The sequence below is a fragment of the Pseudomonas sp. URMO17WK12:I12 genome (genome assembly GCF_000514395.1).
GTDB classification, from domain to species: domain Bacteria; phylum Pseudomonadota; class Gammaproteobacteria; order Pseudomonadales; family Pseudomonadaceae; genus Aquipseudomonas; species Aquipseudomonas mucoides.
The window spans coordinates 1-110827 of the sequence record NZ_AZVV01000009.1 but is presented as its reverse complement, the minus strand read 5'-3'; the positions used below and the strand labels follow the sequence as shown (position 1 = coordinate 110827).

Here is a 110827-nt window from a genome sequence, read left to right as displayed (position 1 = left end):
GCGCAGCGCCTGGCATAACGCCCGTTCCAGGGCCGCTTCGCCACGACTCAATGTGGCCGGATCCGGGCGCAATTGCAGGTGAGCATCGACCAGGCGTTTGTACCGGGTACGCAACGCGGGATAACGCCGTAACAGCAGTTGCGTCCAGCGTTGATTGTCCCGGCCCCAGTGCCGCATTTGGCCGGCCTGTGCCGCCAGCAAGGCGAGCCAACGATAGAGTTCCTCGTTCAGTGCGATTTCGGGAAACACTGCGAGGCTCGACGGCAGACGAAGGTTGCTCGCGTCGCACCACGCCAGGGGCACTTGCTTGCAGGTACCGGCGATCTGCTGCAGCACATTGCGCCGCAACAGCAGATCGCGGTCACTGGCGGCTTCGACACCGATGCCACTGGCGCCGCCCATGGCGCGAAACAGCAGCGCCAGCGGACGTTGCTGGCTGGCCAGTTCGACGCGTGCCTCGGGGAAGTCCGGGCTGGCGCGCCGGGTGATGAAGCGATGCCAGACGCTGCCGACCCACTCTTCCAGTTCGACGGTAAAGGCCATGATCATTGCCCTTTTTTGTAAAGCAAAAAAACGGCCCGCTGTATCAGCCGGGCCGACCTTTTCTAGCCGTGCCAGCGGCTCATGAAGGCACCACGGCCGCCGGGGCGCGCAACGCTGCGCGGCCACGTTGCTTGAAGCTGAACAGGTAACAGAGCAGTCCCGCAAGGAAACCAAGACCGGCGCCAAAACGGGCCCAGAACAGCACCTGCAGATGTTCGACCGTGGCCATGAAGGGCAACGCGACACCATCGACCTGCCAGCGTTGCAGGTAAACCTGAACGACACCGGCTGCGGTGAGGAACAGCGTGATCATCACCATCGACAGGGTCATCAACCAGAAGCCCCAGATTTCGAAGGTCTGCGAGCGCTCATCGCCTGCTTCACCCAACCCGCGCAGTCGTGGCATGGCGTAGCTGATCAAGGTCATCACGATCATCGCGTAAGCACCGTAGAAAGCCAGGTGGCCGTGCGCCGCCGTCAGTTGCGAACCGTGGGTGTAGAAGTTGACCGGTGCCAGGGTATGTAAAAAGCCCCAGACGCCAGCACCGAAGAACGCTGTGACGACGGTTCCCTTGGCCCACAGGGTGGCGGCGCGGTTCGGGTGTTGCCGGCGGCGGTTCTTCACCATGCTGAAGGCGAAGATCACCATGGCCAGGAACGGCAGCGGTTCGAGTGCCGAGAAAATTGAACCGACCCACAACCAGACCTCAGGCGCACCAATCCAGAAGAAGTGGTGACCGGTGCCGATGATCCCGGTAATCAGCGCCATGGCGATGATCACATACAGCCATTTCTCCACGACTTCCCGGTCTACCCCGGTGATCTTGATCAGGACGAACGCGAGCATCGAACCCATGATCAGTTCCCACACGCCTTCCACCCAAAGATGCACCACCCACCACCAGTAGAACTTGTCGCGGGCCAGGTTGCCGGGGTTATAGAAGGAGAACAGGAAGAACACCGCGAGCCCGATCAACCCGGTCATCATCACCATGCTGACGGTGGTCTTGCGACCTTTGAGCAGGGTCATGCCGATGTTGTAGAGGAAGCCCAGGCACACCACCACAATGCCCATCTTGGTGATGGTCGGTTGCTCCAGGAACTCCCGGCCCATGGTCGGCAGCAGTTCGTTGTGGGTCAGCCTGGCCAGGCCGGCATACGGCACCAGCAGATAGCCCAGGATCGTCAGCACACCCGCGGCGGCGAATACCCAGAACAGAATGATCGCCAGTTTAGGGCTGTGCAGTTCGCGATCGGCCTCTTCCGGAATCAGGTAGTAGGCGGCGCCCATGAAGCCGAACAGCAGCCAGACGATCAGCAGGTTGGTGTGCACCATCCGCGCCACGTTGAAGGGGATGATCGGGAACAGAAAGTCCCCTATCACGTATTGCAGACCCATGATCAAACCGAACAACACCTGACCGAGAAACAGGATCAGGGCGAACACGAAGTACGGTTTGGCCACGGCTTGCGAGGCGAATTTCAGATGTGGATTGGCAACGCTCATCGCTTAGCCCTCCTTGTTTGGCGGCCAGCCATTGGTGTTGATGTTCGAGCTCCATTTGAGGAACTCGGCGATGTCATCCACCTCCTGCTCGCTCAACTTGAACTGCGGCATCGCTCGCCGGCCCGGTACGCCCAGGGGCTGCATTTTCATCCAGGCATGCAGAAAGGGTTTGAAGCCCGCCTCCCCGCCGCGTCGCTGGAACACGTTGCCCAGCTCTGGCGCAAAGTAGGCGCCCTCGCCCAACAGTGTGTGGCAGCCGATGCAGTTGTTTTGCTCCCAGACCAACTTGCCACGCACCACAGATTCGGTGAGTTGCGCCTCATTACTGCGGGCTGGAAAGGTCTGTTCCGTGTGATAGGTCAAGGCCAGGAATATCAGGAAGAAGAAGATGCTTCCCCCGAAATAGATGTTCCTGGCCATGCCTTTGGTGAAGGTCTCTGACATGGTCGCTTCCTCTTTGCTTGGCCCGTCCATGATAGGAAGCGAAGGGTTGAAACCTGCTTGATGGCGATCAAGAAAGTCAGATGGTTTTGGTCGGGTATTACACTTGAGCCCTACTCGGTCCCTGTAGCAGCTGGCGAAGCCTGCTGCTACAGGGATTGGTTAACGGAACGACATCAGTGTCATCCCGATCACCGTCGCCAACACCAACGCCCAGCTCAACATCAACCGCCGCCACAGTCGCGGCGCGTGGCGCATCTCCATGAAGCCGTCGGTGATCAGCCAGGCCTTGCCGACCGCCACCAGCAAGATGGCCATCGACAGCAGCGACGTCGCGCCAACGTGCGCCAGGACGACAGTGCACACACTTAACGTGGCAAGCGCCGCCCAACAGACGAGCAATACCCTGGAAACAGACATGAAAACCTCGTCAACTCAGCACGTAGACCAGCGGAAACAGCATGACCCAGATCAGATCGACCATGTGCCAATAGAGCACGCCGGATTCAAAACCGCTGCGCTTGCTGGCGTCATACAAGCCACGGCGACAGCGCTCCGCGAGCCACCCGAGAATGACCATGCCGAGCAGTACGTGGAGAAAATGAAAACCGGTGAGGATCCAGTAGAGGGTGAAAAAGGTGTTGTGCTCCATGCCCAGCCCCGAGGCGAGCAAGTGCCGGTATTCCGTGAGTTTCAGCACCACGTAAACACTGGCGACGAGTAACGCCATCAGCAGGAAGACCGCACTGTGACGCGGCCGCGAGCGCCTGACTTGCGCTTGCGCCAGCGCGGCGAACAGCCCCGCAGTGAGCAGGCTCAGGGTCATCGCCAACCCGGTTGAGGTGTTCAGCAACAGGCGGCTTTCACTGAACATCTGCGGCTTGATCGCTTGGGTCACGGCGAACGCCAGGATCAGGATGGCGAACACCGACAGCTCGGCCAGAATGAAAAACCACATCGCCAGATCGCCCGGCAAGTGACGGCGCAAGACGCCCGTGGACTCAGCCGAAGTGGACATCAACCACGTCCATCAGCGCGGCAACGGTCAACGGATCGTCGCTCAGCGGCTCGGCCAGGCAGGCCATGCAGGCCTCACGCGGGCTCATGCCGGAGCGGATCATGCGCGCGGTAAAAATCAGCAGCCGCGTTGAGGCGACCTCTTCCAGATCATGTTGATCGAGCCGGCGCAGCGCCTGGCCCAACCGCACCACTTGCGCCGCCAGCGCGTTGTCCACCTGGGCTTCCCGGGCCACGATACGTTCCTCGTCGGCCACCGGTGGATAGCCGAAACGCATCGCCACGAAACGCTGGCGGGTGCTGGGTTTCATGCCTTTGAGCAGGTTCTGGTAACCGGGGTTGTAGGAGACCACCAGCATGAAGGACGGCGGCGCCTTCAGCACTTCGCCGGTGCGTTCCAGGAACAGTTCACGACGATCATCGGCCAATGGATGCAACACCACCACGGTGTCCTGACGCGCCTCGACCACTTCGTCGAGGTAACAGATGCCGCCTTCACGCACCGCGCGGGTCAGCGGCCCGTCCTGCCACCAGGTGCCCTGGGCACCGATCAGGTGGCGGCCGATCAGGTCGGCCGCGCTCAGATCGTCATGGCAAGCCACGGTGTACAGCGGCAGTTTCAGCCGATGGGCCATGTGCTGGACGAAACGGGTTTTGCCGCAGCCCGTCGGCCCCTTGATCAGTACTGGCATGCCGTGACGCCAGGCTTGTTCGAACAGCACCTCCTCATTATTGAGCGGTTGGTAGAAGGGTTCGGTCGGGTGTTCGCAAGGCTGGATACGGTCCATGGGCTGCCTGTTCCAAAAGCGGATTCAAGGAACACGCTACGGTCCCCTGCGACAACCTGGCAAGTGAGATGGCCGACAAACTTGATCGTCGTCAAGCGAACAATGGCCTGCTCGGGCATAGCCTTGCACGGCACTGAGAACCTGCGTTCTGCGCTGCCGTTTCAGCACATCGCAAAGGTCTTGCCTGAGGAGAAATGGAATGCTGATCAGCAACAGAAAAATGTTTGCCCTGACCCTCGCCACATTGTGTTCGTCATTGGCCCTGGCGGTGAGTCATGCCGCCAGCTCTGACGAGCCCGCCGCCGCTGCGGCCAATCCGCCCATGGTCAAAACCGCCGGCGCTCCCGACATGAGCCAGGCCGAGTTCGACTCATCCAAGGACATCTACTTCCAGCGCTGCGCAGGCTGCCACGGCGTTTTGCGCAAAGGGGCCACGGGCAAACCGCTGACGCCGGACATTACCCAGAACCGCGGGCAGCCGTACCTGGAGGCCTTGATTACCTATGGGTCGCCGGCGGGCATGCCGAACTGGGGGACGTCCAATGCGCTGACCAAGGATCAGATCACAGTCATGGCCAAGTTCATTCAGCACACGCCGCCGACGCCACCGGAATGGGGCATGGCCGAGACGCTGAAAACCTGGAAAGTGTTGGTCAAACCCGAAGATCGTCCGAAGAAGCAGCTGAGCAAACTCAACCTGCCGAACCTGTTTTCGGTGACGTTGCGCGATGACGGCAAGATCGCCCTGATCGACGGTGACAGTAAGAAGATCGTCAAGCTGATAGAGACCGGTTACGCGGTGCACATCTCGCGCATTTCTGCTTCGGGTCGCTATCTGTTGGTGATTGGCCGAGACGCCCGGATCGACATGATCGACCTCTGGCCGGTGGAGCCGACCAAGGTCGCCGAAGTCAAAGTGGGCATCGAGGCACGCTCGGTCGAGACCTCAAAGTTCAAAGGCTACGAAGACAAATACACCATCGCCGGCTCTTATTGGCCGCCGCAATTCACCATCATGGATGGCGAAACCCTGGAGCCGAAGCAGATCGTTTCGACCCGCGGCATGACCGTCGACAAACAGGAATACCACCCGGAGCCTCGGGTCGCGGCGATCATCGCCTCCCACGAATGGCCGGAGTTCATCGTCAACGTCAAGGAAACCGGCAAGGTGATGCTGGTCAATTACCAGGACATCAAAAACCTCACGGTCACCTACATCGATGCTGCGCCCTTCCTGCATGACGGCGGTTGGGACAGCACACACCGCTACTTCATGACCGCCGCCAACAACTCCAACAAGGTCGCCGTGATCGACTCCAAGGAGCGCAAGTTGACCGCGCTGGTGGACGTCGGCAAAACCCCGCACCCGGGTCGCGGCGCCAACTTCAACCACCCGACCTATGGCCCGGTCTGGGCCACCAGCCATCTGGGTGATGACGGTATCTCGCTGATCGGCACCGACCCGACCAAACACCCGCAATACGCCTGGAAGCAGGTCGCCTCGCTCAAGGGACAGGGCGGCGGATCGCTGTTTATCAAAACCCACCCCGACTCTCGTCACCTGTACGTCGACACCACCCTCAACCCGGACGCCAGGCTCAGCCAGTCGGTGGCGGTGTTCGACATCGACAAACTCGACGCTGGCTACACCGTGCTGCCCATCGCTGAATATGCGGGCATCAAGCAAGGCGCCATGCGCGTCGTGCAACCGGAATACAACAAGGCCGGCGATGAGGTCTGGTTCTCCGTGTGGAGTGGCCAGGCAGACGAGTCGGCGCTGGTGGTGATCGACGACAAAACACTGAAGCTCAAGTCAGTCATCAAGGACAAACGACTGATCACACCCACCGGGAAGTTCAACGTCTACAACACCCAACACGACATCTATTGAGCTCCATCAATGCAAGGAAACACCATGAAAAATACTCTGTTTTCACTGTTCGCCCTGACCGCTGCGCTGAGTGTGCAACCGGTCATGGCCCAAGACGCGCTGGAGCTGTTCAAGAGCAAACCCTGCGCAGCCTGTCATTCCATCGACACCAAGATTGTCGGCCCTGCGCTCAAGGATGTAGCAGCCAAGAACGCTGGCGTACCCGGAGCCGTGGACACCCTCGCGAGCCACATCAAGAACGGTACACAAGGCAACTGGGGGCCGATGCCCATGCCGGCCAACCCGGTGACTGAAGAAGAAGCGAAAATTCTCGCGACTTGGGTACTGACACTCAAATAACCGCCTGGAGGGCGTCTTGATGGTGTATCGACACGCTGTGATGCTGACGGCCCTCCTCCTCATTTGCGCAACCGCGGTTGCGGCGCCGGACGCCCAGCGTCAGGCACAACTCGAACACTTGCTGACCCAGGACTGCGGCGCCTGCCATGGACTGCACCTGACTGGCGGGCTAGGCCCCGAACTGACGCGCGCAGCGCTGGCCGGCAAGTCCAGAGACAGCCTGATTACCACCGTCGCCCAAGGCCGGCCCGGCACCGCGATGCCCGGTTGGGCTCCGCTGCTCAGCCCCGGCGACATCCGATGGCTGGTCGATCTACTTCTCCAGGGATATCCCGCACCATGATCCGTTCAATCCTGCTGTCAGCGGCGACCGGGCTGTTGTTGTCCGCTTGCGTTCAGCCACCATTGCGTGGCACCGGCGACTTGGGCCTGGTCGTGGAGCGCGCCACCGCAAGCGTACAAATCATCGAAAGCGACACCCACACCGCGCTGGCCCGACTCGAGGGTTTTGGCGACCTGTCCCATGCCTCGGTGGTGTTCTCCCGTGACCAGCGCTATGCCTATGTGTTCGGGCGCGACGGCGGGTTGAGCAAAATCGATTTGCTGACCCGGCGTATCGACCATCGCGTCATCCAGGGCGGCAACAGCATTGGTGGCGCCATCAGTCAGGACGGCAAGCTGATCGCCGTGTCCAACTACGTGCCCGGCGGGGTCAAGGTGTTCGATGCCGACACCCTGCAACTGGTGGCCGATATTCCAGCTACGCCCCTGGTCGATGGCAGCAAACGCTCACGGGTGGTCGGGCTGGTCGACGCGCCGGGGCAACGTTTTGTCTTCAGCCTGTTCGATACCGGCGAGATCTGGACCGCCGATTTCAGTCAGGGCAGCACGCCGCAGATCAGCCGCTTCACCGGTATCGGCCAGCAACCCTATGACGCCCTGATTACCCCCGATGGGCGCTACTACATGGCCGGCCTGTTCGGTGAAGACGGCATGGCCCAACTCGACCTCTGGCACCCGGAGCGCGGCGTGCAGCGTGTACTCGGCGACTACGGACGCGGCCAGGCGAAACTCCCGGTCTACAAGATGCCGCACCTGGAAGGCTGGGCTGTCGCTGACAACCAGGCCTTCGTGCCCGCCGTCGGCCGGCATCAAGTGTTGGTGATGGATTCACGCACCTGGCAGCAGACCGCTGTGATTCCGGTGGCCGGCCAACCGGTGTTCGTCACGTCGCGCCCGGACGGTCGGCAGCTGTGGGTCAACTTCGCCTACCCGGACAACGATCGGGTTCAGGTTATCGACACCGAAACCCACGCTGTGGTCGCCGACCTGCGCCCCGGGCCAGCGGTGCTGCACATGGAATTCACCGCACGCGGCGACCAATTGTGGCTTTCATTACGCGACGGTGATCAGGTCCAGGTCTGGGATCCGTACCGTCTGCAGCTGCTGAGCACCCTGCCCGCCAGCGCACCGAGCGGCATCTTCTTCAGCAGTCGCGCGCAGAAAATGGGGTATTGAAATGGACCTTGAACGACTCAGCCGCCAACTCATCGACCGCTTCCAGCACGGCATGCCACTGTGCCCGTCACCGTACAAAGAGATGGCAAGAATTCTCGGCTGCCGCGAATCCCAGGTGATGGCCTGCCTGGAAGAAATGGATCAGGCCGGCACCCTTTCACGCATCGGCCCGGTGTTTGAACACAGCCGTGCCGGGGCCAGCACCCTCGCCGCCCTCGCCGTGCCCGCCGAACACCTGCAACAGGTGGCCGAGCGCGTCAGTCAGTACCCGGAGGTCAATCACAACTACGCACGGGAGCATTTTTACAACCTGTGGTTTGTGTTGACCGGCCCTGATCGCCAACACATCGACCACGTGCTCAAAGCGCTTGAGAACGACACCGGCCTCATGCCGCTGGACCTGCCGATGTTGACCGCCTATTGCATCGACCTGGGCTTTGCCCTGGGAGAACACCCATGAAGCCAGGTTTGAGCCCGCAACAAGCGCTGGCGCTGCGACGACACCTCGAGGGCGGGTTGCCGCTGGTGCCGCGCCCCTATCAGGCCCTCGCCGAACGGATAAACACCGACGAAAACCAGGTACTCGAACAAATGCGCGAATGGAGCGAGCAAGGGCTTTTTCGCCGTATCGGCCTGGTGCTGCACCATCGAGCGCTGGGCTTTACCGCCAACGCCATGCTGGTGCTGGATATTCCCGATGCGCTGATCGACGAAGTCGGCCAGCGCCTGGGGCGAGCCCCCGGCATTAACCTCTGCTATCAACGGCCCCGGCGTTTACCGCAATGGCGGTTCAACCTGTTTTGCATGGTGCACGGGCGGCAACGTGATCAGGTGGAGGCGCACATCCAGGCGCTGCTGGAAGAACATTTGCTCAGCGACTTGCCCCACCAACTGCTGTTCAGCACCCAGGTTTTCAAGCAGTGCGGCGGCCGTTTTGCGCCCTCGCGCACCGGAGCACCGACCCATGGATGACCTCGACCGCCGGCTGATCAACCGTTTGCAATTGGGCTTGCCGCTGGTGCGCCACCCCTGGCGAGTATTGGCGGCCGAACTGCAGAGCAGCAGCACTGAACTGCTCGACCGATTGCACACCCTGCTCGCTGATGGCGTGCTCACACGCTTCGGCCCGATGTTCGACATTGAACGGCTGGGCGGCGCCTTCACCCTCGCCGCGTTGGCGGTGCCGGAAGAACGTTTCGATGACGTCGCCGAACAGCTCAATGGCCTGCCGGAAGTGGCGCACAACTACCGACGCGAACACGCCTGGAACATGTGGTTCGTACTTGGCTGCGCGACCGAAGAAGGCATCGCCGAGACACTGCAGCGCATCGAAACCCTGACCGGCCTGTCCCTGCTCAACCTGCCTAAAGAGGAGACCTACCATGTCGGTCTGTATTTCCCGGTCTGAAGACACCCTCGCCCAGCGTCTGATTGCGTTGACCCAGGCCGGTCTGCCGTTGCTGGATGACCCGTGGGCGTGGCTCGCCGAACAATTGGAATTAAGCATCGAATCCACCCTGGACCTGCTTAAGCGCTTGCAGGCCGAGGGCGCGATTCGGCGCATTGCCGCCGTACCCAATCACTACCGACTGGGCTATCGCCACAACGGCATGACGGTCTGGGATGTGCGAGACACCGACATACCGCGCCTCGGCGCACTGATCGGCGCGCAGCCTTTCGTCAGCCACTGCTATCGCCGCCCGCGCCGAACCGGATGGCGCTACAACCTGTTCGCCATGGTGCATGGCCGCAGCCGCGATGAGATCAACAGCTACCGCGAGCACCTGCGCTACTTGTTGGGCGAGGCCTGTGTTGCCGACGAGATGCTGGTGAGCAGCCGCATCCTGAAGAAAACCGGCTTGCGCTTGCCACCCGTTTTACGCTGAACACGCCCCGACTCAAGGAGAGTTGCATGTTGAGGATCAGCCAATACCTGCGTGCGCTGGCCGGCCAGGCGCCTGCGCCCAGAACCAGCCCACCGGGCACTCACCGTCCGCCCGTGGTTATCTGGAACCTGCTCAGGCGCTGCAACCTGACCTGCAAACACTGCTACGCCACCTCGGCCGACAGTGTTTTTCGCGACGAACTGGATACCGCCGCCGCGCTGACCGTGATCGACGACCTGCACGATGCCGGGGTGAAGGTGCTGATTCTTTCCGGCGGCGAGCCGCTGTTGCGCGAGGATCTGTTTGTGCTCAGCGCCTACGCCCGGGCCAAAGGTTTCTATGTGGCCTTGTCCACCAACGGCACGCTGATCGATGAGCACAACATCGAACAGATCAGCGCAGCGAATTTCGATTACGTCGGCATCAGCATCGATGGACTGGAAGCCACCCATGACGCCTTCCGCCAACTCAAAGGCAGCTTCGTCCGTTCCATGCGGGCGATCCGGCTCTGTCGCGAACAAGGCATTCGCGTCGGCCTGCGTACCACCCTGACCCAGGAAAACCATCGGCAATTGCCCCAATTACTGGCGCTGATGCGCGAGTACAACGTGCAAAAGTTTTACCTGTCACACCTCAACTACAGCGGTCGCGGTAAACGCAGTCGCCAACTCGACGCGCACCAGCAAATGAGCCGCGAGGCGATGACGTTGATCTTTGAGCGCGCTTGGGCAGACATCCAACAGGGTCTCGACACTGATTTTGTCAGCGGCAACAACGATGCCGACGCCATTCTGCTGCTGCTATGGGTAAGCCGGGGCCTACCCGAACATTACCCGCGCCTGGAAAACATGCTCCGCGCCTGGGGCGGTAACGCGTCGGGCAGCGGCATCGCCAACATCGACAACACCGGCGAAGTGCACCCGGACACCTACTGGTGGCAGCACTCGGTAGGCAATGTCCGGCGCACGCCGTTCCGCACGTTGTGGCTGGATCAGCCGGATGCCCTGCTATCGCGCCTGCGCGAACATCCCCGTGCCGTCGGCGGCCGTTGCGCGCAATGCCGCTGGTTGCCCATCTGCAACGGCAACACCCGCACCCGCGCCTGGGCCGAGGGTGATTTGTGGGGCCAGGACCCCGGCTGCCACCTCAGCGATGACGAAATCGGTGTTACGCCGTCAACGAACATCCCTTGCATTACCCACTGAATAGCCCGTCCGGCCAACCACCTGACAAAGGCTGGGGCCGGCCAACCTGATGAAGCACCAAGGACGCCCCATGCCTCCATCGATTGCGATACCGGCCACACTTGAGTCCCCGTTCAGACCCGGTGAAGTCGCCCTGGTCGGCGCCGGCCCCGGCGACCCACGCCTGCTGACCCTGCGCGCCTGGAGCCTGTTGATGCAGGCCGACGCCGTGGTGTACGACCGGCTGATCAGCCCCGAGCTGCTGACTCTGATTCCCCTCGCCTGCGCCCGTCATTACGTCGGCAAGGCCAGCGGTTGCCACAGCCTGCCCCAGGAACAGATCAACGAACTGCTGGCCGACCTCGCCCACCAAGGGCAACGCGTGATCCGGCTCAAGGGAGGCGACCCCTTCATCTTTGGTCGCGGCGCCGAGGAGCTGGAGTATCTACTGCAACGCGGTGTCGACTGCCAGGTGGTACCGGGCATTACCGCCGCTTCCGGTTGCAGCGCTTACGCGGGAATCCCCTTGACCCACCGCGACCTGGTCAACTCCTGCCGGTTCATCACTGGCCATTTGCAACGCGATGGCGAGTTGTCGTTGCCCTGGAGCAGCCTCGCCGACAGTAGCCAGACGCTGGTGTTTTACATGGGCTTGTCGAACCTGGGGATCATCGCTCAACGCTTGATCGAAGCCGGGCTGTCGGCCGACACACCGGCGGCGCTGATCAGCAACGGCACCCGACCCGACCAGCACGTCGCCCGCGGCAAGCTGCACCAATTGCCGACCCTCGCGCTGGATTGTCCACCGGGTATTCCGACACTGACGGTAATCGGCTCAGTGGTCGATCTGTTTGGCGCAGAACAGCTGGAATACCCGGCGCGACTCTACCCGACCCAAGCCCTGCTACGTCGCGCCAAGGTGGCGATATGAGGCGCATGGTCCTTGCTCACCTGTTAGGGGTCAGTGCGGCCCAGGCCGGCGCAGCAGTGCCGGCACTTGAACACGCGGAGCAACTCTATCAGCAGCATTGCCAGAGCTGTCACGGCATCAACCGTCTCGGCGGCGCAGGGCCGGCGTTGTTGCCTGAGAGCCTCAGCCGGATCAAACCCAATGAAATTCGCAGCGTGATCCAGAATGGCCGCCCCGCGAGCCAGATGGCCGGCTATGCCAACGTGTTCAGCCCCGCGCAGGTCGACGCGCTGGTGGATTACCTTCAGCAACCGCCCGCCACGGCGCCCACCTGGAGCAATGACGATATTCTCGACAGTCACTCGCTGCTCGCGGACCTCAGCAAACTGCCCTCCACGCCCCAGCACGGCGCCGACCCGCTGAACCTGTTCGTGGTGGTGGAAGCCGGCGACCATCACATCGACATCCTCGACGGTGACCGCTTTGAGGTGCTCGCGCGGTTCGCTTCGCACTTCGCCGTGCACGGCGGACCGAAGTTCTCGCCCGACGGGCGCTTCGTCTACTTCGCCTCCCGTGACGGCTGGATCAGTCTGTATGACTTGCACAACCTGAAGCTGATCGCCGAGGTCCGCGCCGGCCTTAACACCCGCAATCTGGCGGTGAGCAAGGATGGACGCTGGGTGCTGGTGGGCAACTATTTGCCCGGCAACCTGGTGGTGCTTGATGCCCGCGATCTGTCGCTGGTAAAAACCATCCCGACCATCGGTCAGAACGGTACCGCGTCACGGGTCAGCGCGGTTTACTCCGCCCCGCCGCGCGACAGTTTCATCGTCGCACTCAAGGACGTGAAGGAAGTCTGGGAGCTGTCCTGGGCGGGCACACCGGATTTCGAACCCCGGCGGATTCCTGCCGGGGATTTTCTCGATGATTTTTCCTTTTCGCCGGACTACAAACAGCTGCTGGCCACGTCGCGCAAGGCCCAGGGCGGTCAGGTGATCGACCTCGACAGTGGCCAGGTGGTCACCGACCTACCGCTGCCGGGCATGCCGCATTTGGGCTCGGGGACCTATTGGAAACGTAACGGCGAGTGGGTGTTCGCCACGCCGAATATCAGCAAGGGGCTGATCTCGGTCATCGACTTCAAGACCTGGAAACTGATCAAGGAAATCCCGACCTTGGGGCCGGGATTTTTCATGCGCAGTCATGTCAACTCGCGGTATGTCTGGACCGACGTGTTCTTCGGGCCCGATAACGATGCAATCCACTTGATCGACAAACAGACGCTGGAGATTGCCCACACCTTGCGTCCGATGCCCGGAAAAACTGCCGCTCACGTTGAGTTCACCCACGACGGCCGCTACCTGTTGCTGAGCATTTGGGCCACCGATGGCGCGCTGATCGTCTACGACAGCAACACCCTCCAGGAGATCAAACGCATTCCGATGAACAAGCCTTCGGGCAAGTACAACGTGGGGAACAAGATTGAGTTTGCCGAGGGGACTTCGCATTAGGCCTTGTGCCCCAATACCGAAATATACATCGCACTTGTGGCGAGGGAGCTTGCTCCCGCTGGGGCGCGCAGCGTCCCTACAAACCGTCACTGGGTACATTCAGATTAAACGCAGGCGCTGGTTTTACGACTGCTACGCAGCCGAGCGGGAGCAAGCTCCCTCGCCACAGGTTTGTCTTCGCCCTTTAACCCAAGGTGTAACCGTTATCAACCTTCCAGTCCTGGCCGTAAACACCCCGAGCCCCCTGCGACAGCTGAAAAACAATCACATTGGCCACCGCCGCCGCATCAAGAAAATGCCCCGGCAACAGACGTTTACCAAGCGTGTCGGCAACATCGTCAAGTTCCCCCTCGCTCAACCCCAGGTTGTCCCACATCGAGGTGGCGGTTGGTCCCGGCGAGACCAGATTGATGCGCACATCAAAACTGGCGAACTCCACCGCCAGCGTGCGTGCCTGAGCCGCCAGAGCAGCCTTGCTGGCAATGCACGCAGCCAACCCCGGAAAGCTCGAACCGGTCAGGAAGCTCCCGACAAACACCACCGAAGCCGGGTTCGCCAATTCACCCCGCAACGCCGCCAGGGTGTTCAACGCCCCGGCGCCGTTGACCGCCCACTGACGCTGGAAGGCCTGCATATCCAGGCTGTCGGCCATCTCGGCGACACCCGCGTTAGGCACCAAATAGTCCACGGGGCCCATCGCCGCAGCGCGCTCGGCCAGTTCACTCAGGTCGTGCTGACTCGTGACGTCCCCGGAAAACCACTGCAACCGCTCGCCGTAGATCTGCTGCAAGGCCGGCAATTCACCGAGGCTCCGTGACATCGCCAGCACCTTGACGCCACGGGGTAACAGGGCGGCGCACAGCGCCAGGCCGATCCCGGAGCTGGCACCCGTGACCACCGCCAAACGATCTTGAAACTCGGTTTTCATCATGTTCTCCTGGGCATCACGGATGCCAGCACTGGGGACGTAGCGAGCCCTATCTTTGAGCAGGAGACGAAAAAACGACTTGACGGCGATCAGGCTTTTCAAACGATGTTAGTGTTGCTGCAGCAGCGCCGGAGTGATCTCGCTGAAGCGCAGCAAGCGACCGCCCTGTTCAGCGGCAAGCTTTTCAGCGGCCTCGCGACTTGAGAACGACGCCAGCACCACGCCCATGGCACCTTTGAGTTGGGTGCCGACCACGTAAAACGCATCTTTGGCATCGATCAGGTGGGCGTCATCCGGCGCGTTCCACGGGCTGCGGCCCATGTCATGGACATACAGTTTTGCATCGCCATGATGATTTTCCGGCTGCAACCACCAGCCGATCATTTCCGCCGTGGAGCAGAACTTCCTGACCCCGGCCCGCTCGACAACTTCGCCCTTGGGCCCGGGGAATCCGTTGATGATCATCCCGCAGACATGGCATTCATCACTGGGATGAAAGGCTGCGGCGGTGTCGCTGTAAGTGGCTTGCACTGGGTTGTCACAGGCCGTCAGCAGGAGGCACATCATCAGCCCCGCCACCGCGCGCATCGTCGTCAGATAAAACGTACTCATCGTCAACTGCTCCAAAACTATCAAAGTGAAAACTCATGTCGCCCGGCGACGAAACAACAACCAGGCCGAACCCAATGGCACCGCCACCCACAGCGACAGGCATAGCCAGAGCATCGAGCCCGGCATCGGCAAATCGCTGCCCAGCGTCAGCACACCCGCGGTACTGGCGCCGGGCTCAAAGCCGGAGAGGTTGATCAGGCGATAGATGTCAGCGGGATTGAGCAGCAGCAACCAGGGCAGCACTTTCGGGTTGAACTGCCCTTCGCTGAGTACCAACAGCGCCAGCAGTGCCAGGTCGAACACCAGCACGAAGAAGAACCACACGCCCAGCGCCAGCCCGGCCGCCGTGGATTTCTCGGCCGACACACTGCTCAGCACATAGGCCAGCCCCAGAAACCCCCAACCCAACAACATCGACGACGCCATGAACCGGCCAAAGGCCCAGAGCAGCAGGCTCAGTTCGACATCGTCCACCAGCACGGCGATGGCCAGCATGGCGCAGCCGAAACCGATCAGCGTCGCCAGCGCCAGGATCAACCCGTGGCCGACAAACTTGCCGAGCAGAATCTGCCCGCGACCCAAGGGGTACGTCAGCAATAGCAGCAACGTGCCACTCTCGTCCTCGCCGACGATGGCGTCATAAGCCAACAGCAACGCAATCAACGGCATCAAAAACGTTGCCAGACTGGCGAGGCTGGCAATGGTGGCGGGCACCGAGGTAAAACCCAATTGCCCGGAGGCCGCCGCGCCCAGCCAGGCGATGCCGATGGCCAGCACCGCGAACAACACACTGATTGCCAACAACCAGCGATTGCGCAAACCGTCACTGAATTCCTTGCGGGCCATGTTCCAGACAGCGTTCATACGGCCTCCCCGATTGGCGGCGCATCGGCCCGGCTCATGTAGTAGCGGTAAATATCTTCCAGCGACGGTTGATGGATTTCCACGTCGGCCGGTTCGTCTTCATTGAGCAGCTGGCGCAACAGCCCGAGCTTGCTGCCATGGAGTGTGGCCACTTCAAGGCCTTCGACACCCCACCGCTCGGTGATGTGCCCGGCGTTGTTCCAGCGTTGCTGCAAGGGCCCTGCGTGCTTGAGGCCGTTGGCGCGAATCAGCGTCGGCAACCCGGCTTCCTCGCGCAAACTGCGTAGACTGCCCAGTGCCAGCAGACGCCCCTGGGTCAGAATCGCGGCGCGGTTGATGTGCGCCTCGACACCGGGCAAGACGTGGGAACACAGAATGATGCTGGTGCCTTGGCTGCGCAGGCGATCAAGCAACCGATACAAGTCCTGAGTGGCGATGGGATCGAGGCCGACTGTTGGTTCGTCAAGCAACAACAAACGCGGCTCACCAAGCAGCGCTTGCGCCAGCCCGAGGCGTTGACGCATGCCCTTGGAGTAGGTCTTGACCCGCCGATGCGCCGCACTGGCCAGGCCGACTTCCTCCAGCAGTGCGTCCACTTGGGCGGACGCGGCGCCTTTGAGACGCGCGAAATGGCGCAAGGTCTCAACACCGCTCAACTGCGGGTAAAACGTCACGTTTTCCGGCAGATAACCGAGCAGGCGCCGCACGTGGGGATCGCAGGGCAAGCGACCGAACACCCGGACCTGCCCTTCGCTGGGCTGGAGCAGGCCCAGCACCAGTTTCATGCTGGTGGTCTTGCCCGCGCCGTTATGACCGAACAAACCCAGCACTTCACCTTCCGCCAGGCTGAGGTTGAGCTGATGCAACACGGTGGCATGCCCATAGCGCTGGCTGACGCCTTCGATGTCGATGACGTTCATGAGTTGGGCTCCTGGTTCAGGGGTTGAGTGGATGACTTCATCAGCGGATGGCTGTCCAGCACCCCCGGCGATTTCATCACCGGAAAGGCCCGTTGCACCCAGCGCAGCAACTCGATCCCAGGGCTATTCATCAGCAGCCGCACCTGCGGGTACAGCCAAAGCAGGCGGTCGACGTTGTCATTGGGTTCGTAGGCGATATCGCCGAGGCCATCGTTGTTGCGGTCCCAGCCCAGGTAATCGCTCCAGTAATTGCCGCGGCCATCCGCCGACCATTCCTGCAAGCGGGTGGCGACGTACTTGACCTGTCGCTGGTTTCCGACAAACGCGTTGTCGGCGATGCGGTTGTCTTCCGAGCCGGCGGTGAGATGGATACCCACGGCGCTGTGCTCGAAGTGGTTGTGTTCGATGCTGTTGAACAGCGAGTTGTAGATGAACAGCGCCTTGCCCTCGGCGCCGCTGATCATGCTGTCGCCGGTCGAGCCGTCGCGCACGTCAGTGACGAAGTTGTCACGCAAGGTTGAATAGGTGATGTAGTTCATCAGGATCCCGTAGTTCTGATCCTGTTCGGAGCGATTGCCGATCACCGTGAGCTTGCGGCTTTGCATCAAGGCGTAGCCGGTGCGGGTGCGGCGGGTGGTGTTGCCGATCAGTTGGTTATCGTTGGCGAACATGTAATGCACGCCGTAGCGCAGGTCTTCCAGGGTATTGCCCTGCAGCAAGTTGCCGTTGGAGGTGTCGATGTAGATGCCGTCGCGGGTGTCGCGCACCTGGTTGCCAATGACCTTGGCGCCATGCACGGCATACAGGTGAATGCCGTTGCCGCGATCTTGCGAGCGCATTGTCGGATCACCCTGAATGCGGTTGTCGATCAGGCTCACGTCCTGCGTACCGTCGACCCAGATACCGAAACCCTGGCCTTGCAGGCGATTGCCTTTGATCACTGCGCCATGGGCTTTGGGCTGGATAAACACCGCCGCATTCATGGCGGTGAGGTCGTGTCCCCAGTTTAGAAAGGTGCAGCCTTCGATGGCGACATCCGGCACGCTGATGATCACACCGTTGCCCTGCCCCTCCCCCTGAAATACCGCGCCGGGCTCGCAGAGAATCTGCATCGGTTCATCGACACTGAACGAGCCCCGGTATCCCCCCGCCGGCAGGTGCCAGCGTTGATTGGCGTCCACCCGCAGCGGCAACGAGGTGATGGGTTGCACCGCCAGCGCGCTGCCGGACATCAGCAGGAGCGCAAATGCAATGACCGTCACCGGGTTTCCCTTGCTATCAGTCATTGCTTCGCTCCTGTCGATGGGCAACGCTCAGGCCTTCTCGACCTTCATGCGGCCGACCATTTCCATGTGCAGCGCATGGCAGAACCAGCTGCAGTAGTACCAGTGCAGGCCGGCCTTGTCGGCGATGAAGGTGATCGACGAGGTCTGCTGCGGGCTGATTTCCATGCTCACGCCATGGTTGGTCATCACGAAGCCGTGGGTCACGTCTTCAATCTGGTCGATGTTGGTGATGGTCACCGTGACCTCGTTGCCTTGTTTGACGGTGAACTCCGGCAAACCGTAGGCCGGGGCCATCGAGGTCATGTAGACGCGGACTTTGTTGCCGTCGCGGATGACCTTGTTGTCGGTCTCCAGCTTGATCCCGTCTTTGGCGGCGATCGCCACCGTCTCGGCGAAAAACGGGTCGTTGCGGTCCCAGATCTTCTTGGTCTTGATCTGGTCGCGGCGGGCCATGACGCAGTCGTGGGGTTCGGCAAAGGCCGGGCCGTCATGCACCAGCTTCATTTCCTCGCCGGAGATATCGATCAACTGATCGTTTTCCGGGTGCAGCGGGCCGGTCGGCAGGAAACGGTCCTTGGAGAACTTGCTGAGCACCATCAGCCATTGGCCATCGGCGTCTCTGGTTTCGGTCAGCGAGGCATGGTTGTGGCCCGGCTGGTATTGCACGTCGAGTTTCTGCTTGATGTAGTTGACCTTCTCGCCGGTGTACGCGCGAATGGCCTCGTCCACGTTCCACTTCACCACCTGGCTGTCGATAAACAGCGTGGTATAGGCATTGCCGCGGCCGTCGTAGGTGGTGTGAAGCGGGCCCAGCCCCAGTTCCGGTTCGCCGACCACCGCATCGCGCGGGTCCTTCAATTTGTCGTCGAACAGATCATCCAGCTTCGCGGTGGCGATGATCGTGCAGGTGGGCGAAAGTTTGCCCGCGGCAATGAAGTACTTGCCATCGGGCGTCATATTGATCCCGTGGGGGTTCTTCGGCACCGGGATGTAGCGGGTGAACGTGCTGTCCTTGCCTTCGTTTTTACGACCGTCGACCACCGGCACTTTCGAGCCGTCCAGGGTGATGAACTTGCCAGCCTTGATCGCCGCTTCGATGCGCGGGATGTTGAACACCACCACCCAGTCGCGCTCGTTGCGCATCATGCCGCCCAGGTCGTAGGCCTTCTCCGAGTTGTAGCAGGTGGACGCCGCGTATTTGCCGGTGTAGTCGGCGTCGGTGTTGTCCAGGTTGCCATCGACAATGACCTGGAAGGCCATCTCCATTTTCTCGGCATCGATGGCGTTAAACATCGTGTAGCTGTTCTTGTCCTGCAGGTCGAAGGTACTGCCGTCATTGGGGTGTGGAATCACGAATTCGGCATTGGCGAACACGTATTTTGTGTGCGGCACTTTTTGCAGGCGCAGCCCGTGAACGGCCTGCACATTGGGCACGGTGAGCATCTTGTCGCACTTCATGATGTCCAGACGGATACGCGCAACGCGGCTGTTGGCCTTGTCGTTGATGAACAGGTACTTGCCGTCGTACTTGCCGTCAGTCATGGACAAATGCGGGTGATGGCAGTCGCCGTTCCGGAAATGCGCGCTGTCGCCCATGATCCGTTTGCTTTCGTTGGTCAGGCCCCAGCCGGTGGCGGAGTCGACGTTGAACACCGGTACACGCAACAGCTCGCGCATCGACGGAATGCCCATGATCCGCACTTCACCCTGATGACCGCCACTCCAGAAACCGTAGTACTGGTCCAGTTCGCCCGGCCCGACGTGGGTTTTGAGTTGCGCGTCCTTGGCCGCTGCCGCCCAGGTCTCACGGGTGAACACCGCACCACCGATGGCCGTGGCACCGGCCAGTACCGCACCGGTCACCGCACTGGTGCCCAGGAAACCGCGACGACTGAGGCCGGTCGATTCCGGCGCTTCAGTGGCTTTTTTGGACTCTGTGTCATTCATCAGGTGTATTCCTTGAAGGGATAAAAACGGTCACTGCGTACAGGTGCCCGCGGGGTTCATTCCAGAGCGTTCACTTCCACGACAGGTATCAGTTGCACAGCGGTGGGTGCCGGTTTGCCGCGCTTCTTGCGCTTGTTGATCAGCGGCGGGCATTTGTTCTCGTTGTGGTAAGTCATCTGGCAATCGAGGCAGTAGTGGCACTCGTTGGCATTGATTCGGCCATCGGGATGAATCGCCTGGATCTCGCACTCCTTGGCGCACAGCTGGCAGGGTGTGCCGCAGTCCTTGCGGCGTTTGAGCCAGTCGAACAGGCGAAATTTGCTCGGAATTGCCAGCGCGGCACCCAACGGGCAGATGTAGCGGCAATAGAATTTGCGGGTGAAGAGATTGATGACCAGCAGTGCCCCCGCGTAGAGGACGAACCACCATTGGCGGTCGAACTTGAGGGTGATGGCGGTCTTGAACGGTTCCACCTCGGCGAACAATTCGGCGGTGGACATCGACTCAAGGGAGAGGCCGAACAGCAGCAGCAAAATGATGTATTTGATGGCCCACAGCCGTTCATGCACCGCGAAAGGCAATTCGTATTGGGGGATTCTCAGCTTGCGCGCGGCTTCGTTGATCAGCTCCTGCAAGGCACCGAACGGGCACAACCAGCCGCAGAATACGCCCCGCCCCCACAGCAGAATGCTCGCAGCGGTGAAGACCCAGAGCATGAAGATCAGCGGGTCGGTGAGAAACAGCTCCCAGCGAAAGTGATCGAACAGCGCATGGGCGAAGGTCAGCACATTGACCACCGACAGTTGCCCCAGCGCATACCAGCCGAGAAACACCACGGTAAAGACCAGGTAACCTCGGCGCAGCCAGTGCAGAAAACGTGGCCGACGCGTGAAGGAGTCCTGCAGGAACAGGATCGCCATCAGCAGCAGTAATGCGCCGCCGAGCACGGTGATCTGAAAGGATTTCTGGTACCAGATGGTCAGCCACATCGGCCGACCGGCTTCCTCGAGGGCGGCCAATTCTTCGGCGCTGGGCAGTGGCCTCTCAAGGTACGGCTCGGGCAGTTGATAAGGCAGTTCGAAGCTGCTGAACGTGCCACTGAGCGGCCCGGTTTGACGACGCACCAGCAATTCCAGGGACCAGGGCGATCCCGGGTCGAACCGGGCCGGCTCGCGCACAATGAAAATCGACATTTCGGTGAATTCCGGCATGCCCTTGGCAAAGACGTCGGAGAGCCGCTGATGGTCCATGTCGCGAAAACTGATGACGTTGCCGAACTGGCGCAATTGCACCCGATCGAAAATCCCGCCACGCACATACCCCGAGCCTTTATAGGAAAAAAGCCCACGACCCAGCACCACAATGGCTTGCTCGCCGGGTTTGAGGTCCTGCATAAGTAAGCGATATTGATTGTCGCCCAGCAGCGCACGGCCGATGGTCGGCGGATTCAGGTCCGCGGTGTAGAGCTCGATAAAGGTCTCATCCACCTGATCGGCGGCGGCGTTTTCCACGCCTTCGGCGTCGGTGCCCTTGAAGGCGGCGTCGACCTGGCCACGGGTCAGGTTCAAGCGGCGGATCGCGCCGTTGCCGGTCAGTTGTTCCCAAGTGGTGGGTTCGAAAAAGACCTGGCGCACGGTGGCAGGCATGCGTGCCACACCGCCCGTGTCCTCGATCAGCTTGAGCGATACGGCCACTTCGTGGGCGGCGCGCATGATGACCTCGTTGACCACCATCGCCGTGACGGTAGCCCCGGCAATCGCATCGACGGTGACGGCCTTCGGGTCGCTGGAATGGCCGACGACCACCCGCTGGCTGACCTTGATGCCCTTGTACCTGGCGCTGAAGTCGTGAAGTTTTGCCTCAGGAATGCCGATCAGCAGAATGGGCTCATGGTGCTCCAGCACATAGGCATCCTGAATCGCACCAGCAGTGTCGAGGATCACCTGGGTATTGATCGGCTTGCCCGAGTAGGCAGGAATGTCCACCACGTCCAGACTCTGGAACACATAGCCGAGCACCTTGCCGGCGGCGGACAGCGTGCGCACCTTGAACCGGCCTTCGGGGGCGGAAACGGAATCGGTCTGAGGGAAAGTTTTCTCGATGCGCTGCTGCTCGATGTCGCCGTATTGCTTGGCTTGCACCGCCTCAAAGGTGGCGAGCATCAGCATTAGCATGACCACCAGCCCGACGCCCCGGGCGCGCAGGTTGCCGTGTATCGAAGGCGGATGGATTGTCATGGGCTCGCTGATTTCAAAAGGGCTTTCGGTCATGTTAGGGAGCGTTGCGCCCCCTGCCCTTGATTGAAATCAACTTGAGAAATTAGCCCATGAGGACAGGCGCCAATGACTCAAACCGTGCGTGAAAACAGGCCTTTTTGCTCACTACCCAGATAGGCGTCAAACGCCATCGCGGCACTGCGCATCATCAAGTGCCCCTGTGGTGACAGCACCAGTTCGTCGCAGTGGATCTGCAGCAGTCCGTCGCGAACATGTTCCTCCAGTTGGGCCAAGGCATCGGCAAAGTACTCGGTGAAGCGAATGTAATGACGCTTTTCATAGCGGCTAAACGTAATACGGCCATGGCACATCAGGTCGCTGATCACTTCGCGGCGCAGCAAGTCGTCTGCGCTCAAGCGGTAACCGCGATGCACCGGTAGCAGGCCTTGGTCCAGACGCGCGTAGTACTGGGACAGCTCCTTGACGCTCTGGCTATAGCTGTCGCCGACCTTGCCGATCGAGGACACGCCGAGGCCGATCAAGTCGCAGTCGGCGTGGGTGGAGTAGCCCTGGAAGTTACGCTGCAGGGTGCCATTGGCGCGGGCCAGCGACAGCTCGTCGTCCGGCAAGGCGAAATGATCCATGCCGATATAGACGTAACCGGCCGCGGTCAGACGGCGGATGGTCAGTTCAAGCAATTCCAGCTTGCGCTCCGGCGGCGGCATGTCGGCGGGACGAATCAACCGTTGTGCACGAACCATTTCCGGCAGATGCGCGTAGCTGTAGGCGGCAATCCGGTCCGGACGCAGCGCGATGATCTTGCTGAGGGTGACGTCGAAACTCTGCACGGTTTGCAGGGGCAGGCCGTAGATCAGGTCGACGCTGATCGACTTGAATTGCGCCTCGCGTGCCGCAGCAACCAGCGCATAAATCTGCTCTTCACTTTGCTGGCGATTGACCGCGGCCTGCACGTCGGGGTCGAAATCCTGAACACCGAAGCTCAGGCGATTGAAGCCCAACTGGCGCAGCGACTGAATTTGTTTGGTGCTGATGGTGCGCGGGTCGACTTCGATGGAAAATTCATGGTCATCGCTGTCATCCATGTTGAACGCCTGGTGCAGGCAATCCATCAGCTCCGCGAGCTGTTCGCTGGTTAAATACGTAGGCGTGCCGCCGCCCAGGTGCAGTTGAGTGAGTTTACGGGTGCTATCGAACAAGGCCGCCTGCATCGCAATCTCAAGCTTGAGGTACCGAAGGTACTCGACGGCGCGATGGGTTTTCTGGGTAATGATTTTGTTGCAGGCGCAGTAGTAACAAAGACTTTTGCAAAACGGAATGTGGATATACACCGACAGCGGTTTCGACGCGCTCGCCTGGTTGCTCTCGCGGGCTGCACTCTGATAGTCGTCAACGGCAAAGGCCTGATGGAACTGCGGCGCGGTGGGGTAAGACGTATAGCGCGGCCCCGGGCGGTCATACTTTTCGACCAAGGCGCGATTGAAATCAAAGGTAGGCTTCATGATCAATCAACTCGCAAATGGGTTAATGCCTCGCCCCGTCCAAATCCTTTTCAAACAGGTTGCAGATGGCATCCACTTCCGGCCGACCGGCGGGAAGAATGCTGATGAAACGGTCCGACAACTCAATCAACCCATCTCGACTCAATTGCTCCAGCAATGGCCAGACCGACGAGAAATACCTGGAAAAAGCCAGCCCATAACGTCTTTCGATGGCGCGGATATCCAGTTCCAGATCACACGCCAGCCGCTCCATGACCATCTGCCTGATTTGCTCCCCCGCCTCGAAGCGCCAGCCACGGCACGTCGGCAATTGCCCCCTGTCCAGTTGCTGCTGATAACGGTCAATGCCGTCGCTATTTTGCGTATACAAATCGTCAATCTGGCTGATGGCACCCAAACCGAAACCGATATGATCGCAATACCCGTGGCGGGTGAAACCCTCGCAACTGCGGCGTAAACGGCCTCGTTCCTGAGCAATCGCCAGATCATCGTCGGGTCGGACAAACTGGCCCAGCCCGATGTAGTGATAACCCGCGCAAATTAGCTGTTCAAAGCAGATCTGACGCATCGCGCCTTTAGCGTCCTGACTGCACAGCGCTCTGGCGGTATCAGCGCTCACTGGCCGATAGCGTCTTGGTGGCCGGGAATAGTCAAACACCATCAACCTGTCCGGCTCCAGTTCGATAATCGTCGCCAGTTTCAGCGCGAAGCTTTCAGGTGTCTGCCACGCGTGACCAAAACCCAGGTCGACGTTTATCGATCGATAGCCAAAGGTGCGCGCGGCATCGATGAGCGACTGGATCGGCGCCGGGTTCTGGTAACAGGCCACCGACCTTTCACAGTCGCTGTCAAAATCCGGAACGCCGATACTGACATGGTTGAAACCCTGGTCGCGCAGCACGCCCATGGTGGCCCAATCAGTTTGATAGAGGTCCACCTCGACGCTGTAGTCACCGCACTCATGTACGAGAAAGTTGAAACGGCTACGCAGATGACTCATCAGCCGCTCTATGTGAGCAGTGGAGAGTGTTCCACCGCCCAGATGAAACTGTTCTACCCGTTGATGCGCGTCCAGGTGGCAACTGACGAGGTCGATCTCCTGCTCCAGATGCTGGAGGTACGGCTCAATACCCTGGTGCTCGTTGGCGCTATCGCGAGGGGAACAGAGGGAAAGCTTGAGACTGGAGGGCAACTGCACGTTCAGGGACAGCGGACGTCGTTTCTGGCGGCTGACGCGCAACGCGCGAAGCAGATCCAGTGAGCCGATACCCTCATGGAATTTTTGCGTGTCGGCATGACAGTTGGGGTCGAGTACGCCCTGATCGCACCGGGCGATCGGCTCGCCGGGGTTGTGAAAAAAATCGAGCATGACGGATCTCAGAGGCTGGCTGCGGATCATCAGTGTCGGGGGTAGACGATCAATACGCCTTGATTTGCATCAAGCACAAGCAACGTCTTGGAAGAACAGGCCACCGTTCAAAGCCGTTCACCAGGTCAGATAGAACATTCCCTTGGCCAGCAGCACGATAACGACCATGTGACAGAACAGGCTGCCGTGGATGAACTGCAGGTATCGCGGGCTCATTCGGCCACTTTTGAACAAAAACATGGCCACCAGGAAGTGCAGCAGTACGCTGACGGCCACCGCGATTTTTATGGCCAGCAATGTGCCGAACGAGGAAGCCAATGGTGAGGCCAGGACTGGCAGATAGCGCAGCCCGACCATGCCAAGCCCCGCACCAAACAATACCAGTAGCACCCACGGCATCAGCGAGCGCGCTCGCCGGCCGATGCCCTGCTCGACCAGCAGCATGACCCTGGCAGGTAGCTGTTTGCGGATGCTTTCAAGGAACAGCACTTCGAAGAACACAGTGCCGATAAAGATCAGGGCGGCAAACAGGTGCAACGTCAGAAACAGCGGATAGATCATGGAGGTTTCGCCTTGAGTCAAGGCAACCCGTTACGGCACAAACGTACGGGATGTCGGTCTCTGGAGACTACAGAGCCGTCCGATCCATGTGGTTGACATCGATCAAGAAAGCCACAGCCCCCACACTCACCGTGCTTCATCATAATCAACGTACAGGAGCGACCATTTCACCGTTGCTCGATAGAAAAACCTGATTGGAGGCCTGTCTAAACATCGTGACCTGGTATGAACGCAGGTTCGGCTGGAGATTCCCCACTATCGCGGGCTGATGAACGCAAACCACATCGCCAACTACATCATTGAAAGCGGCACGGTGAACCAGGACTTCATCAATAAGCACACCCGGTTTGCCCTGGGCCTTGACAACATCGGCGACGGTCTGCGTCCGGACGACCCACGGGAACGCCCCCCTCTTGGCATGGCGGATTTCGCCACGCGTCCAAGCCAGTGCCCACAGCGAGAGCCAAATATTTTCTCATGAGAAAAGTCCAGGGCGCGGGCAGCACAGTGACAGCACCGGACAAGGCCATTACAATTTGATTAACATCTAGCGACTTGAGTGATTGAATACACCATGGAAAGTAAGACTGCGCGCCTCACTGTGCTCATTGATCCCGTCAAGAAAAAAGCGTTCGAGGAACTCTGTGCAGCGCAAGACCTGACGTCTTCGCAGGTTGTCCGTCAACTGATTCGTGACTACCTGGACACCCACGGTGCCAGCTATTCGACCAAGAGCAAGCATGCCACCGGCACCAAGTCATAAACCCAATACAGGCAGTTAGCTGCTAGAGGATCGACTTACCCTCTGCGAGAGTGAAAGCTTTATCCAGCGCGGTGTTGAAGTCGGCGTGGTAATGCTCCATGCCGATTTCTTGCAAGATACCTACCCTATCAAGCTTGTTGAGCACCTTCGCGTTCGCCTCGCAGAGTTTCACGACGATATTCCGCTTGTGCAGTTGCTGGATGACCTCCTCCAGCACCTGCAATCCAGTGATATCCATAAACGGTACGCGCTTCAAGCGGATAATCAGCAGGCGCGGGTCGGTATGGGTCTGAGCCAGGACACGCTCGAAGGTCTCAGCCGCGCCAAAGAACAATGGCCCTTCAATTGTATAAATCAGTGTCCCTGGAGGCAGGCGAACATGCCCGTTGGCCCTCAACTCGTGTTCTAGCTCGTGCTCGACGACCTGTTGCACCTCTACAGATGAGGCCATTCGACGCATGAAGTGCAACATGGCGAGAATAACGCCGATATTCACGGCGATCACCAGATCACTAAACACAGTGAGACTGAAGGTGATGAGCAGGATAGCAACGTCTGCGCGTGGGGCCCGCTGGACCATGCGTTTGAAGTGCTTCAACTCGCTCATGTTGTACGCGACCACGAAAAGAATCGCGGCCAGCGCGCACAGGGGGATGTTTGAGGCTAGTGGTGCGAGGAACAGAATAATAAGCACCAAGGTGACCGCGTGCATAACGCCGGCCAGAGGGCTCGTACCGCCGTTGCGGATATTGGTTGCAGTACGGGCAATGGCTCCGGTAGCGGCGAAGCCGCCAAATAATGGCGAGACCAAATTAGCCACTCCCTGACCGATCAATTCCTGATTGGAATCGTGCTTGGTGCCCGCCATGCCATCGGCCACCACTGCGGACAACAGCGATTCGATTGCTCCAAGCATGGCGATAGCGAATGCCGGACCAATCAAATCGATGACGCGAGACATTGTAACTTCAGGCAGGCTCAACGCTGGAAGGCCTTGAGGTATGCCCCCAAATGCGCTGCCAATTGTGGCTACCCCCTCGAAATGAACGATTGACTGTATCGCTGTCGCTACCGCCATTGCGATTAGCGGGCCAGGTACCCGTTTGAGTCCGGGAATTTTAGAGGCAGTAATGACCAGGAAAAGGCTAATCATCGCCAGCAGAGTGGTGGCGACATGAAGATCCGGCAGGGCCTGGAGCAAATGCCAGAACTTGTCATGGAAGTGCTCTCCACTGACAGCCGGCAAACCGAAAAAGTCTCTCCACTGCCCGACCCAGATAATCACGCCAATGCCCGCGGTGAATCCGACAATCACCGGGTCAGGGATAAACTTGATGACTGAACCGAGCCGTGCCATCCCCAGCAATAACAACATGGCCCCCGCCATCATCGTGGCGATTTGCAAACCGTCAACGCCATGCTTGGCCGTGACTCCCGCCAGAATCACGATGAACGCACCTGTCGGCCCGGCAATCTGCAGGCTGCTTCCCCCAAAGAGTGAAACCAGCAGACCACCAACGATTGCGGTGTAGATGCCTTGCTCGGGTTTGACGCCAGACGCAATGGCAAACGCCATTGCCAAGGGGAGCGCAACGACCCCGACGATCACACCGGACACTAGGTTGCGAAGCCAGTGTCCTCGCCCCAACAACCCCGCCTTCCATGCCTCAGCAATCGCAATCATGGCTAGATCCTCAGTGGATGCATGTGCATAATATTAACATCCAGTGATAATTTAAATGCCCTTGATCAACCGCCTCGTGCGGCTGGTAATTTTTTACAGTGAAAGCTCAGATGGAGCTGGCCGGGCATGCACTGCCAATACAGAATTTAAGAACGCGCGTAGCGTGGTAACTGACATGAATCGTAAAAATGTGAAAGACAAACATGCCGAAGGCGTGACTTTTGACACCCATGTAATCGCAAACCCGACTAACCCCAAGGAGTGGATTGTGTTCTTCAAGAAGGACGCAGGGAGAAGTTATTTCTTGGTTGATGACAACGAAGAAGTCGAGACTTTCGGGCATCTGGATGACTTGATCGCTGAGCTTCGAGACCTGGGTCTCAAAACCGCGGAAATCCACTTTTAGCCCTTGGATTGCGCCATGCAGACATGATCATATCGGTGAAGATCGAGTAGCTAGTCAGTCAAAGCAGAGCACTTGGGTATTGATGGGCTCAGGCATTCTCAAGGGCGTGGTGTTTGTCATGGCCATGTTGGCTGGTATGGGGCTGTTCGAAAGGCTTGAACGACAAAGACGCCCAGAGTCACCGGTTCCAATTTCCGAGAATAAATCCAGTTGATTTTATCCAGGAGCCAACCCTGTTCGCCTGAGGCGTTATTGTTTCTTGAGTAACAGCAAGAGTAGCGCTGTGGAGGCAATCACTGCCCCCATGAGGAATGTGCTGTCCGATCCAACGCTTTGCCATAACCCGCCCGCTATTACACTGGCCATCAACATACAGACACCGCTGACCAGATTGAAAATGCCGAAGGCGGTTCCCTTGAGTTCTCTGGGTGATTTATCAGCTACCAGCGAGGCAAGAATGCCTTGGCTAAATCCCATATGGAGTCCCCACAGCGCGACACCCAACATCATCGTGATCACGGAACTGGACTGAGCAAGTACAAGATCCGCCAGGACGAGCAACCCCATGCCCACACAGAGCAGCTTCGTGCGACTGACACGATCGGACAGCCAGCCGGCCGGGTAAGCGGACAACGCATAAAAAAGTGCCATGATCACCATCACCAGCGGTACCCAGGTGACCGACAGTCCTATCTGCTGCGCCCGCAATACCAGAAACGCCTCGCTGAAACGGGCAAGTGTAAACACCCCGCCAATAATGACGACCCACCAATATCCGGAGGAGAAGTCGTGAAGGACGCTCCAATGAATTGGAGAACGGAATCTATGTGTGCTGGAGGCCTGGGTAGATTCTTTTACTCCAGCGACAATGAGCACCACCGCTACTGTTGCGGGGATCACTGCAAACCACAGCACACGCTGGATATCTGCAAGCCATAGCATAAGCAGGATGGCCAGAATGGGGCCAAGAACAGCACCCACGGTATCCATCGACTGTCGCAGCCCAAAGCAGGCACCCCGGATTTCTGCTGGCGACACATCTGCAACCAAGGCATCTCGCGGTGCACCACGAATGCCTTTGCCGATTCGATCCAGAAAACGTGCGATAAAGACGACTTCAACCGAATGCGCAAGAGGAAAAAGTGGTTTGCTCAGAGCGGCTAAACCATATCCAAGCAGCAGCAACCCTTTGCGCCGCCCCATAAAGTCACTGATAGCGCCAGAGAATACCTTGACCAGCATCGCGGTCGACTCTGCAATCCCCTCGATCACGCCGACGGTCAATGCACTCGCACCCAATGTCGTCACCAAAAATACAGGGAGCAAGCTGTGTACCAGTTCAGAGGATAGATCCATGAACAGGCTGACAAAGCCCAGCGCCCAGATCGTGCGCGGAATACGAATAGGCTCAGCTTTAGTACCTGGACTTTCGCTACTCATCGTTTCGTCCTTTGCCCATCAGCACTGAAGAGAGACTGCGAAAATCAAAGATCCTCTAATTAATAGCGCAAATGCATCGATTAAAACGGTTTTCTGAAAATCCCCAATCCACTTCGTTGCCTGGTCACCAAGAACCAGAGCGTTGTCGTCAGTTCCCCTCCTCAGTCCCCGCCAAGTGTCCTCCCATACCTTCTCCCCTGCGCCCTATTCGTGCTGAACAATAGCGGTTTGTGTGTATCGGTGTGGTTGAACACCGCGAAGCATTGAAATCAACTCGACTTCTTTTTGACATTTTTTTCCCAAACGGCCTCGTAAGGTGCGTTATCCGGCCAAACAGGTAGCAGTCAATGAATCCACCCAGCTCTTGCGACATGGACGAAGCCATCCTCAGCCAAGCCGCTCATTGGTGTATGCGTTTACAAGAAAACACCTGCACGCAGGAGGAAAAACTGGCCTTTAAGGAGTGGATTCAGATGGATCCTCGCCACGCCTTTGAATACGCAAAAATGCTGGAAATCTGGGACCTCAGCGACCAGTTGCCAAACCATCAAAACACCTCGAAAAAGCTGCTGACTGATAGATCGACGCAGCAGAACGGCGCGCACAAAATGTGATGCGCTGAAACGGTCGCACCATTGCAGTGCAATCTGTTGGCGAAAACCGCTTTCCTCAACTAGGGTCTCTACGCAATCAAACGCCCCCGCTCATAGGTGGGACCCTGATCAAGGAGAGATAAATGCCGTCCATTCGCAGTGTCGAAAAAACCTATCGCGCCTGGTCGAGCCCGATCCTGTTGGAGCTCAAGGAGCGAGAACACCAACTGGACCCCGTCGCGCGCCAGGCGCTCGAAAACATCCTGGTAGAAAGAAGACTGATCAACCTAGGCAATCCGTCAGGCAGTGAGCGGCGCAACGCGGGTCGGGACAACCATCAGTAAACCGCGTCCGATGACCGGTACACATTCTGCCTTTTGCTCATGCAGACAGAAGTCCGAAATCCAAAGGAACTGGCACTACGCCATTAATGTCGTAGCGGTAGCACCTGGAGAATCGGATGACTCACACTCGCTATTTTCAAATCACCTACCGTTTCAACGATGACCGGCACGTTTTCGTACAGCCAGACACGCACATGAGTCACGCAGACGCATGGTATTACGCTTGCCTGCATTCAGGGCTGGGACTTTCATATGGGCAAAATCACGATCAACAAAACGACGAGGCACTTCGAAGTCACGCGCAAGCAGGCGGCCTGATCGATGTCAGCTGGGAAGAATTACCCAGTTGAAAAGGCCGGTGCGCCTCTTTACAGACAATCCTTCACGGCTTTGCGCATGGCGCCGGACTTGGCCCAAGGTGGCCCCTGATACAGCGAAACCCGACTGCCGTCCTTGTACTTGACGATATCGAGAATTTCATCCGCCGTGATGATGCTCGGCGCATTCAGCCGATAGCCATTGGAAATGCCGACCTGGGTCGTTTTCGGAATTTCTTTCTGCCACGCCGGCAAAATACACGCCGCCAGTTCTTTGGGCGGCTTGTCGCTGTATTTGCTGACGTTGGGTTCACCCGGCACCACAGACGCCGGCAACGAACAACCTGCCAGCATCGCCAGCGTTACTCCCCCAATCCACATCCGCATGACGCATCCTTATACCGTAAAACGCGAAATGTAACGCTTCGCCGGCCGGACATCCATCTATTGAATACAACTCAATGTGGAGCATTGTTTCCTGGAGGCTCTGGATAGGTTCTTTCGTTGAGATAAGCCATCCACCGCTCATAGGCTTCATGCTGCCATTGCGTGACCCGCTCCCACTCCGGGCCGCTCAGTTGATGCGCTGAAATCAGCTTCATCATCTCTGTGGTGGCGGTATCCAGGTCAACAATCAACTCATGGGCATGAAATTTGAAGTCATCGGTATTGCTCATAGAGTGTGGCCCCGCCCTGACGAAGTTCATTGACCTTCGTACGACAACCGCGAAGGTCACTCGCCCTCAACTTCCCGACCAACGGACGCACCTTCTATCCCGCGGGAATCTGACGAACAAACGTTACGCCGTTCTAAATGGAACTACTCTTTCTTATCGAGAGATTGCTGGAGGTCGTCATGTGGCTTAACGAAGATGAAAACGCACTTCGCCGTGACCTGCAAAGCGTTGCGTCAGATTTGAGGTGGTCGGCGGTCGAGTTGCTGCGCATTGAGCAACAGCTACGCCAGGCGGGTAATGAGGTGGATGCGCAAGCCGTTCTCAAGTTATGCGCGTTGTTTCAGGGCGATGAAGCACGCCTGGCGGGCTATGCCGAGGAAGTGAAAGCCAAGGTGATCAGTCGGAAGAAGGCTCACTAACGGGAGCACTGTCATGAACAAGTCGCTGTTCACCCTGGCAGTCCTGCTGGCGGTGGGTGGCTGCAGCACCGAGGAACATATTTACGGTACCCAGCCCTTGGTCGCCAAAGTCCAGACCGGGATGAGCAAGAATCAAGTGCAGCAGATCGGCGGTCAACCGGTCTCGATCACCGACCGCACGGTGCAGCCTGGCAGTTGTTTTGACTACACATTGACGCACGCGGACCAGCATCAATCGTACAACGTCAGCTTCGATGGCAACGGCAAGGTCGACCACAAAAGCTTCATGACTTGCGCGCAATGGAGTCACGTTCAACAGAAAGCCAGGGAACCCTCACACTCAAGCGGTGGCGGAGGCTACTGAGCGAACTAGCCGGCAACAGGCTTGTTGCAGGTATCCCGCCATTTATCGGCGAAGGTGTTGATTGCCTGGCTTTTCTGCGCTTGAGAATCGCGAACGGGCTGGCTGTACGCTTCGTTGATCAACATTGCTCCCAACGTGTCGTGGTCGGGGTTGCCCGATTTTATGGCGAGCAAACTGGCTTTCGATTCGCCGTTTTGACGAGACTGCATGATCGATCCGGCCAATACACGGAACGCTTCGCAGACCTGCGGGTTGGTTTTAATTTCGCCCAACGCCTGGGCTTGAGCCGGGCTTGCGCAAGCCCAACTTATTGCAGACACCAAGGCCAGAGACATCCAGCGCCCTTTCAACATGGGTTCCTCCTTGAATTGAAAACGGCCACCCTATCACTCCAATGTCGCGTTTAAAATCCTCTGCACTTCGCTTCTGAAACAAAAAAGCCCCGGCATTCCGGGGCTTCAAGGGTGTCGTCATTCTGACTGCTGAGCTAACGGGCGAACCGTCCTCGCTCTATAGGCGGGAAGCGATGCAGCATAGGCCAGCGCTTCCTCTCTGCTGCTGAAAGACCCCAAGCGGTCACCTTGGGTGCAAACCCGCCAGGGGCCGTTGTTTACGCTCAGTACGTCATAACCGTTCATGTGCATTTTATTCAGTATCGGAACACTCATGGTCACCTCCTGTTCGGTAGTGGAACCGACGATTGCCTGCAATACCTTACACCCGACCTTTGCTCAAGTGCCGACCAGACGTCGCGTCAGTAATCCAGCGTTCAATTGCACTTTTCGCTGAGAACATCGCTCTAACACCTGAAATAGAGATCACGGCCCGAATGTTGCATTTTTATTACGTTTTTATGACACGCAATTGTTAGGTAACCGATGAAAGTACGTGCAACGGTCATTTGCGAACTGGACCGACATGTTCTCCTGGTGCGCAAAACCAGGTGTCGCTGGAGCTTGCCCGGCGGAAAAGTCGAACCCGGTGAAACCACGGCGGGCGCCGCGTTGCGTGAGCTTCAAGAAGAAACCGGCCTGGGCGCCGACAACCTGCTGTACCTCATGGAGCTGGAATCGGGCGGCACCCGCCACCATGTCTACGAAGCGTCGGTGCCGAACCTTGAGCAGGCCCGGCCCCAAAACGAAATCATCGACTGCATCTGGCACCCGCTGGAGACGGTCGACAACCTGAGCACCAGCGACGCCACGCGCCAGATCGTCAAGGCGTTTCGGCGGCGCCTGTAAGCGTGTTCAAGCCAGGCCTTGGATAGGCGGGTTGTTTTCAGTGAGTGTCAGCCCTGGTCGCCACCACCGACCGGCATGATCATGCCGGTGATGTAGGACGCTTCGTCGCTGGCCAGAAACAGGATAGCGCCTGCCTGCTCATCCAGCGTGCCGTAGCGCTTCATCAAACTGCTGTCGAGCGTCTGGTCGACGATCTGCTGATACCAGACTTTTTCCTCAGGACTTTGCTCGGCAGTGTTGCGCGCAATGACCCGGGGCGGCGCTTCGGTGCCACCGGGTGCGGTTGCATTGACCCGCACCCCGCGGCCGGCAGTTTCGAAGGCCAGGCAAGCGGTCAGTGCGTTCACCCCGCCCTTCGCCGCGCCATACGGCACGCGATTGATACTGCGCGTGGCGATGGACGAGACGTTGACGATGGCGCCACTGCCCTGCTCCAGCATGAACGGCAGCGCCGCATGACAGCACCACAACGTCGGGAACAGCGAGCGGCGGACTTCGGCTTCGATCTGCTCCTCGGCATAGTGCTCGAACGGCTTGGTCCAGATCGTGCCGCCGACGTTGTTGACCAACACGTCGAGACGCCCGAAACGTTCAATGGCGGTGCGCATCACCCGGCTGCACTCACTGTATTGCTCAAGGTCGGCGGTCAGGGCCAGCACCTGATTACGTTGGCCCAACTGCTGCTGCACCTCAAACACCTGCTCGGAGCGGTCGACCAGAATCAACCGCGCCCCCTCAGCGGCCATGCGCTCAGCCACCCGCCGCCCGATGCCTTGCGCAGCCCCGGTAATCAGCACCACTTTTTCGTGAAATCTGTTCATACCCACCTCGTGAAAAAACCCTGACCTGCAGGAGCGAGCCTGCTCGCGATAGCGGTCTAACAGGCGACATCCCCGTTGAATGTCCCGCCCCCTTCGCGTGTACTACTCAAGCCGCGCTGGCGGCGAATTTCTCGTAGTAGAAATTCGCAGGCTGGACGCCTTGCTCACGGATGAACTGGCTGACCGCCTCGACCATCGGCGGCGGGCCGCACAGGTAGACGTCGACGTCACCCTCGTTCAAATGCCGCGGCTCGATGTGCTGGGTCACGTAGCCCTTGAGTGGATACTGGCTGTCGGGGTTGGCCACACAGGCGCTGAAGCTGAAGTTCGGGATGCGTGCGGCGAAGGTTTCGAGGCGATCGAGTTCCACCAGGTCGAAATCGTTGGTCACGCCGTAGATCAAATGCAGCGGATGTTCGCTGCCCTGCTCGGCAATTTTTTCCAGCATCGCGGTGAACGGCGCCAGCCCCGTGCCACCGGCCAGCAGCAACAACGGACGGCGAATATCGCGCAGATAGAAGCTGCCCAGCGGCCCGGCCAGGTTCATGCGGTCGCCCGCCTTCGCCATGCCAGTCAAAAAGCTGCTCATCAAGCCGCCGGGCACATTGCGGATCAGGAAACTGACTTCGCCGTCGCGCTGCAACGAGCTGAACGAATAGGCGCGGGTCTGCTCGCTGCCCGGAACCCCGAGGTTCACATATTGCCCCGGCAGAAACGCCAGGGTGCTCAACGCTTCACCCTTGATCGACAGCGCGATGGTGCTGTCAGACAACTGGCGCACCGCGCTGATCGTCGCGTCATAACTCACCTGCCGCGTGCGGCAAACCTCCGAGGACGCCGGCACCCGCACCACGCAATCGCTCTGGGCACGCATCTGGCAAGTCAGGACAAAACCCTGCTCGGCTTCTTCCGCGCTGAGAGCGTCTTCGATGTACTCCTCGCCCAAGTCATAACGACCGGCCTCGGCGAAGCATTTGCAGGTGCCGCACGCGCCGTCGCGGCAGTCCAGCGGGATATTGATGCCCTGGCGGTACGCGGCATCGGCCACTGTTTCACCGGCATTGGCGTCGATGAACCGGGTGACACCGTCTTCAAAATTGAATGCAATGGAATGCGTCATGACAGCCGCCTCACAAGTGGTAGACATCGATGACCTGGCGAACGTAATCGTTCTTCAGGATCACTTTCTTGGCCTTGATCAGCGGGTTTTCACCGCGCACATCAAGGGTGTAGAAACTGCTGCCGAAATAGCTGTCGACGGTCTTGTAGCGAAAGCTCAGGGTGTGCCAGTTAAAGCGCACCTTGCACAGACCGTCCGCCTGTTCGAGCAGCTCGATGTTGCTGAGGTTGTGTGAGGTGCGGGTGTCCGGAATGCTCGCGCTGGAACGCTCGGTCTTGATACGGAAGATGCGGTCTTCCAGCCCCGTGCGGTTGCCGTACCAGATCAGCGAGATTTCCCGCTGCGGGTCTTCGGTCAACTCGTCGTTGTCGTCCCAGGACGGCATCCAGAAGGACGCATCGGCGGCGTACAATTCCAGCCAGTCATCCCATTGCTTGTCGTCGAGGTAGCGTGCTTCGCGGTACAGAAAATCACGCACGGCGTCATAGGTGATGGTCATTGCACGGCCTCCACGGCAATCAATTCGGACTGTTCGGCGGCCAGTGCCTTGAGCATCGTCTGCTGCCAGTATTTGTGTTGCAGCACGAACAGGCCTTCGTCCTCGGTGCGCACGCCGCTGAGCAGCGGGTGCAGGTCGATTTCCTTGGCCGCCTCGTCAGCGCCCTCGATCCAGTGTTCGGCGCCCCGGGACATGTCATTCCAGGTGGTGACGCTGCCCTGATAGCTGGTCTGGCACGAACGAAACTCTTCCAGATCGTCCGGGGTGGCCATGCCGCTGACGTTGAAGAAATCCTCGTATTGACGAATTCGACTGGAACGGGCGTGGTCGCTTTCGCCTTTGGGGGCGATGCAGTAAATGGTGATTTCCGTGCGGTTGACCGAGATCGGCCGGGCGATGCGGATTTGCGAGCTGAACTGGTCCATCAGGTACACGTTCGGGTACAGGCACAGGTTGCGGGAGTTCTCGATCATCCAGTCGGCGCGAGCCTTGCCGAAATCCCGGGCCAGTTCGTCGCGCCGCTCGTACAGCGGGCGATCTTCGGGGTTGGACCAGCGCGTCCAGAGCAGCATGTGGCCTTTGTCGAAAGAATAAAAACCACCGCCCTGCTTGGCCCAGGTGCCGGCGTTCATGGTCGGGTTGCTGTCGCCGGCATCGCGTTGTTTGCGCTGGTTCTGGGTGGCCGCGTAGTTCCAGTGCACCGAGCTGACGTGGTAACCGTCGGCGCCGTTTTCGGCGGTGAGTTTCCAGTTGCCTTCGTAGATGTAGCTCGAAGACCCGCGCAGTACCTCCAGGCCATCGGCGGACTGGTCGACGATCATGTCGATGATTTTGGCCGACTCGCCAAGGTGTTCAACCAAAGGCACCACATCGGCCTTGAGGCTGCCGAACAGGAAGCCGCGATAGGACTCGAATCGCGCAACTTTGGTCAGGTCATGGGAGCCTTCGCAGTTGAAGCTCGCCGGGTAACCGGCCGCGGCCGGATCCTTGACCTTGAGCAGCTTGCCGGAGTTGTTGAAGGTCCAACCGTGGAAGGGGCAGGTGTAGGAGCTTTTGTTGCCGGTCTTGTGCCGGCACAGCGTTGCGCCGCGATGGCTGCAGGCGTTGATAAAGGCGTTGAGCACACCGTCCTTGTTGCGCGCGATGAAGATCGACTGGCGCCCCATGGTGGTGGTGTAGAAATCGTTGACATTGGGGATCTGGCTTTCGTGCGCCAGGTACAGCCAGTTGCCTTCGAAGATGTGTTGCATCTCCAGGTCGAACAGCCGTGGGTCGGTGAACATCTCGCGCTTGCAGCGGTAGATGCCGGTTTCCTTGTCGTCTTCAAGCAGGGAGTGAAGGTATTCGGGTCGCAGGGACATGGCCGCCGCCTCCATTGTTTTTATTCAGGCAGGGCCATGCTAGGACGGAGGGATGAGGCGGACTATCCGCTGGGTGCAGACGTTTATCCGTTTACTGCAGTTGTCGCGGAACCTGTAGCAGCTGTCGAGGCTGCGAGGCTGCGAGGCTGCGTGTAGCAGCGGCTACGGGGAGGTGTGGTCGGTCAATGGCGGCGTTTGAGGGTGTCGGAGGGCAATTCGCCGAACAGTTTGCGGTAGCTGTCGGAGAACCGCCCCAGGTGCAGGAAGCCATAATCCATGGCCACTTCCGTGACGTTGCGCACGTTGCACGTCGGGTCGCTGAGGCACAGGTTGATGCGCTCTAGTTTTTTCTGCCGGATGTAGTTTTGTGGCGACGTTCCCGCATTGCGCTCGAACAACCCGTACAGCGAACGCAGGCTCATTCGCGCCTGGCGTGCCAGTTCCTCACTGTCGATGTCGTGCTTGAGGTTGCGTGCGATGTAGTCGGCAATCACCTCGAAAGCGGGCGAACCCAGGCTTGTGCGAATGACGTTGGTTTTCATCAGGCTGAGCATTTTGCTGACGATGATCTGTGCATAGTGCTCCTGCACACGCGGAATCTGCTCGGTGGCCTCGGCTTCCTGGCAAATCATCGCGAGCAAGCTGACGAAACCCTCCAGCTCATCGAGTTGATAACGACTCTCCAGGAATCGCACGCCCTGCCCCGGATACCGCCAGCGCTGTTCATCGCACACCGATTCAAACAACCGAGTCGGAACCTTGAGGATGAATTTTTCGCAATCGTCGGAATAGGTCAGGTCAACCGGTTCATCGGGGTTGATCAGCAGCAACTCACCGGGCGCGAAGTAATGTTCCTGACCCCGCCCGCGCGACAGGCAGTTGCCCCGCAGCAGCACTTGCAGGTGATAGATGCTGTCGAGTGCGCCGGAGGTCACCCGCACGCTGGCGCCGTAGCTGATGCGGCACAGGTCCAGGCTGGCGAATTTGCGGTGATCGAGGCTGGCCAGCGGCCGGCCGACATTGGGCATCAGGATACAATGGTTGCCGACGTGCTGATTGACGTAACCCGACACCGCGTAAGGGTCGGCATGGTCGAATATTCTGCTGCGCTGACTCAACAGTTGCGCGTGCATCATCGGGTCACTCTCGTTGTTGTTATTGGCGGTGTCAGTTCCATTCTAGAACAGCGCGCATAACATTGTGTCGGCAGACTGAAAACCCCAGTGGGAGCGAGCCTGCTCGCGAAGGCGGCGTCAGCTTCAACATCGACGTTGACTGACACTCCGCTTTCGCGAGCAGGCTCGCTCCCACAGGTTTGATCGCGCTATCAATCTTCCAGCGCGCGAACCCGTTCGTGGCGTTGTTGCTCTTCGGGTTGGGCGGTCGACTGTAGCGTGAAGTCAAATTCGATTTCAGCAAACCGCCCGCTCACACCATGCGCCGCGGCGCGTTGTTGATCGTCGCTGAAGCTGATGTGGGCGATCAACTCGTCGCGGGTGGCGTAGGCGAAATCGTCATGCAGGTACTGATCACCATCGAGGTTGATCTGGGTGGTCAGGTGACGATGATCCGGTGCCGAGATGAAGAAATGCACGTGCGCCGGACGCTGGCCGTGACGGCCCAGTTGATCAAGCAATTGCTGGGTCGGACCGTCCGGCGGGCAGCCGTAACCCGACGGCACGATGCTGCGGAAACGGTAGCGACCTTCGGCATCGGTGACGATACGGCGGCGCAGGTTGAACTCCGATTGCGTGGTATCGAAGTACGAGTAAGTGCCGCCAGTGTTGGCGTGCCAAACGTCCACCACAGCGCCAGCCAGCGGTTCGCCGGCGGTGTTGAACACGCGCCCTTGCATGAACAGCGTCACACCCGGATCGAGGCCATCATCGAGTCGCGCTTCGCCTTCGGACAGCGGCGCGCCGGCTACGTACAGCGGGCCTTCGATGGTCCGTGGCGTGCCGCCGGATTTGCCCGCCTGCTCGTCTTCGGCGTCCATCAGCAGGTCGAGGTAATGCTCCAGACCCAAGCCGGCCACCAGCAACCCGGCTTCCTGACGCGCGCCCAGCACGTTGAGGTAGTTGACGGCTTTCCAGAATTCTTCCGGGGTCACCGCCAGGTCTTCGATGATGTTCACCGAATCTCGCAGAATGCGGTAGATCAGGGCTTTGACACGCGGGTTGCCGGCGTCGTTGAGCAGGCCGCTGGCGTCTTCGAGAAACTTCTGTGCGCTGGCAGTGTGGGAAATCTTGACGTTCATGGTGGATCCTCATCTTGTAATTATTAGCGTAGCGAACTGAACAGGCTGGGTTCAGCGGTCATCCTCGCGGATGGAAGACGGATGCCGGCACATCGCGTCGATCTCGATCGCCATGTAGGGAAACAGCGGCAGTTGCATCAGCAGGTCGTGCAATTGCTGGACGCTGTCGACATCGAAAACGCTGTAGTTGGCATAGTGCCCGGCGATGCGCCACAGGTGGCGCCACGTGCCCTGCTCTTGCAGGCGCTGGGCCAGGGCTTTCTCGTCAGACTTCAGCTTGGCGGCGGCTTCGGGGTTCATGTCGACCGGTAGATTCACGGTCATTTTGACGTGGAATAGCATGATCTCTCCTCAGGCTTGATGAACGGAAGTGGATGTTTTGTCACGACGGAAAAACGCCAGGCGTTCTTCATCGAGGCTCAGGCCCAGGCCCGGTGTTTGCGGAACATGCAGTTCAAAATCGCGATACACCAGCGGCTCGCTGAGAATGTCTTCGGTCAGCAGCAAAGGGCCAAACAGTTCAGTGTCCCAAGCCAGTTTGTTCAGGGTGATAAAGGCATGGGCCGAGGCCATCGTGCCGAGCCCGCCTTCGAGCATCGTGCCGCCGTACAAGGCGATGCCGGCAGCTTCAGCAATCGCGGCAGTGCGTAACACGGCACGCGGGCCACCGTTCTTGGCGATCTTCAAGGCAAACACCGACGCGGCGCCTTCGCGTGCCAGATTGAAGGCGTCTTCCACGCATTCGATGGATTCGTCGGCCATGATCGGCGCCGGGCTCATCGCATTCAGGCGCGCCATGCCGGCGCGGTTGTTGCGCGAGATCGGCTGTTCGATCAGGTCGATGCCGTTGGTGCCAAGGATTCGGCAAGCGCGCAATGCGACCGCTTCATCCCAGGCCTGATTGACGTCGACCCGCACACTGGCGCGGTCACCCAGGGCTTTTTTGATCGCAATAACGTGGGCCAGGTCGCGGTTGACTTCACCGGCACCGATTTTCAGTTTGAAGATCCGATGACGGCGCAGGTCGAGCATTTTTTCCGCTTCGGCGATGTCTTTGTCGGTGTCGCCGCTGGCCAAGGTCCAGGCCACCGGCAAGGCATCGCGAACACGCCCGCCGAGCAACTCGCTGACCGGCAGGCCGAGGCGCTTGCCCTGAGCGTCGAGCAACGCGGTTTCGATTCCGGACTTGGCAAAGGTATTGCCGCGGATGCTGCGTTCCAGACGCAGCATGGCGGCGTTCACATTGCCGCTGTCCTGGCCGATCAGCAGCGGCGCAAAATGTTTGTCGATGTTGGTCTTGATGCTGTCCGGGCTTTCATTGCCATAGGCCAGGCCACCGATGGTGGTGGATTCACCGATCCCTTCGATGCCATCGGCGCAGCGCACACGAATGATCACCAGGGTCTGATTCTGCATGGTGTGCATCGCCAGCTTGTGCGGGCGGATGGTCGGCAGATCGACGATGATCGTCTCGATCGATTCAATGGCTGTTGCACGCATGTCGATACCCATCAGGTTCTTAAAGTTCTGGAACCGATTCTCGTACGGCTTTTTTTACGATGCCAATATAGAATTGGTCTGACTTGATACCTTTAAGGTATGCAAACGACCGACGTTCGGAGGCCCCATGGAACTGCGTCATCTGCGGTATTTTCAGGTGTTGGCTCAAACCCTCAATTTCACCCGCGCCGCCGAGCTGCTGCACATCGCCCAACCGCCCTTGAGCCGGCAGATCCAGCAACTGGAAGACGAACTCGGGGTGTTGTTGCTGGAGCGTGGCCGGCCGCTGAAGCTGACGGAGGCCGGGCGGTTTTTCCATGAACACTCCGCCGCCCTGCTCGAACAACTGAACAAGGTTTGCGACAACACGCGGCGGATCGGCCTGGGGGAAAAGACCTGGCTGGGCATCGGCTTCGCGCCTTCGACCCTGTACGGCGTACTGCCGGAACTGATCCGCCGTTTGCGCAGCGGCGAGCCTCTGGAGCTTGAACTGGGGCTGTCGGAAATGACCACGCTGCAACAAGTGCAGGCGCTCAAGGCCGGGCGGATCGATATTGGCTTCGGGCGAATACGCATCGACGACCCGGCGATCATTCAAACGGTGCTGACCGAAGATCGGCTGGTCGCCGCCCTGCCCGCCGGACATCCCCTGCTGGCCGGGCCGATCAGCCTGCGCGAATTGGCGAAGGAACCATTTGTGCTGTACCCCGGCCATCCGCGCCCGAGCTATGCCGACCATGTGATTGCACTGTTCGAGTCCTATGGCGTGAGCATTCACGTGGCGCAATGGACCAACGAACTGCAAACGGCCATCGGTCTGGTAGGGGCAGGGATCGGCGTCACGCTGGTGCCGGCCTCGGTGCAATTGCTGCACCGCGACGACATTGGCTTTACCCCGCTGCTGGAAGACAACGCCACCTCGCCGATTATTCTCAGTCGGAGGGTGGGTGATGTGTCACCCGGGTTGAATCATTGTTTGAAAATGATCGGAGAGCTGCAACCCCGGGCCTGACCGTCAGCCGGCAAACGCCCGGCGGCCGGCTCTAATCTCGGTACGCAGTTCGCCCACCAGGTCGGAGATTTCGCGCACTGTGGTCAATTCAGCGGTAGACACGCCATTGATCAATAAGTGAATGCACCCGGTGGCTGGCTCGAACACCTTAATGCACAGCAGTCCGTCGGCACTCTTCGTGCATTCGCAAGAAAGTGGCTCGAAGCCAGACTCCACAATGTTGCAAAGGACTGAAATGGGAACCATCGCTGTCGCCTCCGTGGCGGTCGGTCGAAATCAACCTGTTCAGGATAGATGGCCTTTTTCCTTTACGCCCCAGCCAATGCTCACTGAAAGTGATACTTGCCTCGCATATTGGCGAGGTTTTAATGGGAATTCTTGTCCCAGAACCAGTTCCAGAACCCTGGCAGCTCCACTGGCTGGGAACTGTCCTTGACGGTACGCGCCATGGCCGCGCGCAGCACGGCGTCGTGATCATCGTAAAATGGTTTTTGCGCCAATGGCACGCCGGTGGCCTTGGCGCTGTCGATCAGGATTTGCAGGTATTCCCGGGCATGCCGGGCGGTGTAGCGGTTGAGGTCGTGGAAGGTCACCACCACCGGAATCACCCCATCCACGGTCGGCAACTCGCCCTGCGCGATGCGCTCACGCACTTCAGACATTGAACGCAGCATATGAGAGCGACGCCGGGGGCTGGCGTTAAAGCCCCAGATCTTGCCGTCGTTGGCACTCAAATCAGTCAGCAGCACATGCATGCCGTGCTGCTGATACGCCGCGAAGACGCGTTTGTCGTAGTTCCAGAATGGCGGGCGGACCAGGGTCGGCGGCGCACCGGTAATCGCCGCGATGTCGGCACTGCCTTTGCTCAGCGACTGCTCCAGTTCTTCCGGGCTCAGCGAACGGTGATTGGTGTGCCAGTGGGTTGCGGTGTGAAATCCCAGTACCTGCCCTTCTGCGTGTTCGCGATGCATCAGCTCGCGCCCGATATCACTGTCGCCGGCGCGCGGCGCACCGGTCTGCACGAAAAACACCGCTTTGATGTCGGGTTGCAGTGGATTGTCCTTCAGGCTGTCGAGCACCGTAGCGGTAGGGTTCCAGAAACTCGACGCGCTGGGGCCATCGTCGAAAGTCAGCAGAAAACGAATCGGCGCCTGGGCCTGTAGACGGTGTTCCGTCTGCGGGGTCAGTGCGATGGGGGCCGAAATGCAGCCTGCCAGCCCGGTGGCAATGGCGAGTACGCAGAATATGTTGAACAGCTGCTTCATGTTTTGCCTTGGGCCAGACCCTGACGGTCAACACTATGAATGGCAAAAATCCTTCGCCCGCTCTTCCTTCGCCGCCCCGTCAGTGACGCGGGCCGAGGTTTGATCAGGGTACACAGTGTTTGGTTCCGCGACCCGTCCCCCCAACGCACGGGTGATCCGAAAGCTAAGCTGAACATTCCCGTCAGCGCTTTCCAACCGCAGGTTCAGCCGATGTGTGGACGTCTGTCGCAGTACCGTGGCATTCACGATTTCGTTGCCGTGTTGAGCATTCCCGACGCAATGATCAATCACGTCGGGGATGAGCCCTTGGCCCGCTATAACGCGGCACCCACCACTCAACTCGCCCTGCTCCATCTTGAGCCGGACGGGCTGCACGCCGATCCGGTGCGCTGGAGTTGGCGCCCGCACTGGGCCAAGGATCGCGCGGCGCCGATCAACGCGCGGGTTGAAAAAGTCGCGCACGGTCCGTTCTTTCGGGCGATCTGGCCTCACCGGGCGATTGTACCGATCGACAATTGGTTCGAATGGGTCGATGCGGGTGATTCGACGCGACTGCCATGGCTGATTCGTCGACAGGACGGAGCACCGAGTTACTGCGCCGCCATTGGCCAGTTCCCGGGCGCTGGCAATGAACCACGCAGCGACGACGGTTTTGTCATCATCACCGCGGACAGCGTCGGTGGCATGCTCGACATTCATGACCGGCGGCCGGTGGTGTTGTCGCCGGAACTGGCGCGCGAATGGCTCGACCCGGCCACGCCCAAAGAACGCGCCGAACAGATGGTGCTGCTGCAAGGGGAACCCAGTGAAATGTTTGAGTGGTACAGGGTCGACAAGGCGGTCGGTAACGTCAGAAACCAGTCTCGTACGTTGATTGATCAGCTTGTTCAGGACTGATCAGTTGAACAGTCCTGTATAGACAGGAAAGTTATCGTTCAATGACTTCAACGCATGAACGTTACACAGACTGTTTCATATCAGAAACACATGCTGCGTGTATTTGAAATCGGCCCTCAACCGCTTGTCCGACAATGTCTTTATCGTACATACATTCACTAACACTAAAGTTAGGATGCGCGCCGCATTTCCAATGGCATCGCCAAGTTGACCAAAAAGTCAACAAAGAAGGAAATCCTTATAAAATCAACAAGCATTGCAGAGAACTAAGTTGCGCGACGATCTTGTAATTAATCAAGTCAGCAGCCTGGAGTGTGTGTACCTGTCCATGACAGAACGCTATCAACTTGACTGCTTTATCGGGCAATACATAAAGACCCGGAACCTGCGTTCTATCCCCAATATCAACGACATCCTGCGTTCGACCCTCGCCACCTACGCCGGCACCCCGCCGGTCATGGTCAATGAGCTGAATGCATGGATCGACAGGAAATTGGGTTATCGGGCTTCCCATCCGGATTTTCCGTCGTTGGAAGACCTTTAAAATGATGCCCGGTGCCGTTCAGCACAAGAACTGAACGAACCGGACTTCGTTGCACTCACAGTAGTAGAGGCCTGCGGGCCTCCTTCTTTTCAGCTTTGTTATTTCTGCACACCGCTTGTAACGCAGATCTCCCTGAATTCTCCATTCAACTGCTGAGCCCCAGCCCAGGCTGAACTCAGGAGCAAGACATGAGCGAGCTCGTCCCTTACGCCGTGCACTACTTGTTTGAAGGCGTTCGTCGGCACTTCTTCAAACTGGCCGAACAGTTTTCGGATGTCGACGCGATTCATTCGGCGTCCGCCCATGCCTATCCGCAGTCTGGGCGAAAGATCGCTGCACACGCCACCCTCGACGCCGCGCGGTTGACCGCCACGCAACTGGGCATCACCCAAATACGCTGGAACGAGGCGATCTAACTTATCCAAGCAAAAACACAACCCTGTAGCTGGCGAAGCCTGCGTCCGGCTGCGCAGCCGTCGTAAAATCGACGCATGCGGTGTTTCAGATAGACCGCGTCAGCAGGATTTACGACTGCTTCGCAGCCGAACGCAGCCTCGCGCTGCTCGTCAGCTGCTACAAAGGTTGTGGTGCATGGGGTCAGGGCTTCAGCGGACGCTCTTGGTCGCGCTCTGACAGCTCCCGACTGTCGTCATTTTTCCAGTCCTGCCGCAAACGTTCCTGCCGCTTGATCTCTTCCTCCGTGGGTTCATCCTCATCGTCAAAATCCGGATGTTTTTGATCGTTGGCCATGCGCACCTCTCTTCCAGTGAAGGGACCCATTAAGCGTAGAACACATTTGAGCGTTCGACTCAGAGCCACCAACGCAGCAAAAAGAAAAACACCATGCTCAAGAGCATGCTGAGCAAGGTGTTACGGGTGTAAAGCACCAGCCCCACCGCCACCAGCGAACTGATCAGGTACGGGTTGTCCCACTGCAGATTCAGCTGCTTGTCGGGCATGAACACAATGGGCCCGCAGATCGCGGTCAACATGCCGGGCACGGCAAACCCGAGGAACTGCCGGGCATTGCTGCTCAAGCGCACCGGCAATCGGGGTTCGAGAAACACGTAGCGGTTGAGAAACACCAGCACACCCATTCCGACAATCACCGCCCACACCATCATGCTGTTCGCCCCAGGTAGAGTTTGTTGCAGATAAAACCGGCGGTCATACCCGCCAATCCGGACAGTACAAGCGCCGAGCCCCATTGCCAGTAGCTGAACAACACCGAACAGAACAGCGACACCGCGACACACACTACCGTGGGCACGTTGCGCACCACCGGCGTAATCAAGGCGATAAAGGTGGCGGCGATGGAGAAGTCCAGGCCCAGATGCTCCAGCCCCGGAATGCTGCTGCCCAGCACAATGCCCGCCAGCGTGAACAGGTTCCAGGCAATGTAAAACGTCAGCCCGACGCCCAGCGCGTACCAGCGATTGAATTGCTGTTTGTCGTGCTGACTGGTCAAGGCAAACAACTCGTCGGTGAGCAAAAAGCCCAATCCCACCCGCCAACGCCCCGGCAACGGCGAAATCACCGAACGCATGCTCATGCCATACAGCAGATGCTGCGAGGTCAGCAGCAAGGTGGTCAGCAGAATCGAAAAGACCCCGGCACCGCCCTTGAGCATGCCGATGGCGACCAACTGTGCGGCCCCGGCAAACACAATGCTCGACAAGCCCTGCCCTTGCAGCGGCGTGAGGTTGGCCTCGATGGCCATGGACCCGGCCAGCAAGCCCCAAGGCGCGGTGGCCAGGGACAGCGGCATGATCGCCACAGCGCCACGCAGAAAGGCACTGCGCGGCATGATTGAATTCGTCATAACGCCCTACAACCGGTGAAAGACCCGAGACTGTGCCAGCCGTCGCGGCGGATGGCTTGAACAATCTTGCGCACTTGCGTCGTGAGCGTGTGCAGCGAATGCGCTCCGTTCATCGGCCGGGCGCTTGATTCGCCTCGATAGTAGCAACATGATGGCGCTGCATATTTCCTTGAGGCCAGGCCCTGCATGAGCTCAGTCGAACCCGATAGCGATGTCTATAAAACCCTGCTGGAGTCAACCAATGCGATTCCCTGGCGGATCGACTGGAAAACCATGACCTTCAGCTACATCGGCCCGCAGATCGAGGCGTTGCTGGGCTGGAAACAGGACAGTTGGGTGACGGTCAACGACTGGGTCGAGCGCATGCACCCGGACGATCGGGATTACGTGGTGGAGTTCTGCGTCTCGCAATCGCGTGCCGGGGTCGATCATGAGGCGGATTATCGGGCACTGACCCAACAGGGCGACTACGTGTGGATTCGCGACGTGGTGCACGTGGTGCGCAAGGACGACGAAGTCGAAGCGTTGGTGGGCTTCATGTTCGACATCAGCGAACGCAAGAAAACCGAAGAACACCTGAGCCGGCTGCAGAAGCAACTCGAAGAGTATTCGTTCCAGGACGGCCTCACCGGCATCGCCAACCGGCGTATGTTCGACACCGTCATGGAACGCGAATGGGGCCATGCCCAGCGCACCGGTTTGCCGTTGTCGTTGCTGATCCTCGACATCGACTACTTCAAGCAATTCAACGACCACTACGGCCACATCAAAGGTGACGAATGCCTGCGCCAGGTGGCCCAGACGTTGTCGCTGGCGGCCAATCGTCCGCGTGACTTCATCGCCCGGATCGGCGGCGAAGAATTCGTCTGGCTGCTCCCGGAAACCGACGCCGAGTCCGCACGGCTGGTGGCGCGCAAATGCCTGCACCTGATTCGCCAACAACAGATTGCCCATGCATTTTCCCCGGTATCGCCGCTGTTGAGCGTGAGCCTGGGCGTCGGCACCACGGTCGCGCCGCTACAGGCGACGGCTGTGGAGTTCATCGAGCAGGTCGACAAATTGCTCTATCGCGCCAAGCACAACGGGCGGATGCGCGCCGAGTTCGCGGATTTGCGCTGAACACCGGGAGACGTCCGAGTACCATGAAGCGATTCGCCAACAGGTCAGGGAGTCGACATGTTTTACCGGATCGCCGCCGACGGGCTGGTGCTGTTTCATCTGCTGTTCATTCTGTTCGTGCTGTTCGGCGGGCTGCTGGTACTCAAATGGCGGCCGCTGATCTGGGCCCACCTGCCTGCTGCTGCGTGGGGTGTGATGGTCGAAGTCTTGCACCTGACCTGCCCGCTGACCCCGTGGGAAAACCTCATGCGCCAGGCCGCCGGGCAAACCGGCTACGGTGGCGGCTTTATCGAGCACTACATCTGGCCGGTGATTTACCCCGCCGGCTTGACGCCGCCGATTCAATTGGCGCTGGGCAGCGTGGTGCTGGCGATCAACGTGCTGGTCTATCGTCGGTTGTTCAGGCAGTGGAAACTGCGCCGGGCCGCCTGAAACCAACGCCGAGGATGAACCCATGCTGTCGATTGAAGACCTGACTTTGCTCCAGGCCATCCGCGAAACCGGCAGTCTGTCGCGGGCCGCAGCGCACCTGGGCAAGGCGCCGTCGACCGTGTCCTACGCCGCGCGGCAACTGGAAGAACGCTTCGACGCGCTGCTCTTCGACCGCCGTCGCTACCGCTTGCAGCTCACCCCGGCCGGCGAGTTGCTGGTGAACGAAGCGGCGCGGTTGATGCAGGACGTGTCCCGCCTGACCCAACGGGTGCAGCAAGTGGCCAACGGCTGGGAAAGCCGACTGTGGATTGTCACCGACGAATTGCTCGAATTCGAAACCTTGATTCCGGTGATCCACGAGTTTGATGCGCTGGAATCCGGCGTGCCGCTGCGCATCACCCAAGAGGTGCTCAAAGGCGTTTGGGAAGCCCTGCGTGAAGGGCGCGCGGATTTGATCATTGGCGCCACCAATGAGCCACCGGCGATTCCGACCCTGCGCTGGATGCAGTTGGGAGAAATGGAATGGGTGTTCGCAGTTTCACCGAAACACCCGCTGGCCAAGGCCAAAGAACCGATTTCCCGGGCCATGGTCGCGCAGCACCGGGCGATCGTCGTGGCGGACTCGTCGCGGGTCACCGAGGGCAGCACCTACGGCGTGTCGGGCGGCCAACCGGTGCTCGCGGTGCCGACCATGCGCGCCAAAGTCCTCGCTCAATGCGATGGCCTGGGCGTCGGCTGGCTGCCCCGGCACCGGGTGGGCTCGCTACTGAAAAACGGCACGCTGGTTGAAAAACAGATGGCCGACCCACGCGAACCGAACATCCTGTACGCCGGCTGGCGCGGCGATCATGACGGCCGGGCATTAGGGTGGTGGCTGGAAAAACTCAAGCAGTCGTACCTGTCCACCAAACTGGTCCAGGGCAGCGACCGGTTTATCTGACCTCAATTGGCTATCACGCTCATGTTGCGCCCGCTGGACTTGGCCACATACAAGGCCTTGTCCGCTGCGGTGACCACATCGTCGGGCTGGTCCTGCGAGGCCGTGTTGTAGGCGCAAACGCCGATACTGACGGTCACCCTGCCCTCTGCGCTGTCCAGGTGCTCAATGTCCTCCAGCAGGACGGCGTGACGGATTTTTTCAGCCACCAGAAAAGCGCCGACATAGTCCGTGCCAGGCAGCACGACCGTGAACTCTTCGCCGCCATAACGGGCGGCTAGATCACCGGGGCGCTTGATGTTGTCCTTGATGATCGAGCTGATCCGGCGCAAACACTCATCACCGGCGACGTGACCGTAGCGGTCGTTGAAGCTCTTGAAGTGATCGACATCGATCATCAGCATCGCGAGGTGGGTCTGGGTGCGCCGGGCGCGGCCCATTTCCGCGAGGATAAACAGGTCAAACTGACGCCGGTTGGACAGCCCGGTCAACGCGTCCTCCAGGGCCAGCAGCTCAAGGCTGCGATTGACCTCGATGAGTTTTTCCTGGCCATCAAGCAACACGCGCTGAAAGTGATGTTGCTGCTTCATGAAGTGAATGAGGCGATAACCGAGCGCGCCCAGAAACAGCAGCAGCAACAATACGATCCCCGCGCTCAGCGCCGTCTCCTTGCGCCAACTGGCCAGCACCTCCTCCTTGTCCAGCGCGGTAAAGATGATCAGCGGATAACCGCTGACCCGCCAAAACCCGACCACCCGTTCCACACCGTCCACAAACGACTTGACAGTGGCCGTGCCGGAATCGCCTTTAGGCAACAGTTGGGTAAACAGCGGCCCCTTGGCCACGCTGCTGCCAATGTCAGCCGCTTTGAACGGCCGACGTACAACAATACTGGCGTCATCGGCAATCAGGTTGATCACCCCGTTCTGGCCCATGTCGATGCTGTCGTACAGCTCAAGGAAATGACTGAGATAGATCGTGGCCAGCGCCACCCCGGCGAATCGGCCATCCGGATAATTGATCCGGCGCGACACGGTCATGATCCATTCACCGCTCGAGCGACTTTTTATCGAACGACCGATATGTGGGCCACGGTCGGTATGGTCACGATGGAAGATGAAATATTCACGGTCGGAATTGTTGGCGTTGGGCACCTCTGCGCCATTGGAGTTAGCGATCCAGCGCCCTTGTTCGTCGTAGACAAACAAGCCATGCAGTTGTTTGAGCTCATCACGTTCAGCGCGGAGCAATCGTTGCAACCGGGGCAGTTGCTGCGGGCCGACGCCCTCGTTTTCGAGGCGGTCCACCAAGGCAAACAGCAGCGTATCGGCCTGTTTGATCGACGCCTGCGCCTGCGAAGCCAGGGTTTGCGCCAGGTTGGACATCGCCACTTCTTTGTCCTGCAGATGGTACTGGCGCGAGTTCCAGGCTTCCCAGAACACGATCACCGTCATCGACAGGCACACCGCCACGAGCAGCACTACCGCATAGCGGACCTTGAGCCTTGATTCGATCTGGCCGGGCACCCAAGGCGTGGCCGGACGCGGGTTTGCAATCGGATCTTTGATGGACGGATTCCCCATGACAGTCCCTGATTTGTTATGACAGGGCGATTTTTCCTGTTCGCCCTTTAGATGTCGCATCAGAAACACGATAGGTGATTTGCCGGCCCCGTGACGAGTTTGTGTCGGGAAACCTTATCTCGACGCCTGCTTCACCGCCTCAAGCCAGGCTGGATCCAGACGGGTCTGGTCGGTGTCGATGCCCAGTTCCTCCATTCGCGCCTTGTGCTGATCCATTTCGCGAACCAGCTGACTGTGGTCGCTGGAGTTGGCGTCCAGCTCGTGCATCTGGTGCAGGCCCAGGTGATAGAAACGCAGCAGTTTCATGGCCACTGGATCACCGGTCGCCACCGCTGCGGTGACCTGATGCATGATGTTGGTGATGCTCATCAGGCTGCGTTTGAGCTGCCAGCCGTAGACTGCCGCAGCCATCCATGGCTGGTTCCAGAACTTGCCGCGCATCAGCGCCACCATCAGCAACACCGCGATAAACACACCGCCGACGTTATACCGCAGGTTGTCGCCGCCGGGTTCCCCGAACACCGCCACCGCCGCCGTGGACAGCACCATCGCCAGCGCGAGGAACATCAGGGCAATAATCACCGTACTGCGGCGCGTCTGTTGTCGATAGGTTTGAGCGTTCTGCGGCTGGATTTCGAACATCGCGACAGGTTTCCTTGGGAGCAGAGACAAAAAGAAAGCCAGGCATTATCGCCTCTGCGAGGGATTTAGCTATGCTGGGGCTCCTTTTCATCTTTTCATCGTCAAACGGGGGACATGGCGGTATAGCGCAGTTCGTGCCATCTTCATCCATGGATACACACTATTCGGATGCCCTTCGCGCGGTTCGGCGAGTGACATCGTTTTAAGGATCACTGAATGACCCAAAGACAAGTAATCAACGCCTCGGTCAGCCCTAAAGGCAGCCTGGAAACCCTTTCCCAACGCGAAGTCCAACAACTGAGCGAAGCCGGTTCCGGCAGCACCTACAACATCTTCCGCCAGTGCGCCCTGGCCATTCTCAACACCGGCGCCCATGTCGATAACGCCAAGACCATTCTCGAAGCCTACAAAGATTTTGAAATCCGCATCCACCAGCAAGATCGCGGCGTACGCCTGGAACTGCTGAACGCCCCGGCCGACGCCTTCGTCGACGGCGAAATGATCGCCAGCACCCGTGAAATGCTGTTCAGCGCCCTGCGTGACATCGTCTACACCGAAAACGAACTCGACAGCCAGCGCATCGACCTGAGCACCTCCCAGGGCATCAGCGACTACGTGTTCCACCTGCTGCGCAACGCCCGCACCCTGCGTCCCGGCGTCGAACCGAAGATCGTGGTCTGCTGGGGCGGTCACTCGATCAACACCGAAGAATACAAATACACCAAGAAAGTCGGCCACGAACTGGGCCTGCGCAGCCTCGACATCTGCACCGGTTGCGGCCCCGGCGTGATGAAAGGCCCGATGAAAGGCGCGACCATCGCCCACGCCAAACAGCGTATCCACGGCGGTCGCTACCTCGGCTTGACTGAACCTGGAATCATCGCCGCCGAAGCGCCGAACCCGATCGTCAATGAGCTGGTGATCCTGCCGGACATCGAAAAACGCCTGGAAGCGTTCGTGCGCGTCGGCCACGGCATCATCATTTTCCCGGGGGGTGCGGGCACGGCCGAAGAATTCCTGTACCTGCTCGGCATCCTGATGCACCCGGACAACGACGGCCTGCCCTTCCCGGTCATCCTCACCGGGCCCAAGCATGCCGCACCGTATCTGGAGCAACTGGACGCGTTCGTCGGCGCCACGCTGGGCGACGCGGCGAAGAAACATTACGAGATCATCATCGACGATCCGGCGGAAGTCGCACGGCAGATGACTCAGGGACTCAAAGCGGTCAAACAGTTCCGCCGCGAGCGCAATGACGCGTTCCACTTCAACTGGCTGCTGAAGATCGACGAAGGCTTCCAGCGCCCGTTCGACCCGACCCATGAAAACATGGCCAACCTGGAGCTGAGCCTGGCCATGCCGGCCCACGAACTGGCGGCCAACCTGCGCCGTGCGTTCTCCGGCATTGTCGCCGGCAACGTCAAGGACAAGGGTATCCGCCTGATTGAGCAGCACGGGCCGTATCAGATCCGTGGCGATGCCCAGATCATGCGTCCGCTGGATCAATTGCTCAAAGCGTTCGTCGCCCAGCACCGGATGAAACTGCCGGGTGGCGCGGCGTATGTGCCGTGTTATCAGGTCGTGGCATAACCCACGATCCGACTAACACCCTTTACCCCTGTAGGAGCGAGCCTGCTCGCGATGAGGCCAGATCAGTCAGCATTGATGCTGAATGACACTCCGCCATCGCGAGCAGGCTCACTCCTACAGGGGGTTAGTGGGGTTACAGGTGATCAGCATCAATCACTGCTTTGGCAAACGCCTGCGGATCTTCCTGCGGCAGGTTGTGGCCGATGCCGCCATTGATCAGCCGGTACTCATACTTGCCGGTAAATCGCTTGGCGTAATCCTCGGCCGCCGGATGCGGCGCGCCGTTCGCGTCACCTTCCATCGTGATGGTCGGCACCGTAATTGATGGCGCCGTGGCCAACTTCTGTTCCAGCGCTTCGTATTGCGGCTCGCCCTGCACAATGCCCAACCGCCAGCGGTAATTGAAAACGGTGATCGCGACATGGTCCGGGTTGTTCAGCGCGGCAGCGCTGCGATCATAGGTCGCGTCGTCGAACACCCATTTTGGCGACGCCGTCTGCCAGATCAACTTGGCAAAGTCGTGACGGTTTTTTTCGTAGCCGGCCTGGCCACGATCGGTCGCGAAATAAAACTGGTACCACCACTGCAATTCAGCCTTGGGCGGCAACGGGTTCTTGCCTGCGGCCTGGTTGCCGATCAGGTAGCCGCTGACCGACACCAACGCCTTGACCCGCTCCGGCCACAGCGCCGAGACGATGTCCGCCGAACGCGCACCCCAGTCATAGCCGCCGAGTACCGCCTGTTTGATCTTTAGCGCATCCATGAAGTCAATCACGTCACTGGCCAGCGCCGCAGGTTGGCCGTTGCGCAGGGTCTTGTCCGACAGGAACTGCGTGTCGCCATAACCCCGGGCATATGGAATCAACACCCGGTACCCCTTGGCCGCCAGCAACGGCGCCACTTCGCTGTAGCTGTGGATGTCGTAGGGCCAACCGTGCAGGAGAATCACCACGGGACCGTCAGCAGGCCCCACCTCGGCGTAAGCCACATTCAACAAGCCAGCCTTGACGTGCTTCAGCGGACCGAACGAGTCGTGCGACTCCACGTTCGCCACCACCGGCTCTGCAGTCGGGGTCGCGGCTTGCGCTGTGGCGGCACTGAGGACACCGAACTGCATCAGCGCAACAGCGAGCATCGTTGGTGCCAGGAAGCGGCGGCGTGATTCGGTTTTACGGCTCAACACATTCATCTTCATAGTGATTTCCCTACCCGTCATTTGTCGGTTGTTTTGCACGACTCAGTGGATGGATCAACCGCCCTGATTGCCGCACTCGCGGTGACGATAGTCGGTGGCGGTGAGGCAAGTCGTCTTGTCTCGATGGAAGCCATTTAATCGCCCGCAGGTATCTGCCATGTGTCGTCAACACCGCGTTATTAAGGCGTAAGGTGTCAAACAGCGCCTGCGATACAGTGCGATACAATTCTCCGAATCGAATAAAAAGAGGGTTGGGCAATGGAGCATGTGAACCACATCCTGATCGTCGATGACGATCGCGAGATCCGCGAGCTGGTGGGCAATTACCTGAAGAAGAACGGCCTGCGGACCACGGTGGTTGCGGATGGCCGGCAGATGCGCCATTTTCTGGAAACCAATCAGGTCGACCTGATCGTGCTGGACCTGATGATGCCCGGCGATGACGGCCTGGTGCTGTGCCGTGAATTGCGCGCCGGCAAGCACAAAGCCACGCCGATCCTGATGCTCACCGCTCGTAATGACGAAACCGATCGCATCCTCGGCCTGGAAATGGGCGCAGACGATTACCTGACCAAACCCTTCGCCGCCCGCGAATTGCTCGCGCGGATCAACGCGGTATTGCGCCGTACACGGATGCTGCCACCGAACCTGCTGATCACCGAAACCGGTCGCCTGCTCGGTTTCGGCCGCTGGCGTCTCGACACCACGGCTCGCCACTTACTCGATGAAAACGACACCATGGTCGCCCTCAGTGGCGCGGAATACCGGTTGCTGCGCGTGTTTCTCGATCACCCGCAACGGGTGCTCAGCCGCGACCAGTTGCTCAACCTGACCCAGGGCCGTGATGCCGACCTGTTCGATCGCTCCATCGATTTGCTGGTGAGCCGCTTGCGCCAACGCTTGCTTGATGACTCGCGCGAACCGACCTATATAAAGACCGTGCGCAGCGAAGGCTACGTGTTCTCCTACCCGGTGGAGTTGCTCGGCGCCGAATCCTGATGGGGTTTTGTATCCGTCTGTATAAGAACCCGCGACAGATACGCAAACCCCGATTTCGACGGGTTACAGCACACATCACCGATACACCCGAGCGTTTAACTGTGATCACCGGATAGCAGCCGCTACCGACCCACTCACACTAAACGCACGGAGTATCACCCATGTTCAACTTCTCGAAAGTCTCGTTCCTGGCACTTGGTCTGGCACTGGTCGGTGGTCTCGGTCTGTCTAACCTGGCATCGGCGAACACCGCCCATGCCGTGTCCCACAGTCAGCATCAGCAACGGTTGATGGAAGGTGGTTCGGATCGATTGATCGAAAATCGTGTCGTTGAAGGCGGCGCGGATCGGCTGCAAGAACTGCGTGAACGCGTGGCGCTGATCAGTCCGAACAACGCCGTTCGCGCTGGTGTGGTGGTGGCGGAGAACCGCCCTGAGTTCGGTTCGAAATATCAGCGGTATTGAGCCACAACAGAGATCCCCTGCAGTTTGATTGAGTGGTGTCCAGTAACGAGACCAGCCGCGGTTCCATCGAGCTCTCCAGCACCTCAATCAACGCCAGCGTCACCGGCAGCTTGAAGCGCCGCCGCCCCGCGCTGCCGGGGTTGAGGAATAGCGTATCGTCGCGCCATTCGATGCGCGGTTGGTGCGAATGGCCAGTGATCACCAGTTTGATGTCAGCATCGAGCAACGCCGGAACATCGGCGATGTCATGCACCAGCAACGTGCCCCATCCGTTCAGTTCAAAGCGCAGCAGATCCTCGAGATCTGCCGCCCAAGGCTCGGTCAGGTCATTGTTCCCGCGCACCACCTGCAGCGGAGCTATGGATGCCAGTTGATCGAGAATGTCGCGGCTGCCGATGTCACCCGCGTGGATGATCCGCTCACAGCCCTCCAGCGCCGCCACCGCTTCGGCGCGGAGCAAGCCATGGGTATCGGAGATCACGCCAACCTTCATGCACAACTCCAGACGACGCTTGGAACTCAGGCGTTCAAGGATCTACTTGTGCCATCAGTTCGGCAACCGATTCCTGGCGTTTGGCGTAGCGCTGGGCCAGCACCGCACAGACCATCAACTGAATCTGATGGAACAGCATCAACGGCAGGATCAACACGCCGATGGTGCTGCCGGCGAACAGCACTTGGGCCATCGGCACGCCAGTGGCCAGGCTTTTCTTCGAGCCGCAGAAGAGGATGGTGATGCGGTCTTCCACATTGAAACCAAAGGCTTTGCCCAGCACCGTCGAGGCCACCAACACCAGCCCCAGCAACACGCAGCACGCCACCACCAGCCCGGCCAGTTCCCACAGCGGGATCTGCTGCCAGATGCCCTCGTTCACCGCTTCACTGAACGCGCCGAAGACCACCAACAGAATCGAACCCTGATCGACGAACTTCAGCCAACCCTTGTTGCGCCCGACCCAAGCACCGATCCAGCGCCGCGCAATCTGCCCGGCAATGAACGGCAGCAGCAGTTGCACGCTGATCTTCACAATCGCATCGAGCGTCGAGCCGCCGTCGCCATGCACATTCAGCAGCAGCGTCACCAACAATGGCGTGATAAAGATCCCGAACAGACTGGACGCTGCCGCACTGCAAATTGCCGCCGGAATATTCCCCCGCGCCAGGGAGGTAAACGCAATGGCCGACTGCACCGTGGCCGGCAGCGCGCAGAGGTAGAGCATGCCCATGTACAGGTCGTCGCCGATCAGGGGCGACAGCACCGGTTTGAGCGCCAGGCCGAGCAGCGGAAACAGCACAAAGGTCAGGCTGAAGACCAGCAAATGCAGGCGCCAGTGGCCGGCGCCGGCGATGATCGACTCGCGTGACAGTTTGGCGCCATGCAGGAAAAACAGCAGCGCGATGGCGATGTTGGTCAGCCAGCCAAAGCCCACCGCGACCTGACCGCTGGCGGGCAAAAAACTGGCGAGCAGCACGACGCCGATCAGAGTCAGGGTGAAGTTGTCGGGTAGGAAGCGAGGGCGCGTCATCGAGGGCATCCGGGTTTGCCAGGAACGTGATCTCGACTCTAACGCTTCTGCGGATTACCGACTAACGCTAGTAAGCCAGGAGATGTCGCCTAACGGACATGCCTGACGAGTCAACCTGCGTTCTTGACGCCTGGTGCCATTCAGTGGGAAAACATGCCGGGCCCGAATGGAAGTGTCGGTCATTCACGATCAAGGAAGACTCATGAAAACCCTGTTCTGTTTACTGATCGCCACCGGCGTCGGCGGTGCCTTGCAATACGCGGGCATTCCCCATGGCCTGTTGCTGGGGTCGATTCTGGCAACGGCATTGATCGCCAGTCGTCTGCACTTCTCCCCTACCCTGCGTTTCGGCCTCGGCTACGTACAGATCGTACTGGGGATCGCGACCGGCCTGATGTTTACCGCGTGGGACAGCCACACCGTCGCAGCCATGCTCCCCAGCCTCGGTTTGATGCTGTTTTGCCTGATGGTGCAAAGCTCGGTGGCCGGCCTGGCGCTGCTGAAAATCGCCGGATGGAACCGCAAGGATTCGCTGCTGGCGGTCTACCCCGGCGCACTTGCTGCGATATTCGACTTGCTCGAATCCGAACGCGCGTCCAGCAAAGTGATTGTCGTGCATCTGGTGCGACTGCTCGCCATCACCCTTCTCGTCAGCTTCTGCATTCCCGGACAGACCCACCTGGCGATGGCCGACAGCAACCTGCAAGACATGAGCATGGCACTGCCCCTGCTGTCGCTGATCGCCTTGTGCCTGTTGCTCGGTCGCTTGCTGCTGAACATCGGCGTGCCGGCACCGTTCATGCTCACGGCCATCGTGCTCACCGGCGTCTACCTCAAGTCCGGTTACTTGCAGGGCTTTCACATGCCGTCATGGAGTGTCGACTTCGCGACCGTGCTGCTCGGCGCGCTGATTGGTTCGAAATTCAAGGACATCTCTTTCGGCGAACTCCTGCATCACGGCCGTACCGCCGTGATGTCGGTCGGCCTGATGCTGCTGATCGCTGCCGCATTTGCCGGCGTCGCCGGGCAGTTTTTGGGCAGCAATCCCTTGTCGCTATGGCTGGCGTACATGCCGGGCGCCATCGAGACCATCGCCCTCGTCGCCTTCAGCGGCGGGTTGAATGTCGTGTTCATCCTCACCCATCACCTGGTGCGCATGGTGGTGCTGCACTTTGCGCCGGCACTGGTGGTGCAGGCGCGGCGCTGGCGGGAGGATGTTTGACCGGCAGTCGCGTATCAGAGCAAAGGATTAAGTCGGAGAGATGGTGGCCAGTGCGCCAATCAGAATGGTCAACACCAGAAAACCACCGAGGAAAATTGCCATCTTGCCCATTGGAGCCTCCAACATTGTGAATTCGCGGTAGGCCGTCATTGTGAGCCTGCAACTGAGTGCATTACAGAGGCAGATGGACCAGGAAAATACGGATCAGATGCCCGAAACGAAAAAGCCCCGCCCCACTGATGTGGGACGGGGCTTTCTACTGCATGGACCGCCGTTTTACAGGTCAGTGATTTCCTTGTGGCGTGGCACCAGCGCCTTCATCACGCTCCAGGCCACCAGATAGGCCAGCGAGCAGATCGCGAACATGATCATGTAGCCGGTGTGAATGTCGTTGATCGATTTGTAGTAGTCGAACACGTAACCACCGATCTTCGTCATCACCACACCGCCCAGACCACCCGCCATGCCGCCAATACCGACCACCGACGCAATGGTTTTTTGCGGGAACATGTCAGACACGGTCGTGAAGATATTGCACGACCACGCCTGATGCGCCGACGCGCCTACACCAATCAACAACACCGGCACCCAGAAACTGATGTAACCCAATGGCTGCGCCAACAACACCACCAACGGGAACAACGCGATCACCAGCATGGCTTTCATACGACCGTCATACGGCTTGTCGCCGCGCGCCATGAAGTAGCTCGGGAACCAGCCGCCGCCGATGCTGCCGATCATCGTCATGCTGTACAACACGGCGAGCGGTGCAACGATGGCCGCGCCCTTCATCTCGTATTGCGCCGACAGATAGGTTGGCAGCCAGAACAGGAAGAACCACCACACGCCGTCCGTCATGAACTTGCCGAAGGCAAACGCCCAGGTCTGGCGGTAGGTCAGCAGTTTGAACCACGATACTTTTTTGGCAGCGACACCCGACACTTGCGGGGTGACCACTTGCACCGGTTCATCGGCACGAATGTAGGCCAGTTCCTCGGCCGACAGACGTTTTTGCTGCTCCGGTTTCTCGTAGAGTGCGATCCAGACAGCGACCCAGACGAAGCCCAACAGGCCAATCACGATGAACGCTGCTTCCCAGCCCCAAATGCCGGCAATCAATGGCACGCAGATCGGCGCCAGGATCGCGCCGACGTTCGCGCCGGAGTTGAAGATGCCGGTGGCGAACGAGCGTTCCTTCTTCGGGAAGTATTCCGCAGTGGCCTTGATCGCAATCGGGAAGTTACCCGCCTCACCAATCGCCAGAACCGCCCGCGACAACATGAAACCGGCAATGGACACCGGAATGACAGCCAGCCCGAGCGCACTGCTCAGGAAGCCGATGCCCTCACCCATTGGCACTGCAAAGGCGTGCATCACCGCACCGGTGGACCAGATGCCAATCGCTAACATGTACGCTTTCTTGGTGCCGATCTTGTCGACGAAGCGGCCGGCGAACAACATGGAAATCGCATACACAAACTGGAAAACCGAGGCGATGTTGGCGTAGTCGGTGTTACTCCAGCCAAATTGCGTCGACAGCTGCGGCGCTAAAAGACTGAGTACCTGGCGGTCCAGATAGTTGACGGTCGTGGCAAAAAACAACAGTGCACAGATCGTCCAGCGGTATTTGCCGACCGCCTGGCCGACGCGTTGCGCATTGATGGGCTCGTTCAGATTCATGGCATCACTTTATTATTGGATTATGGTGATGATCTCTCGGTTTCAAGCGAGATCAATTGTGTCGTAGAGCATCGCCAAAACGCGAGGAATCCGCGCCAAGGCTGGTCAGGTTCAGCCGTGTCTTGCGATTAGCCGTTTTGCGCTATCGGTTAACTCACGCGTAGCGCGATCTCAATGGCGCAAGCCGGGCATGCAGTGATGCGAGGCAGCGTTTGGCGGGACAGTCGCCTGTGACGGGCGAGATGGCGCAGACGGGTAAAGCGTCAGGAACGAACCGGAAGCAGCGGCATTCAGCGAGGTGAGGACGCAGGTTGAATTCATGATGGGCCGACACTCTTTCTTATTTTTAGGATGAACAGATCGCTAATCGTCTGTCGTCGTACAACTGTGCCTTTTATATCGAGTCCCATACGACGCTGTCAATCTGAAAAATTGCCGTTGGTCTAGAGAATCACCCCCTTTTAAAAGCCAAATCATCGCTGAACGCTCTGGCGATGGGCTTCACGGCTTGTTGTTCGTCGGGCGATATTAGTGACACGCGGGGACTGAAGTCATCCGTCGATGTTGTACGACGACGCATGTATTCAGGACAATGCGCCTCGCCGGGACATCGGCAAGGCGTTTTAAGTCAGAGAGGCAGGCTTGATGGCTGATCGTCAAGGGTCAGTTCGACACTGTCGCGGTACTCGGGCACGGACACTGACCACCCCAGTTCCAGACTGATGCGTCGGCGCAATACATCCGCGGCGTTGGGCTCGCCATGTACCACATAAGTATGCTTCGGCGGTCGTTTGAACCCGCGCAACCACTGGATGATTTCATCAGCGTCGGCGTGCGCGGACAACGTTTCCATGGGCACCACCTCCGCCCGGATGGGCACGTCTTTACCGTGGATGCGCACCGACGGCGCACCGGCGACGATCTGCGCACCGCGAGTGCCTCCTGCCTGGAAGCCTGGGACCAACAGGGTATTCAGCGGATTCGGCGCCAATGCTTTGAGGTGGTGCAGCACCCGCCCTCCTGTCGCCATGCCGCTGGCGGCGATAATCACCGCCGGGGTGCGCTGCTGATCCAAATTAATAGAGTCACGAGTCGACCGCACAAAGTGTGTGCCCAGGCACATGCCTTCGCAGTCCTCCAGCGACAGCCGATGCTCACTGCGAAAGCGCTGGTACAAGCGCGTGACATCTGTCGCCATAGGGCTGTTGAGGTAGATCGGCAGGTCTGGAATGGCATGCGTCTGTTTCAGCCGATACAAGTAATACATCAGCAATTGAGCACGCCCGACAGCAAACGATGGCACCAGCGTGATGCCATAACGCATGGCCGTGCGATTGATGACCTCGGCCAGTTTTTTCTCCGGAGGCTCGTCAGGGTGCAGACGGTCACCGTAGGTTGACTCAATGAGCAAGAAATCAGCTTGTTCGATGGTTTCCGGCGCGAACATCAGCGGGTCGTTCGGCCGCCCCAAATCCCCGGAAAACACCAGCGTTACGCCATCGGCCACCACTTCGACGGTGGCGGCGCCCAGTATGTGCCCGGCGCCGCGCAACTTAATGCTCATGCCGGGCACAATGTTCACCGGGTGATGCAACTCCAGGGGTCGCAACAGCTTCAGCGCCCGTTCAGCGTCTTGTTCGGTGTAAAGCGGTAGCGCCGGTGCGTGTTTGGAGTAGCCATGCCGATTGGCAAACTCGGCTTCCTCTTCCTGTAAGCGACCACTGTCTCGCAGCAGGATTTTCACCAGCTCACAAGTCGCCGCCGTGGCATAAACCGGCCCGCGATAACCGTTGCGCACCAGCACCGGCAAGTAGCCGCTGTGATCAAGATGAGCATGAGTCAGCACAATGGCGTCGAGATCGCGGACCGGCAGCTGAAAAGGGTCCCAGTTATGCAATCGCAGTTGCTTGTAGCCCTGAAACAGGCCGCAATCGATCAGCACATGCTGGTCCCTGTGTTCCAACAGGTATTTGCTGCCTGTGACCGTGCCTGCCGCACCGAGAAATGTCATTCGCATGGCCGTCTCCTTGATCATCCTTGGGGGCGCGATGGCTTGACGATCATCAAGCTGCACGGCGCCTTGTTCAGCACACTCTCGACGGTACCGCCGATGAACCGGTCGATCCCGTGATGATAGGCGGTACCCAGCACCACCAAGTCAAAAGCCTGTTGTCGAGCAAACTTCACGATCACCTTGTGAGGGATGCCCTTCAGCAGATGTCGGCGTTTCTTGTCGATGCAATAACGTTCGGCAAGCGCATCAAAGGCCTCTTGCTGAGCATCATTGATCGCATCGCTCAAACTGTTATCCAGGCTCAGTGTCGGCACGCTTCTCTCGGTATCCCCCACCACCGACCAGTTGCTGACGTTGAGTACGTGCAAGTCGGCGCCACAGGAGGCCGCCACTGTCGAGGCCAGATCGAGAATCCGGTCATTAAGCCCGTGGCTCAGCTCTTCGAGATGGGACAAATCGACTGCCGCAAGAATGCTCATCGGCTTGGAATTTTTTGCGTCGCTGACCAGATGCAAGGTCGCCGGACAGTCGCGCAGCAACAGCCAGTCAAGGGGCCGGTGGAACGCGCGGTCGAGTACCGGCACATGCGTGGCGTCCTTGATGACCAGGTCCGCATGGAAGTCATTGACGTATTCCACTATGTGCGCAGGGGTGGACCTGGACCAGACGACTTCGGTGGTGACCTGCATACCGATGCATTGATGAAACCGGGCTTGTTGCTCCAGCCAGTGTCGGTGCACCTGCAGGTAGCCCTCCCGCGCCTGAGCCATTGCATCGTGATCAAACAACCCGGCCACCGCCAGCACCTGCACATAATCGAATGCGACGATGTGCAACAGCGCCCCCGTGGCACAGGCCAGCGCATGCGCGCGATCAAACGCCGGGGTGCGGATCATTTCGCAAGGGGCAATCAACAGGATACGTTTAAGTTTGAGCATCATAGACCTCGTCCCGCGAGCGCTTTTACCTGACTGACGGCCAGCCCGCCGTCCAGCCTGAGGCTTCCTGCCATGGCTGATTATTTAAGTTTCGCTTTATCGGTTATTCGATTGGCGCGCTGGTTGGCCTCATCGGCAGCCCGTTGTGCTTGCTCCGCTTTGTTGTACGCCTCATCGGCCCGCAGCCGAGCGGTCGCGGCGTTGTTTTCAGCGGCCTCCAATCGCGCGTCAATTTCCTGAGCGTGCCGATGACTGCAACCGGCGGTCGTTGCCAACAAGATACTCAGTAGTACAAAGGACAAGCGCTTGCTCATGACTTTTCCCCTCGGTTTATCGCAGCGGTGTACTTCACCTGGATTGCCAAAGTATCGGACGCCAGCACTTGCGCACTCTGATTTTTGTCAACTTATAGCTCGCTGACAGTGAGTGAGTGGCTCACTGAAGCCTTGTTGATTTAACTCAATGTTTTTATGCCGCCGGGGCGTAGAAAAAGTGAACCGGGTCCAGGCGGCTTAAAGGCCGCACCTGAAACAGAGGGCGCTGTCATGAGCAACTTGAGTTGGCGTAAAACCATCCTGGAAGCACTTGAGTTCAAGCCTGAAATCAACGCTGCCAATAGGGAAGTTGCCCTCCGGGCGACTCAAGGCGGGCTGCCCTGCCCCTGTCTTCTTGCTGAGTGAACGTCATGAAAAAAACACACCAGTGGAACCTCTCCTACTTCCTGATCGCGTTTGTCGTGTTCACCCTCACTCAGTTACTGTTTGTCGATCGTCACGTTGTGCAGAACATTCCCTACAGCCAGTTCCTGCAATTGCTGAAGGAGCAAAAGGTCAGCGACTTAAAGGTCGAAGCAGGTCAGATCAGCGGCAAACTGCAAGAGCCTATCGAAGGGCACACCCTGTTCTCGACGGAACGGGTCGATCCGGCGCTGGCGGCGGAGCTTGCCCATTCGGGTGCCAGCTTTGCCGGAGTCAACGAAAATACCTTTCTGAGCGGCCTGCTGGGCTGGCTGCTGCCGTTCGCCCTCATCATGGTGGTCTGGCATTTCCTGTTTCGCTCAATGGCGGAAAAACAAGGAATGGGAGGGTTGATGAGCATCGGAAAGTCGCGGGCCAAGGTGTTCGTCCAGCGCGATACCGGAGTGACCTTCGCCGATGTGGCGGGTATCGATGAAGCCAAGACCGAACTGGTGGAAATCGTTTCTTTTCTCAAGGACAAGGCCAAATACGCACGCTTGGGGGCGCACATCCCCAAAGGCACCCTGTTGGTCGGTCCGCCGGGAACCGGCAAGACCCTGGTCGCCAAAGCGATCGCCGGGGAAGCCGGTGTCCCGTTTTTCTCGATCTCGGGGTCGGAGTTCGTCGAAATGTTCGTCGGGGTGGGAGCCGCACGGGTGCACGACCTGTTTGAACAAGCGCGGGAGGCGGCGCCCTGCATCATCTTCATCGACGAACTGGATGCGCTGGGCAAAATGCGGGGCGTTGGTGCATTTGGCGGCAATGACGAAAAAGAGCAAACCCTCAACCAATTACTCGCGGAACTGGACGGATTCGATCCTCGTGAGGGCGTTGTATTGCTGGCCGCGACCAATCGGCCAGAGATCCTCGACCCGGCGCTGCTGCGAGCCGGCCGAATCGACCGTCAGGTGCTGATTGATCGCCCGGACCGAAAAGGCCGGCAAGCGATCCTCAAGGTCCACCTGCAAAAGATCACCACAGAGCCGGGCCTGGATGGCGAACGTATTGCCGACATCACCACGGGCTTCACGGGCGCGGACCTGGCCAACCTGGTCAACGAAGCGGCCATCGTCGCCACTCGCCGCGGCGCGGAGTCGGTCAACCTGGACGATTTCACTGCCGCGGTGGAACGTATCATCGCGGGGGTTGAACGCAAGAGCAGCCTGCTACGCCCCGAGGAGCGCCAGGTGGTGGCGTATCACGAGATGGGGCATGCCCTGGCTGCCAGTAGCCTGCCGGCCATGGACCCCGTTCACAAAGTATCAATCGTGCCTCGCGCCATCGGTTCCCTGGGCTATACGTTGCAACGACCGACCGAAGATCACTTCCTCATCAGCTGCCAGATGCTCAAGGACCGGATTGTCGTCCTGATGGCCGGACGCGCCGCCGAATACCTTGCTTATGGCCAGATTTCTACCGGGGCGGCCGATGACCTGGCCCGTGCCACTGATATCGCCCGGCAATTGATCACCCGGTTTGGCATGAGCGACGAACTTGGGCAGTCGGTGCTGGAGCGGCAAAGCGCGACGTATCTGGGCGAACATATGGGCGGCGGCGAGCGAGACTATTCAGAACAGACCGCCAGGGAAGTTGACCTGGGTATTCGTGCCCTGCTCGATGAAGCTTATGGACGGGCGAAAGCCTTACTCCACAGTCGGCGGGCTGATCTGGATGCCGGTGCACGCCTGCTGCTGGAAAAAGAAACCCTGACGCCGCAAGAATATCCTCCACTGATGCCGATCAAACCCGCCCAGGCCCCGACACAACCGAACGTGGCACCTGCCTGAGGAACGTCCCTTGTCGCCCCCCTTTGGCGCAGTCCTTCACACCTACGCTGCCACCGGAGGTTTGCCATGCTGGCCGTTACCTTGATCAATACACTGGTGGTCATCGTTGTCGTGGTGATTCATTACGAATGCCTGCTACGCCTGAACGATTGGCTGCCCCGGCTCAAGCTTTGGAGCCGCTTCAGGATTGTTGTCGGGGTGTTCGGCGCGCTGCTGGCCCATGCGCTGGAAGTCTGGTGCTTCGCGCTGGTCTATTACCTGATGGTGCGTTCCGGCGAATGGGGCGGCCTGACAGGCAACTTTGATGGTTCGCTGCTGGACTGCGTCTATTTTTCCTTCACGACCTATACGACGATCGGGTTCGGCGATATTTCGCCCGTGGGCAATCTCAAATACCTGACCGGCCTGCAAGCCTTGACCGGCCTGGTACTCATCACCTGGACGGCCTCGTTTCTGTTTCTTGAAATGCAGAAATACTGGAAGCGCAAATAGCAAACGCCGACCTCGCGCTCTCTGTCACGCCCACCTGTCAGTCGGGTCTGACCGCCCCGCCCTCTTCAGACCGCCAAGACGCTGCAAGGCACCTGATACAAAATATGCTCGGTTGTGCTGCCCAGAAGCTTATCCATTCCATGGGACTGGACTTTGCCCATCACAATCACATCCACTTGATGATCGTAGGCAAACTCGCTCAATGCTTTGACGGGGTTTCCTAAAATGAAATGTCGACGATCAGAGGCCACACCATACCGACCGGCCAACTTGAGGAATGACTTCTCCAGGTCACTGCGCAGCGCTTTGGTCAGGTCAGCCAGCGTCAGGCCATCCATGTCTGCCAGGAAGGCGGCGGAAATATCGCAGGCGTACAGCAAATGCAACTCGGCATCACACTGTATGGCGAGGCCGCTGGCTTGCTGGATGATCCGGTCATTGAGCTCGTCGTCGGGAGACTCGGTTTCCGACACTTCGACCGCCGCCACAACCCTGCGTGGCAAGACAAAGCCGCTCCCGCCCACCAGATAAACCGGTACCGGGCAGTGACGCAGCAGATGCCAGTCCAGAGGCGTGAAAAAAGCACGTTTGAGCACCGATTCATGCTGAACCTCCTTGATCAGCAGGTCGGGCTGCATGTCCGAGACGTGATCGAGAATGTCTTGCGGCAAGTCATCCGCCCATGCCACCTCGGTGGTCACATTGATCCCCCGGTCACGCAGGTTTCTTGCCTGCTCCTTCAGCCAGTCTTGATGGTCCTGCAGATACCGCTCCCGAGCCATTTTCCGGTCGCCTTCCTCGAGCAGTGACAACATTTTCCACGGAGCAATCAAGGCGGCAATATGCAAATTCGCATGGCTGGCCTTGGCCAGTGCTGCGGCATGATGGATTGCCTGGGAATGGCGCAGGGCCGGGTTGATGATCAGTAACAACCGTTGATACTGGCTCATGATCTGCCTCCAGTCAGGTGGGGGGTTGAACGTCGCTTGCTGCCTGCTGCCCAGGCTCGCGGTGGCGTTTCGCTGGATCAGGCGCCAGCGTGACTTTAGAGTCCTCCTGCGGCGCCTGCGTGACCTTGATTTAGATCAGCTCCCCCCACCTCAACCATCGGCCACAGGCGTCCACTGCCAATTCAGCACCTCGGGCATGTCTTGCCCGTGCTCGATGAGGTAGAGCTTGTGTTTTTCCATCGTCGACCAGTATCGCGACCGCGCGTTTTGCAGTTGATCATGCAGACGGGGAACTCGCTCGATGACGTCCAGCGCCAGTTGATAACGGTCCAGGTTATTGATCACGGCCATGTCGAACGGCGTCGTGGTCGCGCCCTCCTCCTTGAAGCCACGGACGTGGAAATTGTCATGATTAGTGCGTTTGTACAGCAGGCGGTGGATCAGCGCGGGGTACCCGTGGAAGGCGAAAATCACCGGTTTATCGACCGTAAACAGCTCATCAAACGCCGTGTCCGGCAAACCATGGGGATGCTGGAAGGAAGGCTGCAGCACCATCAGGTCGACCACATTGATCACCCTGACGCGCAAATCCGGAACGTACTCGCGCAACAAGGTGACTGCCGCCAGGGTTTCCAGGGTCGGCACGTCACCGGCGCAGGCCATCACCACGTCCGGGTCCTGATCATCCCGGCATGCCCAGTCCCAACGGCCGATCCCCGTCTGGCAATGTCGGATGGCCGCATCAATATCCAGCCACTGCCACTCCGGTTGTTTGCCGGCGACGATGACGTTGATGTAATTGCGGCTTTTCAGGCAGTGGTCAGCCACCGACAACAGGCAATTGGCATCGGGCGGCAGGTAGATCCGCACCACGTCTGACTTTTTATTCGCCACCAGATCGATGAACCCCGGATCCTGGTGGGAGAAGCCGTTATGGTCCTGACGCCAGACATGGGACGTCAGCAAGTAATTGAGCGAAGCAATGGGTTTGCGCCACGGCACTTCGGCAGCGGTTTTCAGCCATTTGGCATGCTGATTGACCATCGAATCGACGATATGGATGAACGCCTCGTAACAGGACAGCAAACCATGGCGACCTGTCAGCAAATAGCCTTCGAGCCAGCCCTCGCACACCTGCTCGCTGAGGATCTCCATGACCCGGCCATCGACCGACAGGTTCACATCGTCTGGTTCCAGCGGTTCCATCCAGGCTTTGGCGCTGACCTCGTAGACCGCATCCAGTCGGTTCGAGGCCGTTTCATCCGGGCCGAACAAACGAAAGTTTTTCGTTAACAGGTTGTTTTTCATCACATCGCGCAAAAACGTGCCCAGTACCCGCGTGGCCTCCGCGCGCCGGCTGCCAGGCTCCTCGAGTTTCACCGCATAGTCGGTGAACTGCGGCAGATCCAGCGCCCGCAACAGCAAGCCACCGTTGGCGTGGGGATTGGCACTCATGCGTCGGTGGCCGGTGGGAGCCAGTGCAGCGATTTCGGGCTGCAAGGCGCCATTGGCATCAAACAGTTCATCCGGGCGGTAGCTGTTGAGCCATTCCTCCAGTTGCCGCAGATGAATCGGCTGCTGGAAATCGGCCAGAGGCACCTGATGCGCACGCCAGGTGCCTTCGACGTGAAGGCCATCGACGAATTTCGGGCCGGTCCAGCCTTTGGGGGTGCGCAACACCAACATGGGCCAAAGCGGCCGTTCTGGCGCTCCGGATTGCCGAGTCTGGCGCGCCTCGCGCTGAATCTCACGGATTTTCAGCACCATCGTATCCAGCGTCCGGGCCAGGGCCTGATGCACCTGCGCCGGATCATCGCCCTCAACGAAATAAGGATCGTAGCCATAGCCATACATCAGGGCTGACAGTTCATCTTCACTGATTCTGGACAGCACCGTGGGGTTGGCGATTTTGTAGCCATTGAGGTGCAGGATCGGCAACACCGCCCCGTCACGTGCGGGGTTGAGGAACTTGTTGGAGTGCCAGCTGGCCGCCAGCGTACCGGTTTCCGCTTCGCCGTCTCCGATCACGCAAGCAACGATCAGCTCAGGGTTGTCGAAGGCGGCGCCGTAAGCGTGGGCCAGGCAATAACCCAGTTCGCCACCTTCATGGATCGAGCCCGGGATCTGTGCCGACACATGGCTGGAGATCCCGTACGGCCAGGAAAACTGCCGAAACAGACGAATCAGGCCGTTGGTATTGCGCTCCACCGACGGACGGAATTCGGTGTAGGTCCCCTCCAGATAGGTCTGCGCAACAACCGCAGGCCCACCGTGTCCGGGACCTGCGATAAAAAGCATGTTCAGGTCGTACTGGTTGATCAGGCGGTTAAGGTGGGTGTAGATCAGGTTAAGCCCCGGTGTTGTCCCCCAATGGCCCAGCAACCGAGGTTTGATGTGTGCCAGGGTCAGGGGCACCTTGAGCAAGGGGTTATCTTTGAGGTAGATCTGCCCGACAGCCAGGTAATTGGAAGCCCGCCAGTAGGCGTCCAGCCCTTCCAGTTGCTCATCATTCAGAAAATTACTCATGAAGTTCCCCGCCCATCGTCGGACCTGCCGATTGTCATGGGTCGATTCTGGGTGCCTGAAACGCTCAGGACTTGATTTACATCAAGTTTCAAAGTGGCGGCGCCAGTCAAGGTGCCGGAGGGCCCCCTGTATCTCGGCTCCCAATCCGCGCGGGGCATTCCCCATTCGTCGAATACCCCGCCATACCCCGCAATCAGATTCGCGTGTGGGGCACGACCACCTATGCTTAATTCACTCCACCCAGATGGCGTCGTTCCCCATGCCTGAAACCCGCCCACTTCAAATTCATCACCTAAAGGCAGCGTGCTCCAACTGCAGTGTGCTGGAGCTGTGTCTGCCAATCGGTTTGAGCGGCCCGGAAGTCGAACGCCTTGATACCCTGATCGTGCAACGATTCAAGGTAAAAAAGGGGACAGCGTTGTACCGCACGGGAGATCCCCTGCTTTCGCTTTACGCGGTCCGCATCGGCTCATTCAAGACCAGCATGCTGTCAGTGGATGGGCGTGAACAGGTCACTGGCTTTCACATTCCGGGCGAGATGCTCGGTCTGGATGCCATCAGTGCCGACGAACACGCCTGTAATGCGTTTGCCCTCGAGGACAGCGAAGTGTGTCCCATCCACTTTGCGCAGCTAGAGAAACTCGCCCAAAACCTGCCGTCCCTGCAGCACAACCTCAACAGGCTGCTGAGCCGTGAAATCGTGCGTGATCACTCCATGCTGATGCTGATGGGCAACATGAACTCGGATGAGCGGCTGGCAGCCTTTTTACTGAACCTGTCGCAGCGCTTCAGTATCCGTGGCTATTCATCCAGGGACTTCGTTCTGAAAATGCGCCGCGAAGAAATCGGCTCCTACCTGGGGTTGCGGCTGGAAACCATCTGCCGGGGCATTGCTCACCTTCGGGATCAAGGTTTGGTGGAAATCGCCGGCCGAGAGGTAAAGATCCTGGACCTGGAAGGGCTCAAGCAACTCGTCGCCGGTTGTCACCGTCCCCAGCGCTGACACTTGCACGTCTGGAGAAACATCATGCGTGCCATGGTGCTACAGGTTGCCGGCGAGCCCTTGCAACGGGAAGACCGCCCCATCCCGATACCCGCCGCCCACCAACTATTAATCAAAGTCCTGGCTTGCGGGGTCTGCCGCACCGATCTGCATCTGGTTGACGGGGAATTACCGCAAGCCATACTGCCGCGGGTGCCGGGTCATGAAATCGTCGGTGAAGTCACTGCAGTGGGCGCTGACGTCACGTCCGACTGGATCGGCAAGCGAGTGGGCGTACCGTGGCTTGGCTGGACGTGTGGTCAGTGTGCGTTCTGCACCTCAGGCCAGGAAAATCTTTGCGATAAGGCGCAATTCACCGGATGTCATCTGGACGGTGGTTACGCCGAATACACCGTCGCCGACAGGCGTTTCTGCTTCCCGATTCCCGACAGTCTCTCGGACATTCAAGCGGCACCGCTGCTGTGTGCCGGGCTGATCGGCTTTCGGGCGTTACAGATGGCCAAAGGAGCACGTCACCTGGGCCTTTATGGTTTCGGGGCGGCAGCGCATCTGGCAATCCAGGTGGCGCGAGGCCGAGGGCAGAAGGTGTATGCCTTCACTCGACCAGATGACCACGAAGGCCAGGACTATGCCCGATCCTTGGGTGCCGAGTGGGCGGGGGCATCGGATCAACCACCGCCGCACTTGCTCGATGCCAGCCTGATTTTTGCGCCTGTCGGTGCGCTGGTGCCGCTGGCCCTGGCCACGACCATCAAGGGCGGATGCGTGATATGCGCCGGTATTCACATGAGCGACATCCCGGCGTTCCCCTATCGTCTGCTGTGGGGCGAACGCAGCATTCGCTCAGTAGCCAACCTGACCCGCGACGACGGCACGGCATTTTTTCAGGAGCTGCAACACACGTCCGTGCATTGCGACGTCACCCGCTTTGCCCTGGACGATGCCAACCAGGCACTGGAATGCTTGCGGGCCGGTCAGTTCAATGGCGCCATCGTGCTCACACCTTGACGCCCTGCCGGACCGCCAGAATGCTGCCCGGCACCGAATACAGCGCCCGTTCGGTGTTACTGCCGATCAAGCGGTCAATCCCCACTCGGTGCACAGTGCCCATCACCACCACATCCGCCAGGTATTGCTCGACAAATTCACTGATCACCGGCACCGGCAGGCCCATCACGAAATGCCGCCGCTCAGGCGGCACGCCGTAGCGATCCGCCAGGGTGACAAACGCCAGGTGCAAGGATTCACGCAGTTCCTCGATGTAGTCCACACCCCAGCCCCCCCCGGACAGTGGCGCATCACCATTGAAGGCGGGCGACAAATCGTAGGCATATAACAGGTGCAACGGGGCGTCGCATTGCAGGGCCAGGGCATTGGCCGTCTGGATGATGGTGTCGTTCAGTCCGCTGATTTGAGTCGAGGGATCAAACGGGTCCACAGCGGCCACGACCCGGTGCGGCAAGCTGTAACGAACCTGATTGACCAGGTGCACGGGAACCGGGCATTCGCGCAGTAGATGACAATCGAGTGGAGTAATGAACACTCGCTTGAGCACCGGCTCCAGGATGACATCCTTGATCACCAGGTCGGGTTTGAGTTCTTCAACCGTTTTCAGGATATCCAGCAATGGATGGGTCGTGAAGATCACTTCCACCGTGACATCCAGCCCTTGGCCACCCAGCTGCTCCACCTCATCCGCCACCCAGCGACGATAGCGGCGCAAGTAGCGCTGGTACCCGGCGTCGTCCGTTTTCTCTTCCCACAAATGCACGATCGGCGCCGGCTCGACAAAGGCCCGCACATCCAGCGCCGCCCCGCTCACCTTGGCCAGCGCGACGGCGCGCAGCAAGGCGGGAGATTGATGCAGGGTTTGGTCGGCAATCAGCAGCAAACGATGAAATTGACCCATCACACACCTCCGCTCGACTCCGGTCGTTAAGCGCCGGTTGCTCCAAGACTGCGCTCGGCACCCTCCCTCCCGTTGATTTACATCAAACACACGTCAATCAGCGCCCCACATTACGGGCATCTGATCCAGATCAGGTTTGACCGCTGCCAACGGCGTAGAAAGGAATGAGCCGTGCGGTTCGTCACCGCGCGCACACTGTACAAACCGGATGGAGGATCTCCCCATGCTTACCGTCAAAGACCACAACGAACGGGCTGCAGCGGCTTACGCCGCGGTCCTCGGGCAATACTGGATCGAAGCGCTCAAGGACGGCCGGCATGTATTGATCCGGCCGCTGGCAGAAAAAGACCGCGACCGTGAATACGCGTTTATCAAGCGACTGTCGCCCGAATCCCGGCACATGCGTTTTCTCGCACAGATCAACGAGCCCGGCGCTGCGATGCTCGATCAGTTGATGGACACCGATAACAAAAAGCGCGTCGCCTACATCGCGCTGGTTCACGAAAACGGCCAATTGATCGAGATCGGTATCAGCCGTTACGCCGCCACCGATGAGCATGAATGTGAATGCGCCGTGACGGTCGCCGACGACTGGAAGCACCTGGGGCTGGGGACGTTGCTGATGGAGCATCTGATCAAGACGGCTCGCAAAAACGGCTTTCGCCAGATGTATTCGGTGGACGCCGCCAGCAATACATCAATGCGCGACCTGGCCCGGACACTGGGCTTCGATACACACAATGACCCCGATGACGCCCGTCAGGTGATTCACCGCCTCTGCTTGTAAACAAGCGCCCCACGATGTGCAGGCCAACGGCACATCGTGGGGCGCTTTGGCACTCAGGATTGCAACGCCCTGCCCGGTTTTATCGCCAGCACACTGCAGGGGGCCCGGTGCAAGAGCTGTTCGGCGGTAGTCCCCAACAATTTGTTCAACCCATAATGCTGCACCGTCCCCATGACAATGATGTCCGTATGATGCTCGGCGACAAAATCACAAATACTCGTCAGCGGTGACCCCTCGATGAAATGCCGATCCTGCGGTGGCACGCCATGTCGCTCGGCGATGGCTGCAAACGCTTCGTGCTGCGCCGCCCCCAGAGCTTCATAGATCCCCGTGGCCATGGGCAGTGCGCCAAAGCCAATGTCCTGGGCATAGATTGCCGTCCAGTCGTACACATGCACCAGATCAAGCCGGGCATCACACAGGGCGGCAAGCTTGGCGGCTGCGTCAATGATCTGGTCATTAAATACATGGTCCTGGTCTTCACTGCGCAAGACATCGATGATCGCCAGCACATTGCGGGGGCGTGGATGAACGGCATTGGTCACCAGATGCACCGGCGCCGGACAATCGCGCAGAAGCTGCCAATCCAGTGGCGTGAAAAACACGCGCTTCAATGCCGACTCTTCCTGGGCATCCTTGATAATCAGTACCAGTGGCATCTCGTTGACGTAGTGCAAAACCTCCTCATAAGGGTGCTGTACCCACACCACCTCACTGGTGACCTCCACGCCCTGTTGGCTCATCGACGCGGCTTGCTCCGCGAGCCATTGCCGATGGCTTTGCAGATAACCATCACGGGCGAGACTCATTTGCTCAGAGGCAAACAGACCGGCCACCGCCAAAGCTTGCAAATAATCGAACGCGACGATGTGCAACGGCAATTGCATGGCCAGTGCCAGCGCGGCGGCACGGTCGAAAGCCGGTGTACGGGTCATGGCTGGGGGGGCAATTAACAGTAAACGCTGAGTCTGCGACATGGGGCACCTCGGCACACGGCCATCAGGATAGAGATAACAGGCATCCAGATTGAGCGTTCCTGCCGCGGCTGACTTGATCTTGATCAACCGCCCCCCTTTCCCTTCGGCCTACCCTGAATTGGGGCTTAACGCATCAATGGCGGTATCGGAGGGGGCAATGATCGAATATGACCAGCAGTTGTTGGTAAGAGCATTGGACGCTGCGACAAATCCGGTATTGATCACCGAGCGCACGGGCTGCATCGTCTGGATCAATAAGGCGTTCTGCCTCTTGAGTGGCTATTCAAAGCCCGAGCTGGTCGGGAAAACCCCGCACCTGCTTTCTTCGGGACGACAAAGCACCACCTTTTATCGGGACCTGTGGCTGACGATCCTGGCGGGGCTGACCTGGCAGGGAGAGATGGTCGAGCGACGCAAGGACGGAGGTCATTGCACTGTCAATCAGGTCATCACCCCAGTGATTGACGATCAGGGGGTGGTGACGCACTTCATCGCCATTTTGCATAACTTCAAAGTGAGGGATGAGGAACGCGCGAATATGCAGCAACTGGCGTTTCACGACACCTTGACCGGGTTGCCTAACCGCAGATTGTTTCTGAATCTGCTTGAACAGGCGATGGAACACGCCACGACATTCCAACAGTCGCTGGCACTGATGTTTATCGATCTGGATCGCTTCAAGTCCATCAACGACACGTTGGGACACGGCTGTGGCGACAAGCTGCTGATAGCGGTTGCCGAACGCCTGGGCCGGTCCGTGCGCAGGTCCGATGTCGTCTCCCGCTTGAGCGGCGACGAGTTTGCGATTCTGATCACGGGTGTGGATCAACGGGACCAGATCGAGGCCTTGGCCAATAATCTGATTGCCGCGATTGATCAGCCATTCATGATCGATAAACATCATATAGAAACGCGCATTAGCGTCGGCATCAGCCTGTTTCCCGCTGATGGTGTCAGCGCCGAGGCATTGCTTGAGCAAGCCGACAACGCGATGTACCACGCCAAAAAAACCGGCGGCAATGCCTGTCGCTTCAGTGGCCTGACCCCGTCCTCTGATTAAACGTTCAAGACAACAAGTTGTCTGCCCACGGGTGAACAGCGCCAGGACTACTCAATGGTCGTCGCCAAATGGCTACCCCGTGCCTCCCGTATAAATACCTGTTGGGCAGCGGTGTCTGGCCATTTATGCGGCGCGTTGATCCGTGCCTTGAGTTGACCAACGAACGCCTGAGCTTCCTCTTGGCGGTTGAAGTTCACTTCCAGGTTATCCAGGTGCACGACCCAACAATGGGACGTCCGCTTTTCTGTAATTGCAATGATCATAAACACCTCCCGTCGACCTCGAGAATCACCCATCCGTCATCACGGTGTTATCGCAATCTCCAACACACCTGTCCCGCCGGTGTGCCAACAAATCATGGCCATGACGAATGCCCCCGGCCATGTCGTGCGATGGAGTCGGGCACTGACGCAAGACTGCACCTGGGTGGCGGAACGGAAATTGATAATGGTCAATACTTTGTGAAAGGCCGCCTGTGATTGACCGCGCGTCAGGCGCTGAAACCGGTCAACCGTCTCTTTGACAAAGATCAAACCCAACCCCCCTCTCCAGCAGCAGGATAAGAACCAGGCCTTACGGCCCAAACGCACGGTCGACATTGAGTGCAAGGGTTTCTGCGATGACCTACGGGAGAATTGTCATGTCTGAGCAATCACGTTTCATGCTGGTCGTTTCGCCGCTGATGGAAAACAGCCCCGCTTTCGACCGGGCCGCAGCATTGGCCAAGGCTGCGGGGGCCGCCTTGCATATCGTGGCGTTCGACTACCTGGAGGGACTGGCGACCGCCGGTCTGGTCAACGAACAAGCGCTGGAGCAGATGCGCCTGGGCTATGTCGAGCGTCATCGCCAATGGCTCGAAGACCAAGCCCGGCCCTTGCGTAAAATCGGCGTGCACGTCACCACGGAGGTGGTCTGGGTAGAAAAACCTCTGAAAGAAATCCTCATTCACCTCAAAGAACAGCCGATGGCGGTACTGATCAAGGCGCTGGAGCATGAATCGCTGCTGTCACGCCTGATGTTCACGCCACTGGATATCCATCTGCTGCGCGAATGCCCGGTGCCGCTGCATTTTGTCAGCAATGTGCAGCACGCGCTGCCGCGAAGAATCCTCGTCGCGGTCGACCCGTTCCATCGTGACGGTCAATACGCGGGTTTCAACGACAGGATTCTGCGCGAAGCCTCGAAACTGGCGAGCATCTGTAACGCTGAGCTCGATGTGATCTACGCCCATGACCTTTCCTCCATCAGCGCTAACGAATTCGGCTTTGATAATGCGTCGGCGTTTTTCTCTTCAGGCAAAGCCAAATCACTGTTCGATGCACAGGGCCAGACTTTCCGCGATCTGGCTGATCGCAATGGCATCCCGCCGGAGCGTCAGCACATGATCATGGGCGACCCGGCCAAGGTCCTCTCCAGTTATGCCGATGCTTATAGCATCGACGTCATCGTGATGGGCCGGGTCGGTCATCGTGGCATTGAGCGATTGGTCGGCAGTACGGTGGAACACCTGCTGTACAAAATGCCGTGCAGCGTGTGGGTCGTTTCGCCAGAGACGCTGGAGGACTGAGGCAGGGTTGTTGCCGCGTTTTAGGCTGGCACCGCTTGACGCCCAAGCGGTGCTGATCTTGAATCTTGTTTGCTGCCCTTTCCCCCCGACACGCCTGATACTGGCCAGCAGTCTGCAGCCAAACCCGCCGTCGGGCTTCGTCAACCGGCACCTGCTAGCCGGGAAAAAGGATTTGCCATGACTAATCTGGTGATTTGCTGCGACGGCACCTGGAACACCCCCGACCAACTCGACCAAGGCATCCCCGCCCCCACCAACGTGGTGCGGCTTTACAACGCCGTAGCTGACAACGCCAAGGGCGTAGCACAAACCACCTACTATCACCCCGGTGTCGGCACCAATGGCAGTTGGTGGGATAAAGCCGTCGGCGGCGGCACCGGTGCCGGCCTTGATGACAACATCATGAGCGCCTACCAGAAGCTCTGTTACTGCTACCAGCCCGGCGACAACATCTTCCTGTTCGGCTTCAGCCGCGGCGCTTACACGGTGCGCAGCCTTGCCGGGTTCATTGGCCGCTGCGGGCTGTTGCAGATCGTCGGGTTACCACCCGCCGAGGTCTGGACGCGCATCCAGACCCTGCTCACCTACGGCTACCGGCGTAAAACCGAGGAGCGCAAAGACTGGGATGCGCAAGGTTGGCAGTTCCACAACAAGGCTGGCAATTCGATCCCCATTCGTTTCATTGGGGTCTGGGACACCGTCGGTGCGCTGGGCATCCCCGACGACATGGCATTGCTCAATCTGCTCGACAATCGCGAACGCTACACCTTCCACGACACCACGCTGCACCCCTCGGTCAAGTACGCCCGCCACGCGTTGGCGATGGACGAACGCCGCGCCTCGTTCCAGCCGACGCTGTGGAGCAAGCCGCCGACGGGCACCGACCTCCAGCAAATCTGGTTCCCCGGCGTGCATTCAGACGTCGGCGGTGGCTACCAGAACTGCGGCCTGGCCAATGGCGCGCTGAAGTGGATGATTGATGAGGCGAGCGCGGCCGGACTGATTTTTGACCCCAATATTGTCAAGCAGATCAAGCCAGACCTCTACGACACCCTGCACGACTCCTGTGATGGCGTGTTCACTGTGCTGCCGACTCAACCCCGCAGCGTGGCCGACATGAGCACACAACAGACGTTGTTCCACACATCAGCACTGGACCGGCAGAAAGTCCCCCCCATCACCCAATCGCCCTACCGCAAAGCACGCTTGCTGGCACCGCCTAACCCGCTGGTACTGGACATCTCCGCCCGCCAGCCGTGGAACGAAACCGGCCTGTGGCTCAACGCTGGCACCACGTACACCTTTAGCGCCAGCGGTGAGTGGCTGGACGCCTCGATCGTTTGCGACCCGGCCGGGCCAGTGAGCAAGCATTTTCAACCCAGCGAACTGGCCTACGTGGCCGGCGCGGCATTGGGCAAACTGGAAACCTGGTACAGCAAGCTGTTCAACAACAGCGACGCAAACTTTTACTTCACCCGCCGCCACGAGAATTACCCTTGGTTCAGTCTCGTCGGCGCAATCGCCAACAGCGAGGGTGTCGACGCCAAAGGCGTCCTGTTGAAACCGGAAACCTTCCTCATCGGCCACGGCTGCACGTACACGCCGAAGCGCTCGGGGTATCTCTATGCCTATGCCAATGACGCGTGGAATTGCTATGGGAATAACAAGGGGCATGTGGCGTTGACGATTCAGTAATCCATGGCTGATCACCGGGTTATTGCGAGGAGGTGAAATGCATGAAGCCCCGCCCCCTCAGAGGGGACGGGGCTTCTGACTGCACACCCTGCTGAAACAACGAATAACCTGTGGCAAGTTCCTTCGTCACAAAACAGCGGTCACACAGCTGGCTCAATCTTATCCAGCACTCCATTCGCCGTGATCTCTGCCACCATGATGCTGTTGGAAATGCCCAGCAGCGCGTAGCGCGCCTCCCCCTCCAGATGATCCACCAAGTGGTGGACCATCACATCAAGCGAAGCCAGTGTCTCGACCAAAAAAACCGCCAGGGTTTCGGCTGTGGCTTTCGGGTCCACGGAAAATAGCGTGCTGCGTGTTCGCGGGGTGGCTTTGATGTCGGCGTTCGACGGGAAGTGGACGTTGAGGGCGCGTTCGGCGGCCTCGTTGAGCTTTTTTGAATCGGGTTCGTACGGGGACACTGGATCGGTGTCTGGTGGATTGGGGGTTACCTTGAACATGGTGAAACTCCTAGAGAAATGGAGCTGCCACGATTCGCTGCGAAACGAAAAATAAGGTGGCAACTGTACGCGGGTTCGCAGACCAGGACTCTAGGAACCCGGCAGACCCGAAGGTCTCCCACGCACAGCCGCCATGACATGACATGAGGGACAGACCTGACGAAGCATCTGTTCATGGACGTAGACGTTGTGCGTCTAGAGATTACCCGGGCTGCGAAACCCGATCACTGATGGGCAGTGACACGAGTCAAGTTACCGAGAGGCCCAAAAGCGCACAAGCCGGCGGATTCTGGCGTACCCGTAGGCAAAGGCACAAGGTTTTGTAGCTTTCAGGACGTAACCTTGAGGGTGCTTAAACATAAGCTCTCAAGTGTTGTTGAATGGGCTGACACGTACTTCCTACGGAGGGTGAAAGAGGTAGCAATGTTGTCTCTTGAATCAATCGGTAATCGGCCAAAAGCAGTCGGTCGAGAAAGATCCAGAAAAGCGGGTTGCGCGACTTTGCCATTTGCCAGCTTGGGCATGCCTGAGCGCAGCCAAACTGGCTGCCGTATGCCTATCGACCGAAGCCTGCTGAGGGTCGGCCAAGGTGTCCTTATAAAGATAACGACGGGCGTGCCGATACTGCAAAAGTACTCCAAGTCACTGCACGCTGTTGTTGGCGATGAGCAAGGAACACAAAATGATGTCTACTCGTCAGAACGCACTCAAAGCATCAGACGTGACCCTTTGCGGTCTGGTGTGCCTGGCTGGGGTCGCCGTCACGTTCTTGGTGCTGATTCTGTTCGTAGGGTCAGAGAAACGTACCGTTAGCGTTGCTTTTCAACTGGAGGTCGACGAAAGATTCAGTCGCCTGCAACGACGCTTTAATACTCAGGTCTTGAAACTAGACGTTGTAAGGCGTTTCTTTATCAACGCCGACGATGTCACTGAAAAGGAGTTTCTGGGATTCGTTACGCCTCTAGTGGAAGAGGACGAAGCCTATAGCTGGGTACCAAGGATTCTCGAGAAGGATCTCCAAGCGTTTCGCGCCAAGGCGCTTCTCAATGGCACCCGTGATTTTTCATACCATGAAATTAATCCCGTCACCGGCGAAAAAGTCCCCCTCGCCAGCCGGCCTGAACACTGGATATTGCTCTACTTATTGAAGCGCGACGACGTAAAGATAATACCGGGCATGGATGTTCTGGCTCGCCCCGGTCGCCAAGCCTTGATGAGCAAGGCACGAGAAACACGTCAAATAGTTGTGTCGGAACCGTTGAAAATGACCAATGGGCAGTCGGGGATTTTCTTTGTCGCACCTGTATTCCAGGAGTCCCCTGAGGTTCCATTGAACGATGATAATTTGCAGGGGTTCGTTGTCTCCACCGTACGCTTGGCTTCGTTGATGGAACAAGGCATTCCATTACCAAGTCTGCAACGACTGAACGTGACACTTTCATTGATCGACACACAGCATCAAGGGGAAAACATTTATCAGAGCATTGCCCCTGCGGCCCCTTCAGCGCTGTACGCGCAGCGGCTACTGAAAGTAGCCGACCAAAATTACTTGATCCAGTTTAGACCCAGCCCAACATTTCTGGTCGCCAACAGCTACGCACTGTCCATCAGCCTAATTATCGTGTTCGGAGCTGGGTTGACGCTGCTGCTGACCTTGATGGTGTACTTGCTGATTACGCAGCGCGCCCGCGCCCTCTCGCTGGTTGATGAACGCACGAAAGACTTGCGGTTGTTGAACATTACCGATCACCTGACCGGAGTCTATAACCGCCGATACTTCGAAGAGTTGATGGAGCGCCTGCTCATCGAGGCTAACGTGCAATACCGCCCTCTGTCGCTGATCATGTTTGACGTCGATCACTTCAAACACATCAACGACCGCTGGGGCCATCAGTGTGGTGATAACGTTTTGAAGTCGTTGTGCACACGAATACGTTCGGCAACACGCAAAACCGATCTGTTGTGCAGAACAGGCGGAGAAGAGTTTGCATTGATCTGCCCGGATAGCCAACTGAACGATACAAGGCTACTGGCAGAAAAGCTTCGAGCTCTAATAAGCAACCTGCCATTTGATGATATTGGACAGGCGACGTGTAGCTTCGGCGTTGCCACGTGGATTCCATCAGAATCGTTTGACGCCTTCATTCGGCGCGCTGATACCGCGATGTACAGTGCTAAATCAAGTGGTAGAGATCAAGTCCAACTTGCCGATATGTAGCAGGTCGGCTACCCGGATGTCACGGCGCAAAAGCCAAAACTCGACAGCTTCGCAGCCGCGCTCTGCGTTCAGGTCATCGTCCCATTGTCCAGCACCCCCCCTGGTAATGACCGGCAGAAGACGACCCAAATCAGTCCTTCGGGGAAGGGCTGAAATCGGCCGATTTCTGTTGAAAACAATCGGATTCTCAGCTCGCCTGAACTCAAGCATGATCACCGCCAGAGAGCCTACTCACCACTTGAGTGATTTCTCAGCTCTTCGTTGATCTTTGCTGCTCTGCTATTGGGTTAGTTTGAGTTTTTTTGCTTAGTGCAGGCGCACCTATCCCGTAACCGGTGGCCCTTGAGATGTAAATTTGGCCAGCCGGCGACATGAACTCATCGGTCGCGCCACTCATGCCACGTAGTCGCAAGCGATCCAATTTCAGGAAGCGCTTGAGGTGGGCAAACAACCGATCATTGTCTGGGTGCTCTCGACTTCTGCGGTTCGATGAGCCGGTGTGGGCTTCACCTCCAAATCGTCTACCTTGCTGGTGACACCGTAACGTATGGGCAGGTGGCGGGCATCCTCGAACGTGTCCCGGGACGTCCATTCAAACGTAACGTCTGGATGGTTGCGCACTTGATCCGGGAACTGGAAAAAGCCCCCACTCATCACATCAAAAAGTACCGCGCAGTGTTCGCACAAGGCAAAGGTGTGGCTTGCTCCCTGCGGCATACCAAACTATCGGGTATTTATCCGCGCAGTAAACCTCACGCCCCTTACCTCCCCGCTAATCACTCCTGCTTATATAAGTACACGGGCACATGAAGTAACTCGTTTCATATTTGAAACAAATCCGCCATGTTCCCGCGTTCGGCGTTACTGAACCAAGCATCCTCCCTTTCGCAGTTTCCCTGTAATACACATCAAATGTGCAATTTCGTGCCACACAGGAAACCTTGTTTCATATATGAAACGTGCGTGAAATGAGAAATTCAACGTAACTTCATAATAAGAAAGGTTTTTTTAAGAAAAAACCAACTGGGCAACTCAGTGGCATTGTTCATGCAATAAACACCGTATCACCTATAAAACAGACCAGAGACCCTTCCCAATGGCTGTGAACGAGATGTACGCCATCGCCCCTCAATGGAATAAACCCGCTCCCAAGGAAGATCTGGAGCCCATCGAAATTGAATTTCGCAATGTCGGCAAATGTTTCCCGGCCAAAGGAAAGTCCGAAGCGCCGTTTGCCATTCGCGACGTCAATTTCAAGATTCGCCGCGGTGAAGTGGTGTCGATCATCGGCCCTTCCGGTTGCGGCAAAAGCACCATTCTGAACATGGGCTCCGGCCTCTATCGACCTTCCGAAGGCGAAGTGTTTGTCGGCGGTGAAGCGGTGACAGGTCCGGTTCGCCAAGTTGCTTTCATGCTGCAAAAAGACCTGCTGATGCCATGGCGCAGCATTCGTCGCAATGTCGAACTGGGCCTGGAAATTCAAGGTGTACCGGCCGCTAAGCGTCAGGCCGTGGCCAAAGATCTGCTCGATCGTTGCCACCTGCAAGGCTTTGCCGACCACTACCCGTTCCAGCTGTCGGGCGGCATGCGGCAGCGTGCAGCCCTGGCTCGTACCTTGGCCATCGACCCGCAAGTGCTGTTCCTCGACGAGCCGTTCTCGGCCCTGGATGCGCAGACCAAGATGATCCTGCAGCAGGACATGGCGCGGATGCTGTTCGACGAAAAGAAAACCGCCCTGTTCATTACCCATGACCTGATCGAAGCCATCGCCATGTCCGACCGGTTGCTGGTCATGAGTGCCCGCCCGGGCACCATCATCGAAGAAATCAACGTCGACCTGCCGTTTCGCGACAACCCGCTGGAGCGCCGCAAGCTGCCGGAGATCGGTCCGCTGGCCGGTCGCCTGATGGAATTGCTGAAAGTCGGCGAAGACACCGAACTGCATTGATCAACGCCCTTGCGGCCATCAACCGATTCAGGAGTACGCATGTTCAAGTCTCTGTTTCAACGCTTCAGCCAGGCCAGCGGCATTGCGCTCGGCCTGGGCATGGCCTTCGCCGCGCAGGCGCAGCCCACCGACGTGACCTACTTGTTGCCGGCGCCGCCGAACTCGCCGGCGTTCGCCCCGTGGATCATTGCCCAGCAAAAGGGTTACTACGCCGCGCAGAATCTGAACATGACCTTCATCGCGGCCAAGGGCGGTGTGGACGTGGCGAAGCAGATCGGTGCCGGTAACGCCATGCTCGGCGGTGCCCTGGGTGATACCCCGATTGTGGTGCGGGCCAACGGTATTCCGGTGCGCTCCGTCGCCGTGCTGGGCGCCGGCGGTGTAACTATGATTGCCACCAACGCCGCCGAAAATATCAACTCGATCACTGACCTCAAGGGCAAGACCATGACGGTGATGTCCTACTCGGACACCACCTATTACGCCTTGCTCGCCTCCCTTCGAAAAGCAGGCCTGAGCAAAACCGACGTGAACATCCAGGCTGCCGGCCCGTCGGGCGTCTGGCAGTTATTCTCGGCTGACAAAGCCCAGGCGATGGCGGGCGTACCGGACTGGGTGGTCAACGCCGAAGAAGCCGGTGTGAAGATCAAACTGATCCCGCAATCGCAAATTTTCGAAAGCATGGCCCAGGCAATTCTCGCGTCGGACGACGCCATCAAGACGCACCCGGAAATTGTTCGCGGCGTGGTCCAGGCCACCCTGCAAGGCATGCGCGACATCATCCAGGACCCGCACGCCGCGGCACTCACCTTCGCCAAAGCTGTCCCCGCCTACGCCGGCAAAGAAGATTCGCTGGAGAAGGTCTTCAAGCTTTACGTCGAACACGTCTACGCCAACCAAACCGTACTGGGTCGCATCGATCCGGCGCGGCTGGAAGCGGTCCGCACGTTCTATGTCAGCGAAGGCATCGTCAACCAGGAACCGAAGCTCGACGACCTGTACACCAATCAGTTCATCGACACCCAAACAGCTGCGCAATAACGGCGAGTGACAACAAGGTAACGACACGATGAAAAACCTCAATAACTCCATGCTCGGCAGCGTTGCCCTGCTGATCCTGTTCCTGGTGCTCTGGCAATGGGGCCCGGGACTGCTCGGCATGCCCGAATTCGTCATGCCGCACCTGAGCCGCGTGGCCCAGGAAAGTGTGGTGATGTGGCAAACCGGCGGTCTGCTGCAACATACCTTGATCACCGCATTCGAGATCATCGTCGGCTTCGGCCTGGGCGCTCTGCTCGGTGTGGCGATCGGTGTTTCGCTCGGGCTCTCGCCCGCTGCCGAAGCCATGCTGTCGCCATACATTTTGGCCCTGCAAATCGCCCCCAAAGTCGCCTTCGCCCCGCTGTTCGTGATGTGGCTGGGCTACACGATTTACCCGAAGATCCTGATTGCCATCCTGATTGTGTTCTTCCCGGTGATGATCAACGTGCTGTCGGCCATCCGCACCGTTGACCCGGACATGATCAACCTGGTCCGGACCATGAACGCCAGTCGCTGGCAGATCTTCCGCCTGGTGGAGTTCCCATCGGCCATGGCCGCGCTGTTCTCGGGCTTGCGCATTGCCTCCACCCTGGCTGTGATCGGCGTCACCGTCGGTGAGCTGGTCGGCGGCAACCAGGGCTTGGGATTCCTGCTGGTCGATGCCGAAGGTCAGGGCAACACCGCGGGCGTATTCGTCGCCATTGTGATGCTCACGCTGATCGGTGTGCTCTCTTACGGCGCGGTGGTCTGGGCCGAGAAACGCGTTCTGCATTACATGCCCAAAGCCATGCTGAGTACCCAATGATGACGGCCCTCAATCGTTTGCTCGAAGGCCGCCGGATCCTGGTCACCGGGGGCGCCCGCGGATTGGGTTATGCCTTTGCCCAGGCCATCGGCCGCGCCGGTGCCCACGTGGTGATCGCCGACATTCTTGCCGAGCGCGTCCAGCAATCGGCCACTGAACTCGTCGCCGAAGGCCTGACCGTGCATGGCGTGACAGTTGATCTGGCGCAACCCGATTCGATCGATGCCTGCGTGGCTGAAGCCACCCGCTTGCTCGGCGGCCTCGACGGCCTGGTGAACAACGCTTCAATCACCAATTCCGGCGGCAAGACCTGCGAAGAGCTGAGCCTCGAGACCTGGGATCAGGTCATGCAAGTCAACGTGCGCGGCACCTGGCTGATGACCAAGGCGTGTCTGCCGGCCCTGCGCGCCAGCGGTCATGGCGCCATCGTCAACCTGGCGTCGGACACGCCGCTGTGGGGTGCGCCCAACCTGCTGGCCTATGTCGCCAGCAAGGGCGCAATCATCGCGATGACCCGCAGCCTGGCCCGCGAACTGGGCACCGACAACATCACGGTCAACGCCATCGCGCCGGGCCTGGTGCTGGTCGAAGCGACCGCCTACGTGCCCGAAGCACGTCACCGTTTGTACAACGATCACCGGGCCATTCAACGCCCACAACTTCCCGAAGACGTCAGCGGCGCCGTGTTGTTCGCGCTGTCCGACCTCGCCCGTTTCATCACTGGACAAACCTTGCCGGTCAACGGCGGGTTCGTCATGCCTTGACTTGATCTGGAGACAGCCATGACCGATTTATCAGCACAGCAAGACACCCCGAAAAGCTGGGAACAGCCAGCCGGCAGCGATCTCGAAAGCTGGATGAAAACCCGCATCGCTCGCTATGACACGCGCAAGTACGACTGGAACGCGCTGAAGTTCCAGGCCGACTACGATCCGAAATTCCGTCGTGCGCAAATGCGCTACATCGGCACCGGCGGCACCGGCGTGAGCACCGACATGAACACCATCCCGTCGGAGAATTTCACGTTCTCGACCATGGTGATTCCGGCCGGTCATGAAGGCCCGCCGCACCTGCACACTGACGTTGAAGAAGTGTTCTTCGTGCTGCGCGGCAAACTCAAAGTGATCATCGAAAAGGACGGCGAGCGCTTCGAAACCATCCTCACCGACCGCGACGTGATTTCCGTGCCGCCCGGCGTGTACCGCGAAGAGATCAACATCGGCGATGAAGACGCGCTGATGTGCGTGATGCTCGGCGCGAAAAAACCGCTGACCCCGACCTACCCGCCAGAACACCCTCTGGCCTCGATCAAGCGCGGATAAGCCCATGTCGTACGCCATCGATAATCTCGTTTCGCCGCTCACGGCTGACCTCCAGGCACAACTGGCCCTGAACTTTCCGGTGCGTACGCTGGAGATCGCCGGCGGTCGCCAAGCCTTTCGCGAATGCGGGGCCGGGCCGGCCATTGTGTTGTTGCACGGGATCGGCTCAGGCTCGGCGTCGTGGTTAGAGGTGGCGCAGGAGCTTGGCCAGAGCGCCCGGGTGATTGCCTGGGACGCGCCCGGCTACGGTGATTCCACGCCGCTGAGATCGCTGGCCCCCGACGCTTCGGACTACGCCGAACGACTGCTGCAACTGCTCGACGCACTGGGCATCCAGCGCTGTGTGCTGGTGGGTCATTCCCTGGGCGCGATTACTGCCACGGCGTTCGCCAGCGGCGTGCAGCAGCAACGGATCAGCCGGCTGGTCTTGATCAGCCCGGCCCAAGGCTATGGCCATCCATCACGCGCGTTGCAGCGTCAGGAAGTGCGCAACAAACGCCTGCGTGCCCTGGAACAACTGAGCATTCAGCAGATGGCCGAGCAACGCAGTCCCTACATGCTTTCACCCGCCGCCAGCCCGAAAGCACTGGCCTGGGTGCGATGGAACATGGCGCGGCTCAATCCCGATGGCTATCGCCAGGCCATTGAACTGCTGTGCAGCGATGACCTGCTGCGGCACCCACCGCTGTCGATGCCTTGCGAAGTGCATTGCGGCGAGGCCGACGGCATCACCGCGCCCGAAAGCTGCCTGACCCTGGCCAAGGCGTTGGGCGCCACGTTCAACCTGATTGCCGATGCCGGGCATGCCAGCCCTATTGAACAACCTTATGTCGTGGCGGGCCGTCTGGCCTTTGCCATTAAAGAATCCCTGACAGGTGCATCTCTATGAACGATTCAGATCTGCTGAAGGACGCTCAGGACAAATACATCGTGCCGGGCCTGGAGCGCGGTCTGCTGCTGCTCTGCGAATTCAGCCGGCGCAATCGCACGCTGACAGCGCCAGAACTGGCCCGGCGTCTGGCACTGCCACGCTCGACCATATTTCGTCTGCTGTCGACCCTGGAAACCATGGGGTTTGTCACCCGCAGCGGCAATGAATACCGCTTGGGCATGTCGGTGCTACGCCTGGGCTTTGAATACCTGGCTTCGCTGGAACTGACCGAACTGGGCCAGCCGCTGCTGGCTCGCTTGTGCGACCGCCTCAACTACCCGAGCAACCTGGTGGTGCGCGATGGTCGTTCGATCGTTTACGTGGCCAAGGTCTCGCCGCCGTCAGTGTTCTCCAGTGCGGTCAACGTCGGCACTCGCCTGCCCGCCCACGCCACTGTCCTCGGACGAATTCTGCTCGAAGACTTGTCGCTGGCCGAGTTGCGTGAGCTGTACCCGGAAGACCATCTGGAGCAGTTCTCGCCGTGCACGCCGAAAACCGTGATGGAACTGTTCGACCTGGTTCAGGCTGACCGCCAGCGCGGTTTCGTCAGCAGCGAAGGCTTCTTCGAGTCAACGATCTCGACCGTCGCCGCCCCGGTGCGCGATGAGACGAGCAGGATCGTCGCCGCGCTGGGCGTCACGATCCCGACCGCACAGATCGCTCACGTCAACTTCAACGAGTTGCTCCTGCAAGTGCGCCGCAGCGCCGACGAACTGTCGCGCCTGCTCAACTACAACAGCGCTGCTGCCCATGACGGGCACCGCGTCACTGCATTGATGAGGGATTGAGATGAGCCTTTATCAACTGCAAGACAGCACCGCGATTGTCACCGGTGGCTCTTCGGGCATTGGCCTGGCCTGCGTCGAGTTATTGCTCGAAGCCGGCGCGGCCGTGGCCTTTTGCGGCCGGGACGAAAACCGGTTGCGCAACGCTGAAACCGAATTGCGTCAACGCTTCCCCGAAGCACGGCTGCTCACCCAAGTTTGCAACGTGCTCGATGCGGACTCAGTCAAGGCGTTTGCCGCCGCCAGTCTGGCCGCATTGGGCCCGGCCAGCGTGTTGATCAACAACGCCGGGCAAGGTCGGGTGTCGACCTTCGCCGACACCACCGACAGCGCCTGGACCGAAGAGTTGAACCTGAAGTTCTTCTCGGTGATCAACCCGGTCCACGCCTTCATGGCACAGCTGCAACGCCAGCCGAACGCGGCCATCGTCTGCGTCAACTCGCTGCTGGCCAGCCAGCCGGAACCGCACATGGTCGCCACCTCGGCCGCTCGCGCCGGGGTCATGAACCTGGTGCGCTCGATGGCCACCGAATTTGCCGGTCAGGGTATTCGGGTCAACGGCATCCTCATTGGCCTGGTTGAGTCCGGGCAATGGCGCCGACGTTTCGAGGCCCGCGAAGAGCGGGACCTGGACTGGACCCAATGGACCGCCCGGCTCGCGCAACAAAAACACATTCCCTTGGGGCGTCTGGGCCTGCCGATTGAAGCGGCCCGCGCGATCCTGTTTCTGGCCTCGCCTCTGTCGGCTTACACCACAGGCAGCCATATCGATGTTTCTGGAGGCCTGTCCCGTCATGCGTAATGAAAATACTGTCACCGTTGGCGCCGCCATCACCGCGTTTCTCGAGCAGTGCGACGTCAAGGCCGCGTTCGGCGTGATCTCGATCCACAACATGCCGATCCTCGATGCCTTCGCCGTTCGCGGAAATATCCGCTTCGTCATGGCTCGTGGGGAAGCCGGCGCCACTAATATGGCCGACGCCTATGCCCGCACCACCGGCGGCCTCGGTGTCTGCCTGACATCCACCGGCACCGCAGCCGGCAACGCCGCAGGCGCCATGGTCGAAGCGTTGACCGCCGGCACACCGCTGCTGCACATCACCGGGCAGATCGAAACACCGTACCTGGATCAGGAATTCGCCTACATCCACGAAGCCCGCGACCAACTGACCATGCTCAAGGCTGTATCGAAGGCTGCGTTCCGTGTGCGCAGTGTCGAAACCGCCATCAGCACCATGAAGCTGGCCGTGCAGACTGCGCTGACCGCTCCCACCGGGCCGGTCAGCGTGGAAATCCCGATCGACATCCAGTCGACCTTTATCACGATGCCGACCGACCTCTCGCCGCTGCCAATCCCAGTGGCCGTCCCCGCGCCCGAAGCGCTGGACCTGGTGGCCGAACGACTGGCCACCGCCACCCGTCCATTGCTATGGCTCGGCGGCGGCGCACGACACGCCGGGCCTCAAGTCAAACGCCTGCTGGACATGGGCGTCGGCGTGATCACCTCGACCCAGGGTCGCGGTGTGGTCAACGAAGATGACGAACGCTGCCTCGGCGCGTTCTCGCAAAACAAACTGGTCGAGCAGTTCCTGCAAAGCTGCGATGCCTTGCTGATCGCCGGCTCCCGTCTGCGCAGCAATGAAACCTTCAAGTACGCGTTGAAATTGCCACGCAACACTTTGCGCATCGACGCCAACCCGGCCATCGAAGGTCGCAGCTATAACAGCGAACTGTTCATCTGTGGCGACTCGGCGCTAGCACTTGAAGGTCTGGCGGATCGTCTGGAAGGTCGGCTGCAAATCGATCCGACCTTCCTTGCCGAGCTCAAGCAAGTGCGCGAAAAGTCCCGCACGCAACTGATCGCCGACCTCGGCCCGTACTCGGCCATGGTCGAACAGCTGCAAGCCATCACCGGGCGCAATTTCTCCTGGGTACGCGACGTCACGCTGTCCAACAGCATCTGGGGCAACCGCCTGCTGACCCTGTTCCACCCGCGAGCTGGCGTGCATGCCCTCGGCGGCGGCATTGGCCAGGGCCTGTCGATGGGCATCGGCGCGGCAGTCGCTGCGGCTGAAACAGCCCCTGAGCGCAAAGTCTTCACCCTGGCCGGTGACGGCGGTTTTATCCTCAACCTCGGCGAACTGGCGACGCTGGTGCAAGAAAAAGCCAACGTGGTGATTCTGCTGATGAACGACCAGCGCTACGGCGTGATCCGCAACATTCAGGACGCGGTCTACGGCAGCCGTCACTGCTACGTCGACCTGCACACCCCTGATTATTCCAAGCTGGCGGAATCGCTGAACCTGCGCCACGGCCTGGTCACCGACCTGAAGGATTTCGGCCGCGTGGTCGACGGCGCACTGGCTCAACCCGGCCCGTTCCTGCTGGAAGTGGACATGCTCGCCGTCGGCAGCTTCGCTACCCAGTTCGCCGGTCCGCCCAACAGCGAAACCAAAGCGCAAAAAGCCACGGCCTGAGGACTTCGTCATGTTGCATATCACCATGATCGGCTGCGGCGCCATTGGCGTCGGCGTGCTCGAACTATTGGAGAAGGACCCGCAGCTGTGCGTTGACTACGTCATCGCTTCGACCGGGTCTGAAGAACTGGTACGCCAGCGGCTGGCCAGTTTCAAGCAACCACCGCAGGTGCTGACCGCCTTACCGGCCGACGCCCGCCCGGACCTATTGGTCGAGTGCGCCGGCCACCGCGCCATCGAAGAACATGTGTTGCCGGCGCTGGAACGTGGCATTGCCTGCCTGATCGTCTCGGTCGGCGCGCTGTCCGAAGTTGGCCTGGTTGAACGCTTGGAAGCAGCAGCCGAACGCGGCCAGACCCGCATCGAGTTGCTGCCCGGCGCTATCGGCGGCATCGACGCCTTGTCGGCGGCCAAAGTCGGCGGGCTGGATTCGGTCAATTACACCGGCCGCAAACCGGCTAAAGCCTGGAAAAATACTCCCGCTGAACAGGCCTGTGACCTGGACAACATTACCGAAGCCACGGTGATTTTTCAGGGCAGCGCCCGGGAAGCGGCACGGCTCTATCCAAAAAACGCTAACGTCGCCGCGACCTTGTCGCTGGCCGGGCTCGGCCTGGATCGCACCCATGTGACGCTGATCGCCGATCCGCTGAGCGAGGAGAACGTCCATCACTTCGAGGCTCGCGGCGCTTTTGGCGGTTTCGAACTGAGCTTGCGTGGCAAACCGCTGCTGGCCAACCCGAAGACCTCGGCGCTGACCGTTTACAGCGTCGTCCGCGCCTTGGGCAACCACGCCCACGCGATTTCGATTTAGGGGACCGTCGATGACTCTCGAACAGACTTTACCGATCTGCATTGCCGGCGACTGGCGCCTCGGTCGCGGCGAGCGTTATGCCACGTGTTACCCCGCCACGGGCGAAGCCGTCGCCTGGCTGAATGCCGCCAGTGTCGACGACGTTGAAGACGCCGTGCAAGGTGCCCATCAGGCGTTTGTGCACAGCGGCTGGGCGCAGCGCAAACCTCACGAACGGGCCAGCGTGCTTTACCGCATCGCCGAGCTGATCCGTGAGCGCAGCGAGGAACTGGCGCAATTGCAGCGCCAGGACAACGGCAAACCGATCAACGAAACCCGTGCCCTGGTGGCCAGCGCCGCCGGCACATTCCAGTTCTTCGCTTCGGCCTGTGAAACCCTCGAAGAAACCATCACGCCGTCCCGTGGTGATTTCGTCAGCATGAGTGTGTACGAACCGATGGGCGTGATCGCCGCGATCACCCCGTGGAACTCGCCGATTGCCAGCGAGGCGCAGAAGGTCGCTCCGGCGCTGGCAGCGGGCAACGCGGTGGTGATCAAACCGGCGGAAATCACCCCGTTGATGGCCCTGCAACTGGCGCGCATCTGCGAAGACGCAGGCTTGCCTAAAGGCCTGCTCAGTGTGCTGCCGGGTAAAGGTTCACTGCTCGGTGATGCGCTGACCCGTCATCCGTTGGTCAAGCGCGTGTCGTTCACCGGCGGCACCAAAACCGGCAAGCACATTGCCCACATCGCCGCCGACAAGATGATGCCGGTGTCGCTGGAACTGGGCGGCAAATCACCGACCATCGTCCTCGACGACGCCGACCTCGACCACGCGGTGGCGGGTGTGCTGTACGGCATCTTCAGCTCTTCGGGCGAAGCCTGCATCGCCGGCTCGCGGTTGTTCGTCGCCCGCGCGCTGTATGAGCCGTTCATGTCGCGCCTGGTGGCCGCTGCGGCCGAACTGCGCGTCGGTGATCCGGCCGATGAACGTACCCAAATGGGTCCGTTGATCAGCGCCGGCCACCGCGACTCGGTGGAGCGTTATGTGGCTCTGGGGCTGGCCGAAGGTGGACGCCTGCTGCTCGGTGGCAAACGTCCGAGCGGCGGCGTGTACGACCAGGGTTATTACTACCCGCCGACCATCCTCGAAGGCCTGAACAACAGCCAACAGGTTTGTCAGGAAGAGATCTTCGGCCCCGTTTTGGTGGCGATGCCCTTCGATGACGAAGCGCAATTGCTCGAACAGGCCAACGACAGCCTGTACGCCCTCGCCGCCGGCATCTGGACGCGCGACTACAAACGCGCCTGGGCACTGGGCCGAAAAATTCAGGCCGGTACGGTGTGGATCAACACCTACAAACAGTTCTCGATTTCCACACCGTTCGGCGGCTGGCGCGACAGCGGTCTGGGCCGTGAAAAAGGTCGCCTCGGCATCCTGCAGTACATGGAACAGAAAAGCCTTTATTGGGGCATGAATGAACAGCCACTGGCCTGGGCCGGTGCGCAACGAGAGGTTGGGTTATGAGCGTTTTAGGCATTGATGAAGTCACCTACGGCGTCGAGGACCTCGACACCAGCGTGCGTTTTTTCAGCGACTGGGGCCTGACTAAAGTCAGCGAGCAGCCTGATGAAGTGATCTTCGAAACCCTCAACGGTTGCCGCGTGGTGCTCGCCGACATCAACAAGGCCGGTTTGCCACCTGCCATCGAAGCCGGTTCAACCGTGCGCGAAGTGGTGTGGGGCGTCGAAAGCGACGCCGACTTGAAGCTTTATAGCGAACGAATCGCCAACGATCCGGGCTTCATCGAAGCCGATGGCCGCATCGGTTGCACCGACCCTAACGGCCTGGCAATCCGCCTGCAGGTGACCCGCAAACGTGACCTGGAGATCGAGTGCAGCGGCCATAACACCTGGCAGACCAAAGGCCGGATCAACAAAGCCGCGCCGATCTACGACCGCGCCACGCCGATCGAAGTCGGTCATGTGGTGTTTTTCGTCAAGGACGTGAATGCCTGCGAAGCCTTCTATCACGAGCGCTTCGGCTTCCAGGCCTCGGACCGTTATCCGGATCGCGGAGCGTTCCTGCGCACCGCCGAAGAAGGTGGCCACCACGACCTGTTCATGCTGCAACTGCCCGCCCCTCGTGCCGGCTTGAACCACGTCGCCTTCACCGTGCGCGATGTGCACGAAGTGTTCGGCGGCGGCATGCACATCTCCCGTCGCGGCTGGGCCACGGAAATCGGCCCGGGCCGACACCCGGTGTCTTCGGCGTTCTTCTGGTACTTCAAGAACCCGGCCGGCGCCCTGGTCGAGTACTACGCCGACGAAGACCAACTGACCGGCGAATGGCAGCCACGGGACTTCGAGCCGGGCCCGACGATGTTCGCTGAGTGGGCGATTGCCGGCGGCATCGATGGCAATACCCGTCGCCAGCAACATGTCGAAGCGCCGCAAGGCAAGTTCCTCACCGACAAACCGAAATCCTGAGCAGGAGTCGTCCATGTCTTCGCTGAATATCGCTATCGCCGGTGCCGGAATCGGCGGCCTGACCGCCGCCATCGCCCTGCATCGCGCAGGCCATAACGTCACCGTATTCGAACAGTCGAAAGCCTTTTTGCGGGTCGGTGCCGATATCAACCTGACCCCTAATGCCGTGCGTGCTCTGGATGGTCTTGGGGTGGGCGCCGCCGTGCGCATTCCGGCCGCTCGTCCAACGCACCGGATCAGTCGCCTGTGGGACAGCGGCGAGGAAACCTCGCGCCTGGAAATGTCCGATGCCGCCGAACAGAAATACGGTGCACCGCAACTGACCATTCACCGCGCCGATCTGCTGGCCGCGCTGGCGGACGTCTTTCCACCAGAACAGGTGCAGTTTGGCAAACGCGCCGACCACGTCGTGCAAACCGCCGACGGCATCGAGTTGCGCTTCAAGGATGGCAGCCGTCACTTCACCGATCTGTTGATCGGTGCGGATGGCATCCATTCGGTAGTGCGTAATGCGCTGTTCGGTGATGAGCAACCGCGCTTTACCGGAGTGGTCGCTTACCGCGCCGTCGTACCTGCCGAACGCGTGGCCCATGTGCCGAACATTCAGGCGTTCACTAAATGGTGGGGCCCGACACCGGAAAGCCAGATCGTGACGTTTCCGCTGAACCAGGGTCGGGACATTTTCATCTTCGCTACCACCGCTCAAGACAGCTGGCATGAAGAGTCCTGGACCAGCGCCGGCGATGCCGACGAGTTGCGTAGCCATTATCAGGACTTCCACCCGGATGCTCGCGCTCTGTTGGATGCGTGCAACGAGGTGCTCAAGACCGCGCTGTATGAACGCGATCCGCTACCGTTCTGGTCCAAAGGGGCGATGACGCTGCTGGGCGATGCCTGCCATCCGATGATGCCGTTCATGGCTCAGGGCGCCGGCCAGGCGATCGAAGATGCGGTGGTGCTCGCTCGCCATTTGCAAGACCTGACCGGCACCGCGCAAATCGCCGATGCCCTGCAGGCTTATCAGCAGGCGCGGTTGCAACGCACCAGCCAGATCCAGATCGGCTCGCGCGGCAACCAATGGCTCAAGGACGGCGGTAACGCCGACTGGGTTTATGGCTATGACGCCTGGGCCGTGCCGATGCCGAACGTGGCGTGAGCAGGACCGCAGCCATGAGCGAATCCTTGCTGGTGACCGTACTGCTCAAGCACGACCAATCAAAGAACCTGGAAGACATTCAGCGGCACATGAAGCAGCAGGACTGGTGGGAACGGTTTCCCCCGCAAGGCGTCGAGGTGGTGTCCTGGACCGTGGCCATGGGCCTGGGCCAGATCGTCACCCTGCGGTTGCCGCCGAGTCTGCTGCCGACCCTCAACGTCGAGCTCGAACGGTCGGCCTGGGGCGTGTTCAGCACCGAAGTTTTCCCGACGTATGACTTTATTCCCGTGCGCGAAATGATCCGCGAACGGGTACGTAACGGAGATCAATGAGATGAGCAATACCGAACCCTACCTGGAGCCCCATCAAGCCCGCAAACGTCCGAACACCCAGTTCGAAGAGTTGCTCGGCGACTCCATCGAGCGCGCCTTCGGCAACGGAGTGACCGAATTGCCCGATCTGCTCGCGCACCTGAATCTGGCCGGGCCGCCCTGCCCGCTGACCACCGGAGAGTGGACAGCAGACGCCTATAAAACCCTGATGGCTCGGCTGGGCGAATGACCCGCCGGAGGACAATAAGAAATGAACATGAATACAACCGTCGATCCAGCTGAAAACCTCTTGGCCAACGGGTTGAAAAACCTTTGGTTCCCGGTCCTGCCCTCCGATCAATTGGGCGAAAAACCGGTGTCAATTCGCCGTCTGGGCTACAAAATCGCCCTGTGGCGCGACAATGACGGCAGCGTCCATGCCCTTGAAGATCATTGCCCTCATCGCGGCGCGCCGCTGTCCCAGGGACCGGTGCTGGGTGACCGTCTGCAATGCCCTTATCACGGCGTCGAAGTGCGCTGTGACGGCACCGTCACCAAAGTCCCCGGCAGCCCTGGTTGCAAGCTTGAAGGCAGCCGCCCGACACGCATGTTTCACACCCGTGAAGCCGCTGGCGCGATCTTTCTGTACAACGCTGCAGATCCGCACGTGGACACCCCTCCGGAGCTGGTCCTGCCAGAGCAACTGACCTCCCCCGAATGGAGCAGCTTCCTCTGCTACACAGAATGGAAAGGCGATTATCGCTACGTCATCGACAACGTCATGGACCCGATGCACGGCACCTACCTGCACAAGATGTCGCACTCCATGAGCGAAGGCGAAGCCACCGCCAAGTTCGTCACCCGCGACACCGACAACGGTTTCTTCTTCGAGAAAGAAGGCCAGCGCGGGGTGAATTTCGACTGGACCGAGTTCATGGATAACGGCTGCCACTGGCTGCGCCTGGAAATCCCCTATCCGAAAACCGGCGGCCCGGGCGGCAACTTCACCATCATCGGCAGCTACACGCCGAGCAGCCGCTCCTTGTCCGCGGTGTTCCACTGGCGTTGCCGTCCACTGACCGGCTGGCAGCGCGATACCTGGCGTTTCCTCTACAAAAACCGCCTGGAAGCACGCCACTGGGCAGTGCTGGAACAGGACCGGGTGCTGCTCGAGTTCATGGAACCGGACGCCAACCAGCGGGAAAACCTCTACCAGCATGACTTGGGTGTGGTGCGTCTGCGTCGCTACCTGAAAAACGCGGCCAAGGCCCAACTGGAGCTGATCGACGCGAAGCAGGTGCCATGAACGCAGCCGTGCAACGTGTTCAGGCCGGCTCGTTGATCGAGCCGGCCAGCGCCACCTGGTCGAATGCCTTGCTGATCGGCAATGAAGTGGTGATGTCCGGCATGACCGGCCATCCCGCTACACGCCTGGCCGTTGTGGCAGACGCGCCGCTCGATGCCTACGCCCAGACACTGGTCGTGTTGAACAAAGTCCGGGCGCTGGTCGAGGCGGCGGGTGGGCATATCGGCAACATTTACCGGCTGACGGTGTATGTCACCGAGATCGCCGACAAGGACGAAGTGGGTCGCGCACGGCGTGACTTCTTCGAAGGTCAGGCGGTTTTTCCTACCTCCACGCTGGTTGAAGTGAGCGCGCTGGTGTTTCCCGAACTGCGGGTGGAGATCGAGGCCGGCGCGCGTCTCGATCTCGATTTGCGTACTGTCGAAAAGAGGTGACCGATGTCCCATTCCTCCCCCCTCACCGCTCGCGTGCACACACTGCGCTACGAAGCCGAAGGCATCATCAGCGTCGAGTTGCGGCCGTTTGGCGACACGGTGTTCGCCCCGTTTGAAGCCGGCTCGCACATCGATTTGCACTTACCCAACGGACTGGTGCGCAGTTATTCACTGCTCAACTCGCCAAGCGATCAAGGCCGTTATGTGATCGGCATCCTGCGAGATCGCAACAGCCGTGGCGGCTCGGAATTTGTGCATGCGCAGCTGCGGGTCGGCATGCAACTGCCAATCTCGTCGCCGCGCAATAATTTCCAGCTCGACCTCAGTGCCAGACATAGCGTGCTGGTGGCTGGCGGTATCGGTATCACGCCGATCTACTGCATGTTCCGGCAACTGCTGGCGCTGGGAAAATCCGCCGAGTTGATCTACTGCGCCCGCTCGCGACAGGAAGCCGCGCTGGTTGAGGAACTCAGCGGCTTGAGTGCCAAAGTCGTCTATCACTTCAACGATGAAAAGGGCATGCCGCCAGACCTGAGCGCCTACCTGGCGGGTCAGCCGAGCGATACGCACTTCTATTGCTGCGGCCCGACGCCGATGCTCGATGCTTTCGAAAGTACCTGCGAAGGCCTCGGTTACCCTCATGCGCATATCGAGCGTTTCACGGCGGCAGAACTGCCGCCGTCTGAAGACGCGCAGAGCAGCTACAGCGTCGAGCTGAAAAAAACCGGCAAGACACTGTCGATCGAGCCGGGTTTGAGTTTGCTCGACGTACTGCTTGAGGCGGGTTGCGACATCGAGTACAGCTGTCGCGAAGGGGTCTGCGGGTCGTGCGAAACACGCGTACTGGAAGGTGATGTCGACCACCGGGACGGCGTGCTGACCAAAGCCGAACGTGCGGCCAACAAATCCATGATGGTGTGTGTGTCGGGTTGCAAGAGTCGGCGATTGGTACTGGATCTATAACGCGAGTATCAAGTTTCCAGGGTTAAACAGGCCGACAGATATGTCGGCCTTTTTTATGCGCGTGAAATAAAAAACGCACACTGAACGTGCAGTTTCGTTACCCCTCGACGCGCCTGTTTCATGGGCAATACAAACAAATATGTTTACCATATAAACAATTGTTTTTATTGAGTTTTTAAGCACCCAACAGACTTTTGGCAGTTGGCATAGTTTCTGCTCAGGTAACCCTGAGTTCATAGGCCATACGCCGTATTACCCATAAAACAACAAAAACAGAAACGCACTTAATCAAAGCAACACTCGCCGTTATCCACCCATCGCCACTGTTAAGGCGAACGGAAAAGTGTTGCCAGTCACTTTGTAGCGTTCAATTGAGCAGCGGAGTCAACATGAAGCATTACCTTATATGTATGGGACTGATGATGAGCAGTTGCGTGAGCTTCGCCGGTGAACCCGGTCCCGCCGCGCCCGTGACATCGACTACCGGTAAAAAGCCGTTTCCGCATATCGCTTGGCGCAGCGACGATGGCGAAAGCAGTCTGGACATCGGTGGTGCCCTGCGAACCAACTACCGCGACGAGCATTGGGACACCACCGAAAACAACGGGCGTTTTCTCTTCGACACCTTCCGTGTCGACGTACAGGCGACCTACAAAAATCTCTACAGTGATGTCGGCTACTGGTTTCAGGATGACGGCAAACGCTCCATCGACCGGGGCTTCGTCGGCTACCGCCTGAACAGCAACTCAAACCTGCAACTGGGCGCTCCATTCAAACCGTTTGGTCTGGAACCCTATCCACAATTTGGCTGGAGCTATCACCTGCCCTTCTTCATGGGCTATGGCGTCAGCGCCGGCACAGGCCTGAAATACAGCTACAAGGATCAGGACTGGGATCTGCAACTGGGGTACTTCCCGCGCATGTTGCCTTCCGACATTCGCTACTCGCCGGAAATCGGGCGTTACGCCGACCTCAAGGACAATGCGATCCCCTTCACCCAGTCGCGCCAGGACAACGAGAAACACAACCAGATCAACGCCCGGGTCGCGCGGACCTTTATTAATGACGGCTGGAAAACCGAAATCGGCGCGTCGGTGGCCACCGCCCAGCTTTACAACGCCACCACCAAAGACGACGGCGATTACTGGGCCGGCGGTATCCACGCCATCATCAACGCCGGCGCGTGGACCGTCTCCACCCAAGGCATTCGCTACGAGTACGACCCTAAAAACCCTACCGGTGTCAGCAACGACTCGGTGCTGATGGGCGGTAACGGCCTGACGCCCGCGTATCTGATTGCCTCCAAGGCCACCATTGCTTCGCTGAACGTCGGCTATGACATCCCGACGCCGAAACTGGGGCAATTGAAGAAGATCAAGCTCTACAACGACTACAGTCGCATGATGAAAGACAAGAGCGGTTGGGACGACTCGCAGATGTACACTGTCGGCGCACAGTTCCTGGCCATGCCGATCATGGCGTGGGTCGATCTGACCTGGGCAAAAAACGCCAACCCCTATGGCGGCGCGGAAAACGGTACGGGCTTTACCAATACCAGTTCGGTTGGCAGCAATACCTGGTACTACCGGACCAATATCAACATTGGGTATTACTTCTAATGCCTGCCTTATGGCCGCTGTTACGGCTGCGATAAATCCGTCGGCAGACGTAATGTTTCGGCAACTCTACGTCCTGATTCGGCTGATTGCATTGGATCGTTTACTGCCGGTCGCGACCGGCAGAATTCGCCCATTAGCGAACGCTCAGCCTACGTCTTTTTTCGGCTAGAGGCCGTCACCTGCAGGGTGATGACGTTTGCACCGACATCGGCCATAGATATTTTGCAAACGACTTCGTAAGCTCCAGCCTACTCTTGTCTCTTTTTCCCCAGTCCCATGTTTAGCAGTCGCGTCGACGAGATCGGATTCTACGTTTACCGACCCTCTCCTTCGCTCGCATTGATCTGTTTCGCGCATTAATGCATGCCAACAATGCACTTATCATATCGATCATCCTGTTCCACCATTCGCCCTAATAAGAACCGTGCGCCGCGTCCAGGCAGCGCACGTCATAAAAGCGGTGGAGTACAGGTCAATGACAACATCAAACCCTTCCGGGCGTTCACGCGCCAGTGCCATTTTCCGGGTTACCTCGGGCAACTTCCTCGAACAGTTCGATTTCTTCCTTTTCGGTTTTTACGCTACGCAGATTGCGGCTGTGTTCTTCCCGGCCAGTAGTGAGTTTGCCTCCTTGATGATGACCTTCGCGGTGTTTGGCGCGGGTTTCCTGATGCGTCCGTTGGGCGCGGTGGTACTCGGTGCTTACATCGACGATGTGGGTCGGCGCAAAGGGTTGATCGTGACGCTGTCGATTATGGCCAGCGGCACGATTCTCATTGTGTTGGTGCCCGGTTACGAAACCATCGGGTTATTTGCGCCCGCTATCGTACTGATCGGTCGCTTGCTGCAAGGCTTCTCGGCCGGTGCGGAAATGGGGGGCGTCTCGGTGTACCTCTCGGAGATCGCCACGGCGGGCAACAAAGGTTTCTTCACCAGTTGGCAGTCGGCCAGCCAGCAAGTGGCAATTATCGTCGCGGCGGCTTTGGGTTACGGGTTGAATCAGTGGATGGCGCCGGCAATGATTGCCGATTGGGGCTGGCGGATTCCGTTTTTCGTCGGTTGCATGATCGTGCCGTTCATTTTTTTCCTGCGCCGTAACCTCGAAGAAACAAAGGAGTTCGAAGCGCGCAAACATCGGCCGAGTATGGGCGATGTGTTCCGCACCCTCGCGCAGAACTGGGTCATCGTGTTCGCCGGGATGATGATGGTCGCCCTCACCACCACGGCTTTTTACCTGATCACCGTGTACGCGCCAACCTTCGGCAAAACCGTGCTGCACCTGAGTACGTCCGATGCGTTATTGGTGACCTTGCTGGTGGGTGTTTCGAACTTCTTCTGGTTACCCATTGGCGGCGCATTGTCTGACCGCATCGGTCGGCGTCCAGTGCTGATCGCCATGGCGCTGTTAACCCTCGCCACGGCGTATCCAGCGCTGACTTATCTGGTCAACGCGCCAAGCTTCGTCAACATGCTGTTGGTCTTACTGTGGTTGTCGTTCATTTACGGTTTGTACAACGGCGCGATGATTGCGGCGCTCACCGAAATCATGCCGGTCGAAGTCCGTGTTGCCGGCTTTTCACTGGCGTATAGCCTGGCCACGGCAGTGTTCGGGGGTTTCACTCCGGCGATGTCGACCTTCCTGATCCAGTACACCGGCGACAAGGCCGCACCCGGTTACTGGATGAGTTTCGCCGCACTCTGTGCCTTGTGCGCGACGCTGTATCTCTACCGCCGCTCCACCGGCCGCCTGCAACCGGCGATGTCTTGAACCTGCCCTTTTGTGAGAACACGACCATGAACAAACTATTTAATTTCGCCGCCCTCGGCCTGGTGGCCAGCCTCGGCCTGAGCTCCGTCGCCCAGGCAGAAGAGATCCGCGTGATGACCTCCGGCGGTTTCACCGCGGCCTACAAAGTTCTCGGCCCGAAATTCGCCGCGTCCACCGGCAACACGCTGGACACCGCCCTTGGCCCATCGATGGGCAAGGCGCCGGAAGCGATCCCCAATCGCTTGGCCCGTGGCGAGAAGGCTGACGTAGTGATCATGGTCGGCTACGCCCTCGATGACCTGATCAAGCAAGGCAAAGTTGATCCCGCTTCACGGGTTGAACTGGCCGATTCCCGAATCGGGCTCGTAGTGCGTGAGGGCGCGACGAAGCCGGACATCAGCTCCGTTGACGGACTGAAGAAAACCTTGCTCGACGCGAAGTCCGTCGCCTATTCCGATAGCGCCAGCGGCGTGTACATCGAGGATCAGTTGTTCAAGCGCCTGGGCATTGAAGACCAACTCAAACCCAAATCGAAGATGATCCCGAAAATCCCCGTGGGTTCGGTGGTTGCCACCGGCGACTACCAACTGGGCTTCCAGCAGGTCAGCGAATTGCTGCCCGTGCCGGGCGTAAGTTTTGTGGCAAAGATTCCAGAGTCGGTGCAATCGGTAACGCGTTTTGCTGCCGGCATTCCCGTAGGCGCGCAACACCCGGCTGAAGCCAAGGCGTTGCTGGAGTACTTGGCGTCCTCGGCCGCTCAACCGGATGTCAAGGCCACCGGGCTGGATTCGGTCAGTCGCTGACCTGAACTTTCATTTCCACCACCAGCCGTTCCAGTTCCAACGCAGCCGGGGTCAACGTGCGACCCCGGCGCTTGATCAGGCCGACACTGCGCATCACCTGCGGGTCGGTCAGCGGTACCCGCGTCAGAATCGGGTGATCCGCTGCCGGCATCGCCATCAGCGGCACCGCAGCGACCCCCAACCCCGCTTCAACCAAGCCGATCATCGTCGTCACATGCCGGGTTTCACAGATGCTCTGCCGTTGCGGCACGATGCCGGTCAGCGCCTGATCCAGCAAAAAGCGATTGCCCGAGGTCTTGTCCAGCGAGATGTAATCCTGCTGATAGAACTCATCCCAGGTCACGCTGGTTCGACCCGCCAACGGATGATCGCGCCGACAGGCCAGTACATAACCTTCCTGCACCAATGGCTCGAACTCGACTTCAGTCTCCAGCGTACCCATGAAGCTCAGACCGAAATCGGCTTCGCCATTGACGACGGCGCTGAGTACGTCGTGGGCGCTGGAGTCGAGCACTTTTACTTTGATCCTCGGGAACTGCCGGTGGTAATGGGCGATCACGCGCGGCATGAAGTAATACGCTGCCGAGGGCACGCAGGCCACCGTGACATGGCCTAGCCGGGTCGAAGCGACTTCGCTGATGCCCAGCAGCGCCACGTCCAGATCGTCCAGCAAGCGCTCGACGCTGGGCATGAAACCGCGCCCGGCCTGAGTCAAGCTGACCTTGCGTGTAGTGCGTTCGAACAATCGTACTCCGAGGGCGTCCTCAAGTTTTTCGATGCGCCGGCTCAGCGCAGGCTGAGAGATACGCACGGCGTCGGCGGCTTTGCGAAAACTGCCCTGCTCGACCACGGCGCGAAAAGCTTGCAGGTCGTTGAGGTCGAAGTTTATGGCCATGGTGCGCACTCGGGATCAGACAGATTGATCAGCTTATCCTATGAATGTAAAAAATTATTCCACAATGTAGGTTCCTGTGGGGTTGGAGACAGTGTGCGAAACGCGCTGGCAACGATCAGCAAGCACTAAGCATTCATCAATATGGCGCCAGTGCGGTTCGCCGCTGTTCTGGTCGCGAAGCCGGGGTGAATACGCAGACTGGATATCTATAGCGTTGGGTCCGCTAGACACGACCTTTACCGACAAGCAGCAACCCATCGAAGTGCCGTCTAAGGCACCCTGGTATGAAATCCAGGGTCGGTGGCCACAGTCTCGAGACAGCTTCGGGTCAGCTGCTACCATCCTCGACAACGCGCACGCGCTCAACGGTCAGCCCAAACCTGCGAGAATGCTGCCTCTTCGGGCTTCGCAACTTGTATGGCGAACGTTCAGGTATTTGAAAAACAAATTCGCGAGGAGCCGCCACATTGGAATTGAGACAACTGCGCTATTTCGTAAAAATCATCGAGCTTGGCAGTCTGGGGCGTGCGGCACTTGAACTGGACGTTGGTGTGTCAGCCCTCAGTCAGCAAATCTCCAAGCTGGAAAGCGAACTGTGCACCCGCCTCCTGAATCGAACCTCTACCGGCGTGACGCCCACTAGCGCCGGATTTGCGTTTTTACACCATGCCCAATTGACGCTACGCCAGGCGGAAAACGCAATCATGGCCGCCCATCGCGGGCGAATGAGCGGTTATGTCAGCGTCGGTTTACCGCCGACTACGGCAACGGTGCTCGCGTTGCCGTTGATCAACGCAATGCGTGCGCGTTATCCGGACATACAACTGCATTTGGTGGAAATGCTTTCCGGCCACTTGGCGGCGCAGCTCAACGCACGGCAAATTGATCTGGCCATCCTGTTCCAGCTCGAAGGGGGTAAACGCTGGAGCGTGACTCCGCTGCTGGATGAAAAGCTGTTTGTCATTGCCTCGCCCAGCCTGCCTCAAGCGCCTTCTGGTGATAGCGTGCAGTTAGCAGACCTCGGCGGCCTGCCGCTGGTGATGCCCAGCGCGCAACATGGATTGCGCTCGGCATTGATGAGCGCGTTCGAGCGGGTCGGGCTAACACCCAACGTCATTATGGAAGTCGACGGTCTCGCTGTTTTGATGAACGCCGTTCGGGCAGGTCATGCGGCAACGATACAACCGGGGGCGGCCGCTGCATTGAAAGACGGGTCCGGACTTTCAGTGATCAGGATTGCCGATCCCCATGTGGGCCGGCGTAATCTTCTGGCGACGCTGGCTGACGACGAACTTTCTCCGGCGGCGCTGGCAACGCGTCTGGTCATCGTCGATGTGGCACGACAGCTGGTGGTCGACAAACAGTGGCCTGGAGCTACATGGATAGAAGGTGTAGACGCTTGATCCTTCCTCATCCCGGCCCCATTAGTCTCTTCTGACGACAAAGCCTTTAGAAAAACTAAACACCCCGCGTCAAACACAGCCTTTCGGCCACTCCTTGCTCACCCTATCGTTCTCCCCACTCGCAAGGAGCACTTCGTTCCCGCCTCCTTGCAAATCGAGGAGCGATAATGATCGATGTCTTAATCATAGGGGGTGGCAACGCTGCCTTGTGCGCCGCTCTGATGGCGCGAGAAGCGGGCGCCAGCGTGATGCTGCTGGAAGCCTCTCCGAAAATCTGGCGCGGTGGCAACTCCCAACACACCCGTAACCTGCGGTGCATGCACGACGAACCGCAGGACGTGCTGATCGATGCCTATCCGGAAGAAGAATACTGGCAAGACCTGCTGAAGGTCACCGGTGGCCTCACGGATGAAAAGCTTGCACGCATTGCCATTCGGGCATCGTCCTCTTGCCGCGACTGGATGCGTTCACACGGCGTGCATTTTCAGCCACCGCTGTCCGGCGCGCTGCACGTGGCGCGGACCAATGCTTTTTTTATGGGCGGCGGCAAAGCGCTGGTCAATGCCTATTTCCGCAGCGCCGAGCGCCTGGGTGTAAAAGTTCGCTACAACACGCAAGTGACCGACATCGAGTTGGACGACGGTAAATTCGTCGCCGCCCATGTGGGCGAACATGAGGTCGATGGTCAGCGTTTCGCCGCAGAACGCATTGAAGCCCGGGCCTGCGTGTTGGCGGCCGGTGGCTTCGAATCCAACCGTGAATGGCTGCGCGAAGCCTGGGGTCAGAACGAACGCGGTGAATGGCCATCGGACAATTTCCTGATCCGGGGCACCCGATTCAACACCGGCATTTTGCTACGGCGCATGCTCGACCTGGGCGCAGATGTGATTGGCGATCCGACGCAAGCACACATGGTCGCGATTGATGCCCGCGCGCCACTCTACGACGGCGGCATCTGCACCCGAATCGACTGCGTATCGCTGGGTGTGGTGGTCAATCGTGATGGCGAACGCTTCTACGACGAAGGTGAGGATTTCTGGCCAAAACGTTATGCGATCTGGGGGCGTCTGGTGGCCGGACAACCCGGTCAGCAGGCGTATTCGATCATCGATCAACAAGCCATCGGCCGCTTCATGCCGCCGGTCTTTCCCGGAACCACCGCCAATACTTTGCAAGACCTTGCCCGCCAGTTGAAGCTGCCTGAAGAAAAATTCGTCAAGACTGTCGAGGACTACAACAACGCCTGCCGCGTTGGCACGTTCGATCACACGGCGTTGGACGACTGCCACACCCAAGGACTGACGCCCGCCAAAACCCACTGGGCGCGGCCATTGGTGAAACCACCTTTCTACGCCTACCCGCTTAAACCGGGTGTCACGTTCACCTACCTCGGCCTCGCCACCGACGAAACCGCTGCCGTGCATTTCAACGGCAAAGCGAGCCCCAACCTGTTCGTCGCGGGAGAAATGATGGCCGGCAATGTTCTGGGCAAGGGCTACACCGCCGGCATCGGCATGGCCATCGGTACCGCGTTCGGCCGCATCGCCGGTGTACAGGCGGCCGCTTCGGTGGGCTTTGGCGTTTCATCTGCAAACACGGAGTCTCGCTATGCAACTGTTTGATCCCCAAGCGTCGGGCGGGTTGATCCCGGTGTTGAATCTCGACGAAAGTGAAGTCCAGCGGCAGATGACCATCTGCAATAGCTGCCGTTATTGCGAAGGCTTTTGCGCGGTATTTCCGGCGATGACCCGGCGCCTGGAATTCACTCAGGCCGACATCCATTACCTGGCGAACTTGTGTCATAACTGCGGCGCGTGCCTGCACGCCTGTCAGTACGCCGCCCCACACGAATTCGACGTCAACATACCCAAAGCCATGGCCAAAGTGCGCCTGGATACCTACGCCGAATACGCCTGGCCGCAAGTAATGGGCAGGTTGTATCAGCGCAACGGCCTGACCCTGGCACTGGCTTCCGGTGGGGCACTGGCCTTGTTTCTATGCCTGACCCTGATGCTGATGGGCAACCTGTTCACGGCCATTCCCGGGGGCAATTTCTACCAGATTTTCCCGCATAACACCCTGGCGCTGATGTTCGGCTCAGTGTTCGGCTTTGCGGTACTGGCACTGACCCTGGGTGTACGGCGCTTCTGGCTCAACGTTTCACCGGTCGCAGCGCCACTGCCGTTGAAAACGTCCGCGGCATTGGAGGCTACGGCCAACGTCGCGAAGCTCAAATACCTGGACGGCGGCCATGGCGAAGGCTGCAACAATGCCGACGATCAATTCACCTTGTGGCGACGCCGATTCCACCACCTCACCTTCTACGGCTTCATGCTGTGCTTCGCCGCCACCGGTATCGCCACGCTCTTTCACTATCTGCTGAAGTGGTCGGCGCCTTATCCGATCTTCAGCTTGCCGGTGATGTTGGGTATTGCCGGTGGCATCGGCCTGCTGATCGGCCCGGCGGGTCTGCTTTGGCTGAACCTGCGTCGCAACCCTGCGCACGGCGATGAGAACCAAAAACCCATGGATCGCGGCTTCATCGCGCTGCTGTTTCTGGTCAGCGCAAGCGGCCTGGCGCTACTGGCTTTGCGTGAAACCAGCGCCCTGGGCTTGATGTTGGCGATTCATCTCGGCCTGGTCATGGCGTTTTTCTTGACCATGCCCTACAGCAAATTCGCCCATGGAATATTCCGCAGCGCAGCGCTGCTCAAACACGCCATCGAGAAGCGTCAACCCAACCCGATCAACGCCGGCAGCGACTGACGGTTAAAGCACTCATTCCAAAAACAATAGTGAGCATAACGGTAGCCATGATGAAAACGACAACGGCAACAACCCGAGCCAAGGGGTCCAAATTGGGCGCCATTTTGCGGGTCACCAGCGGTAACTTTCTCGAGCAGTTCGACTTCTTTCTGTTCGGGTTCTACGCGACCTACATCTCCCGGACCTTCTTTCCAGCCACTAGCGAGTTTGCCTCGCTGATGATGACCTTCGCGGTATTCGGCTCCGGATTCCTGATGCGTCCGTTAGGTGCCATTGTGCTGGGCGCGTACATCGACAAGGTGGGTCGTCGCAAGGGGCTGATCGTGACGCTGTCGATCATGGCCGCCGGTACCGTATTGATCGCCTTGGTGCCGGGCTATGCCGCCATCGGCGTGGCGGCACCGATTCTGGTGTTATTGGGCAGGCTGCTACAGGGCTTCTCCGCTGGCGCGGAAATGGGCGGTGTTTCCGTGTACCTGGCGGAAATTTCCACCCCCGGGCACACCGGTTTCTACACCAGTTGGCAATCGGCCAGCCAACAGGTGGCGATCGTCGTCGCGGCCGCGTTGGGCTACACGATCAATGCCACGATGCAAGCCGCTGAAATCGCCGATTGGGGATGGCGTATTCCGTTCTTCATTGGCTGCGTGATCATCCCGTTCATTTTCATTATTCGCCGCTCACTGGAAGAAACCGCTGCCTTCACTGCTCGCAGCCATCGTCCAACCACTCGCGAAGTGTTTCGCTCGATGCGTGACAACTGGCGCACCGTACTGGCGGGCGGTTTGCTGGCGTCTATGACCACTACCACGTTCTACCTGATAACGGTCTACACACCGACGTTTGGCAGGACAGTACTGAACCTGAGCACCACCGACAGCCTGGCGGTCACACTGCTGGTCGGTATCAGCAACTTTATCTGGCTGCCCATCGGCGGCGCCCTCTCCGACCGCATTGGCCGTCGGCCACTGTTGCTGGCGATATCGTTGCTGTGCATCTTCACCGCCTATCCCGCCATGCACTGGCTGGCAGAGGCGGCGAGTTTCGAACGACTGCTTACTGTTCTGCTGTACTTCTCATTCTTCTTTGGCATTTATAACGGCGCCATGGTCGCGGCACTGACCGAAGTCATGCCACAGAACGTGCGGGTCGTCGGGTTTTCACTGGCCTTCAGTTTGGCCACCGCGGTGTTTGGCGGTTTTACCCCGGCAATCTCGACGCTGCTTGTCCAGGCCACGGGCGATAAGGCATCACCTGCCTACTGGCTGATGTTCGCGGCGGTGTGCGGGTTCACGGCGACGACAATTCTGTATCGTCGGCACAAACCTTTGGCCGTCAGAACCGTTTAGTTCTTCGATCGCCGACGCTTAACACGCGTCGATCCGGGGCAGTAATCAGCCTAAAGACCCCATTTAATGGGCATAGACAGATTCTTCGAATAATTCTCAATAGGTGGCCCTTGATTCCACTCGATCAAGGGCCCGAAGCAGAGATGCTGCTTTTCCAAGAGCGCAAGAGGCGGTCGATTTAACACCGGAGTACGAGATCTGACTTGTGCTTATTCGTATGGCCCATGACCGACTATATCGGGTCGGTTGCTGCTCTTCGCGAAAGGCAGAGATCGGCCAGAAGCGGACGGTCAGCCCCTTCTTTTTAGGGCGTGGTTAAATTTCCAGCCAGAAACGAATATCAGTGACCAGTTGCTTACAACTACTGGCACTTTTTCGAGACACACACTTGGTGTCGCAATGCCATTACGCGCATGAAGTTGCGCACTCACTCGGTAAAAACAGCTACCGACTTTGCTCAATTAGTCGAGCAAATCGGCGCCAGCCTCTGAATGATAGCGCATGGCCTTGATGCGCAAGAAGTTGCGCACTTATTTTGCGAAAACGCCCTCCAATCTCGCTAAGCGCCAAGCCCGCCGTGGCCTCCAGCCAAGTGCGCAAGAAGTTGCGCAGTACTACGCAAGAAGTTGCGCACTTTGAGGGGTGTTTTCCCTTGAAAATCACCCAAACGATTGAAAAACCTCGGCCATCCCCCCCGTTTATATAGCCCTCAACATTTCTGGCACGCTCCTTGATAACAGTCAGGCACCCACCGGGCGATATCGCCTCCCGGGCACCCTAAATTTTCAGCAAGGAGCACCTCCATGGCTACACCAGCGTACATGTCCGTCATGGGCGAAAAACAAGGTCTGATCACCGCCGGCGCGTTCACCGCCGATTCGGTTGGCAACACCTACCAGGAAGGCCACGAAGACCAGGTCATGGTTCAGGCTTTCAGCCACGACGTGATCATCCCGCGTGACCCGCAATCCGGCCAGCCAACCGGTCAGCGCGTTCACAAGCCTGTGGTCATCACCAAGGTCTACGACAAGTCCTCGCCACTGCTGCAAGCCGCTCTGACTTCCGGCGAGCGCATGAGCGAAATCGTTATCCAGTGGTACCGCACTTCGGCTCAAGGTACCCAAGAGCACTACTACACCACCAAACTGGAAGACGCCATCATCGTCGCCATCAACAACAAAATGCACAACTGCCAGGACCCGTCGAACTCGCACTTCACGCACCTGGAAGAAGTGCAGTTCACCTACCGCAAAATCACCTGGACCCACGAAGTTTCCGGTACTTCGGGTTCCGATGACTGGCGTCTGCCGGTCGCCTAAATCAGGCCGACCGTCTCAAGCATCGGCCAGCTCTGCTGGTCGATGTTGTTTTCGCCCTTCCAGAATTTTTGCGTCTGCCGAGGCCTTTTCGGCCATTGGCGCACGCCGCAGCACTGCACGAGGAACAAGGGATGTTCGCGCCGGCCAATCAGACTCACTTTGCCCTGACCATCGAAGGTCTCTCCAGCGATTTGCAGGTGCTGTCCTTGCAAGGCCGGGAGGCGATCAGCCAACCGTTCGTGTTTGAGGTGGAGCTGGTCAGTGAACAGCCGTCCCTGGACCTCGAAACCCTGCTGCACAAACCGGCCTTCTTGCAGCTCTCGCCGGACGGCAGCGGCATTCACGGCCAGATCTACCGTGCCGCCCAGGGTGATTCGGGCAAACGCCTGACCCGCTACGCGGTGACCCTGCGCCCGCAACTGTCCTACCTGGCGCACCGCATCAACCAGCGCATCTTCCAGAACCTCAGCGTGCCGAAAATCATCGGCAA

Annotated in this window: 117 protein-coding genes and 3 pseudogenes (1 of these 120 cut by a window edge); 69 read left to right on the top strand and 51 right to left on the bottom strand. The window is 59.0% G+C overall.

The genetic code is table 11. The features are described from left to right. From D882_RS0113040 to D882_RS0113015, 6 genes are all read right to left on the bottom strand, one after another. On the bottom strand, nucleotides 1-543 hold the 5' end (the start) of the coding sequence (locus tag D882_RS0113040) for a nitric oxide reductase activation protein NorD (RefSeq protein WP_027923670.1). The gene continues 1299 nt to the left of window position 1, outside the view; only the first 543 of its 1842 coding nucleotides appear in the window; it begins with the start codon at nucleotides 541-543; its stop codon lies off the left edge, out of view. A gap of 79 nt (nucleotides 544-622) precedes the next feature. Continuing rightward, nucleotides 623-2050 (bottom strand): cbb3-type cytochrome c oxidase subunit I, encoded by a 1428-nt coding sequence (locus D882_RS0113035; protein ID WP_027923669.1) that lies wholly within the window; start codon nucleotides 2048-2050, stop codon nucleotides 623-625. A gap of 3 nt (nucleotides 2051-2053) precedes the next feature. Beyond that, nucleotides 2054-2494, bottom strand: a complete 441-nt coding sequence (locus tag D882_RS0113030) for a cytochrome c (protein WP_027923668.1) — start codon at nucleotides 2492-2494, stop codon at nucleotides 2054-2056. A 159-nt stretch (nucleotides 2495-2653) separates the two neighbouring features. Further along, nucleotides 2654-2911 carry a cytochrome C oxidase subunit IV family protein gene (locus D882_RS0113025; RefSeq protein WP_027923667.1) on the bottom strand — a complete coding sequence of 86 codons (258 nt, stop codon included), beginning with the start codon at nucleotides 2909-2911 and terminating at the stop codon, nucleotides 2654-2656. A gap of 10 nt (nucleotides 2912-2921) precedes the next feature. Next, nucleotides 2922-3509: a cytochrome c oxidase subunit 3 family protein gene (locus tag D882_RS0113020; protein WP_027923666.1), complete on the bottom strand. Its 588-nt coding sequence runs from the start codon at nucleotides 3507-3509 to the stop codon at nucleotides 2922-2924. Next, entirely contained in the window at nucleotides 3493-4296 is an 804-nt protein-coding gene (locus tag D882_RS0113015) for a CbbQ/NirQ/NorQ/GpvN family protein (RefSeq protein ID WP_027923665.1), read from the bottom strand. The genes D882_RS0113020 and D882_RS0113015 overlap by 17 nt, the downstream gene beginning before the upstream one ends. Before the next feature lie 199 nt (nucleotides 4297-4495). Here D882_RS0113015 and D882_RS0113010 point away from each other — a divergent pair, with 199 nt between their 5' ends. The 11 genes from D882_RS0113010 to D882_RS0112960 all read left to right on the top strand — a co-directional run bounded on the left by D882_RS0113010 (nucleotide 4496) and on the right by D882_RS0112960 (nucleotide 13535). Further along, nucleotides 4496-6187, top strand: coding sequence for a nitrite reductase (locus D882_RS0113010; protein WP_032833512.1), 1692 nt, complete (start codon nucleotides 4496-4498; stop codon nucleotides 6185-6187). Between the two features lie 24 nt (nucleotides 6188-6211). After that, a complete protein-coding gene (locus D882_RS0113005) occupies nucleotides 6212-6526 on the top strand; it encodes a c-type cytochrome (protein ID WP_027923663.1) in 315 nt (104 codons plus the stop codon). A 19-nt stretch (nucleotides 6527-6545) separates the two neighbouring features. Then, on the top strand, nucleotides 6546-6869 hold the full coding sequence (locus D882_RS0113000; protein WP_027923662.1) for a cytochrome c: 324 nt from the start codon (nucleotides 6546-6548) through the stop codon (nucleotides 6867-6869). Then, the gene (locus D882_RS0112995; RefSeq protein ID WP_027923661.1) at nucleotides 6866-8044 is read left to right on the top strand and encodes a cytochrome D1 domain-containing protein; all 1179 of its coding nucleotides are present in this window, start codon (nucleotides 6866-6868) and stop codon (nucleotides 8042-8044) included. The genes D882_RS0113000 and D882_RS0112995 overlap by 4 nt, the downstream gene beginning before the upstream one ends. A 1-nt stretch (nucleotide 8045) precedes the next feature. Then, nucleotides 8046-8504 (top strand): Lrp/AsnC family transcriptional regulator, encoded by a 459-nt coding sequence (locus D882_RS0112990; RefSeq protein WP_027923660.1) that lies wholly within the window; start codon nucleotides 8046-8048, stop codon nucleotides 8502-8504. Next, nucleotides 8501-9016, top strand: a complete 516-nt coding sequence (locus D882_RS0112985; protein WP_027923659.1) for an Lrp/AsnC family transcriptional regulator — start codon at nucleotides 8501-8503, stop codon at nucleotides 9014-9016. Before D882_RS0112990 ends, D882_RS0112985 begins: the two co-directional genes overlap by 4 nt. Continuing rightward, nucleotides 9009-9452: an Lrp/AsnC family transcriptional regulator gene (locus D882_RS0112980; protein WP_027923658.1), complete on the top strand. Its 444-nt coding sequence runs from the start codon at nucleotides 9009-9011 to the stop codon at nucleotides 9450-9452. The genes D882_RS0112985 and D882_RS0112980 overlap by 8 nt, the downstream gene beginning before the upstream one ends. Beyond that, nucleotides 9427-9930 carry an Lrp/AsnC family transcriptional regulator gene (locus tag D882_RS0112975; RefSeq protein ID WP_027923657.1) on the top strand — a complete coding sequence of 168 codons (504 nt, stop codon included), beginning with the start codon at nucleotides 9427-9429 and terminating at the stop codon, nucleotides 9928-9930. The genes D882_RS0112980 and D882_RS0112975 overlap by 26 nt, the downstream gene beginning before the upstream one ends. A 26-nt stretch (nucleotides 9931-9956) precedes the next feature. Next, the gene (gene nirJ / locus D882_RS0112970) at nucleotides 9957-11135 is read left to right on the top strand and encodes a heme d1 biosynthesis radical SAM protein NirJ (protein ID WP_027923656.1); all 1179 of its coding nucleotides are present in this window, start codon (nucleotides 9957-9959) and stop codon (nucleotides 11133-11135) included. A gap of 70 nt (nucleotides 11136-11205) precedes the next feature. Next, nucleotides 11206-12045, top strand: a complete 840-nt coding sequence (gene cobA / locus D882_RS0112965) for a uroporphyrinogen-III C-methyltransferase (RefSeq protein ID WP_027923655.1) — start codon at nucleotides 11206-11208, stop codon at nucleotides 12043-12045. After that, nucleotides 12042-13535, top strand: a complete 1494-nt coding sequence (locus D882_RS0112960; RefSeq protein WP_027923654.1) for a cytochrome D1 domain-containing protein — start codon at nucleotides 12042-12044, stop codon at nucleotides 13533-13535. The genes cobA and D882_RS0112960 overlap by 4 nt, the downstream gene beginning before the upstream one ends. A gap of 184 nt (nucleotides 13536-13719) precedes the next feature. On the opposite strand, the gene D882_RS0112955 is transcribed toward D882_RS0112960, so the two are convergent. The 10 genes from D882_RS0112955 to D882_RS0112910 form a co-directional block, all read right to left on the bottom strand. Continuing rightward, the gene (locus D882_RS0112955; RefSeq protein ID WP_027923653.1) at nucleotides 13720-14463 is read right to left on the bottom strand and encodes an SDR family NAD(P)-dependent oxidoreductase; all 744 of its coding nucleotides are present in this window, start codon (nucleotides 14461-14463) and stop codon (nucleotides 13720-13722) included. A gap of 108 nt (nucleotides 14464-14571) precedes the next feature. Then, nucleotides 14572-15075, bottom strand: a complete 504-nt coding sequence (locus D882_RS0112950) for a nitrous oxide reductase accessory protein NosL (protein WP_027923652.1) — start codon at nucleotides 15073-15075, stop codon at nucleotides 14572-14574. A 33-nt stretch (nucleotides 15076-15108) separates the two neighbouring features. Then, complete coding sequence (locus D882_RS0112945; protein WP_027923651.1) at nucleotides 15109-15939, bottom strand: ABC transporter permease; 831 nt, start codon at nucleotides 15937-15939, stop codon at nucleotides 15109-15111. Then, a complete protein-coding gene (locus D882_RS0112940; protein ID WP_027923650.1) occupies nucleotides 15936-16859 on the bottom strand; it encodes an ABC transporter ATP-binding protein in 924 nt (307 codons plus the stop codon). Before D882_RS0112940 ends, D882_RS0112945 begins: the two co-directional genes overlap by 4 nt. After that, nucleotides 16856-18145 (bottom strand): nitrous oxide reductase family maturation protein NosD, encoded by a 1290-nt coding sequence (locus tag D882_RS0112935; protein ID WP_027923649.1) that lies wholly within the window; start codon nucleotides 18143-18145, stop codon nucleotides 16856-16858. Before D882_RS0112935 ends, D882_RS0112940 begins: the two co-directional genes overlap by 4 nt. 27 nt (nucleotides 18146-18172) lie before the next feature. Further along, nucleotides 18173-20095 (bottom strand): TAT-dependent nitrous-oxide reductase, encoded by a 1923-nt coding sequence (nosZ, locus tag D882_RS0112930; RefSeq protein ID WP_371258948.1) that lies wholly within the window; start codon nucleotides 20093-20095, stop codon nucleotides 18173-18175. A 53-nt stretch (nucleotides 20096-20148) separates the two neighbouring features. After that, nucleotides 20149-22329, bottom strand: a complete 2181-nt coding sequence (gene nosR, locus D882_RS0112925; RefSeq protein WP_256218394.1) for a transcriptional regulator NosR — start codon at nucleotides 22327-22329, stop codon at nucleotides 20149-20151. Nucleotides 22330-22439: 110 nt separating this feature from the next. After that, nucleotides 22440-23828, bottom strand: a complete 1389-nt coding sequence (gene hemN, locus D882_RS0112920; RefSeq protein ID WP_027923646.1) for an oxygen-independent coproporphyrinogen III oxidase — start codon at nucleotides 23826-23828, stop codon at nucleotides 22440-22442. 22 nt (nucleotides 23829-23850) lie between these two features. Further along, nucleotides 23851-25197: a coproporphyrinogen III oxidase gene (locus tag D882_RS0112915; RefSeq protein WP_027923645.1), complete on the bottom strand. Its 1347-nt coding sequence runs from the start codon at nucleotides 25195-25197 to the stop codon at nucleotides 23851-23853. A gap of 117 nt (nucleotides 25198-25314) precedes the next feature. Beyond that, nucleotides 25315-25758 carry a CopD family copper resistance protein gene (locus D882_RS0112910; RefSeq protein ID WP_027923644.1) on the bottom strand — a complete coding sequence of 148 codons (444 nt, stop codon included), beginning with the start codon at nucleotides 25756-25758 and terminating at the stop codon, nucleotides 25315-25317. A gap of 268 nt (nucleotides 25759-26026) precedes the next feature. Here D882_RS0112910 and D882_RS0112905 point away from each other — a divergent pair, with 268 nt between their 5' ends. Together D882_RS0112905 and D882_RS0112900 are read left to right on the top strand one after the other, a co-directional pair. After that, entirely contained in the window at nucleotides 26027-26239 is a 213-nt protein-coding gene (locus D882_RS0112905; RefSeq protein ID WP_027923643.1) for a hypothetical protein, read from the top strand. A gap of 93 nt (nucleotides 26240-26332) precedes the next feature. Continuing rightward, complete coding sequence (locus D882_RS0112900) at nucleotides 26333-26521, top strand: ribbon-helix-helix protein, CopG family (RefSeq protein ID WP_027923642.1); 189 nt, start codon at nucleotides 26333-26335, stop codon at nucleotides 26519-26521. A 22-nt stretch (nucleotides 26522-26543) separates the two neighbouring features. Here the strand turns inward: D882_RS0112900 and D882_RS0112895 are convergent, their stop codons facing one another. Further along, the gene (locus tag D882_RS0112895) at nucleotides 26544-28205 is read right to left on the bottom strand and encodes a SulP family inorganic anion transporter (protein ID WP_027923641.1); all 1662 of its coding nucleotides are present in this window, start codon (nucleotides 28203-28205) and stop codon (nucleotides 26544-26546) included. Between the two features lie 175 nt (nucleotides 28206-28380). On the opposite strand from D882_RS0112895, the gene D882_RS0112890 reads away from it, so the two are divergent. Beyond that, the gene (locus D882_RS0112890; protein WP_027923640.1) at nucleotides 28381-28611 is read left to right on the top strand and encodes a hypothetical protein; all 231 of its coding nucleotides are present in this window, start codon (nucleotides 28381-28383) and stop codon (nucleotides 28609-28611) included. 249 nt (nucleotides 28612-28860) lie between these two features. Here the strand turns inward: D882_RS0112890 and D882_RS0112885 are convergent, their stop codons facing one another. Then, complete coding sequence (locus D882_RS0112885) at nucleotides 28861-30051, bottom strand: MFS transporter (RefSeq protein WP_027923639.1); 1191 nt, start codon at nucleotides 30049-30051, stop codon at nucleotides 28861-28863. 347 nt (nucleotides 30052-30398) lie between these two features. Here D882_RS0112885 and D882_RS0112880 point away from each other — a divergent pair, with 347 nt between their 5' ends. The 3 genes from D882_RS0112880 to D882_RS1000000132030 all read left to right on the top strand — a co-directional run bounded on the left by D882_RS0112880 (nucleotide 30399) and on the right by D882_RS1000000132030 (nucleotide 31338). Then, nucleotides 30399-30665 carry a DUF4880 domain-containing protein gene (locus D882_RS0112880; protein WP_027923638.1) on the top strand — a complete coding sequence of 89 codons (267 nt, stop codon included), beginning with the start codon at nucleotides 30399-30401 and terminating at the stop codon, nucleotides 30663-30665. 122 nt (nucleotides 30666-30787) lie between these two features. Further along, entirely contained in the window at nucleotides 30788-30988 is a 201-nt protein-coding gene (locus D882_RS0112875; RefSeq protein WP_027923637.1) for a hypothetical protein, read from the top strand. A 116-nt stretch (nucleotides 30989-31104) separates the two neighbouring features. Continuing rightward, nucleotides 31105-31338, top strand: a complete 234-nt coding sequence (locus D882_RS1000000132030) for a DUF6555 family protein (RefSeq protein ID WP_027923636.1) — start codon at nucleotides 31105-31107, stop codon at nucleotides 31336-31338. Nucleotides 31339-31356: 18 nt separating this feature from the next. Here the strand turns inward: D882_RS1000000132030 and D882_RS0112865 are convergent, their stop codons facing one another. Further along, nucleotides 31357-31692, bottom strand: a complete 336-nt coding sequence (locus D882_RS0112865; protein WP_027923635.1) for a hypothetical protein — start codon at nucleotides 31690-31692, stop codon at nucleotides 31357-31359. Between the two features lie 71 nt (nucleotides 31693-31763). After that, entirely contained in the window at nucleotides 31764-31982 is a 219-nt protein-coding gene (locus D882_RS0112860) for a hypothetical protein (protein WP_027923634.1), read from the bottom strand. A gap of 179 nt (nucleotides 31983-32161) precedes the next feature. Between D882_RS0112860 and D882_RS0112855 the strand changes: the two genes are divergently transcribed. Next, on the top strand, nucleotides 32162-32401 hold the full coding sequence (locus tag D882_RS0112855) for a hypothetical protein (protein WP_027923633.1): 240 nt from the start codon (nucleotides 32162-32164) through the stop codon (nucleotides 32399-32401). 13 nt (nucleotides 32402-32414) lie between these two features. Next, nucleotides 32415-32765: an osmotically-inducible lipoprotein OsmE gene (osmE, locus tag D882_RS0112850; RefSeq protein WP_027923632.1), complete on the top strand. Its 351-nt coding sequence runs from the start codon at nucleotides 32415-32417 to the stop codon at nucleotides 32763-32765. Nucleotides 32766-32770: 5 nt separating this feature from the next. Here the strand turns inward: osmE and D882_RS0112845 are convergent, their stop codons facing one another. Together D882_RS0112845 and D882_RS1000000133175 are read right to left on the bottom strand one after the other, a co-directional pair. Continuing rightward, nucleotides 32771-33118: a hypothetical protein gene (locus D882_RS0112845; protein WP_027923631.1), complete on the bottom strand. Its 348-nt coding sequence runs from the start codon at nucleotides 33116-33118 to the stop codon at nucleotides 32771-32773. A gap of 117 nt (nucleotides 33119-33235) precedes the next feature. Continuing rightward, nucleotides 33236-33433 carry an SPOR domain-containing protein gene (locus D882_RS1000000133175; RefSeq protein ID WP_027923630.1) on the bottom strand — a complete coding sequence of 66 codons (198 nt, stop codon included), beginning with the start codon at nucleotides 33431-33433 and terminating at the stop codon, nucleotides 33236-33238. Nucleotides 33434-33643: 210 nt separating this feature from the next. Here D882_RS1000000133175 and D882_RS0112835 point away from each other — a divergent pair, with 210 nt between their 5' ends. Beyond that, entirely contained in the window at nucleotides 33644-34006 is a 363-nt protein-coding gene (locus D882_RS0112835; protein ID WP_027923629.1) for an NUDIX hydrolase, read from the top strand. Nucleotides 34007-34053: 47 nt separating this feature from the next. Here the strand turns inward: D882_RS0112835 and D882_RS0112830 are convergent, their stop codons facing one another. The 5 genes from D882_RS0112830 to D882_RS0112810 all read right to left on the bottom strand — a co-directional run bounded on the left by D882_RS0112830 (nucleotide 34054) and on the right by D882_RS0112810 (nucleotide 38943). Beyond that, nucleotides 34054-34827 (bottom strand): 1,6-dihydroxycyclohexa-2,4-diene-1-carboxylate dehydrogenase, encoded by a 774-nt coding sequence (locus D882_RS0112830; RefSeq protein ID WP_027923628.1) that lies wholly within the window; start codon nucleotides 34825-34827, stop codon nucleotides 34054-34056. Between the two features lie 106 nt (nucleotides 34828-34933). After that, entirely contained in the window at nucleotides 34934-35947 is a 1014-nt protein-coding gene (gene benC, locus D882_RS0112825; protein WP_027923627.1) for a benzoate 1,2-dioxygenase electron transfer component BenC, read from the bottom strand. A gap of 10 nt (nucleotides 35948-35957) precedes the next feature. Then, nucleotides 35958-36446 carry a benzoate 1,2-dioxygenase small subunit gene (gene benB, locus D882_RS0112820; RefSeq protein WP_027923626.1) on the bottom strand — a complete coding sequence of 163 codons (489 nt, stop codon included), beginning with the start codon at nucleotides 36444-36446 and terminating at the stop codon, nucleotides 35958-35960. Continuing rightward, nucleotides 36443-37807: a benzoate 1,2-dioxygenase large subunit gene (gene benA / locus D882_RS0112815; protein ID WP_027923625.1), complete on the bottom strand. Its 1365-nt coding sequence runs from the start codon at nucleotides 37805-37807 to the stop codon at nucleotides 36443-36445. Before benA ends, benB begins: the two co-directional genes overlap by 4 nt. Before the next feature lie 182 nt (nucleotides 37808-37989). Then, nucleotides 37990-38943, bottom strand: a complete 954-nt coding sequence (locus tag D882_RS0112810) for an AraC family transcriptional regulator (RefSeq protein ID WP_027923624.1) — start codon at nucleotides 38941-38943, stop codon at nucleotides 37990-37992. 75 nt (nucleotides 38944-39018) lie between these two features. On the opposite strand from D882_RS0112810, the pseudogene D882_RS1000000133535 reads away from it, so the two are divergent. Then, nucleotides 39019-39123, top strand: a pseudogene (locus D882_RS1000000133535) (metal ABC transporter ATP-binding protein); the annotation flags it as partial. An 11-nt stretch (nucleotides 39124-39134) separates the two neighbouring features. On the opposite strand, the gene catA reads toward D882_RS1000000133535, so the two are convergent. From catA to D882_RS0112795, 3 genes are read right to left on the bottom strand one after another with little or no spacing between them, the layout of a single operon-like run. Then, nucleotides 39135-40064 (bottom strand): catechol 1,2-dioxygenase, encoded by a 930-nt coding sequence (catA, locus tag D882_RS0112805; RefSeq protein ID WP_027923623.1) that lies wholly within the window; start codon nucleotides 40062-40064, stop codon nucleotides 39135-39137. A 51-nt stretch (nucleotides 40065-40115) separates the two neighbouring features. Then, nucleotides 40116-40406: a muconolactone Delta-isomerase gene (gene catC / locus D882_RS0112800; protein WP_027923622.1), complete on the bottom strand. Its 291-nt coding sequence runs from the start codon at nucleotides 40404-40406 to the stop codon at nucleotides 40116-40118. Between the two features lie 9 nt (nucleotides 40407-40415). Further along, on the bottom strand, nucleotides 40416-41564 hold the full coding sequence (locus D882_RS0112795) for a muconate cycloisomerase family protein (RefSeq protein ID WP_027923621.1): 1149 nt from the start codon (nucleotides 41562-41564) through the stop codon (nucleotides 40416-40418). Nucleotides 41565-41691: 127 nt separating this feature from the next. Between D882_RS0112795 and D882_RS0112790 the strand changes: the two genes are divergently transcribed. Then, nucleotides 41692-42576: a LysR family transcriptional regulator gene (locus D882_RS0112790; RefSeq protein WP_027923620.1), complete on the top strand. Its 885-nt coding sequence runs from the start codon at nucleotides 41692-41694 to the stop codon at nucleotides 42574-42576. Nucleotides 42577-42579: 3 nt separating this feature from the next. Here D882_RS0112790 and D882_RS0112785 read toward each other — a convergent pair whose 3' ends face one another. Both D882_RS0112785 and D882_RS0112780 read right to left on the bottom strand, forming a co-directional pair. Then, entirely contained in the window at nucleotides 42580-42822 is a 243-nt protein-coding gene (locus D882_RS0112785) for a DUF1652 domain-containing protein (protein ID WP_027923619.1), read from the bottom strand. A 119-nt stretch (nucleotides 42823-42941) separates the two neighbouring features. Further along, nucleotides 42942-43841 (bottom strand): polysaccharide deacetylase family protein, encoded by a 900-nt coding sequence (locus D882_RS0112780; RefSeq protein ID WP_027923618.1) that lies wholly within the window; start codon nucleotides 43839-43841, stop codon nucleotides 42942-42944. 210 nt (nucleotides 43842-44051) lie between these two features. Here D882_RS0112780 and D882_RS0112775 point away from each other — a divergent pair, with 210 nt between their 5' ends. The 3 genes from D882_RS0112775 (at nucleotide 44052) to D882_RS0112765 (ending at nucleotide 45698) form a co-directional block, all read left to right on the top strand. Further along, nucleotides 44052-44738 (top strand): SOS response-associated peptidase, encoded by a 687-nt coding sequence (locus D882_RS0112775; RefSeq protein ID WP_027923617.1) that lies wholly within the window; start codon nucleotides 44052-44054, stop codon nucleotides 44736-44738. Nucleotides 44739-45009: 271 nt separating this feature from the next. Further along, nucleotides 45010-45282, top strand: a complete 273-nt coding sequence (locus tag D882_RS0112770; RefSeq protein ID WP_027923616.1) for a hypothetical protein — start codon at nucleotides 45010-45012, stop codon at nucleotides 45280-45282. Between the two features lie 188 nt (nucleotides 45283-45470). Continuing rightward, nucleotides 45471-45698 carry a DUF6555 family protein gene (locus D882_RS0112765; RefSeq protein WP_027923615.1) on the top strand — a complete coding sequence of 76 codons (228 nt, stop codon included), beginning with the start codon at nucleotides 45471-45473 and terminating at the stop codon, nucleotides 45696-45698. 181 nt (nucleotides 45699-45879) lie between these two features. On the opposite strand, the gene D882_RS1000000132885 is transcribed toward D882_RS0112765, so the two are convergent. Genes D882_RS1000000132885 through D882_RS0112750 form a run of 3 tightly spaced genes read right to left on the bottom strand, consistent with a single transcriptional unit; the run spans nucleotide 45880 to nucleotide 47104 of the window. After that, nucleotides 45880-46032 carry a hypothetical protein gene (locus D882_RS1000000132885; protein ID WP_172825942.1) on the bottom strand — a complete coding sequence of 51 codons (153 nt, stop codon included), beginning with the start codon at nucleotides 46030-46032 and terminating at the stop codon, nucleotides 45880-45882. A gap of 59 nt (nucleotides 46033-46091) precedes the next feature. Next, complete coding sequence (locus D882_RS0112755; protein WP_027923614.1) at nucleotides 46092-46403, bottom strand: AzlD domain-containing protein; 312 nt, start codon at nucleotides 46401-46403, stop codon at nucleotides 46092-46094. Beyond that, nucleotides 46403-47104: an AzlC family ABC transporter permease gene (locus tag D882_RS0112750; RefSeq protein WP_027923613.1), complete on the bottom strand. Its 702-nt coding sequence runs from the start codon at nucleotides 47102-47104 to the stop codon at nucleotides 46403-46405. The genes D882_RS0112755 and D882_RS0112750 overlap by 1 nt, the downstream gene beginning before the upstream one ends. 186 nt (nucleotides 47105-47290) lie before the next feature. On the opposite strand from D882_RS0112750, the gene D882_RS0112745 reads away from it, so the two are divergent. Genes D882_RS0112745 through D882_RS0112735 form a run of 3 tightly spaced genes read left to right on the top strand, consistent with a single transcriptional unit; the run spans nucleotide 47291 to nucleotide 49595 of the window. Continuing rightward, on the top strand, nucleotides 47291-48223 hold the full coding sequence (locus D882_RS0112745) for a sensor domain-containing diguanylate cyclase (protein WP_027923612.1): 933 nt from the start codon (nucleotides 47291-47293) through the stop codon (nucleotides 48221-48223). 57 nt (nucleotides 48224-48280) lie between these two features. After that, nucleotides 48281-48655 carry a DUF2784 domain-containing protein gene (locus D882_RS0112740; RefSeq protein ID WP_027923611.1) on the top strand — a complete coding sequence of 125 codons (375 nt, stop codon included), beginning with the start codon at nucleotides 48281-48283 and terminating at the stop codon, nucleotides 48653-48655. 22 nt (nucleotides 48656-48677) lie between these two features. After that, nucleotides 48678-49595: a LysR family transcriptional regulator gene (locus D882_RS0112735; protein WP_027923610.1), complete on the top strand. Its 918-nt coding sequence runs from the start codon at nucleotides 48678-48680 to the stop codon at nucleotides 49593-49595. Between the two features lie 2 nt (nucleotides 49596-49597). Here the strand turns inward: D882_RS0112735 and D882_RS0112730 are convergent, their stop codons facing one another. Together D882_RS0112730 and D882_RS0112725 are read right to left on the bottom strand one after the other, a co-directional pair. Beyond that, nucleotides 49598-51175 carry a sensor domain-containing diguanylate cyclase gene (locus tag D882_RS0112730; protein WP_027923609.1) on the bottom strand — a complete coding sequence of 526 codons (1578 nt, stop codon included), beginning with the start codon at nucleotides 51173-51175 and terminating at the stop codon, nucleotides 49598-49600. Nucleotides 51176-51289: 114 nt separating this feature from the next. Further along, nucleotides 51290-51817: a DUF3087 domain-containing protein gene (locus D882_RS0112725; RefSeq protein ID WP_027923608.1), complete on the bottom strand. Its 528-nt coding sequence runs from the start codon at nucleotides 51815-51817 to the stop codon at nucleotides 51290-51292. 216 nt (nucleotides 51818-52033) lie between these two features. Here D882_RS0112725 and ppnN point away from each other — a divergent pair, with 216 nt between their 5' ends. Continuing rightward, nucleotides 52034-53407 carry a nucleotide 5'-monophosphate nucleosidase PpnN gene (ppnN, locus tag D882_RS0112720; protein ID WP_027923607.1) on the top strand — a complete coding sequence of 458 codons (1374 nt, stop codon included), beginning with the start codon at nucleotides 52034-52036 and terminating at the stop codon, nucleotides 53405-53407. 133 nt (nucleotides 53408-53540) lie between these two features. Here ppnN and D882_RS0112715 read toward each other — a convergent pair whose 3' ends face one another. Continuing rightward, a complete protein-coding gene (locus tag D882_RS0112715) occupies nucleotides 53541-54602 on the bottom strand; it encodes an alpha/beta fold hydrolase (protein ID WP_027923606.1) in 1062 nt (353 codons plus the stop codon). Nucleotides 54603-54860: 258 nt separating this feature from the next. Here D882_RS0112715 and D882_RS0112710 point away from each other — a divergent pair, with 258 nt between their 5' ends. Together D882_RS0112710 and D882_RS1000000132025 are read left to right on the top strand one after the other, a co-directional pair. Next, nucleotides 54861-55601: a response regulator gene (locus D882_RS0112710; RefSeq protein WP_027923605.1), complete on the top strand. Its 741-nt coding sequence runs from the start codon at nucleotides 54861-54863 to the stop codon at nucleotides 55599-55601. A 161-nt stretch (nucleotides 55602-55762) separates the two neighbouring features. Continuing rightward, nucleotides 55763-56065: a phage infection protein gene (locus tag D882_RS1000000132025; protein WP_081743953.1), complete on the top strand. Its 303-nt coding sequence runs from the start codon at nucleotides 55763-55765 to the stop codon at nucleotides 56063-56065. A gap of 37 nt (nucleotides 56066-56102) precedes the next feature. On the opposite strand, the pseudogene D882_RS01000000131055 reads toward D882_RS1000000132025, so the two are convergent. Together D882_RS01000000131055 and D882_RS0112700 are read right to left on the bottom strand one after the other, a co-directional pair. Continuing rightward, nucleotides 56103-56558, bottom strand: a pseudogene (locus D882_RS01000000131055) (metallophosphoesterase family protein); the annotation flags it as partial. Between the two features lie 34 nt (nucleotides 56559-56592). Continuing rightward, a complete protein-coding gene (locus D882_RS0112700) occupies nucleotides 56593-57591 on the bottom strand; it encodes a bile acid:sodium symporter family protein (RefSeq protein ID WP_027923604.1) in 999 nt (332 codons plus the stop codon). A 202-nt stretch (nucleotides 57592-57793) separates the two neighbouring features. Here D882_RS0112700 and D882_RS0112695 point away from each other — a divergent pair, with 202 nt between their 5' ends. Next, on the top strand, nucleotides 57794-58813 hold the full coding sequence (locus D882_RS0112695) for an AbrB family transcriptional regulator (RefSeq protein WP_027923603.1): 1020 nt from the start codon (nucleotides 57794-57796) through the stop codon (nucleotides 58811-58813). 276 nt (nucleotides 58814-59089) lie between these two features. Here D882_RS0112695 and D882_RS0112685 read toward each other — a convergent pair whose 3' ends face one another. The 4 genes from D882_RS0112685 to D882_RS0112670 all read right to left on the bottom strand — a co-directional run bounded on the left by D882_RS0112685 (nucleotide 59090) and on the right by D882_RS0112670 (nucleotide 63759). Beyond that, the gene (locus D882_RS0112685; RefSeq protein ID WP_027923602.1) at nucleotides 59090-60493 is read right to left on the bottom strand and encodes an MFS transporter; all 1404 of its coding nucleotides are present in this window, start codon (nucleotides 60491-60493) and stop codon (nucleotides 59090-59092) included. A 628-nt stretch (nucleotides 60494-61121) separates the two neighbouring features. After that, nucleotides 61122-62510, bottom strand: coding sequence for an MBL fold metallo-hydrolase RNA specificity domain-containing protein (locus tag D882_RS0112680; RefSeq protein WP_228758760.1), 1389 nt, complete (start codon nucleotides 62508-62510; stop codon nucleotides 61122-61124). A 14-nt stretch (nucleotides 62511-62524) separates the two neighbouring features. Then, nucleotides 62525-63445, bottom strand: a complete 921-nt coding sequence (locus D882_RS0112675) for a universal stress protein (RefSeq protein WP_027923600.1) — start codon at nucleotides 63443-63445, stop codon at nucleotides 62525-62527. An 80-nt stretch (nucleotides 63446-63525) separates the two neighbouring features. Then, nucleotides 63526-63759, bottom strand: a complete 234-nt coding sequence (locus D882_RS0112670; protein WP_027923599.1) for an Lpp/OprI family alanine-zipper lipoprotein — start codon at nucleotides 63757-63759, stop codon at nucleotides 63526-63528. Nucleotides 63760-64130: 371 nt separating this feature from the next. On the opposite strand from D882_RS0112670, the gene ftsH reads away from it, so the two are divergent. Together ftsH and D882_RS0112660 are read left to right on the top strand one after the other, a co-directional pair. After that, nucleotides 64131-65969 carry an ATP-dependent zinc metalloprotease FtsH gene (gene ftsH / locus D882_RS0112665; RefSeq protein WP_027923598.1) on the top strand — a complete coding sequence of 613 codons (1839 nt, stop codon included), beginning with the start codon at nucleotides 64131-64133 and terminating at the stop codon, nucleotides 65967-65969. Nucleotides 65970-66035: 66 nt separating this feature from the next. After that, a complete protein-coding gene (locus D882_RS0112660) occupies nucleotides 66036-66461 on the top strand; it encodes a potassium channel family protein (RefSeq protein ID WP_027923597.1) in 426 nt (141 codons plus the stop codon). A gap of 65 nt (nucleotides 66462-66526) precedes the next feature. Here D882_RS0112660 and D882_RS0112655 read toward each other — a convergent pair whose 3' ends face one another. Together D882_RS0112655 and D882_RS0112650 are read right to left on the bottom strand one after the other, a co-directional pair. Beyond that, on the bottom strand, nucleotides 66527-67411 hold the full coding sequence (locus tag D882_RS0112655; protein WP_027923596.1) for a universal stress protein: 885 nt from the start codon (nucleotides 67409-67411) through the stop codon (nucleotides 66527-66529). Between the two features lie 150 nt (nucleotides 67412-67561). Then, on the bottom strand, nucleotides 67562-69937 hold the full coding sequence (locus D882_RS0112650; protein WP_027923595.1) for a phosphoketolase: 2376 nt from the start codon (nucleotides 69935-69937) through the stop codon (nucleotides 67562-67564). Between the two features lie 259 nt (nucleotides 69938-70196). Here D882_RS0112650 and fnr point away from each other — a divergent pair, with 259 nt between their 5' ends. Beyond that, nucleotides 70197-70940 carry a fumarate/nitrate reduction transcriptional regulator Fnr gene (fnr, locus tag D882_RS0112645; RefSeq protein ID WP_027923594.1) on the top strand — a complete coding sequence of 248 codons (744 nt, stop codon included), beginning with the start codon at nucleotides 70197-70199 and terminating at the stop codon, nucleotides 70938-70940. A gap of 24 nt (nucleotides 70941-70964) precedes the next feature. After that, nucleotides 70965-71948, top strand: a complete 984-nt coding sequence (locus D882_RS0112640) for a zinc-dependent alcohol dehydrogenase family protein (protein ID WP_027923593.1) — start codon at nucleotides 70965-70967, stop codon at nucleotides 71946-71948. Here the strand turns inward: D882_RS0112640 and D882_RS0112635 are convergent. After that, nucleotides 71938-72849, bottom strand: coding sequence for a universal stress protein (locus D882_RS0112635; protein WP_027923592.1), 912 nt, complete (start codon nucleotides 72847-72849; stop codon nucleotides 71938-71940). The two genes, D882_RS0112640 and D882_RS0112635, sit on opposite strands and share 11 nt — an antisense overlap. Nucleotides 72850-73072: 223 nt before the next feature. Between D882_RS0112635 and D882_RS0112630 the strand changes: the two genes are divergently transcribed. Further along, nucleotides 73073-73636, top strand: a complete 564-nt coding sequence (locus D882_RS0112630; RefSeq protein ID WP_027923591.1) for a GNAT family N-acetyltransferase — start codon at nucleotides 73073-73075, stop codon at nucleotides 73634-73636. Nucleotides 73637-73689: 53 nt separating this feature from the next. On the opposite strand, the gene D882_RS0112625 is transcribed toward D882_RS0112630, so the two are convergent. Beyond that, a complete protein-coding gene (locus D882_RS0112625) occupies nucleotides 73690-74613 on the bottom strand; it encodes a universal stress protein (protein ID WP_027923590.1) in 924 nt (307 codons plus the stop codon). A gap of 73 nt (nucleotides 74614-74686) precedes the next feature. Between D882_RS0112625 and D882_RS0112620 the strand changes: the two genes are divergently transcribed. After that, a complete protein-coding gene (locus D882_RS0112620; protein WP_256218391.1) occupies nucleotides 74687-75673 on the top strand; it encodes a diguanylate cyclase domain-containing protein in 987 nt (328 codons plus the stop codon). 47 nt (nucleotides 75674-75720) lie between these two features. Here the strand turns inward: D882_RS0112620 and D882_RS0112615 are convergent, their stop codons facing one another. After that, nucleotides 75721-75936, bottom strand: coding sequence for a hypothetical protein (locus tag D882_RS0112615; RefSeq protein WP_027923588.1), 216 nt, complete (start codon nucleotides 75934-75936; stop codon nucleotides 75721-75723). Between the two features lie 377 nt (nucleotides 75937-76313). On the opposite strand from D882_RS0112615, the gene D882_RS0112605 reads away from it, so the two are divergent. Next, nucleotides 76314-77240, top strand: a complete 927-nt coding sequence (locus D882_RS0112605; protein ID WP_027923586.1) for a universal stress protein — start codon at nucleotides 76314-76316, stop codon at nucleotides 77238-77240. 177 nt (nucleotides 77241-77417) lie between these two features. Further along, entirely contained in the window at nucleotides 77418-78935 is a 1518-nt protein-coding gene (locus tag D882_RS0112600) for a DUF2235 domain-containing protein (protein ID WP_027923585.1), read from the top strand. 140 nt (nucleotides 78936-79075) lie between these two features. On the opposite strand, the gene D882_RS0112595 is transcribed toward D882_RS0112600, so the two are convergent. Beyond that, the gene (locus D882_RS0112595; protein WP_027923584.1) at nucleotides 79076-79435 is read right to left on the bottom strand and encodes a DUF6124 family protein; all 360 of its coding nucleotides are present in this window, start codon (nucleotides 79433-79435) and stop codon (nucleotides 79076-79078) included. 685 nt (nucleotides 79436-80120) lie between these two features. Between D882_RS0112595 and D882_RS0112590 the strand changes: the two genes are divergently transcribed. From D882_RS0112590 to D882_RS0112480, 23 genes and pseudogenes are all read left to right on the top strand, one after another. Continuing rightward, nucleotides 80121-81653 (top strand): diguanylate cyclase, encoded by a 1533-nt coding sequence (locus D882_RS0112590; protein WP_256218388.1) that lies wholly within the window; start codon nucleotides 80121-80123, stop codon nucleotides 81651-81653. 513 nt (nucleotides 81654-82166) lie between these two features. Beyond that, a pseudogene (locus D882_RS1000000133165) lies at nucleotides 82167-82355 on the top strand (aromatic alcohol reductase); the annotation flags it as partial. 409 nt (nucleotides 82356-82764) lie between these two features. After that, nucleotides 82765-83601 carry an ABC transporter ATP-binding protein gene (locus D882_RS0112580; protein ID WP_050590200.1) on the top strand — a complete coding sequence of 279 codons (837 nt, stop codon included), beginning with the start codon at nucleotides 82765-82767 and terminating at the stop codon, nucleotides 83599-83601. Between the two features lie 39 nt (nucleotides 83602-83640). After that, nucleotides 83641-84642, top strand: a complete 1002-nt coding sequence (locus D882_RS0112575; RefSeq protein ID WP_027923580.1) for an ABC transporter substrate-binding protein — start codon at nucleotides 83641-83643, stop codon at nucleotides 84640-84642. A gap of 28 nt (nucleotides 84643-84670) precedes the next feature. Next, nucleotides 84671-85447, top strand: coding sequence for an ABC transporter permease (locus D882_RS0112570; protein WP_027923579.1), 777 nt, complete (start codon nucleotides 84671-84673; stop codon nucleotides 85445-85447). Then, nucleotides 85444-86211, top strand: coding sequence for an SDR family oxidoreductase (locus D882_RS0112565; RefSeq protein WP_172825941.1), 768 nt, complete (start codon nucleotides 85444-85446; stop codon nucleotides 86209-86211). Before D882_RS0112570 ends, D882_RS0112565 begins: the two co-directional genes overlap by 4 nt. An 18-nt stretch (nucleotides 86212-86229) precedes the next feature. Next, nucleotides 86230-86769, top strand: a complete 540-nt coding sequence (locus D882_RS0112560; protein ID WP_027923577.1) for a cupin domain-containing protein — start codon at nucleotides 86230-86232, stop codon at nucleotides 86767-86769. A 4-nt stretch (nucleotides 86770-86773) separates the two neighbouring features. Then, a complete protein-coding gene (locus tag D882_RS0112555; RefSeq protein ID WP_027923576.1) occupies nucleotides 86774-87658 on the top strand; it encodes an alpha/beta fold hydrolase in 885 nt (294 codons plus the stop codon). Continuing rightward, nucleotides 87655-88488: an IclR family transcriptional regulator gene (locus tag D882_RS0112550; RefSeq protein ID WP_027923575.1), complete on the top strand. Its 834-nt coding sequence runs from the start codon at nucleotides 87655-87657 to the stop codon at nucleotides 88486-88488. Before D882_RS0112555 ends, D882_RS0112550 begins: the two co-directional genes overlap by 4 nt. 1 nt (nucleotide 88489) lies before the next feature. Further along, a complete protein-coding gene (locus tag D882_RS0112545) occupies nucleotides 88490-89287 on the top strand; it encodes an SDR family oxidoreductase (RefSeq protein WP_027923574.1) in 798 nt (265 codons plus the stop codon). Further along, entirely contained in the window at nucleotides 89280-90962 is a 1683-nt protein-coding gene (locus D882_RS0112540; RefSeq protein WP_027923573.1) for a thiamine pyrophosphate-binding protein, read from the top strand. The genes D882_RS0112545 and D882_RS0112540 overlap by 8 nt, the downstream gene beginning before the upstream one ends. Nucleotides 90963-90972: 10 nt before the next feature. Then, nucleotides 90973-91776: an aspartate dehydrogenase gene (locus tag D882_RS0112535; RefSeq protein WP_027923572.1), complete on the top strand. Its 804-nt coding sequence runs from the start codon at nucleotides 90973-90975 to the stop codon at nucleotides 91774-91776. Between the two features lie 10 nt (nucleotides 91777-91786). Continuing rightward, a complete protein-coding gene (locus tag D882_RS0112530; RefSeq protein ID WP_027923571.1) occupies nucleotides 91787-93283 on the top strand; it encodes an aldehyde dehydrogenase in 1497 nt (498 codons plus the stop codon). Further along, nucleotides 93280-94245, top strand: a complete 966-nt coding sequence (locus D882_RS0112525) for a VOC family protein (RefSeq protein WP_027923570.1) — start codon at nucleotides 93280-93282, stop codon at nucleotides 94243-94245. The genes D882_RS0112530 and D882_RS0112525 overlap by 4 nt, the downstream gene beginning before the upstream one ends. A 13-nt stretch (nucleotides 94246-94258) precedes the next feature. After that, entirely contained in the window at nucleotides 94259-95401 is a 1143-nt protein-coding gene (locus tag D882_RS0112520) for an FAD-dependent monooxygenase (RefSeq protein ID WP_027923569.1), read from the top strand. A 14-nt stretch (nucleotides 95402-95415) separates the two neighbouring features. After that, a complete protein-coding gene (locus D882_RS0112515) occupies nucleotides 95416-95733 on the top strand; it encodes a hypothetical protein (RefSeq protein ID WP_027923568.1) in 318 nt (105 codons plus the stop codon). A gap of 1 nt (nucleotide 95734) precedes the next feature. Continuing rightward, nucleotides 95735-95962, top strand: coding sequence for a recombinase-like helix-turn-helix domain-containing protein (locus D882_RS0112510; protein ID WP_027923567.1), 228 nt, complete (start codon nucleotides 95735-95737; stop codon nucleotides 95960-95962). 21 nt (nucleotides 95963-95983) lie between these two features. After that, the gene (locus D882_RS0112505) at nucleotides 95984-97018 is read left to right on the top strand and encodes an aromatic ring-hydroxylating dioxygenase subunit alpha (RefSeq protein ID WP_027923566.1); all 1035 of its coding nucleotides are present in this window, start codon (nucleotides 95984-95986) and stop codon (nucleotides 97016-97018) included. After that, a complete protein-coding gene (locus tag D882_RS0112500; RefSeq protein ID WP_027923565.1) occupies nucleotides 97015-97452 on the top strand; it encodes a Rid family hydrolase in 438 nt (145 codons plus the stop codon). The genes D882_RS0112505 and D882_RS0112500 overlap by 4 nt, the downstream gene beginning before the upstream one ends. Nucleotides 97453-97455: 3 nt before the next feature. After that, a complete protein-coding gene (locus tag D882_RS0112495) occupies nucleotides 97456-98415 on the top strand; it encodes a PDR/VanB family oxidoreductase (RefSeq protein WP_027923564.1) in 960 nt (319 codons plus the stop codon). 389 nt (nucleotides 98416-98804) lie between these two features. Then, nucleotides 98805-100034, top strand: coding sequence for a hypothetical protein (locus tag D882_RS0112490; RefSeq protein WP_027923563.1), 1230 nt, complete (start codon nucleotides 98805-98807; stop codon nucleotides 100032-100034). A 475-nt stretch (nucleotides 100035-100509) separates the two neighbouring features. Then, a complete protein-coding gene (locus D882_RS0112485; RefSeq protein ID WP_027923562.1) occupies nucleotides 100510-101802 on the top strand; it encodes an MFS transporter in 1293 nt (430 codons plus the stop codon). A gap of 26 nt (nucleotides 101803-101828) precedes the next feature. Next, complete coding sequence (locus tag D882_RS0112480; protein ID WP_027923561.1) at nucleotides 101829-102605, top strand: substrate-binding domain-containing protein; 777 nt, start codon at nucleotides 101829-101831, stop codon at nucleotides 102603-102605. Here D882_RS0112480 and D882_RS0112475 read toward each other — a convergent pair. Then, nucleotides 102595-103500 (bottom strand): LysR family transcriptional regulator, encoded by a 906-nt coding sequence (locus D882_RS0112475; protein WP_027923560.1) that lies wholly within the window; start codon nucleotides 103498-103500, stop codon nucleotides 102595-102597. The two genes, D882_RS0112480 and D882_RS0112475, sit on opposite strands and share 11 nt — an antisense overlap. Before the next feature lie 467 nt (nucleotides 103501-103967). Between D882_RS0112475 and D882_RS0112470 the strand changes: the two genes are divergently transcribed. The 6 genes from D882_RS0112470 to D882_RS0112440 form a co-directional block, all read left to right on the top strand. Beyond that, entirely contained in the window at nucleotides 103968-104903 is a 936-nt protein-coding gene (locus tag D882_RS0112470; RefSeq protein WP_027923559.1) for a LysR substrate-binding domain-containing protein, read from the top strand. Nucleotides 104904-105070: 167 nt separating this feature from the next. Continuing rightward, complete coding sequence (gene tcuA, locus D882_RS0112465) at nucleotides 105071-106525, top strand: FAD-dependent tricarballylate dehydrogenase TcuA (protein ID WP_027923558.1); 1455 nt, start codon at nucleotides 105071-105073, stop codon at nucleotides 106523-106525. After that, complete coding sequence (gene tcuB, locus D882_RS0112460; protein WP_027923557.1) at nucleotides 106512-107669, top strand: tricarballylate utilization 4Fe-4S protein TcuB; 1158 nt, start codon at nucleotides 106512-106514, stop codon at nucleotides 107667-107669. The genes tcuA and tcuB overlap by 14 nt, the downstream gene beginning before the upstream one ends. A gap of 47 nt (nucleotides 107670-107716) precedes the next feature. Further along, entirely contained in the window at nucleotides 107717-109018 is a 1302-nt protein-coding gene (locus D882_RS0112455; RefSeq protein WP_027923556.1) for an MFS transporter, read from the top strand. Nucleotides 109019-109821: 803 nt separating this feature from the next. After that, nucleotides 109822-110337: an Hcp family type VI secretion system effector gene (locus D882_RS0112450; protein WP_027923555.1), complete on the top strand. Its 516-nt coding sequence runs from the start codon at nucleotides 109822-109824 to the stop codon at nucleotides 110335-110337. A 131-nt stretch (nucleotides 110338-110468) separates the two neighbouring features. Beyond that, nucleotides 110469-110827: contractile injection system protein, VgrG/Pvc8 family (locus D882_RS0112440; protein ID WP_027923554.1), on the top strand; the 359-nt coding region annotated here is incomplete at its 3' end.

What these genes read in the sequence shown, in the direction of transcription:
- D882_RS0112450 (WP_027923555.1), top strand. Translation starts at nt 109,822, where the DNA reads ATGGCTACACCAGCGTACATGTCCGTCATGGGCGAAAAACAAGGTCTG.
- D882_RS0112545 (WP_027923574.1), top strand. Translation starts at nt 88,490, where the DNA reads ATGAGCCTTTATCAACTGCAAGACAGCACCGCGATTGTCACCGGTGGC.
- D882_RS0112900 (WP_027923642.1), top strand. Translation starts at nt 26,333, where the DNA reads ATGGAAAGTAAGACTGCGCGCCTCACTGTGCTCATTGATCCCGTCAAG.
- D882_RS0112715 (WP_027923606.1), bottom strand. Translation starts at nt 54,602, where the DNA reads ATGAAGATGAATGTGTTGAGCCGTAAAACCGAATCACGCCGCCGCTTC.
- D882_RS0112485 (WP_027923562.1), top strand. Translation starts at nt 100,510, where the DNA reads ATGACAACATCAAACCCTTCCGGGCGTTCACGCGCCAGTGCCATTTTC.
- D882_RS0112570 (WP_027923579.1), top strand. Translation starts at nt 84,671, where the DNA reads ATGAAAAACCTCAATAACTCCATGCTCGGCAGCGTTGCCCTGCTGATC.
- D882_RS0112575 (WP_027923580.1), top strand. Translation starts at nt 83,641, where the DNA reads ATGTTCAAGTCTCTGTTTCAACGCTTCAGCCAGGCCAGCGGCATTGCG.
- tcuA (WP_027923558.1), top strand. Translation starts at nt 105,071, where the DNA reads ATGATCGATGTCTTAATCATAGGGGGTGGCAACGCTGCCTTGTGCGCC.
- benB (WP_027923626.1), bottom strand. Translation starts at nt 36,446, where the DNA reads ATGACCATCACCTATGACGCCGTGCGTGATTTTCTGTACCGCGAAGCA.
- D882_RS0112935 (WP_027923649.1), bottom strand. Translation starts at nt 18,145, where the DNA reads ATGACTGATAGCAAGGGAAACCCGGTGACGGTCATTGCATTTGCGCTC.
- D882_RS1000000132025 (WP_081743953.1), top strand. Translation starts at nt 55,763, where the DNA reads ATGTTCAACTTCTCGAAAGTCTCGTTCCTGGCACTTGGTCTGGCACTG.
- D882_RS0112525 (WP_027923570.1), top strand. Translation starts at nt 93,280, where the DNA reads ATGAGCGTTTTAGGCATTGATGAAGTCACCTACGGCGTCGAGGACCTC.
- D882_RS0113010 (WP_032833512.1), top strand. Translation starts at nt 4,496, where the DNA reads ATGCTGATCAGCAACAGAAAAATGTTTGCCCTGACCCTCGCCACATTG.
- D882_RS0112725 (WP_027923608.1), bottom strand. Translation starts at nt 51,817, where the DNA reads ATGTTCGAAATCCAGCCGCAGAACGCTCAAACCTATCGACAACAGACG.
- D882_RS0112855 (WP_027923633.1), top strand. Translation starts at nt 32,162, where the DNA reads ATGTGGCTTAACGAAGATGAAAACGCACTTCGCCGTGACCTGCAAAGC.
- D882_RS0112755 (WP_027923614.1), bottom strand. Translation starts at nt 46,403, where the DNA reads ATGGTGTGGGCGGTGATTGTCGGAATGGGTGTGCTGGTGTTTCTCAAC.
- D882_RS0112475 (WP_027923560.1), bottom strand. Translation starts at nt 103,500, where the DNA reads ATGGCCATAAACTTCGACCTCAACGACCTGCAAGCTTTTCGCGCCGTG.
- D882_RS1000000133175 (WP_027923630.1), bottom strand. Translation starts at nt 33,433, where the DNA reads ATGAGTGTTCCGATACTGAATAAAATGCACATGAACGGTTATGACGTA.
- D882_RS0112640 (WP_027923593.1), top strand. Translation starts at nt 70,965, where the DNA reads ATGCGTGCCATGGTGCTACAGGTTGCCGGCGAGCCCTTGCAACGGGAA.
- D882_RS0112635 (WP_027923592.1), bottom strand. Translation starts at nt 72,849, where the DNA reads ATGGGTCAATTTCATCGTTTGCTGCTGATTGCCGACCAAACCCTGCAT.
- D882_RS0112905 (WP_027923643.1), top strand. Translation starts at nt 26,027, where the DNA reads ATGAACGCAAACCACATCGCCAACTACATCATTGAAAGCGGCACGGTG.
- fnr (WP_027923594.1), top strand. Translation starts at nt 70,197, where the DNA reads ATGCCTGAAACCCGCCCACTTCAAATTCATCACCTAAAGGCAGCGTGC.
- D882_RS0112845 (WP_027923631.1), bottom strand. Translation starts at nt 33,118, where the DNA reads ATGTTGAAAGGGCGCTGGATGTCTCTGGCCTTGGTGTCTGCAATAAGT.
- D882_RS0112875 (WP_027923637.1), top strand. Translation starts at nt 30,788, where the DNA reads ATGCCGTCCATTCGCAGTGTCGAAAAAACCTATCGCGCCTGGTCGAGC.
- D882_RS0112510 (WP_027923567.1), top strand. Translation starts at nt 95,735, where the DNA reads ATGAGCAATACCGAACCCTACCTGGAGCCCCATCAAGCCCGCAAACGT.
- D882_RS0112505 (WP_027923566.1), top strand. Translation starts at nt 95,984, where the DNA reads ATGAACATGAATACAACCGTCGATCCAGCTGAAAACCTCTTGGCCAAC.
- D882_RS0112740 (WP_027923611.1), top strand. Translation starts at nt 48,281, where the DNA reads ATGTTTTACCGGATCGCCGCCGACGGGCTGGTGCTGTTTCATCTGCTG.
- D882_RS0112455 (WP_027923556.1), top strand. Translation starts at nt 107,717, where the DNA reads ATGATGAAAACGACAACGGCAACAACCCGAGCCAAGGGGTCCAAATTG.
- D882_RS0112810 (WP_027923624.1), bottom strand. Translation starts at nt 38,943, where the DNA reads ATGATGCACGCGCAACTGTTGAGTCAGCGCAGCAGAATATTCGACCAT.
- D882_RS1000000132030 (WP_027923636.1), top strand. Translation starts at nt 31,105, where the DNA reads ATGACTCACACTCGCTATTTTCAAATCACCTACCGTTTCAACGATGAC.
- D882_RS0112950 (WP_027923652.1), bottom strand. Translation starts at nt 15,075, where the DNA reads ATGAGTACGTTTTATCTGACGACGATGCGCGCGGTGGCGGGGCTGATG.
- D882_RS0112880 (WP_027923638.1), top strand. Translation starts at nt 30,399, where the DNA reads ATGAATCCACCCAGCTCTTGCGACATGGACGAAGCCATCCTCAGCCAA.
- ftsH (WP_027923598.1), top strand. Translation starts at nt 64,131, where the DNA reads ATGAAAAAAACACACCAGTGGAACCTCTCCTACTTCCTGATCGCGTTT.
- D882_RS0112730 (WP_027923609.1), bottom strand. Translation starts at nt 51,175, where the DNA reads ATGGGGAATCCGTCCATCAAAGATCCGATTGCAAACCCGCGTCCGGCC.
- D882_RS0112500 (WP_027923565.1), top strand. Translation starts at nt 97,015, where the DNA reads ATGAACGCAGCCGTGCAACGTGTTCAGGCCGGCTCGTTGATCGAGCCG.
- D882_RS0112795 (WP_027923621.1), bottom strand. Translation starts at nt 41,564, where the DNA reads ATGCGTGCAACAGCCATTGAATCGATCGAGACGATCATCGTCGATCTG.
- D882_RS0112885 (WP_027923639.1), bottom strand. Translation starts at nt 30,051, where the DNA reads ATGAGTAGCGAAAGTCCAGGTACTAAAGCTGAGCCTATTCGTATTCCG.
- D882_RS0112670 (WP_027923599.1), bottom strand. Translation starts at nt 63,759, where the DNA reads ATGAGCAAGCGCTTGTCCTTTGTACTACTGAGTATCTTGTTGGCAACG.
- D882_RS0112790 (WP_027923620.1), top strand. Translation starts at nt 41,692, where the DNA reads ATGGAACTGCGTCATCTGCGGTATTTTCAGGTGTTGGCTCAAACCCTC.
- D882_RS0112680 (WP_228758760.1), bottom strand. Translation starts at nt 62,510, where the DNA reads ATGCGAATGACATTTCTCGGTGCGGCAGGCACGGTCACAGGCAGCAAA.
- D882_RS0112995 (WP_027923661.1), top strand. Translation starts at nt 6,866, where the DNA reads ATGATCCGTTCAATCCTGCTGTCAGCGGCGACCGGGCTGTTGTTGTCC.
- D882_RS0112735 (WP_027923610.1), top strand. Translation starts at nt 48,678, where the DNA reads ATGCTGTCGATTGAAGACCTGACTTTGCTCCAGGCCATCCGCGAAACC.
- D882_RS0113030 (WP_027923668.1), bottom strand. Translation starts at nt 2,494, where the DNA reads ATGTCAGAGACCTTCACCAAAGGCATGGCCAGGAACATCTATTTCGGG.
- benC (WP_027923627.1), bottom strand. Translation starts at nt 35,947, where the DNA reads ATGACGCATTCCATTGCATTCAATTTTGAAGACGGTGTCACCCGGTTC.
- D882_RS0112775 (WP_027923617.1), top strand. Translation starts at nt 44,052, where the DNA reads ATGTGTGGACGTCTGTCGCAGTACCGTGGCATTCACGATTTCGTTGCC.
- D882_RS0112835 (WP_027923629.1), top strand. Translation starts at nt 33,644, where the DNA reads ATGAAAGTACGTGCAACGGTCATTTGCGAACTGGACCGACATGTTCTC.
- D882_RS0112895 (WP_027923641.1), bottom strand. Translation starts at nt 28,205, where the DNA reads ATGATTGCGATTGCTGAGGCATGGAAGGCGGGGTTGTTGGGGCGAGGA.
- D882_RS0112975 (WP_027923657.1), top strand. Translation starts at nt 9,427, where the DNA reads ATGTCGGTCTGTATTTCCCGGTCTGAAGACACCCTCGCCCAGCGTCTG.
- D882_RS0112890 (WP_027923640.1), top strand. Translation starts at nt 28,381, where the DNA reads ATGAATCGTAAAAATGTGAAAGACAAACATGCCGAAGGCGTGACTTTT.
- D882_RS0112830 (WP_027923628.1), bottom strand. Translation starts at nt 34,827, where the DNA reads ATGAACAGATTTCACGAAAAAGTGGTGCTGATTACCGGGGCTGCGCAA.
- nosR (WP_256218394.1), bottom strand. Translation starts at nt 22,329, where the DNA reads ATGACAATCCATCCGCCTTCGATACACGGCAACCTGCGCGCCCGGGGC.
- D882_RS0112490 (WP_027923563.1), top strand. Translation starts at nt 98,805, where the DNA reads ATGAAGCATTACCTTATATGTATGGGACTGATGATGAGCAGTTGCGTG.
- D882_RS0112520 (WP_027923569.1), top strand. Translation starts at nt 94,259, where the DNA reads ATGTCTTCGCTGAATATCGCTATCGCCGGTGCCGGAATCGGCGGCCTG.
- D882_RS0112700 (WP_027923604.1), bottom strand. Translation starts at nt 57,591, where the DNA reads ATGACGCGCCCTCGCTTCCTACCCGACAACTTCACCCTGACTCTGATC.
- D882_RS0112675 (WP_027923600.1), bottom strand. Translation starts at nt 63,445, where the DNA reads ATGCTCAAACTTAAACGTATCCTGTTGATTGCCCCTTGCGAAATGATC.
- D882_RS0112660 (WP_027923597.1), top strand. Translation starts at nt 66,036, where the DNA reads ATGCTGGCCGTTACCTTGATCAATACACTGGTGGTCATCGTTGTCGTG.
- D882_RS0112780 (WP_027923618.1), bottom strand. Translation starts at nt 43,841, where the DNA reads ATGAAGCAGCTGTTCAACATATTCTGCGTACTCGCCATTGCCACCGGG.
- D882_RS0112960 (WP_027923654.1), top strand. Translation starts at nt 12,042, where the DNA reads ATGAGGCGCATGGTCCTTGCTCACCTGTTAGGGGTCAGTGCGGCCCAG.
- D882_RS0113020 (WP_027923666.1), bottom strand. Translation starts at nt 3,509, where the DNA reads ATGTCCACTTCGGCTGAGTCCACGGGCGTCTTGCGCCGTCACTTGCCG.
- tcuB (WP_027923557.1), top strand. Translation starts at nt 106,512, where the DNA reads ATGCAACTGTTTGATCCCCAAGCGTCGGGCGGGTTGATCCCGGTGTTG.
- D882_RS0112605 (WP_027923586.1), top strand. Translation starts at nt 76,314, where the DNA reads ATGTCTGAGCAATCACGTTTCATGCTGGTCGTTTCGCCGCTGATGGAA.
- D882_RS0112650 (WP_027923595.1), bottom strand. Translation starts at nt 69,937, where the DNA reads ATGAGTAATTTTCTGAATGATGAGCAACTGGAAGGGCTGGACGCCTAC.
- D882_RS0112955 (WP_027923653.1), bottom strand. Translation starts at nt 14,463, where the DNA reads ATGAAAACCGAGTTTCAAGATCGTTTGGCGGTGGTCACGGGTGCCAGC.
- ppnN (WP_027923607.1), top strand. Translation starts at nt 52,034, where the DNA reads ATGACCCAAAGACAAGTAATCAACGCCTCGGTCAGCCCTAAAGGCAGC.
- nirJ (WP_027923656.1), top strand. Translation starts at nt 9,957, where the DNA reads ATGTTGAGGATCAGCCAATACCTGCGTGCGCTGGCCGGCCAGGCGCCT.
- cobA (WP_027923655.1), top strand. Translation starts at nt 11,206, where the DNA reads ATGCCTCCATCGATTGCGATACCGGCCACACTTGAGTCCCCGTTCAGA.
- D882_RS0112945 (WP_027923651.1), bottom strand. Translation starts at nt 15,939, where the DNA reads ATGAACGCTGTCTGGAACATGGCCCGCAAGGAATTCAGTGACGGTTTG.
- D882_RS1000000132885 (WP_172825942.1), bottom strand. Translation starts at nt 46,032, where the DNA reads ATGGCCAACGATCAAAAACATCCGGATTTTGACGATGAGGATGAACCC.
- D882_RS0113015 (WP_027923665.1), bottom strand. Translation starts at nt 4,296, where the DNA reads ATGGACCGTATCCAGCCTTGCGAACACCCGACCGAACCCTTCTACCAA.
- D882_RS0112785 (WP_027923619.1), bottom strand. Translation starts at nt 42,822, where the DNA reads ATGGTTCCCATTTCAGTCCTTTGCAACATTGTGGAGTCTGGCTTCGAG.
- D882_RS0112990 (WP_027923660.1), top strand. Translation starts at nt 8,046, where the DNA reads ATGGACCTTGAACGACTCAGCCGCCAACTCATCGACCGCTTCCAGCAC.
- D882_RS0112555 (WP_027923576.1), top strand. Translation starts at nt 86,774, where the DNA reads ATGTCGTACGCCATCGATAATCTCGTTTCGCCGCTCACGGCTGACCTC.
- D882_RS0112765 (WP_027923615.1), top strand. Translation starts at nt 45,471, where the DNA reads ATGAGCGAGCTCGTCCCTTACGCCGTGCACTACTTGTTTGAAGGCGTT.
- osmE (WP_027923632.1), top strand. Translation starts at nt 32,415, where the DNA reads ATGAACAAGTCGCTGTTCACCCTGGCAGTCCTGCTGGCGGTGGGTGGC.
- D882_RS0112860 (WP_027923634.1), bottom strand. Translation starts at nt 31,982, where the DNA reads ATGAGCAATACCGATGACTTCAAATTTCATGCCCATGAGTTGATTGTT.
- D882_RS0112745 (WP_027923612.1), top strand. Translation starts at nt 47,291, where the DNA reads ATGAGCTCAGTCGAACCCGATAGCGATGTCTATAAAACCCTGCTGGAG.
- D882_RS0112695 (WP_027923603.1), top strand. Translation starts at nt 57,794, where the DNA reads ATGAAAACCCTGTTCTGTTTACTGATCGCCACCGGCGTCGGCGGTGCC.
- D882_RS0113005 (WP_027923663.1), top strand. Translation starts at nt 6,212, where the DNA reads ATGAAAAATACTCTGTTTTCACTGTTCGCCCTGACCGCTGCGCTGAGT.
- catC (WP_027923622.1), bottom strand. Translation starts at nt 40,406, where the DNA reads ATGCTATTCCACGTCAAAATGACCGTGAATCTACCGGTCGACATGAAC.
- D882_RS0112580 (WP_050590200.1), top strand. Translation starts at nt 82,765, where the DNA reads ATGTACGCCATCGCCCCTCAATGGAATAAACCCGCTCCCAAGGAAGAT.
- D882_RS0112865 (WP_027923635.1), bottom strand. Translation starts at nt 31,692, where the DNA reads ATGCGGATGTGGATTGGGGGAGTAACGCTGGCGATGCTGGCAGGTTGT.
- D882_RS0112550 (WP_027923575.1), top strand. Translation starts at nt 87,655, where the DNA reads ATGAACGATTCAGATCTGCTGAAGGACGCTCAGGACAAATACATCGTG.
- D882_RS0112910 (WP_027923644.1), bottom strand. Translation starts at nt 25,758, where the DNA reads ATGATCTATCCGCTGTTTCTGACGTTGCACCTGTTTGCCGCCCTGATC.
- D882_RS0112595 (WP_027923584.1), bottom strand. Translation starts at nt 79,435, where the DNA reads ATGTTCAAGGTAACCCCCAATCCACCAGACACCGATCCAGTGTCCCCG.
- D882_RS0112655 (WP_027923596.1), bottom strand. Translation starts at nt 67,411, where the DNA reads ATGAGCCAGTATCAACGGTTGTTACTGATCATCAACCCGGCCCTGCGC.
- D882_RS0113000 (WP_027923662.1), top strand. Translation starts at nt 6,546, where the DNA reads ATGGTGTATCGACACGCTGTGATGCTGACGGCCCTCCTCCTCATTTGC.
- D882_RS0112540 (WP_027923573.1), top strand. Translation starts at nt 89,280, where the DNA reads ATGCGTAATGAAAATACTGTCACCGTTGGCGCCGCCATCACCGCGTTT.
- D882_RS0112985 (WP_027923659.1), top strand. Translation starts at nt 8,501, where the DNA reads ATGAAGCCAGGTTTGAGCCCGCAACAAGCGCTGGCGCTGCGACGACAC.
- benA (WP_027923625.1), bottom strand. Translation starts at nt 37,807, where the DNA reads ATGTCCCTGCGACCCGAATACCTTCACTCCCTGCTTGAAGACGACAAG.
- hemN (WP_027923646.1), bottom strand. Translation starts at nt 23,828, where the DNA reads ATGAAGCCTACCTTTGATTTCAATCGCGCCTTGGTCGAAAAGTATGAC.
- D882_RS0112515 (WP_027923568.1), top strand. Translation starts at nt 95,416, where the DNA reads ATGAGCGAATCCTTGCTGGTGACCGTACTGCTCAAGCACGACCAATCA.
- D882_RS0112630 (WP_027923591.1), top strand. Translation starts at nt 73,073, where the DNA reads ATGCTTACCGTCAAAGACCACAACGAACGGGCTGCAGCGGCTTACGCC.
- catA (WP_027923623.1), bottom strand. Translation starts at nt 40,064, where the DNA reads ATGAACGTCAAGATTTCCCACACTGCCAGCGCACAGAAGTTTCTCGAA.
- D882_RS0112590 (WP_256218388.1), top strand. Translation starts at nt 80,121, where the DNA reads ATGTCTACTCGTCAGAACGCACTCAAAGCATCAGACGTGACCCTTTGC.
- D882_RS0113035 (WP_027923669.1), bottom strand. Translation starts at nt 2,050, where the DNA reads ATGAGCGTTGCCAATCCACATCTGAAATTCGCCTCGCAAGCCGTGGCC.
- D882_RS0112535 (WP_027923572.1), top strand. Translation starts at nt 90,973, where the DNA reads ATGTTGCATATCACCATGATCGGCTGCGGCGCCATTGGCGTCGGCGTG.
- D882_RS0112560 (WP_027923577.1), top strand. Translation starts at nt 86,230, where the DNA reads ATGACCGATTTATCAGCACAGCAAGACACCCCGAAAAGCTGGGAACAG.
- D882_RS0112980 (WP_027923658.1), top strand. Translation starts at nt 9,009, where the DNA reads ATGGATGACCTCGACCGCCGGCTGATCAACCGTTTGCAATTGGGCTTG.
- D882_RS0112940 (WP_027923650.1), bottom strand. Translation starts at nt 16,859, where the DNA reads ATGAACGTCATCGACATCGAAGGCGTCAGCCAGCGCTATGGGCATGCC.
- D882_RS0112495 (WP_027923564.1), top strand. Translation starts at nt 97,456, where the DNA reads ATGTCCCATTCCTCCCCCCTCACCGCTCGCGTGCACACACTGCGCTAC.
- D882_RS0112565 (WP_172825941.1), top strand. Translation starts at nt 85,444, where the DNA reads ATGATGACGGCCCTCAATCGTTTGCTCGAAGGCCGCCGGATCCTGGTC.
- D882_RS0113025 (WP_027923667.1), bottom strand. Translation starts at nt 2,911, where the DNA reads ATGTCTGTTTCCAGGGTATTGCTCGTCTGTTGGGCGGCGCTTGCCACG.
- D882_RS0112685 (WP_027923602.1), bottom strand. Translation starts at nt 60,493, where the DNA reads ATGAATCTGAACGAGCCCATCAATGCGCAACGCGTCGGCCAGGCGGTC.
- D882_RS0112600 (WP_027923585.1), top strand. Translation starts at nt 77,418, where the DNA reads ATGACTAATCTGGTGATTTGCTGCGACGGCACCTGGAACACCCCCGAC.
- D882_RS0112750 (WP_027923613.1), bottom strand. Translation starts at nt 47,104, where the DNA reads ATGACGAATTCAATCATGCCGCGCAGTGCCTTTCTGCGTGGCGCTGTG.
- D882_RS0112530 (WP_027923571.1), top strand. Translation starts at nt 91,787, where the DNA reads ATGACTCTCGAACAGACTTTACCGATCTGCATTGCCGGCGACTGGCGC.
- D882_RS0112710 (WP_027923605.1), top strand. Translation starts at nt 54,861, where the DNA reads ATGGAGCATGTGAACCACATCCTGATCGTCGATGACGATCGCGAGATC.
- D882_RS0112480 (WP_027923561.1), top strand. Translation starts at nt 101,829, where the DNA reads ATGAACAAACTATTTAATTTCGCCGCCCTCGGCCTGGTGGCCAGCCTC.
- D882_RS0112625 (WP_027923590.1), bottom strand. Translation starts at nt 74,613, where the DNA reads ATGTCGCAGACTCAGCGTTTACTGTTAATTGCCCCCCCAGCCATGACC.
- D882_RS0112615 (WP_027923588.1), bottom strand. Translation starts at nt 75,936, where the DNA reads ATGATCATTGCAATTACAGAAAAGCGGACGTCCCATTGTTGGGTCGTG.
- D882_RS0112915 (WP_027923645.1), bottom strand. Translation starts at nt 25,197, where the DNA reads ATGCTCGATTTTTTTCACAACCCCGGCGAGCCGATCGCCCGGTGCGAT.